Source organism: Pantoea sp. 18069 (assembly GCF_902706035.1).
Taxonomy (GTDB): domain Bacteria; phylum Pseudomonadota; class Gammaproteobacteria; order Burkholderiales; family Burkholderiaceae_C; genus Comamonas.
Map to the genome: position 1 here is coordinate 1 of NZ_CACSJA010000013.1, position 112,589 is coordinate 112,589.

Here is a 112,589-nt window from a genome sequence, read left to right on the forward strand (position 1 = left end):
CTGGTCTTCTTTCGCGCGCTTTCCAGCAGCGGCTTGATGATCTCGAATTGTTCGCGACTGATGTCACTTGGATAGCTTTTTCTCACCCCCTGAGCTTCTCATACCTCAGAGACTTTGAACACGTTCTCAGGCCTTGCCCGTAGAGCCGTAGCCGCCTTCGCCGCGCTCCGAGACGGCCTCGAATTCGTCGACCAGGCGGAAGCTGGGCTGCACCACGGGAACGATCACCAGTTGGGCCAGGCGGTCCATGGGCTGGAGGGTGAACGCCGTGGGCGAGCGGTTCCAGGCGCTGACCATCAGCTGGCCCTGGTAGTCGCTGTCGATCAGGCCGACCAGATTGCCGAGCACGATGCCGTGCTTGTGGCCCAGGCCCGAGCGCGGCAGGATCATGGCCGCGTAGCCCGGGTCCTTGAGGTAGATCGCCATGCCCGTGGGCACGAGCTGCCATTCACCGGGGGCGAGCGTCAGCGGCGCGTCGAGGCAGGCGCGCAGGTCCAGGCCGGCGCTGCCGGGCGTGGCGTAGGCGGGCAGGTTGTCGCGCAGGCGCGCGTCGAGAATCTTGAGGTCAACGTTCATGGGAGGTTGCCCACGACCCAGGCGCGCATGGGCGCGCGCGCCGGGCCGGTCAGGGCCTGTGTCAAAAAAGAAAATACCTGGGCGCCGCAAGCGGCACCCAGCGGGTGCTGGCCGCCATCATCGCCGAAATTGCGGGCAGCGCGCGGGCCCGGCGTCAGCGTTTCTTGCCGACCAGCCCCTTGCGCACGGCGTTGAACACCACGCCGCCGACCACCAGCAGGCCGACAAGCCAGATCGCCGCACCTTGCCAGAAGAACATGGCCGTGACCACGAGCAGCCACAGCACGAACGGCACCAGCTTGAACCCGGCCTTGAGCACGGGCTTGCTGACCGCCTCTTGCGCCTGGGCGCGCGTGCGCTCCCGGCTTTCGGCGGGCTGGCGGGATGCGGCGCGTGCGTCGTGCGCCGCAGCGGGTGCGCGCGCCTGCGCGCGGCGCTGGTCGTCGGCGTTCGACAGCAGCTGGTCGACATAGCGCACGAAGTCGCCATCGGCCGGGCCGCTGTAGTCGGAGCTCGCCAGATTCACCGTGGCGCCCCGCCCCAGCGGCGTGCTCTTGCGGCCCTTGAACGGCGGCAGATTGTTGGTCCATGGGTTCATGTGAGCACCTGTTGCGCGCCGGGGCGCAGCGTGGCCGGCGCGCCGGCCAGGCGCTGCGCGATCTCGGCAACGAGTTGCTGGGCCAGCACGCGCTTGGACGCATGCGGGAGTTCGCGGTGACCGTCGGCGTCGATCAGCAGCAGCGCATTGTCGTCCTGCCCAAAGGTCGCGGGGCCGATATTGCCGACCAGCAGCGGCACCTGCTTGCGCAGCCGCTTGGCCGTGGCATGGGCCAGCAGGTCATGGCTTTCGGCGGCGAAGCCGACGCAGTACAGCTGGCCGGCGCGCGCGCGCGGCGACTGGGCAACGCGCGCCAGGATGTCGGGGTTCTCGACGAAGGCCAGCGCCGGCACTTCGCCCGAGCCGTCCTTCTTGATCTTCTGCTGCGAAGCCAGCGCCGGGCGCCAGTCGGCCACGGCTGCGGTGGCGATGAACACCGTGGCGGCAGCTACCGCCTGATCCACCGCCATGCCCATCTGCTCGGCCGACTCCACATTGATGCGCCGCACGCCGCGCGGCGTGGGCAGGTGCACGGGCCCGGCCACCAGCGTGACTTCGGCGCCGGCCTCGCGCGCCGCACGCGCAATCGCAAAACCCATCTTGCCGCTGGAGCGGTTGGTGATGCCGCGCACCGGATCGATGGCTTCGAAAGTGGGGCCGGCCGTAACCAGCAGGTGCTGGCCCATGAGTTTCTGCGGCGTGAAGAAGGCGCTGAGCTCTTGCATCAGTTCGGCGGGCTCGAGCATGCGGCCGTCGCCGGTCTCGCCGCAGGCCTGCTCGCCCGTGCCCACGCCCAGCACCGTGGCGCCATCGCGCGCGACCTGGGCGAAATTGCGCTGGGTCGCGGGGTGGACCCACATTTCGCGGTTCATCGCGGGCGCGAGCAGCAGCGGCACGCGCTCGGCAGGCCGCGCCAGGCACAGCAGGCTCAGCAGCTCGTCGGACCGGCCCTGGGCCAGGCGCGCGGCGAAATCGGCGCTGCACGGCGCGATCAGCACGGCATCGGCTTCGCGGCTCAGGTTGATGTGCGGCATGCGATTGGGCTCGCGTGCGTCCCACTGCGAGCCATAGACCGTGCGGCCAGAGAGCGCCTGCATGGTCACGGGCGTGATGAACTGCTCGGCCGCCTCGGTCATGACGACCTGCACGGTCGCCCCGGCCTTGATCAGCAGCCGGCACAGCTCCGCCGACTTGTAACAAGCAACGCCTCCACTGAGGCCCAGAACCAGATGTTTACCAGCGAACTCTTTCATGTGTCGAATTTAGCAGACAAGGCAAGTCGATGGACGCCTGTTTGACAGGGTATATCGCTGCCCACTCGGACGCGTGAAATGGGCACGCATCTATAATCCTTCTTTACCAACACCTATAAAGACATGACCAAATTTGTCTTCGTCACCGGCGGTGTGGTGTCTTCCCTGGGCAAGGGAATCGCCTCCGCCTCCCTTGCTGCGATCCTCGAATCGCGCGGCCTCAAAGTCACTCTGATCAAGCTCGATCCCTACATCAACGTGGATCCGGGCACCATGTCGCCGTTCCAGCATGGTGAAGTGTTCGTGACGGACGACGGCGCCGAAACCGATCTGGACCTGGGTCATTACGAGCGTTTCATCGAAACGCGCATGAAGCAGTCCAACAACTTCACCACCGGCCGCATCTACCAGAGCGTGCTCGAGAAGGAACGCCGCGGCGACTACCTCGGCAAGACCGTGCAGGTCATCCCGCACGTGACCAACGAAATCCAGGACTACATCAAGCGCGGCGCCGGCATAGGCACGAGCGACGCTGTCGATGTGGCGATCTGCGAAATCGGCGGCACCGTGGGCGACATCGAGTCCCTGCCCTTCCTCGAAGCCGTGCGCCAGCTGAGCCTCAAGCTGGGCCCGAACAATTCGGCCTTCGTACATCTGACCTACCTGCCCTGGATCGCCACGGCCGGCGAGCTCAAGACCAAGCCCACCCAGCACACGGTGCAAAAGCTGCGCGAGATCGGCATCCAGCCCGACGCGCTGCTGTGCCGCGCGCTGCATCCCGTGCCCGCCGAAGAGCGCGAAAAGATTTCGCTGTTCACCAACGTGCCCGAATGGGGCGTGATCTCGATGTGGGACGTGGACACCATCTACAAGGTGCCGCGCATGCTGCACGAGCAGGGCCTCGACGGCCTGGTCTGCGACAAGCTGCGCCTGAACACCCCGCCCACCAGCCTCAAGCGCTGGGACGAACTGGTGCACGAGACCGAGCATCCCCAGGGCGAAGTCCGTATCGCCATGGTCGGCAAGTATGTCGACCTGTCGGACAGCTACAAATCGGTCAACGAAGCCCTGCGCCACGCCGGCATGCGCAACCATGTGCGCGTGAAGATCGACCACCTCGACTCCGAGACCATAGAAGCCGCGCATGCGCCCGAGAAGCTCGCGCAGTACGACGCCATCCTGGTGCCCGGCGGCTTCGGCTCGCGCGGCGTCGAAGGCAAGATCTGCACCGCCCGCTTCGCGCGCGAGAACAAGGTGCCTTACCTGGGCATCTGCCTGGGCATGCAGGTGGCGACCATCGAGTACGCGCGCCATGTCGCCGGCCTCGACAAGGCCAACTCGACCGAGTTCGATCCCACGACCCCCCACCCCGTGATCGCGCTGATCAACGAGTGGAAGGACGAGGACGGCACGATCAAGAAGCGCGACGAGAATTCGGACCTCGGCGGCACCATGCGCCTGGGCGCGCAAAGCTCCGACGTGCAGCCCGATACGCTGGCCCACAGCATCTACGGCCCGGTCGTGACCGAGCGCCATCGCCACCGCTACGAAGCCAACGTGAACTACCTGGACAAGCTGCGCGACGCCGGCCTGGTGATCTCGGCGCTGACCCAGCGCGAGAACCTGACCGAGATCGTCGAGCTGCCCAGCGACGTCCACCCCTGGTACATCGGCGTGCAGTTCCACCCCGAGTTCAAGTCGACGCCCTGGAATGGCCACCCGCTGTTCAACGCCTTCATCAAGGCCGCACTCGCGCACCAGAAGCAGCGCAGCGCCGCCAAGGCCTGATAGCCCATCAAAAGGAAACCCCCATGAAACTCTGCGGCTTTGACATCGGTCTGGACCAGCGCTTTTTCCTCATTGCCGGCCCTTGCGTGGTCGAGTCCGAGCAGCTGCAGATGGACGTGGCCGGCCAGCTCAAGGAAATCACGGCGAGCCTGGGCATCAACTTCATCTTCAAGAGCAGCTTCGACAAGGCCAACCGTTCCTCGGGCGCGAGCTTTCGCGGCCCGGGCATGGAAAAAGGCCTGGAGATCCTGGCCAAGGTCAGGAAGGAACTCAACGTTCCCATCCTGACCGATGTGCACACCGTCGAAGAAGTGCCCTATGTGGCGAGCATCGTCGACATGCTGCAGACGCCGGCCTTCCTGTGCCGCCAGACGGATTTCATCCGCGCTGTCGCCCAGTCGGGCAAGCCGGCGAACATCAAGAAGGGCCAGTTCCTGGCCCCGCATGACATGAAGCATGTCATCGCCAAGGCGCGTGCCGCGGCCCTGGAAGCGGGCCTGCCCGAAGACTCGTTCACCGCCTGCGAGCGCGGCGCGAGCTTCGGCTACAACAACCTGGTCAGCGACATGCGTTCGCTGGCCATCATGCGCGAGACCAACGCCCCCGTGGTGTTCGACGCGACGCACAGCGTGCAGCTGCCCGGCGGCAATGGCGAGACCAGCGGCGGCATGCGCGAGATGGTGCCCGTGCTGTCGCGCGCGGCCGTGGCCGTGGGCATTTCCGGCCTGTTCATGGAAACCCACCCCGATCCCTGCAACGCGCTGTCCGACGGCCCGAACGCCGTGCCGCTCAAGCACATGCGCGCGCTGCTCGAAACGCTGGTCGCGCTCGACGACGTGACCAAGCGCAACGGCTTTCTCGAAAACCAGTTTGGCGCCTGAAGCACCGGCTTTGTGCCCTGCAACTCCAGCACCCGCCGGCCAACGCCGGCAGGTGCGATGGCCGAAGCGCCGGGCCCTGCCCCGCTTCCCGGCTGGATGATCTGATTCAAAAACCTTCAAAGGAAAATCATGAGTGCGATTGTTGATATCGTTGGCCGCGAAGTGCTGGACAGCCGCGGCAACCCCACCGTCGAATGCGACGTGCTGCTGGAATCGGGCGTCATGGGCCGTGCGGCCGTGCCGTCGGGCGCATCCACCGGTTCGCGCGAAGCCATCGAGCTGCGCGACGGCGACAAGAGCCGCTACCTGGGCAAGGGCGTGCTCAAGGCCGTGGAACACATCAACACCGAAATCTCGGAAGCCGTGCTGGGCCTCGACGCTTCGGAACAGGCCTTCCTCGACAAGACCTTGATCGACCTCGACGGCACCGACAACAAGGGCCGCCTGGGCGCCAACGCCATGCTCGCCGTGTCGATGGCCGTGGCCCGTGCCGCGGCCGAAGAAGCCGGCCTGCCGCTGTACCGCTACCTCGGCGGCATGGGCGGCATGCAGCTGCCCGTGCCGATGATGAACGTCATCAACGGTGGCGCGCACGCCAACAATTCGCTCGACCTGCAAGAGCTGATGATCATTCCCGTGGGCGCGCCGACCTTCCGCGAAGCCGTGCGCTGGGGCGCCGAAGTGTTCCACGCCCTCAAGAAGATCATCCACGACAAGGGCATGAGCACGGCCGTGGGCGACGAAGGCGGTTTCGCGCCTTCCGTGGAAAACCACGAAGCCGCGATCCAGCTGATCCTCGACGCGATCGAAGCCGCGGGCTACAAGGCCGGCGAACAGATCGCCCTGGGCCTGGACTGCGCCGCCAGCGAGTTCTACAAGGACGGCATGTACGTGCTGGCCGGTGAAGGCAACATGACGCTCACGGCCACGCAGTGGACCGACATGCTGGCCGGCTGGTGCGACAAGTACCCCATCATCTCCATCGAAGACGGCATGGCCGAAGGCGACTGGGATGGCTGGAAGATCCTGACCGACCGCCTGGCCGCCAAGGTCCAGCTGGTGGGCGACGACCTGTTCGTCACCAACACCAAGATCCTCAAGGAAGGCATTGACAAGAAGATTGCCAATTCCATCCTGATCAAGATCAACCAGATCGGCACGCTGACCGAAACCTTCGCCGCCATCGAAATGGCCAAGCGCGCCGGCTACACGGCCGTGATCTCGCACCGTTCGGGCGAGACCGAGGACTCGACCATCGCCGACATCGCCGTGGGCACCAACGCCGGCCAGATCAAGACCGGCTCGCTGTCGCGCTCGGACCGCATGGCCAAGTACAACCAGCTGCTGCGCATCGAAGAAGACCTGGGCGAAATCGCCGTCTACCCGGGCCGCGCTGCGTTCTACAACCTGCGCTGAGACAAGCAGGCTGCGCCGGCGCGCAGCCCGCGGTGAAGAGGCCCGCCTCTTCACCGACCTGCTTTGCCTCGCCACGCCATCGACAATACCCCCATGGTCCATCGCATCGTCCCGCTGATTTTGCTGGTGCTTCTTGCCGCCGTGCATGCGCAGCTGTGGCTGGGCCAGGGCAGCGTGGCCTATGTGCAGGAGCTGCACCAGCAGATTGCCGACCAGAATGCCGCCAATGCATTGGTGCGCAATGAAAACGAGCGGCTGTCGGTCGAAGTCAGCGACCTCAAGAACGGTCTTGAAATGGTCGAAGCCAAGGCCCGCAGCGAACTGGGCATGCTCAAGCCCAACGAAATCTTCGTGCAGGTCACGCACCGCTGACCTGTGTCCGAGTTGATTGCCGCCGCGCCTGCCGGCTGTCTGGTGCAGGTGCTAGGAGCCTGCCATAGCGGCGCCGACGCGCTGTGCGCCGACCTGGCCCAGGCCTTGCCGCACTGCACTGTGCTCAACGCCAGCCCTGCCTGGCTGGGCGAACACGCTCCCGACCTTCCCTTGCAGCCACTGCAATGCTGGCTGCTGTGCGGGCTTGATCTCGACTGCCCGCCCCTTGAGCAGGCGCGCCAGCAGCGCGAAGACGCGGCGCTGCGCGCGCAGCTCGCGCGCGCCGGCCTGGTGTTCCGCGTAGTCTATGGCACGACGCCCCAGCAGCGTCTGTCGCAGGCCCTGCAGGCCCTGGACGCTGTCGCCCCCTGCGAGGCCACGGCGCGCCACCGGCCCGGCGAGGCCAGCCAGCGCTTGCGGCCCATGTGCGAGCAATGCAGCGATCCGGAGTGTGAACGGCGCTTGTTCAGCGCGTTGAACCGCTGACAGCCGGGCGCGCCCACCGCGTTCACCCTGAGCCTGCCGAACGACAAACCCGGGCCGCGCTATTTGAAGCGGCTTACTGCACCGCTTCCGAACTCGGCGGCTGCTTTTCGGGGCCGGTGAACAGGGTCGCGGCGTCTATCGGGTCGAAGCGGTATTGCTGGCCGCAATACTCGCAGCCGACTTCGATCTGGCCGCGTTCCTGCACGATGCTCTCGATCTCATCGGGGCCCAGCGTGCGCAGCATGCCGGCGACGCGCTCGCGGCTGCAGTTGCAGGCAAAGCGCGGCGCGCTCTCGCCTTCCTGGGGCGCGAAGCGCACCAGCTTCTCTTCCCAGAACAGCCGGCGCAAGATGGTGTCGACGTCCAGCGTGAGCAACTCTTCGCGCGTGAGGCTCGAAGCCAGCGTGGCGATGCGGTTGTACTCTTCGTTCAGGCCGTTCTGGTCCAGGCCCGAATGCGCGCTTTCGGTCGCGGCGGCGAGGTTCGCTTCGCCCTTGACGGGCATGCGCTGCACCAGCAGGCCCGCGGCCACCTGGTCGTTCGCGGCCAGCACCAGCACCGTGTCGAGCTGCTCCGACTGCAGCATGTAGAACTGCAGGGCCTGGGACAGCTGCTCGAAGCGCCGGCCCTTGGCGTCTTCCAGCGGCACCACGCCCTGGTAGGGCTGCTGGCCGGGCTGGCGATCCTTGGGATCCAGCGTGATCGCGCAGCGTGCGCCCCCCGCGACATTGAGCAGCTCGGCAAGATGGGCGTTGTCGGCGACCGGATGGTCGCTGCGCACCGTGGCGGTGGCGCGCACGCTCAGGTCGGGCTGGACTTCGGTCACGGCCAGCTTGACCGGGCCGTCGCCGAACACCTGCATGACCAGCGCCCCATTGAACTTGATGTTCGACTGCATCAGCACGCCTGCGGCCGCCATCTCGCCGAGCAGGGCCTGCACCGGCGGCGCATAGGCGCCGGTATCGCTGTTGCCCGCGCGGCGCGCGAGGATTTCGGTCCAGGCATCGGTCAGGCGCACGATCATTCCGCGCACCGGCAGGCCATCGAAAAGGAATTTATGGAGTTCAGACACGCAGGAGTTCCTGGAAAAATGCCCGGTTTTCAGCCGAGCTTGCGCAAGCCGCTCTTGTAGCGGCGCGCGTTGTCAATGTAATGCTGCGCGCTCTTGCGCAGCCCTTCGATCTGCTCGGGGGTCAGGTCGCGCACCGCCTTGGCGGGGCTGCCGATGATCATCGAGCCGTCGGGAAATTCCTTGCCTTCGGTCACCAGCGCGCCGGCGCCGACCAGGCAGTTCCTGCCGATCTTCGCGCCATTGAGAATCACCGCCCCTATGCCGATCAACGACTCGTCGCCTATGGTGCAGCCATGGAGCATGACCTGGTGGCCCACGGTCACGCGCTCGCCCACGACCAGCGGCTTGCCCGGGTCGGCATGCAGCACGCTGGCGTCCTGGATATTGCTGCCCGCACCGATCTGCAGCGTCGCCGTATCGCCGCGCAGCACGCTGCCAAACCAGATGCTCACGTCCTCACCCAGCACCACATCACCGATCACCTGGGCGCTGTCGGCCACCCAGGCCGATGCGGCCATCTGTGGCGCACGGCCATCGAGTTCATAAATCGCCATCGGGTTTGTCTCCGCTTGTTATGTAAAACCTAGAATTGTAGGGATGGAGTTACGTCACCACGCCCTTGAGGCCTTATGCCTTGCCGACCCCGAGCGCAAAGCCCGCCAGACGCTGCATATGCATGCGCAGCAGGATTTTTCAATAGATCCTGCCGTCGAACTTGCGCCCGCGCCCGGCACCACGCTGCCCGGCCACCCCGAACGGCCCGAGCTGCGCGTGCACACCGAAATGGCGCGGCGCTCGCCGGCCACGCCGCATGGCCGCGCGGTGCTGATCCACGCGATTGCCCACATCGAGTACAACGCCATCAACCTCGCGCTGGACGCGATCTGGCGTTTTCCCCACATGCCCCAAGCCTTCTACCGCGACTGGCTGCAGGTTGCGGCCGAGGAGGCCAAGCATTTCAACCTGTTGCGCGCGCACCTGCGCGGCCAGGGCCATGACTACGGCGACTTTCCCGCCCACCAGGGCCAGTGGACGATGTGCGAGAAGACCAAGGACGACATCGTCGCGCGCATGGCACTGGTGCCGCGCACCATGGAAGCGCGCGGGCTCGACGCGACACCCCAGATCCAGGCCAAGCTGCGCCAGGTGGGCACGGCCGACGCGCTGGCCGCGGTCGAGATCCTCGACGTGATCCTGCGCGAGGAAGTCGGCCATGTGGCAATCGGCAACCACTGGTATCGCTGGCTTTGCGAGCGCGGCGGGCTAGACCCCGAAGCGCATTTCATCGACCTGATGCGCCGCTACGAAGCGCCGCGCCTGCGCCCGCCGTTCAATACGCAGGCGCGGCGCGCGGCAGGCTTCAGCGAGAACGAACTGCGCTGGCTCGAGCAAAGCTGAGCTGCGCCCGCCCCAAAGCCCACAGGCGCAGCACTTGTTCCTACAATCGATGCGGTAGGGCGTCTGCCCTGACCGGCCTTGTTAGATTGCGACCCATGATTTCTTCGACCACTGTCCCCGCCTCCGTCCCGCCCCTGATTGCCCGGCAGTGCATCGTCAACCACCTCAACCAGGTCGTTGGCTACGAGCTGTTCAACCGCTCGCGCGGCGCCTCCCTGCATACCGCGGCCTCCGATGTGCTGCTGGTGTTCACCGCGCTGTCGCATGTGGGCACCGAAGACATCGTGGGCACCAAGCTGCTGTTCGTCAATTGCACCCACGAAAGTCTCGCGGGCGGCCACCTGGACCTGCTCAATCCCGAGCAGATGGTGCTCGAGATCCCGCCGCTGGGCCATGCGGCCAGCGACGAGGTGACAGCGCGCCTGCCCATCCTCGCCCAGCTGCGCGCGCAGGGCTTTCGCCTGGCGTTCAGCCACAGCGTGCTCGACTCCATCTATGCGCCCTGGCTGCAGCTGGCCGACTACATCAAGCTCGACCTCTCGGCGCTGCCGCTCGACCAACTCGCGGTGCTGATCCAGTACGCGCGGCGCCACACCCAGGCCCAGCTGATTGCCGAGAAGGTCGAAACCCAGCAGCACTACGAGACCGCGAGCCGCCAGGGCGTGCAGCTGTTCCAGGGCTACCTGTTCGCGCGCCCCTCGGAAGTCCACACCCAGTTGCTGCCCCCGGCGCAGGCCCACATCATCGAACTGATCAACCTGCTGCGCCTGCAGGCCAGCACAGAGGCCATAGAGGAAGTGCTCAAGAAGGACGCGGGGCTGGCCTTCAACCTGATGCGCATGATCAACTCGGCGGGCTTTGGCCTGCGCCGGGAAGTCAACTCCTTTCGCGAGGCGGTGATGATTCTCGGCCTGCGCAAGCTGTTTCGCTGGGCCGCGCTGCTGTTCACGGCCACGCGCGATGGCGGCCCGCCGCCCGCCATATGCCAGACGGCCGTGGTCCGCGGGCGGCTCATGGAACTGCTCGCACTCGAAGCGGGCATGGGCGCGGAGCAGGCCGACCAGGCGTTCGTCACCGGACTGTTCTCGCTGCTCGATGCCATGCTGCCGTTGCAGCTCGCGCCGGCGCTGGCACTGATCAACCTGCCCGAAGCCGTGTCCAGCGCGCTGCTGCGCGGCGAAGGCCCGCTGGCCATGCTGCTGACACTGGCCAAAGCCTGCGAATCGAGCGACGACGCAGCTTTCGACAGCGCCGCGCGCAGCCTGGCACTGAACAGCACGCAAATCAATGGTGCGCACCTGCAGGCCCTGGCCTGGACCGACCATCTGACCGATCCGCTGTAACATCCCTGCACGTCCACCCCCTGCCCGCTCGCCGCCCAACGAAGTTCACTTCATAATCCAACGATGAGTTCCATTCCCCCTGGTGCCCTTGCCTCGCCCACCTTGCCCCAAGGTGTCGATGATGACAATCTGGCCATCATCGCGAGGCAAGCCATCGTCAATGAAAAGCGCGAGGTCTACGGCTATGAACTGTTCGACCGCTCCACGGCCCACGACGCCCATACTGCCGCGAGCGACGCCGCACTGCTGTTCAATGCGCTGTCCTACGCAGGCGCCGAAGCCCTGGTCGGTCAGAAGACGGTGTTCATCAACTGCACGCAGGAAAGCCTGGCCGGCGGTCACCTCGAACTGATCCATCCCGACAAGGTGGTGCTCGAAGTGCCCACGCTCGAAGAGGGCGCGTCGCAGGCCGAGATCGAAGCCCGGCTCAACGTCTTCAAGGGCCTGCGCGAACGCGGTTTCCGCCTGGCGTTCAACCAGAACCTGCTGCGCCGCGCCTATGCCAGCTGGCTGCCCATGGCCTCGTTCATCAAGCTCGACCTGCAGTCCTTCGCGCTCAAGGATGCGCAATCGCTGGTGAACTTCGCGCGCACCTATACCAGCGCCCGTATCGTCGCCGAAAAAGTCGAGACCGCCGAGCAGTTCGAGCACATGCGCGACCTCGGCGTGAACTACTTCCAGGGCTACTGGTTCGCCAAGCCCGACCTGGTGCGCGCCCAGACCATACGGCCTTCGCAGGCCACCATCCTGCAACTCATCAACCTGGTGCGCAGGCAGGCCGGCACGGCGGAGATCGAGGACCTGCTGAAGAAGGACCCGACGCTGTCCTTCAACCTGCTGCGCTTCATCAACTCCTCGGGCTTCGGGCTGTCGTGCGAAATCACCTCGTTTCGCCACGCGGTAATGATCCTGGGCCTCAAGAAGCTGTTCCGCTGGGCCGCGCTGCTGATGACCACCTCGCGCAGCGGCGGCTCGCCGCCGGCCGTGGGCCAGACGGCCGTGGTCCGCGGGCGCCTGATGGAGCTGCTCACGGCCGAGCTGCTGCCGCCCGAGGAATCCGACAATGCGTTTGTGGTCGGCGTGTTCTCGCTGCTCGACGTGATGCTCGGCGTACCGCTGGCCAAGGCGCTCGAATCGGTGGCCCTGCCCCAGCCCGTGATCGACGCCCTGCTGCACGGCACGGGCGTGTTCGCCCCGTTCCTCGAACTGACCAAGGCCTGCGAGAGCGGCGACGACGCGGCCTTCGCGCTCAATGCCAATGCCCTGCACCTGACCAACCACCAGGTCAACTGGGCGCATCTGCAGGCACTGACCTGGGCGGAAAACCTGGATTCTGAATAGAGGCCCCTGCGCGGCCAGAAAAAAAGCCGGCTGTCCGTGAGGACCGCCGGCTTTTTGCGCAAGGCGCGCAAACTCAGTCGAGCTTGATATTCGCCGCGCGGATGATGCGCGCATTGGCTTGCGACTCTTCGGCGATCTGGCGCGCGAAGTCGGCGGCCTTGCCGCCCGTGGCGACGTTGTCGGTCGCGGCCAGCTTGGCCTGCAGTTCGGGGTTGGCCAGGGCCTTGTTGATCTCGGTGTTGAGCCGCTCGACGATGGCCGAAGGCGTGCCGGCCGGCGCGAAAACGCCGAACAGCGAGGACAGGTTCGCCGAGGCGTAGCCCAGCTCGGCGAGCGTGGGCACATTGGGCAGCGATGCGAGCCGCTTGGGCGCGCCCACGGCCAGGGGGTGGAATGCGCCGGCCCTGATGTGCTGCAGCACCGCGGGTCCGGCATTCGTCGACAGCACTTCGAACTGCGCGCTCAGCCCGTCATTGAGCTGCTGGCCACCGCCCTTGTAGGGGATGTGGGTGATCTCGGCCTTGGCCGAGTAGGCGATCTGCTCGAGCATGATGTGGCCCAGCGACGCCAGGCCGGCCGTGGCCCAGCGTATGCTGCCCGGGTCCTTCTTCGCCTGATCGATCAGCTGGCCGAAATCCTTGGCCGTGCTGCGTTTGGTCGCGAGCAGCAGCACCGGCGAATACATCACGCTGGCCACGGGCACCAGGTCCTTGGTCGGATCGAAGGGCAGCTTGCCCAGGTGCGGGCTCAGCGCCAGCGGGCTGATCGCCGAGAAGCCCAGCGTATAGCCGTCAGGCTGGGCCTTGGCGACCTGGTCCAGGCCGATCGCACCGCCGGCGCCGGCCTTGTTCTCGACCACGATGGGCTGGCCCAGCTGCGCCGTGAGCTTGTCGCCGAGCGCGCGCGCGACCACGTCGCTGACGCCGCCCGCGGGATACGAGACCACGACGCGAACCGGACGCGCAGGCCAGGACTGGGGCTGGGCCCAGGCCACCATCGGCAACACGGCCAGCGCACCGGCGGCAAGCCAGCTGCGACGCAAAGAATTTGTCATTACCACTCCGAAATTGAGATGCATGGGGAGACACGCGCGGCCCGGCACGCCCGGGCCGGTCGCGGCGCAAGGGCTGCATTTTGCCTTAGGCCACGTAAGCAACGCTAATGGACACGCATAAAACCGCAAAGGCACCCATCCATTGAGACCCTAGCCCCTCGGGTGGTGCTCGGCATGCAGCGTCTTGAGCCTCTCGCGCGCGACATGGGTATAGATGGTGGTGGTCGAGATATCGACATGGCCCAGCAGCATCTGCACCACGCGCAGGTCGGCGCCGTGGTTGAGCAGGTGGGTCGCGAACGCATGGCGCAGCGTGTGCGGCGACAGCGGCGCGGTAATGCCCGCCTGCTGCGCGTACTTCTTCACCAGCAGCCAGAACATCACGCGCGACATGCCGCTGCCGCGCTGGGTCACGAACAGGTCATCGCTGTGCTGCCCTCCCAGGATGGCCTGGCGCCCCTCCTGCAGGTAGCGCTGCAGCCACCAGGCGGCCTCGTCGCCGAACGGCACCAGCCGCTCGCGCTGGCCCTTGCCCATGACGCGCACCACGCCCGAGCGCAGATCGACCTGGTGATTTTGCAGGCCCACGAGCTCGCTCACGCGCAGGCCGCTGGCATACATCAACTCGAGCATGCTGCGGTCGCGCAGGCCCAGCGGCGTGGCCGCGTCGGGCGCATTGAGCAGCGTCTCGACCTGGGCCTGGGTCAGCGTGTGCGGCAGGCGCGGCGGCTGGCGTGCGGCCAGCAGGCGCACCGTGGGATCGGCGGGCACGCGCTTTTCGCGCAGCGCCCAGTGGAAATAGCGCCGCAGCACGGTCAGCCGGCGGTTGGCGCTGGTCGCCTTGGTGTGCTCGAGGCGCGCCGCGAAATACCCCTGCAGCTGCGGCTCCTGCGTGGCGTCGAGCGCCAGCGGTTCAGGCAATTGCGCAAGCCACTGCGCGTAAAGCGTGAGGTCGCGCCGGTAGGCGGCGAGCGTGTTGCGCGACAGGCCGTCCTCGAGGAACAGCGCATCGACAAAGGCGTCGATGGCCGCCTGGCTCTGGGGCAGCGCGGGCGTGGCAGCGGAAGAAGACAAAGGGGTCGGCATGGGCCAAGCCTACACCGTATGGCCACGATGCAAAAACCCGCAGCGCCGGCTCGGGGCCGATGCTGCGGGTTTTCATGTGGCGACGGCCTTCGCGTACCGCGACAGGCCTCGGTGGACGCTTAGTCCAGCGTCAGCTTCTGCTTCACGACCACGTCCTTGTAGACGGCCAGTTCGTTCTTGAGTTCGGCGGCGAACTCTTCGGGCGAGTTGGCGACCACGAGCGAGCCCGTGTCTTCGATGCGCTTGCGCACTGCGGGATCCTGCAGCGCCTTGCGGGTCGCGGCGTTGATCTTTTCGACCAGTTCCTTGGGCATGTCCTTGGGGCCCAGGATGCCGTAGAAAGCCATGCGGTTCACCTGCTCGAGGCCGACTTCCTTGAACGTCGGAACGTCGGGCAGCACGGCCAGGCGCTGGGGAGCGGCCACGGCGATCGCGACCAGGCGCTTGTCCTTGATGAACGGCAGTGCCGAAGGCAGGTTGTCGAGCACCATGGGGATCTGGCCGGCAACGGCGTCATTGAGCGCCGGGCCCGCGCCGCGGTAAGGCACGTGGACCATGTCGATCTGCGTCAGGCTCTTGTACAGCTCCATCAGCATGTGCTGCACGCCGCCCGTGCCCGAGGAACCGTACGAGTACTTGCCTGGATTCTTCTTCAGGTAGGCCTCGAAGGTCTTGTAGTCCGTTGCCGGGAACTTCGGATTCACCGCGATCACATTGGGCGTGGCCGCGATGTTGATGATGGGCGTGAAGTCCTTGATGGGATCGTAAGGCGTCTTGGGGTTGATGGCCGGGTTGGTGGCCATGCTCGACAGCGTCGCGATACCGAGGTTGTAGCCATCGGGCTTCTGACGCGCGGTCTCGAGCGCACCGATCGCACCGCCGCCACCGCCGCGGTTTTCGACCACGACGATCTGGCCCAATTCCTTGCCCAATGGCTCGGCAATCACACGCGCAATGATGTCTGTGGTGCCGCCGGCGGCAAAGGGAACCAGCAGTTTGATGGGCTTCGTTGGATAGGCCTGGGCCATGACAACCGAACTCGCGAGTGCCAGGGTAAGGCCGAGCCAGCGATTGCGTTGAGACATAAAAGTCACCTTTTAGGGTTTTTAGACTCTGGAATGCTAAGCGTTGGACCCACTTCGGCAAAGCGGCTGCAGGCACTAATTTATGGGTGTTTACCCTAGGGATAAAGCCGCTGCTTCGGGCGCCGCGCGTTGCGCCAACGCCCATTGCACATGCTCGCGCACCAGCGCGTCGGGGTGCTCGCTGCGGCCGAGCAAGGCCTGCTGCGCGGCGGTGTCGCCGGTCTCGCGCCAGGCGTTGCCCAGCGCCACGGCAATATTGCGCAGCCAGCGCAGGTGGCCGATGCGCCGGATCGGACTGCCTTCGGTGCTGCGCAGGAAAGTCGCTTCGTCCCAGGCGAACAGCTGCACCAGTTGCGCGCCGACCAGCCCGGCGCGCGCATCGAAATCGGGCAGGCTGCTGCGCTGGGCAAACTTGTTCCAGGGGCAGGCGAGCTGGCAGTCGTCGCAGCCATAGATGCGATTGCCCATGGCGGGGCGCAGTTCCTCGGGAATCGCGCCCGCGTGCTCTATCGTCAGATAGGAGATGCAGCGGCGCGCATCGACGCGCTGCGGCGCGACGATCGCGCCCGTGGGGCAGGCATCGCTGCAGGCCTGGCAACTGCCGCAATGCGCGGTGACCGGCGCTGTGGGCTCAAGCGCCAGATCGACATAGATCTCGCCGAGAAAGAACATCGAGCCGGCTTCGCGGTTGAGCACCAGCGTGTGCTTGCCGCGCCAGCCCTGGCCGCTGCGCCGCGCGAGTTCGGCCTCGAGCACGGGCGCCGAGTCGGTGAACACGCGGTGGCCGAACGGGCCGACTTCGGCGGCGATCAGATCGCAGAGCTTTTGCAGCCGCGCGCGCAACACCTTGTGATAATCACGCCCACGGGCATAGACTGAGAGAATGGCTTCGCCCGGACGCTCGAGCCTTGACCATTCGACCGCCTGCCAGTCCTGGGGCGTGTCGCGCGGCAGATAGTCCATGCGCACCGTGATCACGCTCACGGTGCCGGGCACGAGTTCGGCCGGACGCGCGCGCTTGAGGCCATGGGCCTGCATGTAATGCATGTCGCCATGGAACCCTTGGGCCAACCATTGGATCAACCCAGACTCGGATGAGGACAAATCCACGCCCGCGACCCCGATTTGGGAAAATCCCAGCCCACGGGCCCAGCCTTGCATCAAAGGAAAGAGTTGACTGCTGCACACCATACCCCTGCGATTGTAGGAAGCCGAGAAAACCCCCACCTGCCGGCGACCCGCCAGTTGCAGTGGCACGCCGAGGACGACACGGCGCGCTTTGCCGCGCAACTCGCGCAATGGCCCGGCCTGCACAACGCCTACCTGACCTTGCACGGTGACCTGGGTGCAGGCAAGACCACGCTGGTGCGCCACCTGCTGCGCGCGCTCGGGGTGCATGGGCGCATCAAGAGCCCGACCTACGCCGTGGTCGAGCCGCATGAAGTGCCGGGCCTGGCTATCTGGCACTTCGACTTCTACCGCCTGGAAGACCCGCGCGAATGGGAAGACGCAGGTTTTCGCGACATTTTCGCCAGCCCCGGCCTCAAGCTGGCAGAATGGCCGGAAAAAGCAGCAGCCTTGACGCCGCCTGCTGATATAGCTATCCATATTGAAGCAATCGACGAAACGCAGCGCAGCGTGACGCTGGTGGCCCACACGCCTGCCGGCTGCGAGCTGCTTGCACACTGGCCCGAATGAACGACGTTCTTCCTTCCTCCTCTTCCCGGCGCAGCTTGCTGCAGGTCGGCACGCTGGCCCTGCTGCTGGGGAAGCAGCAGATCGCCCGCGGCGCCACCATCCTGGCCGTGCGTGTCTGGCCTGCGCCCGAATACTCGCGCGTCACGCTCGAATCCGACACGCCGCTGGTCGCCAAGCAGTTCTTCATCGCTTCGCCGCCGCGCCTGGCGGTCGACATCGAAGGCATAGAGCTGAATCCGGCGCTGCGCGAACTCGTCGCCAAGGTGCGCTCCGATGACCCGAACATCGAGGCCATACGCGTCGGCCAGAACTCACCGAATGTCGTGCGGCTGGTGATCGACCTGAAGCAAAAGGCCGTGCCCCAGGTGTTCACGCTCGCGCCCGTGGCGGCCTACAAGCACCGGCTGGTGTTCGATCTCTACCCGGAAAAGGCCGTGGACCCGCTCGAGGCGCTGATCACCGAGCGCCTGCGCGATGCGGGCCCGGGAACGGCCACGGCCGCCGCGCCGGCACCGGCACCGGCACCGGCACCGGCACCGGCGCCAGCACCGGCCCCCGATCTGCTCGGTGACCTGATCGCCAAGCACAGCCAGGGCGCAGCCGACGCCCCATTCCCCGGCGCCACGCCGCCCGCGGCCGCGCCACTGCCCCCGCCCACGGTGATCGCCCAGGCGCCGCCACCGCCGCGCCCCCCGGCCAGGCCGCCCGCGCGCGTCTCGGTCGCAACGGCGCGCCAGACCGACCGCATCATCATCGTCGCGCTCGACCCAGGTCACGGCGGCGAGGACCCGGGCGCGATCGGCCCGGCTGGCACGCGCGAAAAAGACGTGGTGCTCAAGATCGCCCATCTGCTGCGCGACCGCATCAACGGCTCGGAAATCAACGGCAGCCCGATGCGCGCCTACCTCACGCGCGATGGCGACTATTTCGTGCCCCTGGGCACGCGCGTCGAAAAAGCCCGCCGCGTGCAGGCCGACCTGTTCGTGAGCATCCACGCCGATGCCTTCACCACGCCCCAGGCCAGCGGCGCCAGCGTGTTCGCGCTGAGCCAAAGCGGCGCATCGAGCACGGCAGCGCGCTGGCTCGCGAACAAGGAAAACCAGGCCGATCTGGTGGGCGGCGTGAATGTCGGCTCGCAGGACAAGCAGTTGCAGCGCGCGCTGCTCGACATGAGCACCACCGCCCAGATCAACGACAGCCTCAAGCTCGGCAGCGCGCTGCTCGGCGAAATCGGCGGCTTTGCCAAGCTGCACAAGCCGCGCGTCGAACAGGCCGGTTTCGCGGTGCTCAAGGCACCCGACATTCCCAGCGTGCTGGTCGAGACCGCCTTCATCAGCAATCCCGCCGAAGAGGCCAAGCTGCGCAGCGCGGCCTACCAGAACCAGCTGGCCGACGCGCTGATGCGCGGCATACGCGGTTACTTCGCCAGGAACCCGCCGCTGGCGCGCAGCCGGGCAGTCTGAACGCTGGGGCCAGGCCAGGCGCGGCCCGCCCCCTGCCGGGGCCTCTGGTCCTACAGCGACTGCCGGACAACGCCCGCACTGCGTGCCGCTTCCTGGGGGCATGCTGGGGTCAAGCCCTTTAACGGGCCTTCTTCCGGCATCCTGCCGCACGAAAAGGATTGACCATGAATACTCGCACTCTTGTCCTCGCAGCAGCCACGGCCGCTGCATTGACCCTTGGCGGTTGCGCCAACAACGCTCAGCTGGGCACGGGCGTCGGCGCGGTCGCTGGCGGTGTGGTCGGTGATGCCGTTCTGGGCGGCACCCTGGGCACCGTAGGCGGCGCGGCCGCCGGTGCGCTGATCGGCAATGAAGTCGGCAAGCGCAGCGACCAGCGCCGCTGATCGCCCTGCGCCGTTGAACGCGGCGCACGCAAGAAAGCCAGCAGTCGCTGGCTTTTTTTGGGCGCAAAACAGGTTGCGCCGTTCAGACCGAGGCCTGCGCCTTCTCCTTGCGCCCCGCACGCCAGGCGCCAAAAATGGCCAGCAAGCCCGGCACCAGGATCAGCGCCCAGATGATTTTCTCGAGGTTCTCACGCACCCAGGGCAGGTTGCCGAACAGGTAGCCGGCCGTCACCAGGCTGCCTACCCACAGCAGCGCACCGCCGACGTTGAAGGCCGAGAACTTGCGGCGATCCATCTGCGCGACGCCGGCCACGAAGGGCGCGAACGTGCGAATGAAGGGCATGAAGCGCGCGAGCACGATGGTGATGCCGCCGTAGCGTTCGTAGAACGCATGGGCCTGGTCAAAGGCCTTGCGGTTGAACCAGCGCGAATTTTCCCACTGGAACACTTTCGGCCCCAGCGCCCGCCCGATGTGGTAATTGCACTGGTCGCCCAGAATGGCCGCGACCAGCAGCACGCCGCAGGCCAGCGGATAGTCCATCAGACCGATGCCGCACAGCGCGCCGACGATGAACAGCAGGGAGTCGCCGGGCAGGAACGGCATGACCACCACGCCGGTCTCGACAAACACGATGGCAAATATCAGCGCATACACCCAGGGCCCATAGGCCACGACGAAGGCTTCGAGGTGCTTGTCGATGTTCAGGATGAAATCCATCAGGAACGCAGCCGCGTCGATCAAAAACGAGAAAATTTCCAAGACAGTGCTTTCAAAAACCAGGAAGCAGCCGGCCAGCGCCAGCGGACATGACACTGTAGCGCCAGCAAACAGGGGCCTGGCACGGTCATGTGCCATTTTTGGGGGCAAAGGCAGCGGCAGCGGCGCGCGTTGACCGCATTGCGCTGACAGGAGTTACATCTGCAGCGCAGTCCTACGCTTATTTGCAAATTAGGGCCCCATCGAGCCCATGGGCTTTACAAACGGCTGGCACAGTCGAGTCCATGGTGCATGCGGCACATCCACTTCCACAGAATTACAGGAATCATTCCATGACACATCCACTGAAAAAAATCACCTGCGCCGGCCTGACTGCCCTGGCTGTCTTCGCTTTGGCAGGTTGTGCCCACCACCCCAGCCGTTCGCAGATCGGCACAGGCGCGGGCGCCGTGGTCGGCGGTGTGGCAGGCAGCGCGCTGTTCGGCACGACGCTGGGCACGGTCGGCGGCGCGGCCGCAGGTGCCTTGATCGGCAATGAACTCGGCAAGGACAGCGGGCGCGGCCGCCGTCGTTAAAGCCCCCTGAGCGGCTCACGCCCTGAGCGGGCCTCCCTACGCGGGCCGCCTGATGGCCGGCGGCAGCGCCAACCCCCTAGAATCCGTTGGGTGAACGTCTCTACCCCCTCCTCCACAGACACCCCCTCCCGTCGCCCGATTCGCGACCTGCCCGATGAACTCATCAGCCAGATCGCGGCCGGTGAAGTCGTGGAGCGCCCCGCTTCGGTGGTGCGCGAACTGGTCGACAACGCGCTCGACGCGGGTGCCACGCAGATCACCGTGCGCCTGCTCGCGGGCGGCGTGCGGCTGATCACCGTCGAAGACGATGGCGCAGGCATTCCGCGCGAGGAATTGCCCGTGGCGCTGCGCCGCCATGCGACCAGCAAGATCGCCGATCTGCACGACCTCGAAACCGTGGTGACGATGGGCTTTCGCGGCGAAGCGCTGGCCGCGATCGCCTCGGTTTCCGAAGCGTCCATCCTGTCGCGCCCCGTGGGCCAGGACAGCGCCTACCTGCTCGATGCGCGCAGCGGCGAGCTGCGCCCCGCGGCGCGCAACCAGGGCACCAGCGTCGAGATCAAGGAGCTGTTCTTCTCTACGCCCGCGCGCCGCAAGTTTCTCAAGACCGACGCCACCGAGCTCGCGCATTGCGTCGAGGCCGTGCGCCGCCATGCGCTCGCGCGCCCCGAAGTCGGCTTTGCGATCTGGCACGAAGGCAAGCTGGTCGAACAGTGGCGCGCGGTCACCGTCGCCGACCCCGAGGAAGCGCTCGCGCGCCGCCTGGCCGATGTGCTCGGCGAGGACTTTGTCGCCCAGTCGGTCGCCGTGGGCCGCCAAAGCGGCTCGATCGGCGTGACCGGCCGCGCGGGCGTGCCCGACGCCGCGCGCTCGCGGCCCGACCACCAGTACTGCTATGTCAACGGCCGTTTCGTGCGCGACAAGGTGATCACGCACGCCGCGCGCAGCGCGTACGAAGACGTGCTGCATGGCCAGAAGCAGCCGATCTACGCGCTCTACATCACCATCGACCCCGCGCGCATCGACGTCAATGTCCACCCGACCAAGATCGAAGTGCGCTTTCGCGACAGCCGAGAAGTCCACCAGGCCGTGAAGCACGCAATCGAGGACGCGCTCGCCGTGCCGCGCGCCCAGGCAGCGGCGGACGCAGCCGCCGCTGCCCAGGCCACGGGTGCCAGCGTTGGCCTTGACGCCGCCGTGCCGCCCGCGGCCGCCCCGGCCTTCAGCCTTGCACCGCGCCCGCAGCAGACCCATATGCCTTTCGGCCACAGCCTGCCGGGCCAGCGCGTGAGCGACATGGGCGCGCTCTGGGCGCCTATGCGTGCAGCGCCCGCCGAGCTGCCCACGGCCGCGCCGCTGCCGGTCATCGACGCCACACCGGCAGCGCCAGCGCCGGCCGCCGACATTGCAGCCCCGGCGGCCGCAGCGGACGCCGCCGCCGCCAGCGCCCATGCCGCACAGAGCGCTGCCGATAGCACGCCCCACTGGCCGCTGGGCCGGGCCGTGGCCCAGATCCATGGTGTCTATATCCTTGCCGAGAACGCGCAGGGACTGGTGCTGGTCGACATGCATGCGGCCCACGAGCGCATCGTCTACGAGCGGCTCAAGACGTCGATGACCGACCAGGAACGCATTCCCAGCCAGCCGCTGCTGATTCCCGCGACGTTTGCGGCCACCATGCAGGAAGTCGCGACCGCCGAAGCCCATGCCGAAACCCTGGCCCAGCTGGGCCTGGAAATTTCACCGTTCTCGCCCAAGACCCTGGCCGTGCGCGCCGTGCCCGCATCGCTGGCGCAGGGCAATGCGGTCGAACTCGCGCGCAGCGTACTCGGTGAACTCGGCGAGCACGATGCCAGCACCGTGGTGCAGCGCGCGCGCAATGAGATTCTCGCCACCATGGCCTGCCACGGCGCAGTGCGCGCCAACCGCAAGCTCACGCTGGACGAAATGAATGGCCTGCTGCGGCAGATGGAAGTCACCGAGCGCTCCGACCAATGCAACCATGGCCGTCCCACCTGGCGGCAGATGTCGATGCGCGAACTCGACGCGCTGTTCCTGCGCGGCCGCTGAGCCAGCGCGCCCCACTCCCACCCCACCGAAGTGCCGCTGTCGCGGCCTTTTGCAGCCGGCCCGTCCGGCCGCTGCCGCATGGGCGCGTGGAAACTGCAGACGCCCCAAAACAGTGCCTTCACCACGTTAGGGCGCACCAAGAACGCCCTTGCATGCACCAGTCATGCACAAGAGTTCCCCAAAAAGATGCATAAGGGCATACATTTTTGGCATAATCTTTTTTCACGTTTTCACGCAGCCGTTTTTTAGTCAGAAAGTTCTCTCCATGAAGTACGAGTCCGTCGGCCATTTCCTTGAGCAAGTGGCGCAGCGCAATCCCGGCCAACCCGAGTTTCTGCAAGCCGTCACCGAAGTGATGGAAAGCCTCTGGCCCTTCATCGAGAAGCACCCAAAGTACGCTGAAAACGGCCTGCTCGAGCGCCTGGTCGAACCCGAGCGCACCGTCATGTTCCGCGTCAGCTGGATCGACGACAAGGGCCAGGTCCAGGTCAACCGCGGCTACCGCATCCAGCACAGCATGGCCATCGGTCCCTACAAGGGCGGCCTGCGTCTGCACCCCTCGGTCAACCTGTCGGTGCTCAAGTTCCTGGCGTTCGAGCAGACCTTCAAGAACGCACTGACCACGCTGCCCATGGGCGGCGGCAAGGGCGGCTCGGACTTCGATCCCAAGGGCAAGAGCCCGCTCGAAGTCATGCGCTTTTGCCAGGCGTTCATCACCGAGCTGTTCCGCCATGTGGGCCCCGACACCGATGTGCCCGCAGGCGACATCGGCGTGGGTGGCCGCGAAGTCGGCTTCATGGCCGGCATGTACAAGAAGCTGTCGAACAGCGCGGCCTGCGTGTTCACCGGCAAGGGCCTGTCGTTCGGCGGCTCGCTGATCCGTCCCGAAGCCACGGGCTACGGCACGGTCTACTTTGCCCAGGAAATGCTCAAGACCCGCGGCAAGTCGTTCGACGGCCTGACGGTCTCGGTGTCGGGCTCGGGCAACGTCGCCCAGTACGCTGTCGAAAAGGCCATGGCCCTGGGTGCCAAGGTGGTGTCGGTCTCCGACTCCTCGGGAACGGCCTACGACCCGGCCGGCTTTGACACCACCAAGCTGGCGCTGCTGATGGACGTCAAGAACCACCGCTATGGCCGCGTCAGCGACTACGCGGCGCAGGTAGCGGGCGTCGAATTCATCGCCGGCAAGACGCCCTGGGGCATCAAGGTCGACGTGGCGCTGCCTTGCGCGACGCAAAACGAACTGCACCTCGACGATGCCAAGACCCTGATTGCCAACGGCGTGCTGTGCGTGGCCGAAGGCGCGAACATGCCCTCGACGATCGAAGCCGCCAAGGCCTTCGAAGCCGCGGGCGTGCTGTACGCGCCGGGCAAGGCCTCGAACGCCGGTGGCGTCGCCACCTCGGGCCTGGAAATGAGCCAGAACTCGGCGCGCCTGTCGTGGCCTGCCGAGGAAGTCGACGCCCGTCTGCTGCAGATCATGCAAGGCATCCATGCAGCCTGCCTGAAGTACGGCCAGCGTGCCGACGGCACGGTGAGCTATATCGACGGCGCCAACGTCGCCGGCTTCGTCAAGGTCGCCGACGCGATGATCGCCCAGGGCGTGGTCTAAACACGCTGGCTCGCTGCGCTGCCCCTGCCCAGGGGCAACGCCAGTCAATTAGAGCGAATCTTGAGATCGCTGAAGGCCCGACGGGGCGCGTCGGCGACCTTCCAGCTTTCGGCAGAGCCTGCTTTGTCTTGCGTTCGTCCTGAGCCTGTCTTCGGGCGTTTCCCGCAGTCGCCGAGAGCGAAGCCGCGCTAGGCGGCTGTTTTTTTCCGCGGCTTCCCGCTCGCCTGCAGTGCTCCGGGGCTGGCCTTCAGGCCCGAGAAGATGGGCCCGTTCACCGCACTCGGAATTTCTAGCGGCATGAAGGCAATGCGATCCGCTTCCTGCGGCGTCAGTCCGAAACCGACCAGCACGCTTTGCAGGATGAGCTCCGCATGGTTCGCCCGCGTGGGCTCGGTCAGCATCGTCTCTATGCCATAGAAGATGGCGCCGAGCACGATGTCGCGCGCCACACGCACACTGTCGACCGTCAGGCGCTTCCTGCTTTTGGCAAGCTCCAGATCGCGCGTGAGATAGATGTCTATCAGTTGGCCGCGCGCCGCGATGCGTGTTCCGGTCTGCGTGATGAAGCGGCCCCATTCCGGATAGCGCAAGGCCATCTGCATATAGAGGCGGGTGCCGGCCGCAAAGCGCTCGACCGGATCGTCCAGGTGCAGCACCAGGGGATCGACGATCTGCAGGACTTCGTCGCTCATCGCGGTGGCGAGCGCGAACAGCAGCTCGTTGGTGGTCTTGAAATGGTTGTAGAAGGTGCCGCGCGACACGCCTGCCGCGGCGATGAAGTCGTCAATGACGGCCACATCCACCCCTTTTTCGGTGAATACCGCCAAGGCGCTTTCGAGCAGACGCAAACGGGTTTTCTCGCGGCGCTGTGCGCCAACCCTCACGCGGTGGTCCTTTACCTTCAGCCCATGCTCAATCTCTGCCATTGGCGTCGAGCATACACGAGATGGCTGACCCGAATGGGGTCCTCTGCACAGTTTCCCGCGGCCCCTGGCCGCACGAGCGCGCGAGGTTTGCGTCCAGGTTTCCTAGGGAAATCCCTGTCATTTTGATTCATTTGTCATCTTGACGAATTCGTCACAACGGATAAAGTTCATTTTAGACAAACAGTCCAATTTAACGCAAAGGGAAAATTGCATGAAGCTGCTACGCCATGGCCCCGTCGGGGCAGAAAAACCTGGAGCGCTGGACGCGGACGGCCAGGCGCGTGACCTCTGCCTTCTCGTGCCGGACTTCACGCCGGACTGGATGGCGCCCGCAAAGCTCGAAGCCTTGAAGGCTATCGATCTGTCCCGCATGCCCCTGGTTCCCGCTGGCGCGCGGCTGGGCACCCCGGTCGCCGGCACCCGGCAATTCGTCGCGATCGGGCTCAACTACCGCAAGCACGCGGCGGAATCGGGGCTTGAGATTCCCAAGGAGCCGGTGGTCTTCACCAAGGCGCTGACCTCGCTGGCGGGGCCGAACGACGACGTGGAGTTGCCCGAAGGCTCGCAGGCGGGAGATTGGGAGATCGAACTGGGCTTCGTGATCGGCACCCTGGCGAAGAAGGTCGCGGTCGCCGATGCGCTTTCGCACGTGGCGGGCTACTGCCTGGCGAACGACGTTTCCGAGCGGGACTGGCAGATCAAACGCAACGGCCAATGGGGCAAGGGCAAGAGCTTCGACGGTTTCGGCCCTATCGGTCCCTGGCTCGTCACCAGCGACGAATTGCCGGACCCGCAAAAGATCCCGCTTGAGCTGGCAGTCAACGGCGAGATCCGCCAGCGCAGCAATACGGCCGACATGATCTTCCCGGTGGCCGAGATCGTCTCGTACCTGAGCCAGTTCATGACCCTTTTGCCGGGCGATGTGGTGATCACCGGTACACCGGAAGGCGTAGGCCTGGGCGTCAAGCCGAATCCTGTCTTCCTGCGCCGCGGCGATGTCATGACGCTCAGCGCCGGCCCGCTCGGTACACAGCGCCAGCAAGTGATCTGAGCCTGCGCGGTCGGACGCGGACCCAACGAGAGACCAGGCCATGCAGCGCATGGTCGCGGGCGCAGCCTTGCCCGCATACAGGGAGATAACAATGACTCTGAACCAGGAAGAACACGGGCCGCTGCTGGCTGTGCACTCCGTGGACGAATTCGTCTTCAGCGTGCCTGACCTCGGACAGGCGCGCCATTTTTACACCAGCTTCGGCCTGGACGTGCGGGATGAGGCCGGCGCGCTCGCCCTGCATACCTTCGGCCATGCGCACCGCTGGGCGCGCATCGTCCAGGCCGATACCAAGCGCCTGCTTTGGCTCAGCCTCGGGATCTACGCAGAGGACCTGCCGCGCTTCGAGCGCCGGCTGACGCAGCAAGGTATTCAACGCATCGCTGCGCCTTCGGGCGCAGGCACGGAGGGTCTCTGGATCCAGGACCCGGACGGGCTGGCGGTGCAGTTGCGCATCGCCGAGAAATCCTCGCCCTCGCAGCCGTCTGCGCGCGAAATCCCGCCGGAGTGTGCGAACGCCGGTCGCTCGCCGAGCCGCAGCAGGGCGCAGGCGACGCGCCCCCTCTATCTCTCGCACATCCTGCTGTTCAGCGCCGACGTGGATAGCGCCCGCCGCTTCTACGAAGACGCGCTGGGCCTGCGGCTTTCCGACAGGAGCGGCTCGGCGATCGCCTTCATGCACAGCCCGCACGGCAGCGACCACCATCTCATCGCGCTGGCGAAGTCCGACGGCCCGGGGCTGCACCACAGCAGCTGGTGCGTGCCGTCGCTCGATGCCGTCGGCATCGGCGCGCAGCAGATGGTGCAGGCCGGCTACCCGCAGGGATGGGGGCTTGGCCGGCATGTACTGGGCTCCAACTATTTCCGCTACGTGCGGGACCCCTGGGGCAGTTATGCCGAGTACTCCTACGACATCGACTTCGTCTCGCCCGCGAGCGAGTGGCCCGCGGCGGACCACCCCGGCGAGGACTCTCTGTATGTCTGGGGCCCCGAGTTGCCCCAGGACTTCGTCTTCAACTACGAACTTTGTGAATCATTGACCCGCACAGGCACCAGGAACACACCATGAGCGCGCAAATCCCCCTCTACGACGTTGTCCAGATCGGCTACGGCCCGGTCAGCGAAATCATGGCCCTCGCGCTGGCGCGCCAGGGGCGCAGCGTGGCGGTATTCGAACGCTGGAAAGCGCGCTTCACCCTCCCCCGGGCCGTCTGCATAGACCACGAGCTGTACCGCGTGCTGTCGGCCCTTGGCATGGGCAGGGACCTTCCCGCGGTCAGCCACAAGGGGCCCATGTACCGCTGGTTCAATGCCGATTGGAAGGAACTGCTGGCCATCGACTGGGAATCGGAGTCGATCTCCGGCGGCCCCGAAGTCAACTTCGTCCATCAGCCCACGCTCGAGGCGATGTTCGAGGGCGCGGTCCAGGCATGCCCGAATGTCGAGGTCAACCTCGGCTGGGAAGCGATCGAGGTGACCCAGACCCCGGACTACGTGGAGCTGGTGGTGCACGATCCCGAGACCGGCGAACGCCGCACCGTGCGCGCCAGGTACCTGATCGGCGCCGATGGTGCGAACAGCCTGGTGCGCCAGGCGATCGGCTCTACCCAGGAAGACCGGGGATTCGAGGCCGACTGGCTCGTGATCGACGTGCTCCCCAACGAGGGCATGACGCTCGACATTCCGCCCGCGGCGCAATGGTGCAATCCGGCGCGCCCGACGACGATCGTGCCGGCGGGCGTCAAGGACGGCCGCTATTTCCGGCGATGGGAGTTCATGCGCCTGCCGCACGAGACCCGCGAGGAACTCGAGCACGAGCATGTCGCCTGGGATCTACTGGCACCCTGGGTCAAGCCGGACCAGGCGAGCATCGTGCGGCACAAGGTGTACACCTTCCGTTCGCTGCTTGCCGACACCTGGCGCAAGGGGCGCATGCTGATCGCCGGCGACGCAGCGCACGTGATGCCGCCCTTCATGGGGCAGGGCATGTGCGCCGGTTTGAGAGACGACTGGAACCTGGCGTGGAAACTGAACCTGGTGCTGGATGGCAAGGCCGACGATCGCCTGCTCGACACCTACCAGCCGGAGCGCCGCCCCCATGTGAGCGACGTCATCGATCTGTCCATGTATCTCGGCAAGATCATCTGCATCCCGGATGCCGCCAAGGCGGCGGAGCGCGACCAGGCATTCTTTGGCGGCGATGCGCCGCCGCCTCCGGCCTTCCCCTGCCTGACCGACGGCATTCTGCGCCGCGGTGCCGACGGTGCGGTGCAGGCGCCGGCCGGACTGCTCAGCCCGCATGGCCGGGTGCTGTCCGGCGACCGCGAGGGACGTTTCGACGACCTGGTCGGCCTGGGCTTCATGCTGGTCTCGCGTGGCGCCGCCGCCGAGGCGACGCTGGGCGCGAAGCAGCGTGCCTTCCTCGACAAGCTCGGCGCGCAGCGCGTGCACATTGCTGCGCGCGGTGCCGAATCAGGCCCGGGCGTCCTGGTCGATCTTGACGACAAGCTGCTCCCGTACATGGCGCAGCACGGCATAGACACCATGCTGGTGAGGCCGGACTTCTATCTGTATGGCGCGGTCGGCAACGCCGCTGAAGTCAACGCGCTGGTCGACGATCTTGCCGCGGACCTGCAGCGCCACGGCGTGCAGCTGGATGCCGCAGGATAAGCGGCCAGCCATGCCGTCTTGACGTCTTGACCGGCAGTTAGAAAGCCTCGTGTCCACCCCTGCGCGCCTGGTGGTTCGAGGCCGGGCCGGGACCGGGACCGAGCGGATGCTCGCCGGGCAGCGGCCGCTGCCCGCGCGCTGGCTGAAACGGCGTTACCTGCCGCGCAGCGCCGCCGCATCGCACCAGCGCTGCGCGACCTGGGGCGTGGTCATGCACACCGTCTCGTGCGTGGCCGTGGTCACGGCGCGCTCGAGCAGCTGGATGTCGGCTTCGTGCTGGCGCGCCACATGCGGGTCTTCGAAGAAGATCACGCGCTGGCAGCGCCGCTCGAGCACCAGGTCGGCGATCTGCGCATCGCCGCCCAGCGGGCCGCTCTGGTAGCGGTCGACCCAGGGTCGGTCCGCGGGCCAGCCCTTGCTCCAGGCCATTTCGTTGAGCTTCTGGCCCGTGGTGCCCGTGCCCACGCGGCGCGCAAAGCGCGACAGCAGCGCGAAATTGCGCTCGGCAAAGTCGAGCATCGCGGGCTTGAGCGCATCGTGGGCGATCAGCGCCAGCGTCTGCGACTCGAGCGCGTAAAAGCGCTGGGCGCCGGCATCGGGCGCGAAGCCGCGGTGCAGGCGTTCGACTTCTATCCAGTCGCGCGCCGACGCCACGGTCGACAGGAAAGGCTTGCCATGGATCACGCACTGGCGCTTCAAGGCCAGCGCTTCGGGAAAGATCGACGAAGGGTCGACCGGGTCGATGAAATAGATCGCGCCGTCGAGCCGGCGTTCGTCTTCCTCCAGGCCCACGACTTCGGCGACCAGCTTCATCAGCCCGCCTTCACGGCCATAGGGATAGCGGCGTATGCCCGCATACGCGTGCAGCATGCCCGCGGCCTGGATCGCATCGTAGGTGCGCCCCACGGCGTGCAGGCCGAGCTGGAGTTCGCGTATGCCGGACTCGCAGGCGCGCAGCCAGGAAAACAAGGCCGCGTCGTCGGCCTGATGATGAAGACGGTTGGCAGCTAAACCCAAGCGCATAGATCTCTCTCGGAAAAAATCGCATGAAGCCTACCGCGACCCCGATCCGGGTCGGCGGATGGCCCCAAGCATATCCGCGAAACAAGACCAGGAACCCTCTGCCCAGATCCCGCGCTGCCGATTTCAGCGCGCCAGCGGATCGCCGAGTGTGCTGCAACCGGCCGATGTCTGCGGTGGCCGCTGCTGCGGCAGCCGCTGCTGCGGATAGACGTCGGGCAGCACATACGCCTGTGTCGTGGCGACCAGCCCATCCGCGAAGGTGGCCTCGACGAAGCCCGCGGACCAGCCCTGCGCCGGCGTATCCAGCGGCAACTGGACAGCGCCGGCGCCGTTCAGCGGTATGTCGCGCGCGACATACCGGGCCCCGCAGGGAAGGCGGAAATCGCGCGCCTGCGGATTGACCGCGGTCCACTGGGTCAGCTTGACCGGGTTTTCCGAAAGCTGCAGCGACAGGATGCTGCTGCCGTCGACTTGCCTGAGCTGCGACGCAACCTGCGGCCAGGGCGTGCCCGCCTGCCAGCGGAGAATGGCGCCCGTCAGAACATCCTCGACCACCATCCTGACGCCCCCATGCCCGGCGTTGGGGAGCAGGCGCAAGGTATTAGCGCCCGGCAACTGGTCAAAGTAGAACCGGCTGTTGTCGGGCAGGAAGAACTCGTCGTTGCCGGCGTTGACGAAGTATTTCGGCACCGCCAGCCGCGCCGCCTGCGGACTGTCCAGATAGCGCAACGGGTCCATGATGCGTTCGAGCTTCTCGAATGCCTCGGACTGGAACTGCGCCATGATGCCTTCGCGGTGATAGTCGCGCAGGGCCAGCGGCCAGCTGCCGCCATAGGTCTGGTGGATGTGCGCGAACAGGGTGCGCATGTTCATGAAGTCGAGCACCAAGGGCACGATGGCGCTGATGCGCCGGTCGGCAATGGTGGCCAGCCAGAGCGCCCAGGCGCGCTTGGAGGCGCCGGTCGCAAGGAATTGCCGGACCTTCCACGGCTGCAACTCCTGTTCGGCCAGATCCATGGTCTTGACCACGGCCTGCATCATGGGAATATGCAGTGGCGTGAACGCGTGCTTTTCCGGGTCCCGCAGAAACATCGCCCAACTGCGCGCGACGATGCCGTCCTCCCGGCGCGGCAACGGGTCATCGGTGAAGTGAAGGTATTGATTGGGCACATCGCTGACGGACACCGCGATGGTGCGGGTCTTGCGTACGATGGCCAGGATCTGTTCCTCGGTCAGATCCGCGGCGGCAGACACCTTGCCATCGGGCCCAGGAATGTTGGTGCCGTTGTTGACGACCAGCAGTGCCTTGCCCTCCACGGCGTTGTCCGGAATATAGATCTCCACGCCATGCCGCCATGGGCCGGGCTGCACCATGCCCTGGGGCGACCAGTTCTGCGACTGCAGCGAGAACCGGCGCTGCTCGACACCCGCGAAATGCCGCGAAGGCAATGGCGTGTACTGCAGGGGCTGGGCGGCGTGTTCGCGCGTGTAGCAGTCCAGCACCGCGCCGAAGTCGCCGGCGCGGGCCGCCAGGCAGCTCTGCGCAGAAATCCCGTGCTCCCTGACCGCACAGCCGCCAGAGGCCAGCAGGCACAGGCCCAGGCAGAAGGAGGAAACCAACCGATACAAAACCATGCCAGGCACTTTCGTTGAATCATCAAGAGGACGGGCTTGCGTGCCACGAGCGCTTGAAGCCGCCCTGTGCCTGCCCAGCGCCGCCGGGCGCCAGTACGGTGAGTAACAGGCCGCGCAACATTGCACCAACAATGAATAAAACTATTGAATATAAAAATAGATGATTTAAATAAATCAAACCACGCATTCCGCTGGGCCACTGGTGCCCGTGGGCCAGGCGGGTGCCGAATCCCGTGCTCAGGTCGGTCAATGAACAAGCGCATATCCTTGAATGCCTGCGCCACGTTCAACCTCAACCATCCCATGCGCCCTGCCCGCCTTGTTCTTGCCGCCGTCTGCTGCACCCTGCTGGCGACGAGCGGCTGCGCGCTGCTCGACGCCAAGCAGCGCGAATGGATCTTCCAGCCCAGCCAGCGCAGCTGGCAGAACGCCGACATGTCGGGCATGGAAGATATCTGGATAGCTTTCGATTCGCGGCTGAGCGGCGAAGCCGTGCGCCTGCACGCGCTGTGGCTGCCGGCAAACCAAGCCGATGCTCCCGTGCTGCTGTACCTGCACGGCGCGCGCTGGAACGTCGCGGGCTCGTCGCAGCGCATTCGCCGCATGCAGTCGCTGGGCTTTTCGGTGCTGGCCATCGACTACCGCGGCTTTGGCCAGAGCAGCGCCGGGCTGCCGTCGGAACAACTCGCGATCGAGGACGCGCGCGCGGCCTGGGACTGGCTTGCGGGCCAGCATCCGCGCAAGGACCGTTATCTGTTCGGCCACTCGCTGGGCGGTGCGATCGCGATCGCGCTGGCCAGCGAAGTCGATGACGAGCGCGGCACGCTGGTCGAAGGCACGTTCAGCCGCATGACCGATGTGATCGGCAGCATGCGCTGGGGCTGGCTGCCCGTGGGCCCGTTCATCACCCAGACGTTTGATTCGCAGGAGCGCGTGGCGCGCATAGGCTCGCCGCTGCTGGTGGTTCATGGCAGCAGCGACCGGCTGATTCCCTCGGCACTGGGCAAGCAGCTCTATGCGGCCGCGCAGTCGCCCAAGCGCTGGGTGCTGATCGAAGGCGGCAGCCACCACAACACCAACGCGATCGGCCTGCCCCAGTACCGCGTGGCGCTGCAGGAGCTGTTCGACCTGCCCGCTGCGGCGAGCGCACCCTGAGTTCTGGCGGCGCGCGCGCGCCGCGCCCTGGCGTCTGCTACGCTCGCCGCCTATGCCCGTGTCCCCGCCCACTTCCGCGCCCGTCTCCGGGTCCACGATGTCGCCCGCGCTCGTCGTGCTGTTGCTGGGCCTGCTGCTCGGCCTGCAGCCCCTGGCCAGCGATCTGTATCTGCCGGCGCTGCCCGTGCTGCAAACCGGTTTTTCCGCGCCCGTCGCCCAGGTGCAGCTCACGCTCACCGGGCTGCTGCTGGCCTTCGGCTGCTCGCAGTTGATCTGGGGGCCGCTGTCCGACCGCTTTGGTCGGCGGCCGGTGCTGCTGATCGGCATCACCGGCTATGTGCTAGGTGCCCTCGGCTGCGCCACGGTCGACTCCATGGCCGCGCTGATCGGCTGGCGTGCGCTGCAGGGTGCGGCGCTGGGCGCCTGCGTGATGTGCGCGCGTGCCGTGGTGCGCGATCTCTATGGGCCGGTGCAGGGCGCGCAGGCCATGTCGCGCGCGCTCAGCGGCCTGGGCATGATCGCTTTTCTCGCACCGATCAGCGGCAGCCTGCTGGTGGAGCTGCTGGGCTGGCGCTCGACCATGCTCGCCCAGGCCCTGATGGGCGCCGGCGTGCTGCTGTTCGCGGCGCTGCGCTTTCAGGAGTCCTTGCCCCGGCGCAACCCGCAGGCGCTGCAGCCGCTGGCGCTGGCGCGCAACTGGGGCCGCATCGTGCGCCATCCGACGTTCCAGGCCTACAACCTGCTGACCATCTTCAGCTACGCCGGCCTGTTCACCTACCTCGCGGCGTCATCCTTCACCTATATCGAAGTGCTGGGCATGGAGCGCAGCCATTACGGCCTGCTGATGGGCTGCAACGCGCTGTTCTACATCGCGGGCACGGTGCTGTGCCGGCGCATGCTGCGCCACTGGAGCGTGCAGCGCTGCGTGGCCTGGGCCGGCCTGGCGAGCGCGCTGGGAGGGCTGTTGATGCTGACCGCCGCCCTCGCCGGCCTGCAGAGCATCTGGGCCTATGCGCTGCCCTTTTTTCTGTTTCAACTGGCCCATGGCGTGCACATGCCCTGCGGGCAAAGCAATGCGATTTCCCCTTTTCCGCAGTCGGCCGGAACGGCGTCCGCGGTCAACGGCTTTGGCATGATGCTGGTCGCGTTCGCCATGGGACACTGGCTGGGCCTGCACCTCGACGGCAGCACCATGGCCCTGTCTGCGGGCGTGGCTTTCTGGGGCGCGTGCACCGCGCTCACGGCCTGGCTGCTGGTGCGCCGCTGGGGCCATACCAGCCACCTTTGAAACCGCGGCTTCACCGCCTTTCCGACGACCCTTCAGGCCCTGCCCCTTGCGGCCGGGCCGCTGTTTTGTGACTATGAGCGACATGACCGCCTCCCCTCTTTTGCCCTGCATCGCCATCGCCGGCCCGACCGCCTCGGGCAAGACCGCGGGCGCGATGGCCCTCGCCGCCGTGCTGGGCGCGCGCGGCCAGGCCGTGGAAATCATCAGCGTCGATTCGGCGCTGGTCTACCGCGGCATGGACATCGGCACGGCCAAGCCAACGGCTGCCGAGCAGGCCGCCGTGCCCCACCACCTGATCGATATCCGTGACCCGCTGCAGGCCTATAGCGCCGCCGAGTTCGTGCAGGACACGCAGCGCCTGATAGGCGAAATCCGCGCGCGCGGCGCGCTGGCGTTGCTGGTCGGCGGCACCATGCTCTACTTCAAGGCCTTGTTCGACGGCATAGACGACATGCCTGCGGCCGACGCCGCAGTCCGCGCCCGGCTTGAGGAGCGCGCGGCAGCCATCGGCTGGCATGGCCTGCATGCCGAACTCGCCCAGGTCGACCCCGAGACCGCGGCGCGGCTCGCGCCCGGCGACAGCCAGCGCATCCAGCGCGCGCTTGAAGTCTTCATGGTTTCGGGCCAGCCGCTGTCGCATTTCCACACCCGCGCGCGCGCGGCCAGCGCCGACAAGGCCGGCGCGAACCAGGCCGGCGCGAACGCGCCGGCCACCACCCTGTTCTCGCTCGAACCGAATGAACGCAGCTGGCTGCATGCGCGCATTGCCCAGCGCTTCGACGCGATGCTCGATGCGGGCCTGGTCGCCGAAGTCGCGGGCCTGCGCGCGCGCGGCGACCTGCACGCCGATCTGCCGGCCATGCGCTGCGTGGGCTACCGCCAGGTCTGGGACGAAATGGACTGGCAGACACGGCGCGGCAGCGCGCTCAACCTGCACCTGCTGCGCGAAAAAGGCATTGCCGCCACGCGCCAGCTCGCCAAGCGCCAGATCACCTGGCTGCGCAGCATGCCCCAGCGCCAGGTGATTGCCTGCGATGCGCCCGATGCAACGGCGACGCTGGTGCAAGCCGTGCTCGATCATCTGGCCGCGCACAAGGGCTGAAGCAGCTGCCACCATGGACTGCGCGCACAACCCTCCCACCGCGGCGGCCATTTCCGTCCGGGGCCTGGCCAAGCACTATGCGGGTGCAAGCGTATTCAGCGCGGTGTCGTTCGACGTCGCGCCCGGCGAGTTCGTGGCCATCGTCGGCGAGTCGGGCGTGGGCAAGTCGACGCTGCTCAACTGCCTGGCCGGACTCGACCACTGGGACGCAGGGCGCATCGCGCACGACGGCATCGACCTGGGCGCGCTCGGCGACGACCAGCGCGCCGTCTGGCGCCGCGCCCACCTGGGCTTTGTGTTCCAGGCCTTCCATGTGCTGCCCCATCTCGATGTCGCGCAGAACGTGGGCCTGCCGCTGATGCTGCTCGGCGGGCGACTGGACAAGGAGGCGCTGGCGCGTGTCGAAGCCATGCTGGGCGCCGTAGGCCTGGCCGGGCTGGGCACACGCCTGCCCCAGCAGCTCAGCGGCGGCCAACTGCAGCGCGTGGCGATCGCGCGTGCCCTCGTGCACCGCCCGCGCCTGCTGCTCGCCGACGAGCCCACGGGCAACCTCGATCCGGCCACGGCCACGCGCATCCTCGACCTGCTCACGGCCCAGGCGCGCGAAGCCGGCGCCGCGCTGGTGCTGGCCACCCATTCGCGCGAGGCCGCGCTGCGCGCCGACCGCGTGCTGCAGTTGCGCGCGGACGGCATAGTCGCGGCCGGCATAGGCGCGGACGGCATAGGCGCGGCCGGCATAGGCGCGGCCTGAGGCGCCTCATTCAATGGTCAGGCGCCGGGTCTGCGTGCCCTGCTTCTTGGGCAGCGTCAATGTCAGCACACCGTTGTCATAACGGGCCTTGGCCTGCGCCGCGTCGATTTCCAGCGGCAACTGGAAGCTGCGCTCCACCGCGCCGTAGAAACGCTCGCTGCGCAGCAGCTTGTCGTCCTTGGTCTGCTCGTCCTTTTGCGTGACTTCGGCACGCAGGCTGACCAGACTGCCGTCGATAGCCACCTGGATGTCTTCCTTGGCCACGCCCGGCACTTCCGCGTGCACGGTGTAGGCCGCCTCGTTTTCCTTGACGTCGACCTTGATCTGCGACGGTGACGGCAGCGGATCGCCATGCAGCGCACGGATGTAGAAACCCGGGTTCGCATCCCGGAAGAATTCGTCGAGCAAACCGCCACGACCGATCAATGCGTTCATGTCATTCCTCCTTTGCCAAACACCACGCACTTGAGGCCGGCGTGCAAGGCCTGGCCGGGTGCAGCGCATTGCTGCCGGGCCTGCTGTTAAATTGTGGTCCCCCACGCCACCTTTTCAAGGGGCAGAGCACGCGCGCCAGCCCGATAAAGGCAATGGCTGGCAAGGCTTGACCCATGGCGACCACATCCTTTATCGCCTTCATCCATGTTCGCCCTGCTGCGCACCTTTTCCCTGCAGGAACTGCTGCACCACCCCTGGCGCACGGCCAGTGCGCTGCTGGCCGTGGTGCTGGGCGTGGCGCTAGGGTTCGCGGTGCACGTGATCAACGCTTCGGCGCTCGACGAGTTCTCGCGCGCCGTGCGCAGCGTCCAGGGCCAGCCCGATCTCGAACTGCGCGCCATGCAGGGCGCGTTGCCCGAACGCGTCTACGGCCTGGCCGCGCGCGAACACCAGCAGGTCGCGCAGGCCGCGCCCTGGCTCGAAGCCTCGGTACAGGCATGGCACGCCCGGGACAGCGCGCCCGATGACGCCAAGCCCGTCACGCTGCGCCTGCTCGGCGGCGATGCGCTGCAGTCCGGCGCGCTCGCGCCGGCCTTGATCCCGCGGCTGTTCACTGGCCATGACCGGCTCGACCTGTTCGCGCCGGACGCCGTTTTCCTCAACGCCGCGGCGCTGCAGGCGCTGGGCCTGAACGAAGCCCGGGCCGCGGGCGCCCAGCTCTGGTGGCGCCTGCCCGCGCCGGCTTCCAGCGATGCGACGACGCCGGCGCGCCTCGTCATGGTGCGCATCGCGGGCACGGTCGCGGCCAGTGGCCCGCCGCTGGCGCTGATGGACATAGGCGCGGCGCAGGACCTGCTGCAGCGCTGGGGCGAGATCAGCCGCGTCGATCTGCTGCTCGCCCCCGATGCGCACGCCGACCGCCTGCTCGCCCAGCTGCGCGCCGCGCCCGGCTGGCCCCCGGGGGTGCTCGCCAGCGTGCCGGGCAACGAACAGCAGCGCGTCGCGCAGATGTCGCGCGCCTACCGCGTCAACCTCACGGTGCTGGCGCTGGTGGCGTTGTTCACGGGCGCCTTCCTGGTGTTTTCCGTGCTTTCGCTGAGCGTGGCGCGGCGCGCACCGCAGTTCGCCTTGCTCGCGGTGCTGGGCCTCACGGCGCGCCAGCGCCTGGCCCTGGTGCTTGCCGAGTCGGCCGTGCTGGGACTGCTGGGCAGCGTCGGCGGCATCGCGCTCGGTCTGGGCCTGGCCGCGCTCGCGCTGCGGCTGCTCGGCGGCGACCTGGGCGGCGGCTATTTCACCGGCGTGCAGCCCGCGCTGCAGTGGAGTGGCGCCGGCGCGCTGGTCTTCGCGGGCCTGGGCCTGGCCTCGACCCTGGCCGGTGGCTGGTGGCCCGCGCGCGCCGCGCAATCGCTGCCCGCGGCCGCGACGCTCAAGGGCCTGGGCGCGCTGCAGACTCCGCAAGCCGGAGCGCGCCTGCCCCTGCTGCTGCTGGCCGCAAGCGCGGCGCTGGCCTGGCTGCCACCGATTGCCGGCATGGCGCTCGCGGCCTATGTCTCGGTGGGCCTGCTGCTGCTCGGCGGCATGGCCGCGCTGCCCTGGCTGCTGGGCCGCTTGCTGCAGCGCCTGCCCGAATTCGCGCGCAATCGCCCCCTGTGGCTGCTGGCGTTCGAGCGCGCGCGGCGCATGCGCGCCAGCGCCAGCGTGGCCGTGGGCGGCGTGGTCGCGAGCCTGAGCCTGGCCGTGGCGCTCACCATCATGGTCAGCAGCTTTCGCGGCTCCATGGCCGAGTGGCTCGATACCGCGCTGCCCGCGCCGGCCTATGTGCGCGCCGCTGGCGGCATGTCCCAGGGCGACGCAGGCCTGCGCGATGCGCGGCTTGTCGACGCCGTGCGCGCGCTGCCCGGCGTGGCGCGCGCCCAGCCCCAGCGCAACGCCAGCCTGTCGCTGGCCAGCGACCAGCCCGCCATGGCGCTGCTGGTGCGTCCGCTGCAGGGCGCGCAGGCCCAGGCCTTGCCCTGGCTCGCACCGCCGCTGGCCGTGCCTCCGGGCCTGATAGCCGTGCACATCAGCGAAGCTGCGGCCCAGCTCCACGGACTGCAGCCCGGCCAGCGCTGGAGCGCGCTGCAGTCGGCGTTCGCGCAGGGCGGCGCGGACCCGCCAGCGTTCTTCATTGCCGGCATCTGGCGCGACTACGTGCGCCAGTTCGGCGCCGTGGCCATGGACAGCGCCGACTACCAGCGCCTCACGGGCGACACACGGGTCTCGGAAATCGCGCTGTGGCCCGCAGCGCACGCCGACCTGGCCGCGCTGCAGGCGCGGATCCAGGCGCTCGCGCCCGCACATGGCCCGCTCGAATGGGTCAGCAGCCAGGGGCTGCGCGAACGCTCGATGCGCATTTTCGACCGCAGCTTTGCCGTGACCTACTGGCTGCAGGCGGTGGCCATCGCCATCGGCCTGTTCGGCATCGCCGCGAGCTTCAGCGCCCAGGTGCTCGCGCGGCGCAAGGAATTCGGCCTGCTCTCCCACCTGGGCCTGACGCGCCGGCAGATCCTGGGCGTGGTCGCCGGCGAAGGCGCGGTGTGGAGCGCGCTGGGCGCGATCGCCGGCACGGTGCTGGGCCTGGGCGTGGCGGTGATCCTGGTGCATGTGGTCAACCCGCAGAGCTTTCACTGGACCATGGAACTGCGCCTGCCCTGGCTGCGGCTGGCGCTGCTCGCGCTGGCCGTGACGGCCGCGGGCACGCTCGCCGCCTGGCTCGCGGGCCGGGCCGCGGCCGGGCGCGATGCGGTGCTCGCCGTGAAGGAAGACTGGTAGCGGCGCGGATTCACGCCAGTGTCACGAACGCCCGCTACAACCCAGGCTTCGACACTTCATCCGGCCCACCCCACCATGGCTTCTTCCCTGCGTTCGCTTCCCCGTGCCCGTCTGTTCGCGCTGAGCGTTCTTGCCACCGCGCTGCTCGCAGCCTGCGGCGGTGATGACAATTCCGAAGCGGTCGTCACGCCTCCACCCGTAGTGGTCGTTCCGCCAGTGGTCGATCCTGTCCCCGAAGTCGAAGCCACGCCGCTGACCGTGATGCTCGAGAAGATCGGCAGCTACGAAACCGGCGAGTTCCTCAAGAGCGCCGCGGAAATCACCGCCTACGATGCGGCCAGCAAGCGCAGCTTCGTGGTCAACGCACTGGCCGGGGCCGTCGACGTGCTCGACCTGAGCAACCCGGCCAAGCCCGTCAAGGTCGGCCGCATCGAAGGCACGGCGGTGCTCACCGGCGCGGAAATCAACAGCGTGGCCGTGCACGATGGCATCGTCGCCGTGGCCATGCAGGCACCCGTGAAGACCGACAACGGCCGCATGGCGCTCTACAACGCGGCCACGCTAGCGCTGATCAGCGAAGTCGAGATCGGCGCGCAGCCCGACATGGTGACATTCACGCCCGACGGCCGCTATGTGCTGGTCGCCAACGAAGGCGAGCCCAGCGACGACTACCAGATCGACCCCGAAGGTTCGGTCAGCGTCATCGACGTCACCGATGCCAGGAAACCCGTGGTGCGCACCGCCGGTTTCACGCAGTTCAACGGCCAGGAAGCCGCGCTGCGCGCGCGCGGCGTGCGCATCTTCGGCCCCAAGGCCACGGCCGCCCAGGACTTCGAGCCCGAATACATCGCCGTCTCGGCCGACAGCCGCACGGCCTGGGTCACGCTGCAGGAGAACAACGCGCTGGCGCGCATCGACCTGGCCTCGGCCAAGGTCATTTCTGTGACCGCGCTGGGCTACAAGGACAACAGCCTGGCGGCCAACGCGCTCGACATCCAGGACGAAGACGGCAAGATCAACATCACGACCTGGGCCGGCGTGCGCAGCCTCTACATGCCCGACAGCATCGCGGCCTATGAAGCGGGCGGCAAGACCTACCTCGTGACCGCCAACGAAGGCGATGCGCGTGCCTGGGGCGAAGACAACCCGGCCTATGTGAACGGCGACACCAGCCAGGGCTTCATGGAGGAATTCCGTGTCAAGCACCTGACCAATGCCAAGGGCTGGAGCGGCCGCAAGGGCGACGACCTGCCGGCCCACCTGAGCGCGCTGGCCGCGGGCGGCCTGCTCAACCCCGCCACCTTCGCCTACTGCGGCGCGACCGCCGGCGCACCGGGCAAGTGCCGCGACGACGACGTGCTCGGCCGCCTCAAGGTCACCTGGACCCAGGGCTACCAGCAGAACGCCGACGGCTCGCCCGTGATGTACACCGCCGCCGGAGTGGCCAGCCCCGCGGGCGACCGGATCATGTACGACCAGCTGTATGCGTTTGGCGGTCGTTCCTTCTCGATCTGGGACGAGAACGGTGCCCAGGTCTGGGATTCGGGCGCCGCGATAGAGAAGTTCCTCGCCAGCGACGCGTGCCAGCTCGGCAGCGCGCGCAGCATTCCCTGCAAGACCTATTTCAACACCGGCCATGACGCCACCGCCAAGGCCGATGCACGCAGCAGCGCCAAAGGCCCCGAGCCCGAAGGCCTGACCGTGGGCAAGGTCGGCAACAAGACGTTCGCGTTCGTCGGCCTGGAGCGCATGGGCGGCGTGCTGGTCTATGACATCACCAACCCCAAGGCGCCGGTGCAGATGGACTACATCAACACGCGCGAGAACTGGGAACTCGATCCCGAGAAGAACCTCGACAAGGTCGGCGACCTGGGCCCCGAAGGCCTGCACTTCGTGCCCGCGGCCTCTTCGCCCAACGGCAAGCCGCTGCTGATCGTGGGCAACGAAGTCAGCGGCACGACGGCGATCTTCCAGCTGAAGATGACCTATTGAACGTCAGCGTCGGCGGCGGGCTTGCGCTACATTGGCAAAACGCCATGTCTGTCCACCGCCCGCCGCTTCCTGACTCCCGCCGCCGCTGGCTGACCCAAGCCGCGGCCGGCCTCGGCGTGCTGGCATTGCCCGGCATTTCCCGGGCATTGCCACCGCGCACGCTGGTGTTCCCGCGCGACTTCGGCAGCCACCCGCAGCTAGGCACCGAGTGGTGGTACATCACCGGCCATGTCCAGGCCCAGGGCCGGCTGCTGGGTTTCCAGCTGACTTTCTTTCGCGCGCGCGTGGCCTCCACGCAGAATCTGCGCTCGGCGTTCGCGGCGCGCCAGCTGGTGTTCGCGCACGCGGCGCTGACCGATGTCGCGGGCCGGCGCCAGCTGCATGCGCAGCGCAGCGCACGCGCCGGCATGGGCCTGGCCCATGCGCGCGAAGGCGATACCGACGTACAGCTCGGCGACTGGTTTGTGCGCCGCATGCCGGCGCCATCGGGCACGGCCGCGCAAGCGAGCCGCTACGTCGCGCATATCGCCGGCGACGGCTTTGCGCTCGACCTGCAGCTGGCCACCACCCAGCCCGTGCTGCTGCAAGGCCAGGCAGGCCTGTCGCGCAAGGGGCCGGACGCCGCGCAGGCCAGCTACTACTACAGCCAGCCGCAACTGGCCGTCTCGGGTGCGATCACGCTGGACGGCCAGAAACTTGCCATCGACACCACCGCCACCAACCGCGCCTGGCTGGACCATGAAGTCAGCGACGCCCTGATGCACCCCGAAGCCCAGGGCTGGGACTGGATAGGCATGAATCTCGACGATGGCAGCGCGCTCACGGCCTTTCGCCTGCGCCGCCCCGATGGCACGGCCCTCTGGGCCGGCGGCTCCTGGCGCGCGCCAGGCCAGGCCGCTCGGATTTTCACGGCCGATGAAGTGGTGTTCACGCCCCAGCGCTGGTGGACCAGCCCGGACAGCGGCGCACGCTATCCCGTCGAATGGCATGTCACCACGCCAACAGGCAGCTGGATCGTCGAGTCCCTGCTCGACGCCCAGGAACTCGACAGCCGCGCGTCTACGGGAACGATCTATTGGGAAGGCTTATGTGATCTGCGTGAAGTCGCCAGCGGCAAGCTGCGCGGCCGGGGCTATCTGGAAATGACGGGGTATGCGCAGAGGTTGAAGCTCTAGGCATAGGCGGCTTATTCTGCCAGCTAGGCCTACGCCTTTCACGTCACAAAGAAGCTATCCCGCTCCCCGCCCTTCTGGCTGCGCGGGGGCGCCTAGCCCTGCCGCGCGCAGGGCCCGGGCTGGCAGGTGTGCCGAAGGACACACCTGCTTCGTCAACTGACTCACCGCGGTTGTTCGAGCGCAGCGCCGCAGGCGCGCAGCGAGTTCCGCGGTGCAGCCCGGGACCGAGCACGGCAGATTGCCCTACGCTGCGCGGAGGGTCGCAGACAGCAGGGCTCGCCTTTCTTTTGGGTACTTTTCTTTGGCGACTCAAAGAAAAGTACCTCGGCTGCCGGGCCGAGACCCGGCTCCTGCCCGTGGCAACGGCATGCCGTTAAAAGGACAAACCGCCCTTAATCAAGCCTTCCTACGTGCAAGCCAAGCGTTGAGCTCGCCCATGATCCCGCGGCGGAACGCCAGCACGCAGACCACAAAGATCAACCCGGTCACGATGGTCACCGACTCGCCCAGCGTGCCAAACCATTCGATACCCGTCAGGCGCCCCAGGAACATGCCGAATTCGCCGATCTTGTTCTCGATCAGCACCACCACCGCCGAGCCCACGATAGGACCCGACAGCGTGCCCAGCCCGCCCATCAGCGTCATCAGCACCACATGGCCCGACGTGGTCCAGTGCGCGTCCGACAGCGTCGCAAAGCCCAGCACCACGGTCTTGAGCGAACCGGCCAGGCCGGTGAGCGCGGCCGAAAGCACAAAGGCCAGCAGCTTGAAGCGTGTGGTGTCATAGCCCAGCGAAATCGCGCGCGGCTCGTTTTCCTTGATGGCCTTGAGCACCTGGCCGAATGGCGAATGCACGGTACGCACGATCAGCAGGAAGGCCGCCACCACGATCGCCAGCGCCACGTAATACATGGTCAGGTCATCGGCCAGATCGATCAGGCCGAACAGCTTGCCGCGCGGCACGCCCTGCAGGCCGTCCTCGCCGCCGGTGTAGGGCACCTGCAGGCAGACGAAGAACACCATCTGCGCCAGCGCCAGCGTGATCATCGAGAAATAGATGCCCTGGCGGCGGATCGCGAGCCAGCCGAACAGCAGGCCCAGCAAGGCGCCGCCCAGCGTGCCGGCGAGCATGCCCAGCTCGGGCGACAGGCCCCAGACTTTCATTCCATGGCCGGTGATATAGGCCGCCGTACCCAGAAAGGCCGCGTGACCGAAGGACAGCAGGCCGGTGTAGCCCAGCAGCAGGTTGAACGCCGCGGCGAACAGTGCGAAGCACATCAGCTTCATCACGAATACCGGGTAGGCGCCGGCAAACGGCGCGACGATCAGGGCCAGCAGCAGCAGGCCGTAGCCAATTCTGGCAAGAAGCTTGGTGTTCATGTTCGGGGCCCCTTATTTTTCTTTACCGAACAGGCCGGCGGGGCGAATCAGGAGAACGATGACCATGATGACGAACACCACGGTCGAGGAAGCCTGGGGATAGAAGACCTTGGTCAGGCCTTCGATCACGCCCAGACCCAGGCCGGTGAGAATGGCGCCCATGATCGAGCCCATGCCGCCAATCACCACCACGGCAAACACCACGATGATCAGGTTCTGTCCCATCAGCGGCGTGACCTGGTAGACCGGCGCCGCGAGCACGCCGGCAAAGGCCGCCAGGCCCGCGCCGAATGCATAGGTCAGCGTGATCATCACCGGCACATTGACGCCGAAGGCCTCGACCAGGCGCGGGTTCTCGGTGCCCGCGCGCAGGTAGGCACCCAGGCGCGTCTTCTCGATCACGAACCAGGTCGCAAGGCAGACCGTCACCGAGGCCAGCACCACCCAGGCGCGGTAATTGGGCAGCATCATGAAGCCCAGGTCGGTCGCGCCTTCGAGCAGCTCGGGCGTGTCATAGCCCAGGCCCGACACGCCGTAGACCGAGCGGAACAGGCCTTCGATCAGCAGCGACAGGCCCAGCGTCAGCAGCAGCCCGTACAGGTGATCGAGCTGGTAGATCCAGCGCAGCAAAAACCGCTCTATCAGCACCCCCAGCAAGCCCACCAGCAGCGGTGACACCAGCAGCATCACCCAGTAGTTGATGCCGAAGTAGTTCATCGCCATCCAGGTGCAGACCGCTCCCAGCATGAACAGCGCCCCATGTGCGAAATTGATCACGTTGAGCAGGCCGAAGATCACCGCCAGGCCCAGGCTCAAGATCGCATAGAACGAGCCGTTGACCAGCCCCAGCAGGAGCTGGCTCAACAGGCCCGGCAAAGAAACACCAAGAATTTCCATGGGGTATACGCGAAAGGGTAAAAAAAGGAAGCGCGGCTAAGAGCGGCTTACACGGCCCTTGAGAACGAGGTCTCGAAGGCCGTGCCGGGTGCTCTTATTTCCAGAGCGCGCACTTGGTTTCGGCCTTGGTCGTCCAGACGTCGGCCGCAGGCAGCGTCGACAGCACCTTCAGATAGTCCCAGGGCTTCTTCGACTCGGCGGGCGACTTGACCTCGACCAGGTACATGTCGTGCGCATAGGTGCCGTCGGGGCGGATGTTGCCCTTGGCATAGAAGTCCGACAGCGGCGTGCTCTTGAGGTAGGCCATGACCTTGTCGGCATCGGTGGTCTTGACCGCCTGCACGGCCTTCAGATACTGCGTCACGGCCGAGTAGTCGGCGGCGTGGATGTCGGTGGGCATGCGCTTGGTCTTGGCAAAGAACTTGTTCGCGAACGCGCGCGACGCATCGTTCATGTCCCAGTACCAGCTGGTGGTGTGCAGCAGGCCTTCGGTGTTCTTCAGGCCCAGGCTGTGGATGTCGGTCAGGAACACCAGCAGACCCGCGGTCTTCATGGTCTTGTTGATGCCGAATTCCCTGGCCGCCTTGATGGCGTTGATGGTGTCACCGCCGGCATTCGCCAGGCCCAGGATCTGCGCCTTCGATGCCTGCGCCTGCAGCAGGAAGGACGAGAAGTCCGACGCGTTGAGCGGGTGCTTGACGCCGCCCACCACCTTGCCGCCCTTGGCCTTGACCACGGCGCTGGTATCGTTTTCGAGCGCCTGCCCGAAAGCGTAGTCGGCCGTCAGGAAGAACCAGTCCTTGCCACCGCGGTCGACGACTGCGGCGCCCGTGCCCTTGGCCAGCGCCACGGTGTCATACGCATAGTGCACGGTGTAGGGATTGCACTGCTCGTTGGTCAGTGCCGACGAGCCCGCGCCGTTGTTGAAGTGCACGCGCTTCTTCTCGTTCGCGACCTGCGACACCGCCAGCGCCGTGCCCGAATTGGTGCCGCTGAACATCAGCGTCACGCCCTGGGTGTCGATCCATTCGCGCGCCTTGCTGGCCGCGATGTCGGCCTTGTTCTGGTGGTCGGCCGAAACCAGCTCGATAGGCTGGCCCAGCACCTTGCCGCCAAAGTCGTCGATGGCCATCTGCATGGCCAGCGCGCCGTTCTTGCCCTCGACGTCGGCATACAGGCCGGACATGTCGGTGATGAAGCCGATCTTCACTTTTTCCTGGGCCTGGGCCAGCGGGCTCAACAGACCTGCAGCAGCCAGTACGCAAGCCAGCGTCGTCAACGAAGTCTTCATGGGGATATCTCCTGGATGGATAAAGGCTAGAACAGAAAAAACCGGGGCCGCGCGCTGCGCGGACACCCACAAAACACCGGACTACACGCCCAGCAATTCATTGAGGACCGGCATCTTGGCCTGGAGTTCGGCCGCGCCGAAGCGCTCGACGATGCGGCCATGCTCCATGACGTAGAAGCGGTCGGCCAGCGGCGCCGCGAAATGGAAGTTCTGCTCGACCATGACCACCGTGTAGCCCTTCTTGCGCAGCGCGGTGATCATGCGTGCGAGCGCCTGCACGATGACCGGCGCCAGGCCTTCGGAGATCTCGTCGAGCAGCAGCAGCCGCGCGCCGGTGCGCAGAATGCGCGCCACGGCCAGCATCTGCTGCTCACCGCCCGACAGGCGCGTGCCCTGGCTGTGGCGGCGCTCGGCGAGGTTAGGGAACATCGCATAGATCTCCTCGACCGACATGCCCTTCTCGCCGGTCTTGAGTTCGGGCGGCAGCAGCAGGTTTTCCTCGCAGGTCAGGCTCGCGAAGATGCCGCGCTCCTCGGGGCAGTAACCCAGGCCCAGGTGGGCGATGCGGTGCGTGGGCATCTGTATGGTTTCCACGCCATTGACCTTGACCGAGCCCTGGCGCGCGCCGGTCAGGCCCATGACCGCGCGCAGCGTCGAAGTGCGCCCCGCGCCGTTGCGCCCGAGCAGCGTCACCACTTCGCCCGGCTGCACCGTCATGTCGACGCCGTGCAGCACATGCGACTCGCCATACCAGGCCTGCAGGCCCTTGATTTCCAGCGCGGGCTGGCCCGCGTTTGCATTTTGTACCGTCATCTCAACTTCCCACGATGCTATGCGTCACACAGAGCGGATAAAGCCGGCGCGCTCCAAGCCAGGGGCACCGAGCAAGGGCCGCCCCGCAGCGAGGGTGCCGTCCCCCTCCACCGAAGGATGAGAGGGGGAAGCGGCGTGAGCCGCTCAGGGGGGACCTCATTTAATGGGCTCCTTGAAGTTGGCCGTCGGTCGTGCCCATGTAGGCTTCCATCACTTTCGGATTGCTTGAAACTTCGGCATAAGGCCCTTCAGCCAGCACCGCGCCGCGCTGCAGCACCGTGATGCAGTCGGCGATGCTCGACACCACCTTCATGTTGTGCTCGACCATCAGGATGGTGCGGCCGGCCGAGACCTTCTTGATCAGTTGCGTCACGCGGTCCACGTCTTCGTGGCCCATGCCCTGGGTGGGCTCGTCAAGCAGCATCAGTTCGGGCTCCATCGCCAGCGTGGTCGCGATCTCGAGCGCGCGCTTGCGGCCATAGGGCAGGTTCACCGTGAGCTCGTCGGCCAGGTGCTCGAGGTTGACTTCGGCCAGCAGCGCCATCGCGCGGTCGTTGAGCTGGTCCAGCGTCTTCTCGCTGCGCCAGAAATGGTAGGCCGTGCCCAGCTGGCGCTGCAGGCCCACACGCACGTTCTCGAGCAGCGTGAGGTGCGAGAACACCGCCGAAATCTGGAACGAGCGAATCACTCCGCGGCGCGCGATTTCCGAAGGCTGCGCGCGCGTGATGTCTTCGCCGTTGAAACGGATGCTGCCCGACGTCGGTTCGAGGAACTTCGTCAGCAGGTTGAAGCAGGTGGTTTTTCCCGCACCATTCGGTCCGATCAACGCGTGGATGGCGCCGCGGCGGACCGACAGGTTCACATCGCTGACCGCGGTGAAACCCTTGAACTCTTTGGTCAGGTGGCTGGTCTCAAGAATGACGTCGCTCATGTGCGCTCTGGCCGCTCCGGTGGATGCTGCAAAACCGTCCCAGGTCTGCCGTGTGGCGTTCCCTGGGGGGATATGCATCGCATCGTATGCCGCGGCCTCGCGGCGAACACTGGGGCAAATACGCCCGTACAAACGCTTAAGCGCCTCGCCTTGGCGCAAAAGCGATCATGTCCGACATGGAAGGCAGTGGTTCTTCAGCGAAGTGTTCGCCTACATCCACAGCGTGATGCGGACACAAAAATGTTGCCTATCGTGTACGAAAACAACATTTCCATGCGCATAAAGACCAGGAACTGACGTTCAGGCGACAATTCAGCTGCGTTGCGTGTGCAGGCGCGACCTACTGCAAGGTTTCCTTGGCGCCGTCGGCGAGCGGCAGCGGCAGCACGCCAATGCCCTCTTCGAGCAGTGCCACCGCGTCCTGCGCGCTCGCCTGCCCGCGGATGGCGCGCGACTCGATCTCGCCATGGTGCATGCGCCGCGCTTCGTCGGCAAAGCGCTCGCCGACATCCTCGGTCCTGGCAATGAGTTCGCGCGACATGCGCAGCCAGGCGGCCTGCATGGCCTGGCGCGATGCTTGCGGTGGCGTGGGAAGGGAGGCAGCTTCAGCCGCGGGGCGGGCGGCCGATGCCGGGGCGCCGAGGTTCAGGCGCGGAGCACTCAGACGCTTGGCGATGCTGGCGTCGCCGCACATCGGGCACAGCACGAGCGCGCGCTCCTTCTGTGACTGGAAATCGTCTTCCGACGCAAACCAGCCTTCGAAGATGTGGCCGTGCTGGCAACCGAGATCAAGAACCTTCATGGCAACGTGACCTCATCTCATTGATCCATGGCACTTACGCCCCCCCAGAGCCGCTCAGGGGGGGCTTTACGCTATTGACGTCGCTTGACCAGGTAGCGGTAGACAAAGCCGGGAAAGCCCAGCGTCAGAAACAGTGTAGCGGTGATCGCGTAAAACTCCCAGCCCTGGGGTGCGATCTGGCCGACACGGCGCTCGAGCAGCAGCGCCAGGCCACCGACGAGGAAATACAGCAGCAGCATCTCGAACAGGCGCATGGCCAGCGGCTTGCGCCCGGCCGCGACCGGGCCGACGATGAACCAGCGGTGATTGATAAATGGCAAATTGGCGGCCACCAGGGCCGCCAATATCACCAGCCAGATCGATGCTGTCTGTGTCACGGAAGAACCTTCTCAACAAGAGTAGCGCTGCACATGAAACTGGCGCGGCCCAGCAAGGGGACACCGAGCAAGGGCCGCCCCGCAGCGATGGTGTCGTCCCCCTCCACCGAAGGATGAGAGGGGGAAGCCGCGTAAGCGGCTCAGGGGGTGCTTCAGTTTATGAAGCCAGGGCCCGCACAATAGCATCCGCGCACAGCGACATCAGACCGCCGGGCATCAAGCCCAGCAGCAGCACCAGCGCGCCATTGACCGACAGCACCACGCGCACGTCGAGGGGCGCGGACACGCTGGCCACGGTGATGGGCGCATCAAAGTACATCACCTTGACGACGCGCAGGTAGTAGAACGCACCGATCAGCGACATCACCACCGCGAACACGGCCAGCGCGATGTACGCGGTCTCGCCCGAAGCGATCAGCGACTGCAGCACCGACAGCTTGGCGTAGAAGCCGACCAGCGGCGGGATACCGGCCATGGAGAACATGCAGATCGCCATCACGCCGGCATACAGCGGGCTGCGCTGGTTCAGGCCGGCGAGATCGGAGATTTCCTCGCTCTCGAAGCCTTCACGGGCGAGCAGCAGCACCACGCCGAAAGTCGCGAGCGTGGTCAGCACATAGGTCACGACGTAGAACATCGCCGAGCTGTAGGCGTTTTCCACCGTGGCCGGATCGACATGGCCGTTGACCACGCCCGACAGCAGGCCCAGCAGCACGAAGCCCATCTGCGAGATCGTCGAGTAGGCCAGCATGCGCTTGAGGTTGCTCTGGCCTATGGCCGCGAGGTTACCGACGAGCAGCGAGCCTATGGCCAGCACCGCGAGCATCTGCTGCCAGTCGATCGCCAGCGGCAGCAGACCATCGACCAGCAGGCGGATCGTGATCGCGAACGCCGCCAGCTTGGGCGCGCCACCGATCAGCAGCGTGACGGCCGTGGGAGCACCCTGGTAGACGTCGGGAATCCACATGTGGAAAGGCACGACGCCCAGCTTGAACGCCAGACCGGCGACGACGAACACCAGACCGAAGACCAGCACCTGGTGGCGGATTTCGCCCGAGTTGATGGCCTTGAAGACCTGACCGATGTCGAGCGAGCCGGTCGCGCCGTAGAGCATGGACATGCCGTAGAGCAGGAAACCGCTGGCCATCGCGCCGAGCACGAAATACTTCATCGCGGCTTCGACGGCGGCTTCGTTGTCGCGGCGCAGCGCGACCAGCGCATAGCTCGACAGCGTCAGCAGTTCCAGGCCGAGGTACAGCACCAGGAAGTTGTTGCCCGAAATCATGATGAACATGCCCAGCAGCGCGAGCATGGACAGCGTGAACAGTTCACCGCCGCGCAGCATGTCGCGGTCGGCGGCGTACGGCCGGCCGTAGACCAGGGTCGCCATCAACGCCACGGTGGCGAAGCACTTGAGCCAGTTGCCCATGGCGTCGCTGACCACCATGTTGCCCCAACCATAGAAGGTCTGGCCGCCCGCGGCATAGAAGCCTTGCAGCACGGCCACCACGGCCAGGGTCAGCAGCGTGAGCACATAGGTAGCGGTACGACGCGGGCTGTGCACGCCCAGGTCGACCAGGGCGATCACGCATGCCATGACCAGGAGAATGATCTCCGGGTAGATCGCAAGCCAGCTGATGTTGTCAATCATCTCGAGTCTCTCAGTTCAGTCTGGTCATGGAAGCTTGGACAGGGCGACCTGCTGCAGCAGCTGGGCCACGGAAACGTCCATCACATCCGTGAAGGGCTTGGGGTACACGCCCATGTAGAGCACGGCCACCGCAAGCACCGCCAACACGAGGAACTCGCGGGCATTGATGTCGCTCAGGCCACGCACGTTGTCGTTGGCGATAGGGCCCAGGTAGACCCGCTTGTACATCCACAGCGTGTAGCTCGCGCCGAAGATCAGCGCCGTGGCCGCGCCCAGGCCGATCCAGAAGTTGAACTTCACGGCACCCAGGATCACCATCCACTCGCCGACGAAGCCGGCCGTCGCGGGCAGGCCGCAATTGGCCATCGCGAAGAACAGTGCGAACGCAGCGAACTTGGGCATGGTGTTCACCACGCCGCCATAGGCCGCGATCTCACGCGAATGCACGCGGTCGTAGAGCACGCCGATCGACAGGAACATGGCACCCGAGACAAAGCCGTGGGCAATCATCTGCACCAGACCACCGGCCACGCCCAGGTCGTTGAAGAGGAAGAAGCCCAGCGTCACGAAGCCCATGTGCGCGACGGACGAATAAGCCACGAGCTTCTTCATGTCCTTTTGCACCAGCGCGACCATGGCCACGTAGATCACGGCGATCAGCGACAGCGCGATCATCAGCCAGGCCCATTCGCGCGCGGCGTCGGGAGCGATGGGCATCGAGAAGCGCAGGAAACCGTAGGCACCGAGCTTGAGCATGATCGCCGCCAGCACGGCCGAACCACCCGTGGGCGCCTCGACGTGGACGTCGGGCAGCCAGGTGTGCACCGGCCACATCGGCACCTTCACGGCGAAGGCCGCGAAGAAGGCGAAGAACAGCAAGGTCTGGGCCGAGCCCGACAGCGGCATCGCATACCAGGTCTGGAGATCGAAGCTGCCGCCCGACTGGACGTACAGGTAGATCAGCGCGATCAGCATCAGCAAAGAGCCAAGCAGCGTGTAGAGGAAGAACTTGAACGCCGCGTAGATCTTGTTCGGGCCGCCCCAGATACCGATGATCAGATACATCGGAATCAGCGTGGCTTCGAAGAACACGTAGAACAGCATGCCGTCGAGCGCGCTGAACACGCCGATCATCAGCCCCGACAGGATCAGGAACGCGGCCATGTACTGGTTCACGCGCTCGGTGATCGACTCCCAGGAAGCGATCACCACGATCACCGTGATGAAGGCCGTCAGCGGCACGAACCAGAACGACAGGCCGTCAAGCCCGAGGTGGTAGTTGACGTTGAAGCGCTCTATCCAGAGCGCCTTTTCGACAAACTGCGCGGCGGCCGTGCCGTTGTCGAACCCCTGGTACAGCGGCAGCGTGACCGCCAGGCCGACCAGGGCACCGACCAGCGCGAGCCAGCGCACGGCACGTGCGTGCTCGTCGCGGCCAAGGGCCAGCAGCAGGACACCGAATGCGATCGGGGTCCAGATGGCAAGACTCAACAAACCCATTTTTGTTCTTCCCTTACTTGTTGAGCCACACGAAGTAGGTCATGAGCAGGAAGATGCCCAGGATCATGACCAACGCGTAGTGGTAGATATAGCCGGTCTGCAGGGCACGCGCCCAGGCAGCGATGCGCGCAACGATCTTCCAGGAACCGTTGACCACGGCGCCATCGATGATGGCCTGGTCGCCGACCTTCCACAGGACCGTGCCCAGGGCACGCGTTCCGCGGGCCAGCACGTTCTCGTTGAACCAGTCGAGGTAGTACTTGTTCTCGAGCAGGTTGAAGATGGGCATGCAGCTGCGCTTGATCGCCGCCGGCAGCGCCGGGTTGACCATGTACATGTAGTAGGACAGTGCCACGCCTGCGAGGGCCAGCCAGAACGGCGCCGTCTGCAGACCGTGGATGGCCATGGCCATCGCACCGTGGAACATGCCTGCGATGCCGGCCATCGCGCCGTGCTTGGCGCCGTCGACGGTGATCACGCCGTCGAAGAACGAGCCGAACAGCATGTGGTCGATGGTGAAGTAGCCCACGAGCACCGAAGGAATCGCCAGCAGCACCAGCGGCACGGTCACGACCCAGGGCGACTCATGCGGCTTGGCATCGTGGCCATGGCCGTGGTGGTCGTCATGCGCGTGGTGGTCGTCATGGTGCGCATCCGGGTTCTGGTCGTAGCGTTCCTTGCCATGGAAGACCAGGAAGTACATGCGGAACGAGTAGAACGCGGTCACGAACACACCGGCGAGCACGGCGAAGTGCGCGAAACCGGCAGCCGGTAGGTTGCTGAAGTGCACCGCCTCGATGATCATGTCCTTGGAGTAGAAGCCCGAGAACAGCGGCGTGCCGATCAGGGCCAGCGAGCCCAGCAGCGAGGTGATCCAGGTGATGGGCATGTACTTGCGCACGCCACCCATCCAGCGCATGTCCTGGTTGTGGTGCAGGCCCATGATGACCGAACCGGCGCCAAGGAACAGCAGCGCCTTGAAGAACGCGTGGGTCATCAGGTGGAACACCGCGACCGAGTAGGCCGACGCGCCCAGCGCCACGGTCATGTAGCCCAGCTGCGACAGCGTCGAGTAGGCGACGACGCGCTTGATGTCGGTCTGGATGATGCCCAGGAAGCCCATGAACAGCGCGGTGATCGCACCGATGATCAGGATGAAGTTCAGCGCCGTGTCCGACAGCTCGAACAGGGGCGACATGCGCGACACCATGAAGATGCCGGCCGTGACCATGGTCGCGGCGTGGATCAGCGCGGAAATGGGGGTCGGGCCTTCCATCGAGTCCGGCAGCCAGACGTGCAGCGGGAACTGCGCCGACTTGCCCATCGCGCCGATGAACAGGCAGATGCAGATCACGGTGATCAGCATCCAGTCCGTGCCGGGGAAGCTCAAGGCGCCCAGTTCCTGCGACTTGGCGAAGATCTCGGTGTAGTTGAGCGTGCCCGCATAGGCGCCGATCAGGCCGATGCCCAGGATGAAGCCGAAGTCGCCGACGCGGTTGACCAGGAAGGCCTTCATGTTGGCGAAGATGGCCGTGGGCTTGTTGTACCAGAAGCCGATCAGCAGGTAGGACACCAGGCCCACGGCTTCCCAGCCGAAGAACAGCTGCAGCAGGTTGTTGCTCATCACCAGCATCAGCATGGAGAAGGTGAACAACGAGATGTAGGCGAAGAAACGGTTGTAGCCGTCGTCTTCCTTCATGTAGCCCATGGTGTAGATATGCACCATCAGCGAGACGAAGGTCACGACGACCATCATCATCGCGGTGATGCTGTCGACCAGGAAGCCGACTTCCATCTTCAGGCCGCCGACCACCATCCAGGTGTAGAGCGTGTCGTTGAAGCTGGCGCCGTCCATGGCCACGCTCTTGAGCGTGAACGCGGAGATCACGAAGGCGATCAGCACGCCGAGGATGGTCAGCGTGTGGCTGGCTGCGCGGCCGATGCGGTTGCCGCCAAAGGCCGTGCCGAACAGGCCGGCGAGCACAGAGCCCACCAGCGGTGCCAGGGGCACGGCCAGCAGGGTGGATGCGGAGAGGGTTTGACTCATTCTGGAGAACCTTGCAAGTTGCGGCCGCTCAACCCTTGAGGGTGTTGAGATCTTCCGCGTTGATGCTGGACTTGTTACGGAACAGCAACACCAAGATGGCCAGGCCAATCGCCGATTCCGCAGCGGCCACGGTCAGGATGAAGAACACGAACACCTGGCCGTGCATGTCACCCAGATAGTGGGAGAAGGCCACGAAATTCATGTTCACGGCCAGCAGCATCAGCTCGATGGCCATGAGCAGAACGATCAGGTTTCTGCGGTTCAGAAAAATGCCGATGACAGCGATGGCGAACAGCATCGCCCCCAGTGTCAGGAAATGCCCGAGTGTGAGCGTCATGCCTTTGTCTCCTGCGCAGCGGCGTTGCCTGCGTCCTCTGGTCCTTGCGCATCTACCTGCGGCGCGCGCGTTGCCGCCACCTTCACCAGTCGCACGCGGTCTTCGGCGCGCACGCGGATCTGCTGGGCGGGGTTGATCGCCTTGCTGTCCTTGCGCTTGCGCAAGGTCAGCGCGATCGCGGCGATCATCGCCACCAGCAGGATCGTGGCCGCGATTTCCACCGGATACAGGTATTCGGTGTACAGCAGGCGACCGAGCTCCTTGGTGTTGGAATACGGCTCGAGTTGGCCCGCGGCATTGAGCACCATGGCCGGCACGGCCTTGGGTTCATCGATGCTGCTGAAGCCGCCCATGAGCACCATGCCCATTTCGAACACGATCAGCACGCCGATGAAGGCGGCCAGCGGGAAATGCTTCCAGAATCCCTGGCGCAGCGCGTCGATGCGGATGTCCAGCATCATCACCACGAACAGGAACAGCACCATCACCGCGCCCAGATAGACCAGCACCAGCGCAATCGCGAGGAACTCGGCCTTGAGCAGCAGCCAGATGGCCGCGGCCTGGGAGAAAGCCAGGATCAGGTTGAGCACGGCGTGCACGGGGTTGCGCGCCGTGACCACGCGGAAGGCTGCGACCAGCAGCACCACCGCGAACAGATAGAAAAAAGCAGTTTTGGCGTCCATGAATCGGGTCTTCTTGGGTGTTCAGGCGCCGCTTCAGCGGTACTTGGCATCGGCCGCGCGGGCGGCGGCGATGTCGGCTTCGTAGCGGTCGCCAACGGCCAGCAACATGTCCTTGGTGAAGTACAGGTCACCGCGTTTCTCGCCGTGGTATTCAAAGATGTGCGTCTCGACGATCGAGTCGACCGGGCAGCTCTCTTCGCAGAAGCCGCAGAAGATGCACTTGGTCAGGTCGATGTCGTAGCGGTTGGTGCGGCGCGAACCGTCATCGCGCACTTCCGACTCGATGGTGATCGCCAGCGCGGGGCACACGGCTTCGCACAGCTTGCACGCAATGCAGCGCTCTTCGCCGTTGTCGTAACGACGCAGCGCATGCAGACCGCGAAAACGCGGCGACTGGGGCGTCTTCTCTTCGGGAAACTCCACCGTCACCTTGCGGCGAAAAGTGTAGCGTCCCGTCAGAGCCATGCCCTTGACCAGCTCCCAGAGCATGAAGCTCTTGAAGAAATCCTTGATAGAAAAAGGTGTAGCAGCAACAGCAGCCATTTGTGTCCCCGCTTATTTCCAGATATTCCAAGGCGAGTGCAACCATGCACCCACGATGACCAGCCACACCAGGGTGACCGGGATAAAAATCTTCCAGCCCAGACGCATGATCTGGTCGTAACGGAAGCGCGGGAAGGTGGCGCGGATCCAGATGAACATCGACACGACGACGAAGGTCTTGATACCCAGCCAGATCCAGCCGGGAATGAACGACAGGAACTCGAACGGTGGCAGCCAGCCGCCGAGGAACATCAGCACGGCCAGGATGGACACCAGCCACATGCTGGCGTATTCGGCCAGGAAGAAGACCGCGAAGCCCATGCCCGAGTACTCGACCATGTGACCGGCGACGATTTCCGCTTCGCCTTCGACCACGTCGAACGGATGGCGGTTGACTTCGGCCACGCCCGAGATCAGGTAGACCAGGAAGATAGGGAACAGCGGCAGCCAGTTCCACGACAGCAGGCCCACGCCCATGCTCGCGGCCATGCCCTGGCCCTGGCTCAGCACCACCGATGTCAGGTTCATGCTGCCCGAGACCATGATCACCACCAGGAAGCAGAAGCCCATGGCGATTTCATAGCTGACCATCTGCGCGGAAGCGCGCAGCGCACCGAGGAAGGCGTACTTCGAGTTCGATGCCCAGCCGGCGATGATCACGCCATAGACTTCGATCGACATGATGGCCATCATCAGCAGAATGCCGGCGTTGACGTTGGCCAGCGCGACATCGGGGCCGAAAGGAATCACCACCCAGGCCGCGAGGGCCGGCATGATGGCCATGACGGGGCCGAGGAAGAACAGGCCCTTGCTCGCGGCCGTGGGCTGGATGATTTCCTTGGTCAGCAGCTTGATGCCGTCGGCCAGGGGTTGCAGCAGACCGAAGGGGCCGACGCGGTTGGGACCGTAGCGCACCTGCATGAAGCCCAGCAGCTTGCGCTCCCAGAGCGTCAGGTAGGCCACGGCGCCCATCAGCGGCGCGACGATGCAGACGATCTTCAGCAGGATCCAGAGCACGGGCCAGACCGCAGCGGTCCACCAGGCGGCGGACACCAGGCCCAGGCCGCCGTTGTAGATGGCGTCGATCATGCGGCACCTCCGTCACGGACCAGACGTGCGTCCGCCGTCAATTGCAGGGAAGCCGCGCGGCGCACCAGGCCGTCGAGCTGGTAGATGCTCGCCACGACCGGCTCGGCCATGGCTTCGCGGCGCACGGCCAAAGGCGCGAGCGCGGCGTTGTTCAAACTCTCGGCAGGCACCTGCGATGCTCCTTGCGCAATTTCGGCCAACACTTCCTGGGCCGTTTCGTAGGCCATGCCAGGCACGTCCAGCAGATTGGCCAGCACACGCAGGACTTTCCAGCCCGGGCGCGTATCTTCGAGCGGACGCACGACGGCGTGGAAGCTCTGGATCAGGCCTCCGGCATTCACGAACGTACCCGGGGTTTCCGAGAACGGCGCGATCGGCAGCAGCACGTCGCTGATGTCCATGTTGGCCTTGAACGGGCTCAGCGTGACCACCATCTGCGCACCGGCCAGGCCGTTGGCACCGGCCGCCGCGTCCAACGCGGGTTCGGTGTTGAGCAGCAGCGCAGCCTTGAGGCCACCCGCGGCCAGCATCTGGCCGGCATTCAAACCACCGCGCTGCGGCTGGGCCTTGACCCATTGCGCGCCCACGGTGTTCGCGGCTTCGGTCAGGTAGCCTACGCTGGCGCCGGTCTGCGCGCCAATCCACTGCGCCAGGGCCAGCAGGCTGGCCGCATGCGCATGGTGGGCAGCGGCATTGCCGAGCAAGATGGCCTTGCGCTCGCCCGACAGCAGGGCCTTGGCGATCGCCTGGGCCTGGTCGTTCGAGGCGGCAGGCAGCACGGGTGCGTCCACGCCCTTTTCCTGGGCCACGGCCGCGGCCACGTCGGCCAGTGCCTGTTCCCAGTCGCAAGCGTTGACCACGGACTGGGCGACGGGCATGGCCCAGTCGTATTCCTGGCCGTTGATGGCGTGCACCTTGCAGCCCTTGCGCGTCGCCTGGCGGATACGCTGGGCGAACAGGGGATGGTCCTTGCGCAGGTTCGAGCCCACGATCAGCGCCGATTGCAGCAGCGACAGCGAGGCCACCGAAGTGCCCAGCCATTGCACGCCCGCGGCGGGCGCGAATTCGGCGTGGCGCAGGCGGTGGTCGATGTTGTCGCTGCCCAGGCCGCGCAGCAGCTGGCCCGCGAGATGCAGCTCTTCGAGCGTGCTGTGCGGGCTCACGAGCGCACCGATGGAATTCGCGCCATGGTCCTGCTTGATCTGCTGCAGGCCGTTGGCCACGTATTCGAGGGCCGTCTGCCAGTCGACTTCCTTCCACGCGCCGCCCTGCTTGAGCATGGGACGGGTCAGGCGCTGGTCGCTGTTGAGGGCTTCGTACGAGAAACGGTCGCGGTCGGCGATCCAGCATTCGTTGACGGCGTCGTTCTCCAGCGGCAGAACGCGCATCACGCGGTGGTTCTTGACCTGGACGATCAGGTTGGCACCGGTCGAATCATGCGGGCTCACCGACTTGCGGCGCGACAGCTCCCAGGTCCGGGCGCTGTAGCGGAAAGGCTTGCTGGTCAACGCGCCCACGGGGCAGATGTCGATCATGTTGCCCGAGAGTTCGGAGTCTATCGTGTCGCCGGCCACCGTGGTGATCTCGGAGTGCTCGCCGCGGTGGATCATGCCCAGTTCCATCACGCCGGCCACTTCCTGGCCAAAGCGCACGCAACGGGTGCAGTGGATGCAGCGCGTCATTTCCTGCATGGAAATCAGCGGGCCCACATCCTTGTTGAACACCACGCGCTTTTCTTCCTCATAGCGCGAGGAGCTGCCGCCATAGCCCACGGCCAGGTCCTGCAGCTGGCATTCACCGCCCTGATCGCAGATCGGGCAGTCCAGCGGGTGGTTGATGAGCAAAAACTCCATCACCGACTGCTGGGCCTTGATGGCCTTTTCGCTCTTGGTGCGCACGATCATGCCCTGCGTCACCGGCGTGGCGCAGGCGGGCATGGGCTTGGGTGCCTTTTCCACGTCGACCAGGCACATGCGGCAGTTCGCCGCAATGGAAAGCTTCTTGTGGTAACAGAAGTGAGGAATGTAGGTACCGGCCTTCTCGGCGGCATGCATGACCATGCTGCCCTCGGTAATCTCTACCTTCTGACCGTCCAGTTCAATTTCAACCATATGCTTGTCTCGCGATCAGGCCGCCGTGGCGGTCTGCTTGGAAGCGCTCTGGATCTTCGCTTCAAACTCTGGGCGGAAATGCTTGATCATGGCGCGCACCGGCATGGCAGCCGCATCGCCCAGCGCACAGATCGTGCGCCCCATGATGTTCACGGACACCGAGTCCAACAGCTCGATATCCTCAGGCCGGCCTTGGCCGTTCTGAATACGGTGGACCACGCGCCACAGCCAGCCCGTGCCTTCACGGCAAGGCGTGCACTGGCCGCAGGATTCGTGCGAATAGAAGTACGACAGGCGCAGCAGGCACTCGACCATGTCGCGCGAATCGTCCATGACGATCACCGCGCCCGAGCCCAGCATGGAGCCGGCCTTGGCGATCGAGTCGTAGTCCATCGTGCACTGCATGATCACGTCGGCGGGCAGCACGGGCGACGACGAGCCGCCGGGGATCACCGCCTTGAGCGTGCGACCCTTGCGCACGCCACCGGCGAGCTCGAGCAGCTTGGAGAACGGCGTGCCCATGGGCACTTCGTAGTTGCCCGGCAGCTCGACGTCACCGCTGACCGAATAGATCTTGGTGCCGCCGTTGTTGGGCTTGCCGCATTCGAGGTAGGCCTGGCCGCCGTTGCGGATGATCCAGGGCACGGCCGCGAAGGTTTCGGTGTTGTTGATGGTCGTCGGCTTGCCGTACAGGCCGAAGCTCGCGGGGAACGGCGGCTTGAAACGCGGCTGGCCCTTCTTGCCTTCGAGCGACTCGAGCAGCGCGGTTTCCTCGCCGCAGATGTAGGCGCCAAAACCGTGGTGGGCGTGCAGCTCGAAGCTGAAGCTGCTGCCCATGATGCGGTCACCGAGGAAGCCGGCTTCGCGGGCTTCTTCCAGCGCGGCTTCGAAGCGTTCATAGACTTCGAAGATTTCGCCGTGGATGTAGTTGTAGCCCAGCGTGATGCCCATGGCGTAGGCCGCAATGGCCATGCCTTCGATCACGATGTGCGGGTTGAACATCAGGATGTCGCGGTCCTTGCAGGTGCCGGGCTCGCCCTCGTCGGAGTTGCACACCAGGTGCTTCTGACCGGGGAACTGGCGGGGCATGAAGCTCCACTTGAGGCCCGTGGGAAAGCCCGCGCCGCCGCGCCCGCGCAGGCCCGACTCCTTGACGGTGGCAATCACCTGGTCCTGGGTCAGGCCTTCGCCGCCGTCCTGGGCCAGGATCTTGCGCAGGGCCTGGTAGCCGCCGCGCGCGACATAGTCCTTGAGCGACCAGTTGCTGCCGTCCAGACCCGCATAGATCTGGGGCTCGATGTGGCGGTCATGGAAGCAGGTCTCGTTGCCCGAAGACGCAAAGCGGGCGAGGACGTCTTGTGCTGCCTGGCTCATGCTTGGCCTTCCGCGGCACGCAGGCCGTCGACCAGCTCGTCGAGCTTTTCGTTGGTCATGAAGCTGCACATGCAGCGGTCGTTGACCAGCATCACCGGCGAGTCGGCGCAGGCGCCCAGGCACTCGGATTGCTGCAGCGTGAACATGCCGTCGGCCGTGGTCTCGCCCATCTTGATGCCCAGCTTGGACTCGAGGTGGTGCAGCGCCTTGTAGCCGTCGCGCAGCTGGCACGGCAGGTTGGTGCAGACGTTGAGCTTGTACTTGCCCGTGGGCTGCTGGTTGTACATGTTGTAGAACGTGGTCACTTCATGCACGGCGATCTGGGGCATGCCCAGGTAGTCGGCAATGATGGCCTCGTTCTCGGCGCTGACCCAGCCCTCTTCCTGCTGGACGATGGACAGACAGGCCATCACAGCCGATTGTTTCTGGTCGGCCGGGTACTTGGCCACCTCGCGCGCAAAGCGCGCTTTAGTCGCTTCAGTCATCATCGGTCAATCTCTCCGAACACGATATCCATGGTGCCGATGATTGCCACGGCATCGGCAATCATGTGGCCGCGGGCCATCTCATCGAGCGTCGCCAGATGGGCGAAGCCGGGCGCGCGGATCTTCAGGCGGTAGGGCTTGTTGGCGCCGTCGCTCACCAGGTAGATGCCGAACTCGCCCTTGGGATGCTCGACGCACGCATAGGCCTCGCCTTCGGGCACGTGGAAGCCTTCGGTGAACAGCTTGAAATGGTGGATCAGCTCTTCCATGTTGGACTTCATCGACTCACGCGATGGCGGCGCCACCTTGTGGTTGTCGGTGATGACCGGACCGGGATTCACGCGCAGCCAGTCCACGCACTGCTTGATGATGCGGTTGGACTCGCGCATTTCGGCCACGCGCACCAGATAGCGGTCGTAGCAGTCGCCGGTCTTGCCCACGGGCACGTCGAAATCCATGTCGGCATAGACTTCGTAGGGCTGGGTCTTGCGCAGGTCCCAGGCAATGCCCGAGCCGCGCAGCATAGGGCCGGTCATGCCCAGGTTGAGCGCGCGCTCGGGCGGCACGACGCCGATGCCCACGGTGCGCTGTTTCCAGATGCGGTTGTCGGTCAGCAGGGTTTCGTACTCGTCCACGCACTTGGGGAAGCGCTGCGTGAAGTCGTCGATGAAATCCAGCAGCGAGCCCTGGCGGTTGCGGTTCAGGCCTTCGATCGCCTTGGCGTTCTTGACCTTGCTGACCTTGTACTGGGCCATGCTTTCGGGCAGGTCGCGGTAGACGCCGCCCGGACGGAAATAGGCCGCGTGCATGCGCGCGCCCGAGACCGCTTCGTACATGTCCATCAGGTCTTCGCGTTCGCGGAACGTGTAGATCAGGATGGTCGAGCTGCCGCAGTCATTGCCGTGCGAGCCCAGCCACATCAGGTGGTTGAGCAGGCGCGTGATTTCGGCGAACAGCACACGGATGTACTGCGCGCGCTTGGGCACTTCGAGGCCCAGCAGCTTTTCGATCGCCAGGCAGTAGGCGTGCTCGTTGGACATCATCGACACGTAGTCCAGTCGGTCCATGTACGGCAGCGACTGGATGTAGGTCTTGTGCTCGGCGAGCTTTTCGGTGGCGCGGTGCAGCAGGCCGATGTGCGGGTCGGCACGTTGCACGACTTCGCCATCGAGCTCAAGCACCAGCCGCAGCACACCGTGCGCTGCCGGGTGCTGCGGGCCAAAGTTCAGGGAATAGTTTTTGATTTCAGCCATGTGCGTCTACTCGAGAGGTGCGGAGCACCTCAATGCAGGCCTCCGTATTTCTCTTCGCGGATGATGCGCGGCGTGACTTCACGCGGCTCGATGCTGACGGGCTGGTACACCACGCGGCGCTGCTCTGCGTCATAGCGCATCTCTACATGGCCGGAAAGCGGGAAGTCCTTGCGGAACGGATGGCCGATGAAACCATAATCGGTCAGGATGCGGCGCAAGTCGTTGTGACCATCGAACACGATGCCGAACAGATCGAAGGCCTCGCGCTCGAACCAGTTGGCCGATGCCCAGAGGTCGCTGACCGAAGCCACGACCGGAAAATCGTCATCGGGGCAGAACACGCGCACACGCACGCGCTGGTTCAGGCTCACCGACAGCAGGTGCGACACCGCGGCATAGCGCAGGCCGTCGCGGCCGACTTCGGCGTAGGCCGAGTAGTCGAGGCCACACAGGTCGATCAGCTGCTCGAAGCGGCAGTCGGTGTGGTCCTTGAGCAACGACATGGCCTGCAGGTAATGCGCTGCGGCCACTTCGACGGTCACTTCACCCAGGGCCACGGTCACGCTGCGGGCGTGATCGCCCAAAGCAGCAGCCACCAGATCCCGAAGTTTTTCGGGCTGAATTGCAATTGCGGTCATCATCAACCCTTTAGACGCGAGCGATGGTATGGGTGCGGCGAATCTTCTGCTGCAGTTGGATGATCCCGTAGATCAGTGCTTCCGCGGTTGGCGGGCAACCGGGCACATAGACATCCACCGGGACAATGCGGTCGCAACCGCGCACCACGGAATAGCTGTAATGGTAGTAACCACCACCATTTGCGCAAGAGCCCATGGAAATGACCCAGCGCGGCTCCGACATCTGGTCATAGACCTTGCGCAGCGCCGGGGCCATCTTGTTGCACAGCGTACCGGCAACAATCATCAGGTCCGACTGCCGGGGGCTGGCACGGAACACCTCGGCGCCGAAACGGCCCAGGTCATAGCGCGCTGCCGCGGCATGCATCATTTCGACCGCGCAGCAGGCCAGACCAAAAGTCATGGGCCACAGCGAACCGGTCTTGGCCCAATTCACCACGGAGTCATAACTCGTGGTGATGAAGCCTTCCTTCATCACGCCTTCGATCATCGTGTTTCCTTATTGAATGCCGGTCATTCCCAGTCCAGCGCACCTTTTTTCCACTCGTAGGCAAAGCCCACGACCAGAATGGCCAGAAAGATCACGACAGCGACGAAACCTGCCAGACCCACCTCTTGAAGCGACACTGCCCAAGGAAGGAGAAAAGCGATTTCCAAATCAAACAGGATGAACAGGATGGCCACGAGGTAGTAGCGCACGTCGAATTTCATACGTGCGTCCTCGAAGGCTTCAAAGCCGCATTCGTAGGGGGAATTCTTGGCAGCATCCGGGCGATTGGGGCCAAGCAGATAGCCCAACGCCAAAGGCAGAATGCCAATCGATGCACCTACCAGGATGAACAGAAGAACGGGAAGATACTGATCGATGTTCATCTGGGGCTCACACCTTCATCAAAGGCACGCCCAGTCACGATCACAGCCTGATCATCTGGGCAGGCTTTGTATATATTATGGTGCCGTCGGCGAGACTCGAACTCGCACAGCTTTCGCCACTACCCCCTCAAGATAGCGTGTCTACCAATTTCACCACGACGGCTTCTTCTCAATCTTTTTTTCCGGGAAGCTAGAGGTACCTTACAAAGGCTTTGACCTCCCGATCAATCTAAGTATTCTACTCTGAAAAACCCCTACTAAAAGAGATTTCTCAGATTTTTCAAATTACTTGGTTGGAATCTGCGCCGCGCCTTCGGCCGGCACTTCAGGCAGCGCTGCGGGCGCATCACCGGCGGTGGGCACGGGCACGCTCACTGCGGCGCCTTCGAGCACGCTGCCCGTGGTGGTGGGCGTGCCTGGGTTGCCGATGTAGGCCAGTGCCAGCGTAGAGACGAAGAACACCGCGGCCAGAACGCCCGTGGTGCGCGACAGGAAGTTCGCACTGCCCGAAGCGCCGAACAGGCTGCCCGAGCTGCCGCCGCCGAACGACGCGCCCATGTCGGCACCCTTGCCGTGCTGGATCAGGATCAGGCCGATCATGACCAGGGCCGTCAACATCTGGATGGCCAGGATCACGCTTGCAAATGCATTCATTTCTTCAACTCCTCAACTAATCAATAAAAGCGCAGCGCCTCAATCGGCGGCAGCAATAATCTGCAGAAAATCAGCGGCCTTGAGCGCCGCGCCGCCGACCAGACCACCGTCGATGTCGGGCTGGGCCAGCAGTTGCGCGGCATTGGCCGCGTTCATGCTTCCGCCATACAAAAGGGCAATGCCTTCGGCGTGGGTCGTCGCCGCGGCCAGCTGGGCACGCAGCACGGCATGCACTTCCTGCGCCTGCTCGGGCGTTGCCGTGCGGCCGGTGCCTATGGCCCAGACGGGCTCGTAGGCCACGACCAGTTCGGTCACGCAATGACCGACCGCGTGCACCACGGCCGCGAGCTGGCGCTTGACCACATTTTCGGTTTCGCCGGTTTCACGCTCGGCAAGCGTCTCGCCGACGCAGACGATGGGCGTGATGCCCGCAGCCAGCGCGCGCTGGGCCTTGGCGGCCACCACGGCATCGGTTTCGCCATGGTACTGGCGGCGCTCGGAGTGACCCACCAGCGTATAGCGCACGCCGAATTCGCGCAACATCTCGACCGAAGCCTCGCCGGTATAGGCACCGACCGCATGCTGCGACACGTCCTGGGACGCGAGCGCGATGCGGCTGCCTTCGATCAGCGCCTGCACCTGCGCCAGATACGGCGCGGGCACGGCGACCGCGACGCCGCAGCCGGAGTCACCCGACTGCGCCGCAAGGCCGTCCTTGAGCGCGGCGATCAGCGCGGCATTGGCAGCCAGGCTGCCGTTCATTTTCCAGTTTCCGACGATGAGTTTTTTCTTCATGATTACCATGTCAAAACGATTTTTCCGGTGTGCTCGCTCGATTCCATCAGCGCATGCGACTGCACGGCTGCTTCAGCGGCGAATTGGCGAAAGATCACCGGGCGCACCTTGCCCGATTCGAGCCAGGGCCAGACATTCTCGCGCAAGGCTTGCGCGATCGCGCCCTTGAAGGCCACGGGGCGCGGGCGCAGGGTCGAGCCCGTGATCGTCAGGCGCCGGCGCAATACCAGGCCGGCATCAAACTGCGCCTTGACGCCGCCCTGCACGGCAATGATCACCAGGCGCCCGTCTTCCGCCAGGCAGCCGACTTCACGCGCCACATAGTCGCCACCGACCATGTCGAGGATCACATCCACGCCCTGGCCTTCGGTGATGCGCATCACTTCGGCCGCGAAGTCCTGGGTGTTGTAGTTGATCGCGTGCTGCGCACCCAGCGCCAGGCAGTTGTCGCACTTGGCGTCCGTGCCCGCGGTGACGATCACTTTCGCGCCCCAGGCCAAAGCCAGCTGGATGGCGGTCACGCCTATGCCGCTGCTGCCGCCCTGCACCAGCAGCGTCTCGCCCGGCTGCAGCGCGCCACGCTGGAACACATTGCTCCAGACAGTGAAATAGGTTTCGGGCAGCGACGCCGCCTCGACATCCGACAGCCCCTTGGGCACGGGCAGGCATTGCGCCACGGGCGCGACGCAGTACTCGGCGTAACCGCCACCGGCCAGCAGCGCACAGACGCGGTCGCCGACCGCGATGCCCGCGGCCGCCATGGCCTGGGCATCGCCGCTTTCGACCACGCCCGCGACTTCGAGGCCTGGCAGCTCCGATGTACCCGGAGGCGGTGCATAACGGCCCTTGCGCTGCAGGACGTCGGGGCGGTTGATGCCGCTGGCCGCAACCCGGATCAGCAACTCGCCAGCACCGGCCACGGGGGTCGGATGCTCGGTCAGCCGCAGAACCTCAGGGCCTCCGGGGGATGTGATTTCGACAGCGCGCATGGGCAATCTCACAAAAAGGGGAAAGAAAAACGGGCGTCAACTGCGCCGGCAGTTACGGGCCTGGCAGAAACCAAAAAATCGGCCTCCCATGACGGAGGCCGATTTCTCAGCGACGCAGCGGCTTATTGCTGCTGTTGCTGCTGCTGGTCATTGGCACGCGGAGCACGGGGCTCGCGCGAATCACGCTGCTCGCGTGGCTCGCGGCGCTCGGCCGGGGCCGGACGGTCGCTGCGCTGCTCGCCCACGGGACGCTCGGCCAGGGCCTTCATGGACAGCTTGACGCGGCCCTTTTCGTCGGTTTCCATGACCTTGACCTTGACGATCTGGCCTTCGCGCAGGTAGTCGTTGACGTTTTCCACGCGCTCATGGGCGATCTGGCTGATGTGCAGCAGGCCGTCCTTGCCGGGCAGCAGATTGATCAGCGCGCCGAAGTCGAGGATCTTGGTCACGGGACCTTCGTAGATCTTGCCGATTTCGACTTCCGCCGTGATCTGCTCGATGCGCTTCTTGGCTTCGTCGGCCTTGGCGGCTTCGGTCGCGGCGATGGTGATCGTGCCGTCTTCGTCGATGTTGATCTGGCAGCCGGTCTCTTCGGTCAGCGCACGGATCACCGAGCCACCCTTGCCGATCACGTCACGGATCTTCTCGGGGTTGATCTTCATGGTGTACAGCTTGGGAGCGAAGTTCGAGACTTCGGTCTTGGCTTCGCCCATGGCTTCCTGCATTGCTCCGAGGATGTGCATGCGCGCTTCCTTGGCCTGGGCCAGCGCGACCTGCATGATTTCCTTGGTGATGCCCTGGATCTTGATGTCCATCTGCAGCGCGGTGATGCCGTTGGTCGTGCCGGCCACCTTGAAGTCCATGTCGCCGAGGTGATCTTCGTCACCCAGGATGTCGGTCAGCACGGCGAAACGGTTGTCTTCCTTGATCAGGCCCATGGCGATGCCGGCCACATGGGCCTTCATCGGCACGCCGGCGTCCATCAGCGACAGGCAGCCGCCACAGACCGAAGCCATCGACGAGGAACCGTTGGACTCGGTGATTTCCGACACCACACGCATGGTGTAGGGGAATTCTTCCTTGGTCGGCAGCACGGCGATCAGCGCGCGCTTGGCCAGACGGCCGTGGCCGATTTCGCGGCGCTTGGTCGAACCCATGCGACCGACTTCGCCGGTGGCGAAGGGAGGCATGTTGTAGTGCATCATGAAACGGTCTTCGTACTCGCCGGCCAGCGCGTCGATGCGCTGTGCATCGCGTTCCGTGCCCAGCGTGGCCACGACCAGCGCCTGGGTTTCGCCACGCGTGAACAGGGCCGAACCGTGGGTGCGGGGCAGCACCGAGTTGCGGATCTCGATGGGGCGCACGGTACGCGTGTCACGGCCGTCGATGCGCGGCTCGCCGGCCAGGATCTGGCTGCGAACAATGCGCGCTTCGATGTCGAACAGCATGCCTTCGACCTTGACTTCGTCGAACACCACGCCTTGCGCCGTGAGGCCGGCCTTGACGGCGGCGTAGGCGTCGCGGCAAGCGTGCGTGCGGCTTTGCTTGTTGCGGATCTGGTAGGCGTTGCGCAGGGCTTCTTCACCCAGTGCACCGACCTGGGCGATCAGCGGCTCGTCCTTGGCCGGCGCCTGCCAGTCCCAGACGGGCTTGCCGGCGTCGCGCACCAGTTCATGGATGGCGTTGATGGCAATGCGGCTTTGCTCGTGGCCGAAGACCACGGCGCCGAGCATGATTTCTTCCGACAGCTGCTGGGCTTCGGACTCGACCATCAGCACGGCGGCTTCGGTGCCGGCAACGACCAGGTCCATCTGCGAGCCCTTGCGCTGCGTCTGGCCGGGGTTGAGCACGTACTCGCCATTGATGTAACCCACGCGGGCTGCACCGATGGGGCCGCTGAACGGAATGCCCGAGATGGACAGCGCGGCCGAAGAGGCGATCAGCGCGGCGATGTCGGCATCGACTTCAGGGTTCAGCGACACGGTGTGGATGACCACATGCACGTCGTTGTAGAAACCTTCGGGGAACAGCGGACGGATGGGGCGGTCGATCAGACGGCTGGTCAGCGTTTCGTGTTCGCTGGGCTTGGCTTCGCGCTTGAAGAAGCTGCCGGGGATCTTGCCTGCGGCGTATGTCTTCTCGATGTAGTCCACGGTCAGGGGGAAGAAATCCTGGCCCGACTTGGCCTTCTTCGAAGCCACGACCGTCGCCAACACCACGGTGTCGTCGATGTTGACCAGCACCGCGCCCGAAGCCTGGCGCGCGATTTCGCCGGTTTCCATGGTGACCGTGTGCTGACCCCATTGGAAAGTCTTGGTCACTTTGTTGAAAATGCTCATTTTTGCTCCTAGATTGATAGCCAACTATTCATAGCTGGCAATAGTTTGGAGGACAATCCAGAACACGATGCCATTCCAGCAGACCAGTGGCTTGGGGGCTGCGCACAGGGCTGTTGGAATGACATAGCTTCGCTCTGTTATCCATCCTCCGAAGTAAAAAACGCCTGAGCTAGCAGGCTAACTCAGGCGTTTTCATCTCTGACCCAGTTTACTTGCGCAGGCCCAGCTTGGCGATCAGCGCGGTGTAACGGTCGGCATCGCGGGACTTGAGGTAGTCCAGCAGCTTACGACGACGGCTCACCATGCGCAGCAGGCCGCGGCGACCGTGGTGGTCCTTGGCGTGTTGCTTGAAGTGGGGGGTCAGTTCGTTGATGCGGGCCGTGAGCAGCGCGACTTGCACTTCCGGGCTGCCAGTGTCGTTTTCAGCACGGGCATTGGCCTTGACAACTTCGGCCTTGATAGAGGATGCGATCATTATTTTTTCCTGTATGTGGAGCAACGCGTGCGCGCCCCTGATGACTTGCGCCGGCGGCTGGAACGGCCATCGGCGTGCGTCTTGCACCATGCAAAACCATGTGATTATAGCGCGCTGCGTTTTTGGCCCTTATCGGCACGGCACTTTGCCGCGATGCGGCCAGGGTCGAACAGCGCGTTGCGGGCTGCGCAGGCGCAGAATTTGCGCCGTCCATTTTGCCATTGAAGAGGCTTGCCATGCCCTCCATGATGACACTGGGCGGCATCGCGCTGGCGCTGTTCCTGGGCGATGCCGCCGCTGACGCCGGCGCGGCACAAGGCACTCGCGCCGGCGCACGCGCGCCGGCCGCCGCCCAGGCCCAGGCCGCCCCGTCGCACACGCCCGAACGCGCGGCGCGCATGAGCCGGCGCAAACCCCGGATCCTGCACCTGCCCAGCCCCTCGGAAGAAAGTCCCGCGCAGCGCGACCGGCGCCTGGCGCGCGAATGCCGCGGCCTGCCCAATGCGGGCGCCTGCCTGGGCCATGCACTGGCGCGCCCGCGGGCGACGCCGCGGCGCTGACGCCGCCCCGCTGGTCGGATGCAAGCTGCCGCCTGTCGGCACCCACTGGAAGCCCGGGCGAATATGTGCTCCAGTCCAACCATGAAGCCCCGACCGCCCGGCCCCCCCACCTTGCGCATGCGCCGCGCGGCAGGCTTGACGCTGATCGAGATCCTCGTCACCTTGAGCATTGTGGCGATACTGACGGCCATCGCGGTGCCAAGCTTCAAGCCCATGCTCGATCGCTGGCGCGTGCGGCAATCCGAAGGTGCGATCACCGACACCATCCGGCTGGCCCGCTCCGAAGCCATCAAGCGTGGCGGCAATGTGGTGATACAGAAGATGCCCGACAACACCGATGGCTGCACGCTCGCGCCTGCGGCCGCCGACTGGGGCTGTGGCTGGCAGGTGTTTGTCGACAGCGACGCCAACGGCAGTTACTCCGCCGGCGAGGAAGTGCTGCTGTCGGCGCGGGTTCCACCGGGCATGGCGGTGACGCACGGGCGCAGCGCGGCCACCATCAGCGTTGACCGCTGGGGCAATATGGACGGGTTCAACGCAAAGAGTTTCGTGGTCTTCCCCTACGCGGACGGAACCGGCTCCCCGGCCACACGCACCCTGTGCATTTCGGCGGGCGGACGCATCAACACCAAGGAAGCGGCGTCATGCTGAAATCCCTGCCCACCCGCGAGCGCGGCATCACGCTGCTCGAGTCCCTGGTCGCCATCGTGGTCATGGCCCTGGGCGTGCTCGGCATCCTGGGCGTGCAGATGCGCACGCTGGCCGACAACCAGACCAGCGTGCGCCGCGCCCAGGCGGTGCGCATGATCGAAGACCTGAGCGAACGCATACGCATGAACCCGCGCGGGCTGGCCGAACTGAGCCAATACACTGTGGGCTGGGAAACCAAGCCGCCCGCAGCCGGCAACTGCGCGACCAACGCCTGCGGCAGCGCCAGCCTGGCCACTGATGACAGAAACCTCTGGCTGGCCAATGTGCAGCAGACCCTGCCGCTGGGTGACGCCGCGGTGTTCCTCGTGGCCGATGAGACCAACAACGCCGACCGCCGGCAACTGGGCGTGATGATCAGCTGGCGCGAGAATGAGAAGGTCGTCGCCGGCGAAACCCAGGACGATCAGGCCGCGTACAAGGCCGTGCTCCAGCCGACGGGCACAGGGACGGCGGCGATCAGCTGCCCGCCGGAGCGCAGTTGCCATCTGCAATATATCCAGCCCAGCGCGCGCTGCCTGCCCTATGCCGCGGGCGCGGCCGGCGCCAGCCTCGCCATCTGTCCGGGCTGACGCCATGCAAGCCGAGCACTCCCCCGCCCGCCTGCGCCACCAGCGCGGCATGAGCATGATCGAGCTGCTGGTCGGACTGACCATAGGCCTGCTGACCATTGCGGTCGCTATCGGCACGCTGGTGATCTCGCGCCAGGTATCGGGCACGGTCAACGACGCCAGCCAGTTGCAGCTGCAGGCGGCGCAGGCCTTTCGCAGCATAGGCCAGCAGGCCCGCCAGGCGGGCTCGGTGCGCCTGAACCTGGCGATTGCCAAGGAAGACGCCCAGCCCGTAGACGCTGGCGACGCGGTGGCGTTCGAAGTGCCCAAGGGCGTCACGACGGTCGGCGGCAAAAGCGCTCCAGGACAGGGCGAGTACCAGCTGGTGCTGGGCTACCAGAACTACACCGAGGACCTCGTCGGCAGCGCGACGCCGCAGTCCCAGTTCCGAGACTGCCTGGGCCAGGCGCCTTCGGACAGCGTCATACGCAGCGGTTTCGTGCTCGACAAAGCCAGCGGCGTACTGCGCTGCGCGGGCAGCAATGACCAGATTCAGCCCGTGATCGCCAACGTGGCCGACTTCCGCGTGCGCTTCATCGAGCAGCAGGCCAATGTCACCACCGGCATGCCGACCATGCAGTACCGCACGGCCGACAGCGTCGCCGCCGATGCCTGGCCGCGCATTCATGCGGTCGAGGTCTGCCTCGAGATGGAAGGCACGGAAAACCTGCCCGACACCGGCGCCGCCACGCAATATGTGAATTGCGCCAACCAGAGCGTCGCGCGCGGCAGCCGGCTGCGCATGGTGTTTCGCAACACCTACCAGATCCGCAGCCAGGGCCGCCCCAGCCCCGCAGCGTCATGACCGCCTCCCGCCAACGCCAGCGCGGCGTCTCCCTGCTGATCGTCATCGTCATCGTGCTGCTGACGATGCTGATGACCGTCTGGGCCTCGAAGACCGCGCTGCTCAACGAACTGATCGTCGGCAACGATGCCGACTACCAGCGCGCGTTCGAGGCCGCGCAGGCCATGCTGCAGGATGCGGAGCAGGACATCCTGGGACAGAACGTCGACGGCAGCGCCTGCGCGCCCAGCGCCAGCGACACCAAAATCTGCCGGCGCGCCGGCAATGTCTGGTTCATCGACGAGGAGAAGGATTTCGTGGGCCTGCTGGCCACGCTCGAAGCCGCGGCCAACGTGCCCTGCCTCAACGGCATCTGCGCCAAGCGCACCGGCAAGCAGGATTTCTGGAACGACAAGGACCTGTTCCCGCAGATGCGCGCCGCAGGCGTCGCGGCACGCTATGGCGAGTACACCGGCGCGCAAAAAGGCAGCTACAGCAACCCCATCCTGCAGGCCTCGGCAGACGGCACGGGCGCCTGGTACTGGGTCGAAGTCATGCCCTATGCGAGCAGCGCAGGCGCGCTGATCACCAACAATCCGCGCGCCGAGCAGTTGGTCCTCAACCTGAACCCGCCCCTGGTCTACCGCATCACGGCCATCGCCCAGGGGCTCAGGTCCGGCACGCAGGTGGTGCTGCAGGCAACGCTGGCACGGCAGAAGATCAAGGACTGAGGGAGCGCACATGAACAAGACATCCCTTTGGCGCCACGGCGCCTTGCTGGCCGCCGCAGGCGCCGCCTTGCACGCCCCGCCCGCGCTCGCCGCGCAATGGAGCCTGGTGCAGTACCCGGCCGGCACGGCCAGCCGCGAACCCGCGCCCAACGTCATTGTGTCGGTCGATGACTCGGGGAGCATGGGCGCTGCCGGCATCACCACGCTCAAGGCCGCGCTGCGCCAGACGTTTTCTTCGGAGAACGTCGCCGATGGCCTGATCCGCCTGGGCTGGCAGTCGATGAACAGCAGTTGCAACACCATTCCGCTGGACACGACAGCCTGCAGGAACGGCATCAAGGTCCTCAAGGGCACGCATCGCAGCAACTTCCTGACCTGGGTCGATACCCTGAAACACGAAGGCGGCACGCCCTCGCACCGCATGGTGAGAAATGCCGGCGATTACCTCAAAAGAACCGACCTGGGCATCAACAGCCCCTGGGCCAGCGACCCTGGCGTCACCGCGCAGCCCGTGATCGCTTGCCGTCGCTCCTACCATATCTTCATGACCGACGGCGCCTGGAACAGCGGCACGGCCGTGGTCGCCAGTCATGTGGATGCCGACAGGAGCATGGCCGGTTACAGGGCGACCGAACTCACGACCAACGGCATTGGCAACCTGGACGACACGACCATCACGCTGGGCGACGGCATCACGCCCTACAACCCGGCGGCAGTCACCTCGCGCATCTACCGGGATGCCTGGGGATTCAACACCACCTACAACAGCAACAGGACGGTGAACAGCTACGGTCTCAATACGCTGTCCGACCTGGCCTTCCACTACTGGGCCACCGACCTTCAGCCCGGCATTGCCAACGAGTTGAAGCCGCTGATCAAGAAGAGTGGCGACGAGACCTTCACGTCGGTCACGGGCAGCAGCACCAAGACCACCACGCTGCCCCAGTTCTGGAACCCGAAGAACAACCCCGCGACCTGGCAGCACATGACGACCTATACCATAGGCTTCGGCAGTGGGGCGTCTGCCTGGAGCGGCGAGCCCAGGTTCGGCACCAGCAAAACCGCCGACGACAACTACACCGGCGATTTCAACCGCCTCGTCACCGGCGACACCAACTGGCCTTCGCCGCTGTGCGGCAACAACAACACCGGCAGCGGCAACAATGCCTGCGACGGCAGCACCGGCTACAGTGCGACCGCCAAGGACAACGGCCGGCGCATCGAGCTGTGGCACATGGCACTCAACGGTCGCGGCAAGTTCACGCCGGCGCCCACGGCCGACGACCTGACCCGCGCCTTCAAGGACATCGTCAGCACCATCGTCGAAGACACCTCGACGCCCATCACCAGCTTCGCCAGCTCCTCCTCCTCGGTGACGCGTGCCGACACCTCGCAATACTCGTCGGGCTACAACGCCGATGGCTGGACCGGCTATGTGCGCTCCGACACGCTGGCCCAGGGCACGGCCGTCGCGACCCCCAACACCGCCTGGGGCCTCAAGGCCGGCGGGACCGCCAACGCCATGACGACGGCCGACAAGCTCGATGCGCTGAGCGCGGGCGCCATCAACAACCGGCTGATTCTCACCACCGCCATCGCGGCCAACAACGCGCAAACGCCCGTGGCATTCACCTGGGCCAACCTGGGCGCCACGCAGAAAGACGCGCTCAAGGTCACCACGGCCGAGACCGACGCCACCGCGACCACCCGCGTCAACTTCCTGCGCGGCGACCGCAGCCTTGAAGGCGGCACCACGGCCAAGCCACTGCGCCAGCGCAACTCGCGCCAGGGCGACATCGTCAACTCGGCGCTCTGGTATGTCGGCCCGCCCGTGAGCAACCATGCCTTTGACGGCTACCGCGCTTTCAGCGCCAGGCAGGCCGCGCGCCTGCCCATGGTCTATGTGGGCGGCAACGACGGCATGCTGCATGGCTTCTCCGCGCTCGATGGTGCCGAGAAGATCGCCTACGTCCCCAAGGGCGTGTACGCCAATCTCAAGGAACTGACCCTTCCCAGCTACACCCACCGCTACTATGTCGACGGCTCGCCGTTCAGCGGCGATGTCAACCTCGGCACCAGCACCACGCCCAACTGGCGCAGCATGCTGGTCGGCACGCTGGGCGCGGGCGGCAAGGGCTATTTCGTGCTCGACATCACCACCCCGGGCAGCACCGTCACCACCGGCCCCACGGCCGTGCCCAGCAATTTTTCCGCGGGCAATGCGGCCAGCCTGGTGGTCATGGACAAGACCGCCGGCGCCGGGGATGCGACCACGGGCGAGGCCGCCGACATAGGCCACATCTTCGCGACCCCGACCGTCGAAGACAGCAACCCGCAGAAATCCTCCCAGGTCGTGCGCCTGAACAATGGCCGCTGGGCCGTGGTCATGGGCAATGGCTACAACAGCCACAACGAGCGCCCGGTGCTGCTGATCCAGTACCTCGATGGCGCGAAGGAACTCAAGACCCTGGTCGCCGCGGCGAGCGGCGACAACGCGGTCAGCAACGGCCTGTCGGCGCCGCGCCTCGTGGACCTCAACAGCGATGGCATGCCCGACCTGGTCTACGCCGGCGATCTGCGCGGCAATCTGTGGAAGTTCGATATCGGCGCCGCGGAGCCGGCGCTTTGGAACACGGCGTTCAACGGCCGTCCGCTCTATTCCGCCGTCTACACTTCGGGCAATGCGAGCAGCGTGCAACCGATCACCACCGCACCCGTGGTCAAGCTCAACGACCGCGATGGCCTGGGCCTGATGGTCGCGTTCGGCACCGGGCGCAACATCACCGAAGGCGACCGTACCGATGTCTCGGTGCAGACCCTCTATTCGCTGCTCGACAGCACGGTCTACGCGTTTGGCGACGACGGTAAGCTCACCGTCGACCCGGCCCAGGGCGTGGCCCAGCCCGTGGGCACGGGCTTTGCCGACCTGGCCCAGCAGACCGTCTCCAGCACGGCGATCGCGGGCGCCGGCGCCAGCAGCGCGCGCACCTTCTTCACGGTGAGCCAGAACACCGTCTCGTACTCGGGCAGCGGCGCGCGCAAGGGCTGGTATCTGCACCTGCCCGTGACCGGCGAGCGCCTGCTGAGCAGCCTGTCGTTCTTCGACGGCAGCAACATTCTCGAAGTGCTTACCGAAGTGCCAGGCTCGGGCAGCAGCCTGCTCGAGGAAAGCTGCTCGCCGCCGGCCACCGTGCCCCAGCTGTTTCGCACGTTCCTGAACATCATGGACGGCCGCAAGCCCAGCGTGCAGCTCATCGATACCAACGGCGATGGCATCTACAACAGCACCAGCGACCGCGGGGCGTCGCGCATGACGGCCTCGGTCAAGGAAAGCCGGGCCAGCAGCCGCAGCAAGGAAATCCGCACCGGCTCGGACGGCATCATCGACGAGCTCAACAAGCTGCCCGAACAACCGCTGCGCCCCAGCTGGCGCCAGCTGCGCTGATGCTGTGCATAAAGGCCCAAGTCATGCAAGTCACCCAACGCGGTTTTACCCTGATCGAAATGATGATCGTCGTGGCGCTCATCGGCATTCTGACGGCCGTGGCCCTGCCCAGCTACCAGGAATATCTGCGCCGCGGCGCGCGCTCCGAAGCCAAGGCCGGTCTGCTGCAAGCCGCGCAATGGATGGAGCGCGCCGCGACGGTCTCGGGCGTCTACCCGACCACCGCTGCCAATGGCGCCAATTTCTTTCCCGCCGGGCTGCGCAGCGTGCCCTCCAACCGCTACACCATCACCCTGGTCAGCACCGTCAGCAGCTTCACATTGACCGCGACAGCGCAAAACGCCCAGGCCAACGACAAATGCGGCGAGTTCACGCTGACCCACAGCGGCATCCGCGACAACACCAATCTGAGCACGGGCACCACCTCCGCCGATTGCTGGAACCGCTGAGCGCGAGCGAAGGCCCGGCGCTTCTGCGCTAGGATGGCAGCCACATGACGGCCTCTCCTGACTTTATGCAACAAGCGCTGGCGCAAGCCGCCCTGGCGCTTTATTCCAGCAACCCCAACCCGCGCGTCGGCTGCGTGATCGTCGCGTCCGACGGCAGCACCGTTCTCGGCCAGGGCCACACCCAGCCGGTAGGCGGCGCCCATGCCGAAGTCATGGCGCTGCGCGATGCCGCGGCGCGTGGCCACGACGTGCACGGCGCCACCGCCTATGTGACGCTGGAGCCCTGCGCCCACCAGGGCCGCACCGGTCCCTGCTGCGACGCGCTGGTCGCGGCGGGCATAGGCCGGGTCGTGGCCGCGCTCGAGGACCCGAACCCGCTGGTCGCGGGCCAGGGCTTTGCGCGGCTGCGCGCCGCGGGCGTTACGGTCGAAGTCGGGGCGGGCGCCGACCAAGCGCGCGAACTCAACATCGGCTTTTTGAGCCGCATGGTGCGCAAGACGCCCTGGGTGCGCATGAAGGCCGCGGCCTCGCTCGACGGCACCACGGCGCTGGCCAATGGGCAAAGCCAATGGATCACGTCGCCCCAGGCCAGAGCCGACGGCCACGCCTGGCGCGCCCAGGCCTGCGCCGTGCTCACGGGCATAGGCACTGTACTGCAGGACAACCCGCGCCTCGACGTGCGCGGCATCGCCACCCCGCGCCAGCCGCATGTGGTGATCGTCGACAGCCGGCTGCAGACACCGCTGGACGCCAAGCTGTTCGTACCGGGCCGCACTTGCTATATCTACACCGCCAGCGACAGCGCCGCCAAGACCGCGGCCTTGCAGGCGCTGGGCGCAATCGTCATCCCCCTGCCCAACGCCCAGGGCAAGGTCGACCTCGCGGCCATGCTGCGCGACCTGGGCCAGCGCGGCATCAATGAACTGCATATCGAGGCCGGCTACCAGCTCAACGGCTCGCTGCTGCGCGAAGGGCTGGTCGACGAGCTGCTGCTCTACCTCGCGCCCAAGCTGCTGGGCTCGGGCCGCGGCATCTGCCACATCGGGCCGCTGACCGCGCTGGCCGACGGGCCTGAACTCACGTTCCACGGCGTCACCAGCGTAGGCCCCGATATCCGCGTGCTCGCACGCTTCACAAAATCCCCCCCCTGAGCGGCTGCGCCGCTTCCCCCCAGGGGGACGGCAACCTCGGTGCGGGGCGGCCCTTCCTCGTTGCCCCGCGCCTGGGGTACGCTCACCGAGCAGCACGCATAACTTACTGCCACAATCAAGCACATGTTTACTGGAATCATCACCGGCATGGGGCGCATTGCCGCCGTGCAGTCGCTTGGCGACACTCCGGCCCATGGCAAGCGCCTGGTCATAGAAACTCCCGCAGGCTACCTCGACGATGTCGGCCTGGGCGACAGCATCGCGCTCAACGGCGCCTGCATGACCGTCACCACGTTCGACAAGTCCGCCAACACCTTCACCGTCGACATCTCGGCAGAATCGCTGGACAAGACTTCGGGCCTGGCGCAGTCCGGCCCGATCAACCTCGAAAAGGCCTTGCAGGCCCATGACCGTCTTGGCGGCCACCTGGTCTCGGGCCATGTCGACGGCCTGGGCCGCGTGACCCACTTCGCGCCGCTGGGCGAGAGCTGGGAGCTGCGCATACACGCACCGGCCGAGCTCGCGCGCTATGTGGCCTACAAGGGCTCGATCACGGTCAACGGCGTGAGCCTCACGGTCAATCAGGTGCGCGATCAGGCCGACGGTTGCGAGCTGAGCATCAACCTGATTCCGCACACCGTCGAGAACACGGCGCTGGGCGTGCTCAGCGCGGGCTCGCAGGTCAATCTCGAAATAGATCTGATCGCACGCTATGTCGGGCGCATGATGGACAGACCAGCGCCCGGCGCCTGATCGCCACGCAAGCCAGCCTTGTCTTACAAGCAAGCGCGGCGACTCCAGCTATACCTAGGGCAGCGGGGTTGGCTTGAAACCAGTCCTCCATTCCACCTCTGCCCTATTCCTATGCCCACTGTCCCTGTAGACCGGCTGGACCCGCGCCCCCGTGCCAGGAGCCTGCGCTGGCGCGGGGCCTTGTGCGCCCTGCTGCTGAGCTTTGGCCTGAGTGCCTGCGGCAGCCTGCCGCAGGATGTGGACCGCCCCGTATCCCACGCCTGGCAACAACCCGCACAGACCGCGCTGGGGCAATGGCTGCGCCAGCGGCATGCGGCCGACAAGGCGCGCCACCCGTCGGCATTCATGCTGCTTGCCGGGGCACCCGCGGCCTATGGCAGCCGGCTGGCGCTGATCGAGTCCGCGCAAAAGACACTGGACCTGCAGTACTACGCCATCCATGCCGATGCGAGCTCGGGGCGCCTGCTGCGCGGCCTGGTCACGGCCGCCGAACGCGGCGTGCGCGTGCGCATCCTGCTCGATGACTTCCACAGCGTCGGCAGCAATGCCCAGGTACTGCGCCTGGCCTATGTGCCGAACATAGAAATGCGCCTGTTCAACCCCTTGACCGGGCCGCGCAACTCCGCGGTAATGCGGGCCTTCAGCACACTGACCGATTTCCACCGCGCCCAGCAGCGCATGCACAACAAGCTGTTCCTCGCGGACAACGTGATAGGCATCGCGGGCGGGCGCAATCTCGGCGACGCCTATTTCGACCAGGACGAAAGCGGCAACTTCATCGATCTGGACGTGATGGCCGCCGGCCCCATCGTGCAGGACCTGTCGCGCAGCTTCGACAGCTACTGGAACAACCAGCGCGCCTATCCCGTGTCTTCGCTGATCAGCCGCGCCGAACTCGAGCGCATGGAAACGTCCGCCCAGGCCGCGGCGCGCAAGGCAGCGTCCCGGCAGGCTGCGGCGCCCCCCGACGAAGGCGCCCCGACCATCTGGGACCAGACGGCCATGAATCTCGACCTGGCGCCCTGGATCTGGGCCCGGGCCGCAGTGCTCGCCGACAAACCGACCAAGATCGCGCTCGAAGGCGAAGGCCCTACGCCGACGGCCACGGGCGCCGCGAGCCAGCCCGGCGAGGCCCAAGACACTGCCGAGACCGACACGCCCCCCGCCACAGCCACGACCGCGCTGGCGCCGGGCCTGCGGCCCGGCACGGGCACCATGGCCGTGCGCTCGGGCGGCAGCCTGGGCGCCGTGGGGCAGCAGGTCGATACCGTGGTCGACGGCCTGCTGGCCCTGATCCGGCATGCGCGCCGGGATCTGCTCGTGGTCTCGCCCTATTTCGTTCCCGGCGACGACATGAAGCAGGCGTTTGCCGCGGCACGCGAACGCGGCGTGCGCGTGCGCGTACTGACCAATTCCCTGGCCTCCAACGACGCGCCCATAGCCCATGCCGGCTATGCACGCCACCGCAAGGACCTGCTGGCCATGGGCGTGCAGCTCTACGAAATGCGCAGCGAACACGCGGGCCTGCGCGACAGCCTGTCGTCGGGCAGCGGCCCGGGCGCCTCGCGCGCCATGCTGCACTCCAAGCTGCTGGTCATCGACGGCGGCCTGGTCGCGGTCGGCTCGATGAACCTCGACATGCGCTCGCAGCTGCACAACACCGAGATCGCGCTGCTGATCGCAAGCCAGGCCCTGGGGCGGCTTGCCACGGAAAACATCGAAGCGGGTCTCACCGAAAGTGCCTGGCATGTGGTGCTGACCGACAACAACCGCCTGCTGTGGCGCGCGCCGCAGGACAGCGGCCTCGAAGATGCGCACTCCGAGCCCGATGCGAGCCTGCCGCTGCGCTGGATGCTGAAATTGCTCGGCCCCCTGGCGCCAGACCACCTGCTGTAACCGCCCCGCAGCACCGCTGCCCTGCTGGGCACGCCTGGCGCACAGCGGCGCCTATGTTCATCGCATGGTGGCGAGATTGCGCCAGAAATTCTGCAGGCTCTGCGAGACGCCAAACAGCGTGGTGAAGTGGGTCAGGTCCACCAGCACGATGTCGCCGGCGCGCTGCGTGTCGGGCGGCATCCACAGCAGGCAGTTGAACTCTGTATTGCCGGCGGCGGTGAACGGGTGTGCACGCTCCAGGTCAATCGGCTGGCGCGCCAGCAGATGAATCGCCTGGCTGTCCTTGTCGGTGATCTCGTAGTGCGGCAGATGCGGATGGAAGCTGAGCGTGGAGACATCCTTGAGCAGCCCCGGCTGGTCGAGATCGCGAAAGGCCGTGAGCGGCGCGATCTCGTTCGTCTGCCTGTCCCTGGCAGGGCATAGCCCCCAGAGGTTGTGCACCGGCACGCCCAGCGCCTGCATCAGCGAGCGCACATACCGGGTGAAGCGCTGCTGGCGCGGCACCAGGCGATCCCCGTGGTGCAGGTACTCCATCTGGCGCTGTTCCAGGTCCTCGGTGAAGCCCACATCGTGGTGGGGGGCGAGCAGCAGGCAAGTGCCTGCGCGCTCCAGCCAGCGGCGGATGGCCGAAACCTCTGCGTCCGCACATGCATCTCCCCACTGCAGATGGTCCAGCCCGAACACCAGGAGCGTATCCGTGTCGGCAAGAATCCGCTCGTCAATGGGCAGCCTGAAGCCCGCCTGGTCGACACGCTGAAAAACCGCGACGGGGTGGCCCGTCAGCGCGCCCGCGAGCCGCTGGAAGCTCAGCGAAGAGCGGTGGAACAGCTCGAGCGTGCCGGCGATGCCTTGCAGGAACTGCGCTGCACTCCACTGCGGCGTTTCATAGGCCGGCCACAGCACGTTGCGCACTTCGGTCATGGTCGAGAAGCGATTTTCCATTGCCGCCGGATCGCGCTGCGCCTCCAACGGATAGCTCCAGGTCCAGTAGATGCTCAGCCGCCGTTTTCCCGCGGTGTATTTGCGGCGGACATGCTCCTGGTTGTAGCTGCGGGCGGGCAAAGGGGATGGGTTCATGACGGCCTCCGGGTGCGTGCCTCAACGCGTGCTGCCAAGCCGCGAGAGCCAGCGCAGCGCGTTCAATCCAGGCAAAAGGAAGTAGGCGCCGCCGCGCACGGAAGTGAACGCGGGCAGTCCCGTGATTCTTTTGCGTATCGGCCGCTGCGGGATCTTGAACTCCAGCGTTCCATCCTGCGCGCCGATGATAGGGTCACGCTCATTGCCGAGTTCGTGGAAGTTCCTGTCGTTCACCCACACGTTCTGCGCGAATTCGAACTGCCGGATCAGGCTCGCGCAGATCACGAACGCCGCAATGCCGCGCTCCGCGCCGTCATCGGGCATGCCTTCCGGAAGATGCGGCCCATAGGTCGCGCCACGGCGGATCATGCGCCGACGGTTCATGTTGACCGCCGTGTCGCGCGGGTTCATGCGGCGGATATGCGCGCCCAGCGGCACGGCGTAGCCATGCGGGTCTTGCTGGCGGTAGTTGAAATCGTTGTTGCGCCGCGCGTCGGCGCCCAGCGCCGGGTCGTCCTTGTCGGGAGCCAGCACCAGCGGTGCCCCGCTGCGCCAGCGGCCCATCAGTTTCGCCGCGAGCCATTCGCGCTCCTCGGGCGTGCTGCCGTTCTCGCGCAGAAACTCACGAAAGCGCCCGACATGCTCCTGCAGCCGGCGATAGGCCATGAAGCTGCCGTTGCGCCACAGGATTTCAGGCTGCGGCAAGGGTGCATCCACACCGCTTTCATCGGGGTAGCCGAGGATGAACTCGCCCGCCTTGAGCGGGACGCCCGAGCCGGGCGTGGGCTCCTCCCCCGCACCCTCGATCACCGGCTGCGAGAGCCGGTCGCGGTAGCCGAAATGGTCGTGCGCGTAATCGAAGGGCGGCAGCGCGTCGACATCGAGCGCCGACAGCACTTCGACGCCGGGGCACACGGCAAGCAGTTTGCCGTGCGCAAGAACACAGCGCGCGCGCTCGGCCGCGTCGCGCGCGAACAGGATCGCAATCGCATGCAGATCGGGGCTGGGCGTGTGGTCCGTCCACTGCGACGGCGCATTGGCGCCGGTGTCGCCCAGCACCTCGGCGCGCGCCGCCATGCCCTCGCGGAACTCCTGCGGCAGCGCGTCGAGCGCGGCCTGCTCCACGCCCAGCGCACGCAGGCCGCGGCAGGTGAACGCCAGCGTGACCCAGCGCTGGTCGCGCTCCACGCAGGCACGCATGGCCTGCGCGGACCGGACCTGTTTGCGCATGGCGCCAAGCCAGGCCCGCCCGCCCACGGGGTCCTTGAACGTGAGGAATTCGTAGCGTCCGCTGAGCGCGGGCGCGCGCGTCAGCAGAATGTGCTGGATGTCGTCCAGCGCCAGCGAAGGCCAGGCGCTCATTGCATCTGATCCAGCATCTCCGAGAGAGATGCCTTCACCCTCAGCGCTTTCTTGATTTCCTGCGCACTGACATGCGGGTACTCGCCGTACTCCAGGAAACTGGGGCAATGGTGGTCGCGCACGAACTGGATGAAGGCCCGCGCATTCGTCCTCCAGTCCTGCGGAAACCCCTCCAGGTTCTCGAACACCGTGGAGATCCCGGTCGCGCTGAAGATCGAAATGGCATCCTCGGTGTACTTGTCGAAGTCCGTGTCGAAGATTCCCTGGTACATGAAATAGGTGTCGCCCTGGATGGGAAACAACACCCAGCGCAGGTAATGCAGCTTCAATACGGCCAGCGCATCGGGCTGGCTGGCAACGGTCTTTTCGAGCTGGCGCGCGTACGCATGGAAGGCTTCCTCATGCCCGTCGAGAATCTTCGCGACGATGGAGAAACCGTAGCATGCAGGCGTCTTGGGAAAGACCGGCCCGTACCGGCCCTGCTCGACCGGGCCGGGCAGCAATCCCCCTTTCGGGATCGCCATCGCGGCCGGCTGGGTCCAGTCCTTAGAATCCGAGGCTTTTGACATAAGTCCCCCTCGATGGCCGACGCTTGGGTCGGAAACTTTCCACACCACGGCAGCGCGGCCGTGGGCCTTGCAGGTTCACGCGTGATGCGTTATGGCCTGTGGCTGATCGTAGGCGCACAGGTGCTTCGCGACGGTGCGAAAAGCGGTCGACAGGGTGTCAGCAACGAACCGAACGGCCTGGCAGGTCAGCGACCCACTGCGTGATCGCATTCTGGTCGGTCTGCACGCGCACTTCCTGGAACGCCACCTCGGCCTCGGGGTAGCGCCGGCGCAGCAGGTTGAGCCATTGCTTGAGGCGTCCCGCGCGCTGGCGCGGCTCGAGGTCTTCGCAGACCATTTCCCAGAAACGCGCGATCTGCGGCAGCAGCGACGGCCAGCTGACTTCAACGCTCGGCCCCCCTGCCTGAGGCCCCTCGACCGCGGCACGAATGGCCAGCGCCAGGCCCGGGTCGGCGACTATGCCCCGGCCCAGCATCAGGTCGTCGCAGCCCGACTGCGCACGGCAGCGCAGCGCCTCTTCCACGGTCCAGATTTCGCCATTGGCAATTACCGGCACGCAGACGGCCTCGCGTATGCGCGGAATCAGCTCCCAATAGGCCGGCGGCCGGTAGCCATCGAGCTTGGTACGCGCATGGACCACGATCTCGCAGGCCCCACCCTGGGCCATGGCCTGCGCGCATTCGCGCATCAGGCCGGTGTCGTTGAAGCCCAGGCGCATCTTGGCCGATACCGGCAGGTGGGCCGGCACGGCCCGGCGCACGGCCTCGACCACGCGTGCGATATGTTCCGGGTCCTGCAGCAGGGCCGCACCGCCGCCATGGCGGTTGACGACCTTGGCCGGACAGCCGAAATTGAGGTCTATGCCTTCGGGCCCCAGCCGCGCGAGGTTGGCCGCGTTCTCGGCCAGGCTTTGCGGGTCCGAGCCCAGCAGCTGGGCGCGCACCGGCACGCCGGCGAGCGTGCGGCTGCCATTGCGCAATTCGGGCATGGTGCGCAAAAACACCTTGTCGGGCAGCACGGTGCCCGTGACGCGGATGAACTCGCTCACGCAGCGGTCGGCGCCGCCGACGCGGGTCAGCACGTCGCGCAGCACGAAATCCAGCAGCCCCTCCATGGGCGCGAGCAACAGCTTCATCGCTCCACCCTGCACCCGGGGCGCCGGCGCAGTCCCCTCACCCGATTCGTCATAGAAATTCCCGCATTCACTCTGATTTGACCCGCATTGTCGCGCCAGGGCGCATGCCCCGCCGCCATGCACGTCACAACCCCGTCATCTGCATGGCGTGCAATCAGCGTTTCCCGGATCGATGGCCTGCCCATGCTGCTGTACAAGACGACCAAAGCCCATCAGGAACTGGCACCTGGTTCGCGCAGCCTGAACCTGCGCGAACGCTCGCTGCTGCTGCTCGCCGAAGGCACGCCGTATACCCAGCTCGCGCAGATGTACCACGGACAGGGCGAAGCCCTGGTGGCGCAATTGCTGCACTCCGGCTATCTGGTGTCGCACACGACGGAAACCCCTGCTCCTGCGCCAGCAGCGATGCCAGTCCAGCCGGCGACATTCGGGCCGACAGCGCCTCCCGCGATGACGCTCGCCGGCACACGCATGTATCTGTTCGACATGGTCGAGCGCCTGTTTGCCAACCGCCAGCAGGCCACGGCCGACCAATTGCGCCAGGCCTTGCGCGAAGCGCGCGACGTGCAGGCGCTGCGCAGCGTCTGCGACGCGCTGCTCAACGCCGTCGCCGCGCATGCAGGCGCGCAGCGCGCAATGCAGCTGAGCCAGCAGTTGGTGCATCTGGTGCCGGACTGGAGCCTTGAGCCCAATGAATGAAAAAAGCCGGGCCTCCCATCGGAGGCACCGGCTTTTCAGTTTGTCAGGCCCAGGCCTGCACGTGCATCAGCGCAGCGCAAGACGCCACAGCGTGGTGACTTCGGCCGCGCGCGCCGCATGCAGCGCGTCGGTGGTGTCGGCGACCTTGCCATGGCTGGCCTTGGCGTCGAGGCGGCCGACGACCTTGAGGCCTGCCGCGTCGATCCAGCCCATCAGCTCTTCGCGGCTGCGCAGCGCCAGGTGCTCGGCCAGGTCCGACAGGATCAGCCAGGCTTCGCCGTCCGGCGTCAGATGCCCGGCGACACCGCCGAGGAATCCGCGCAGCATGCGGCTGCCCTCATCGTAGATCGCATGCTCTAGCGCCGAGCTCGGCTTGGCCGGCACCCAGGGCGGGTTGCAGACCACCAGCGGCGCGCGGCCTGCGGGGAACAGGTCGGTCTGCAGCAGTTCGACCTTGTTCAGGCAGCCCAGCGTCTGCAGGTTTTCGCGTGCGCAGGCTATGGCGCGCGGCGACATGTCGGTAGCAACGATGCGCTTGACACCGCGGCGCGACAGCACGGCCGTGAGCACGCCCGTGCCGACACCGATGTCATAGGCCAGCGTCTGCGCGCCCGCCGGCAGCGGCGCCTCGGCCACCAGGCCCACATACTCTGCGCGCACCGGCGAAAACACCGCGTAGTGCGGATGGATGCGGTTGTTCGGCGCAATGCCCAGCGCTTCGATTTCGACGCCCTTCTTGCGCCACTCGTGCGCACCGACCAGGCCCAGCAGCTCGCGCAGCGGCGTGACGATGGTCTGGTCCAGCTTCTCGGGCTTGCCCCAGCCTTCGATGATGGGCTGGCGCAGATCGGGCGCGCGGCGCAGGCTGATCACGTAGTCGGGTTGCAGCTCGATCAGAATGCTCGACAGCACGCGTGCACGCTGGGCCTGGGCCTGGCGGTGCAGGTGGAACGCATGCGGGAAAGTCTCTTCGGGCAGGATTTCCTGTTTTTGCGCGGCCTGGCGCAACTGGCGCCTGGCCTTGGCCGAGGACTTGCGCGGATCGCGCTCCTGGCGGCGCATCAGCGCCTGCAGCAGCAGGCGGGCGTTCTGGAAATCGCCGCGCCACAGCAGCGAAGTTCCTTCGCATGCCAGACGATGGGCCGCATCGGCAGACAGGGTGTCGTCGGCGATCACCACCTTGCGGGGTGCCGCGAGACCACTTTCGGAGCGCCAGACAGCGCTGCGCTCCTTGTTTTTTTCATGCCAATGCAGCATCGGGGCTTTCAGTTCAATGGGCGCTTGAGACGCACTTCTTCAATCTTGATACCGCCAATGACGGCAGTCTTGGCGGTCGACATTTCGCGCTTGAAACCGGCCATTTCATGGAAGCGCAGGGCGCGTTCATTGCGCAGCGGCACCCAGGCGGTGACATTGGTGCAGCCTTCTTCGGCCAGGCCGTCGCGGGCTGCATCCCAGAGGGTCACACCCACGCCCTGGCCCCAATGCGAGGGAGCCGCGTAAATGGCCCAGATCTCGCCGGTGGTAGGACGGGACTTCTCATCGCGCGAGCGATCGAAGCCGACAAAGCCCACGATCTTGTCGCCATCGATGGCGACCTGGACCTGGGGCTCACAATATTCAATGGCTTCACGCCAGTACGCCTGGCGCTTTTCAACCGACGACATGGATTTCAACTGATCGTCAGGAACCAGCCCTCGGTATGCCTCCGTAGCGGAGGCGGTATGGATCTGTGCAATGGCCTTGGCATCGCGAAGCGTGGCGGGACGAACCTGGAAACTGGACATGGAAATACCGAAACGAAAACAGGTGAAAATGGGAAAAGCGGCAATTGTCACCGCAAACGTTTTTTTGCCGGCTGGCGCGAATGTGTAGCCATTCACGCGAGTACGGCTGTCTTGATCGCCTTGCCCTGCCAAAGCCGATGTGATAACGCCTGCAAAACAGGCAGACACCGGCGTCGGCCTGGCCAACCCGGACAGGCTTCAACGTTCGATGGATGGAGACAAAAAATGCCTTGCGCGGGCCTGAACTCCTGCAGATGACGCAGGCTGTTCAGGCGCTATAACCAGCGCCGGAGCAGCCCCATCACCCGGTCAAGCCGAGGCCCGTAGGGAGGATAGAACAACGCTCCCATGGACCAGCGCGACTGCAGCAACACCGACTTCTGGTGGCTGAACCGCAAAAAGCCTTGCTCTCCGTGGTACGCCCCCCAGCCGCTGTCGCCAACCCCGCCAAACGGCAGGTTGTCGTGCGCTATGTGCATCAGGGTGTCGTTGACCGTCACCCCGCCGCTGACAGTTCGCCGGAGTATACCGTCCCGTACATTTTCGTCGCTGCCGAACCAGTATAGAGCCAGGGGCCGGGGGCCGGCATTGAGCGCCGCGACCACGTCGTCCAGGCGCTCGTAGGTGATCACCGGCAGGATGGGACCGAAGATTTCTTCCTGCATCAGCTGCATTTCCGAGGTCGCGCCGAACACCAGCGCGGGCGGCATCTGCCGCTCGGCCGCGTCGCTCCACAGGCTGGCCGCGGCCTCGCCGGGCTGGGCCTGTGCAGGGCCCATCAATTCGACGCGCGCGCCCAGCGACTGCGCCTGGCGCAGCATCTGGCGCAGCCGCGCCAGGTGGCGCTTGGTCAGGATGGACGCGTAATCGGGGTTGCCGACGATGGTCGGGTACAGCCTTGCCACGGCCGCGCGATAGGCCTGGGCAAACGCCTGTTCGCGCCCGCGCGGCAGCAGCACATAGTCGGGAGCGATGCAGGTCTGGCCCGCATTGAGCAGCTTGCCGTGCGCGATCTTCAGTGCGGCGTCGGCGAGGTCGCAATCCTGCGCAATCAGGCAGGGCGACTTGCCGCCAAGCTCGAGCGTGGTCGGTGTCAGGTGCACGGCCGCAGCCTGGGCCACGCGCCGGCCCACGGCCGTCGAGCCCGTGAACACCAGGTGATCGAACGGCAGTCCCGAGAACTGGGTCGCCACGCTCGCGTCGCCCTGCACCACGCAAAATTCATCCGGCGCAAAGAACTGTTCGACCAGCGCCGCGAGCTGGGCCGAGGTATGGGGCGTGAGTTCGCTGGGCTTGAGCATCACGCGGTTGCCCGCGGCCAGCGCCGTGATCGCGGGGGCGAGCGCAAGCTGCACCGGGTAGTTCCAGGGCGAGATCACGCCCACCACGCCCAGCGGCTGGCGCTCGATGCGCGCGCGCGCGGGCAGCAGGTACAGGGGCGTGCGCACGCGCTGCGGCCGCATCCAGCGCGAGAGCTTGCGCAGGCACTGGTTGAGCAGATTGCGCAGCACGAAGAAATCGGCGACCTCGGTCAGGCGCGGCGAGCGCATGCCGAAATCGGCCTGCACCGCGGCCGCAAGCACCGCCCCATGTTCGTCGAGCATCTTGCGAATGCGCAGCAGGCGCTCGCGCCGCACCAGCAACGGTACCTCGACCTGGGACCGACTGGCCTGGTGCTGGGCCTCGAACAGACGATGGAGATCGGCAGGGATCATCAAAATGCGCGCTCACAAAAACAGTAACCAAAGACATCATCGCTGCGCCCCGACATGGGGGCAGCAAGCCGAGGGCCGCCCCCCAGCGAGGGTGCCGTCCCCCTCAGAGGGCGAAGCCGCGTCAGCGGCTCAGTGGGTGTTCCTGATCTCTCGCGGCTGCACGTCAACGACTTCGTCATTGCCGCGCAGGATGCCGCCGCGATGGCGCGGATTGTCCACGGCGCTTTCGGCGGCGGGCGCCGCAGCGGCCGGTCCCGTCCAGACGGTGCGCGAACGGTAGACCGTGCTCCAGGCCGCGCCCGGGCTCACGCCCATGACCCAGGGAGTGACCGGGCGACCGGTGAGCTTGGCCCAGAGCGCGCGTGCGCCCCAGACCAGTGCCAGCAGGCTGGCCGCAGCCAGCAGGCTCAGGAAGAAGATGGTCGCGGCGATGAGCAGGAAGATGCGCACCGACCAGCGAAGCACCAGAGTCACGAATTCATTCAAAGTGAGGCCTTTCTCGCCAACCAGGAGATTCACTCCCGGTCAGCCAATGTAAATTGGAACACGCCCGGCTCGAGCACCGGATCGACCTGTACCGCAATCACGCTCTTGGGCGGGAAACGCCCTTCGAGCAGCAGGCGCGACAGCGGGTTCTCGATGCGCTGCTGTATCGCCCGCTTGAGCGGACGCGCACCGAACACCGGATCGAAGCCCACCTTGGCAAGCTCGTCCACGGCCTGGCTCGACACCTCGAGCGTGAGGTCCATTTTCGCCAGCCGCTGTTCGAGCAGCTTGAGCTGGATCCGTGCGATCGACGCGATATTTTTCGCATCCAGCGCATGGAACACCACGGTTTCGTCGATGCGGTTAAGGAATTCGGGTCGGAAATGGTTTTTTAGTTCCCCCCAGACCGCATCCTTGATGTCGCTCGCGTCTGCACCGACCATGGCCTGGATCAGCGGCGAGCCGATATTGCTGGTCATGACGATGACGGTGTTCTTGAAATCCACGGTGCGGCCCTGGCCGTCCGTGAGGCGGCCGTCGTCAAGCACCTGCAGCAGCACGTTGAACACGTCGGGGTGGGCCTTCTCGACCTCGTCGAGCAGCAGCACGCTGTAGGGCTTGCGGCGCACGGCTTCCGTGAGATGGCCGCCTTCCTCGTAGCCCACATAGCCCGGCGGCGCGCCAATCAGCCGCGCGACCGAGTGCTTTTCCATGAATTCGCTCATGTCGACGCGGATCAGATGGTCCTCGCTGTCGAACAGGAAGCCGGCCAGCGCCTTGCACAGCTCGGTCTTGCCCACGCCCGTGGGGCCGAGGAACAGGAACGAACCGGTCGGGCGGTTGGGGTCGGACAGGCCCGAGCGCGAGCGCCGGATCGCATTCGCGACGGCCGCGATCGCCTCTTCCTGGCCGACCACGCGCTCATGCAGCTTGTCTTCCATCTTCAGCAGCTTGTCTTTCTCGCCCTGCATCATCTTGGCCACGGGAATGCCCGTCGCGCGGCTCACGACTTCGGCGATTTCCTCGGCGCCGACCTGCGTGCGCAGCAGCCGGTGCGCGGGCGCGCCGCCCGCGCCCACGCCGTCTTCATGGGCCTGGGCTTGCTTGAGCTGCTGCTCGAGCGCGGGCAGCTTGCCGTATTGCAGCTCGGCGACCTTGTTGAAATCGCCCTTGCGCTTGAGTTCCTCGATCTGGATGCGGATCTGGTCGACGTCCTTGCGGATCTGCTCCGAACCCTGGGCGCTGGCTTTCTCGCTTTTCCAGATTTCCTCGAGATCGGCGTATTCGCGCTCCAGATTGCCCAGATCTTCCTCGATCAGCGACAGGCGCTTTTGCGACGCCTCGTCCTTTTCCTTCTTCATCGCTTCGCGCTCGATCTTGAGCTGGATCATGCGCCGGTCGAGCCGGTCGAGCACTTCGGGCTTGGAATCGATTTCGATCTTGATCTTCGCCGCGGCCTCGTCGATCAGGTCGATCGCCTTGTCGGGCAGGAAACGGTCGGTGATGTAGCGGTGGCTCAGCTCGGCCGCGGCGACGATGGCCGGGTCGGTGATGTCCACGCCATGGTGGGCCTCGTACTTGACCTGCAGGCCGCGCAAAATCGCGATCGTGTCCTCGACGCTGGGTTCGTTGACCAGCACTTTCTGGAAGCGCCGCTCGAGCGCCGCGTCCTTCTCGATGTACTTGCGGTATTCATCGAGCGTGGTCGCGCCTATGCAGTGCAGCTCGCCGCGCGCCAGCGCCGGCTTGAGCATGTTGCCCGCGTCCATCGCGCCGTCGGCCTTGCCCGCGCCGACCATGGTGTGGATTTCGTCGATGAACAGGATGACCCGGCCTTCTTCCTGGCCCAGCTCCTTGAGCACGGCCTTGAGGCGCTCCTCGAAATCGCCGCGGTACTTCGCGCCCGCGAGCAGGCCCGCCATGTCCAGCGACAGCACGCGCTTGTTCTTGAGGCTTTCGGGCACTTCGCCGGCCAGGATGCGCTGGGCCAGGCCTTCGACAATCGCCGTCTTGCCCACGCCGGGCTCGCCGATGAGCACCGGGTTGTTCTTGGTGCGCCGCTGCAGCACCTGGATCGCGCGGCGGATTTCCTCGTCGCGGCCGATCACCGGGTCGAGCTTGCCGCTGCGCGCGCGCTCGGTCAGGTCGAGCGTGTATTTCTTCAGTGCTTCGCGCTGGCCCTCGGCTTCGGCGCTGTCCACGCTGTGGCCGCCGCGCACGGCTTCGATCGCCGACTCCAGGCTCTTGCGCGACAGGCCGTGCTCCTTGAGCAGCTGGCCGGCGCGCGTGTTGCTGTCGCTGAGCGCGAGCAGGAACAGCTCGCTGGCGATGAACTGGTCACCGCGCTTGAGGGCTTCCTTTTCGGTGGCCTGCAGCAGCCGCCGGAGGTCCGAGCCGACCTGCACCTGGTCCTGCACCTGCACTTTGGGCAGGTCCTGCACGGCTTTTTGCGTCGCGGTCTGCAGCGCGCCGACATTGGCGCCCGCGCGCTGCAGCAGCGAGCGCGGGCCGTCGTCCTGCTGCAGCAGGGCCAGCAGCAGGTGCAGGGGATCGATATTGGAATGGTCGGCGCCCAGCGCAAGCGTCTGGGCTTCGGACAGGGCTTCCTGGAATTTTGTCGTCAGTTTGTCTATACGCATGGGTGAAATACCTCCGAATTGCTCCACAGGTGGGGATGCTGCCCCCTATTTCAACCTGGAAATGCCGCGTCCAGCTGCCAGACAAGGGCGCGAACACGCCGAGCTGCCACGGTCCGGTGCCGCAGCTCAGCCACCGCCGGCCGCAAGCGCCCAGCGCGCCAGCGCGGCGTCGTCGGCGCTGCGCGCATCGACCCAGCGCGCGCCCTGGGGCGTCTGCTCCTTCTTCCAGAAAGGCGCCTGGGTCTTGAGGTAGTCCATGATGAACTCGCAGGCCGCGAACGAGGCGCCGCGGTGGGCGGCGCTCACGGCCACGAGCACGATCTGGTCCAGCGGCTGGAGCAGGCCCACGCGGTGGATCACGCGCGCGCCAAAGATGCCGAAACGCGCAATGGCCTGGTCGACGATGGCCGCGATCGACTGCTCGGTCATGCCCGGATAGTGCTCGAGCTCGAGCGAGGCCACGGCGTCGCCATCGTTGCGGTCGCGCACGCAGCCGACAAAACAGCAGACCGCGCCCACGCGCGCATCACAGGCGCGCAGCGCGGCGAGCTCGGCGCTGGCGTCGAAATCCTGGGGCTGCACCGCGATATGCACCGCGGCCGAGCCAGCTGCCATATCCTTCATGGCGCACGGTGCAGCCGCGGAGCCGACAATAGCGCCAGTTCCTCTTGCACCACGGTGGCCAGCTGGCGATTCTCCTTGGTGTTCGGCAAGCCGACCACCAGGGCCTGCAGACGCTGGAGATCACCCACCGTGGGTGCCACCTTGATCTGTGCCGTTGCCGCACTGGCATTGCCAGCGCGTATCAGGCCAAACACCTTGTTGGCCCATTCATTCTTGTTGTGCGCCATGGCGCCCTCTCATAGTCAAAACGGCAATGCGTTTTTCGTTAGCATTGACCCGCACTGTAACCTTCAGACCATGGCCTCTCTCGCAATCACCACCAGCCACTACAAGCTTTTCCCGTCGCCGCGCAATGAACACCGCGTGGTCTTCGAGTATGAAGTCTTCGTGCCCTACCCCTACGCGCTGATCGATCTGCCGAGTTTCGGCTTCAAGGGCAAGTACAGCCTGTTCGCCGCCTGCCGGCTCAAGGACATGAAGATGGGGCAGCTCGCGACCTTCGAGCAGGTGGACGACGCGATCCACTTCGAAAAGAACTTCACGCCGGATTGAGCCCATGTCCGAAGGCAACCAATTGACCGTGGCGCCGAGTTTCGCGGCGCTCTACGCCGACCGCAGCGGGCGCCTGCGCACGCCCCTGGCCGAAGTGCTGGCACGCTATGAACTGTGCGAAGACCTGGCCAGCCATCTGGTCGAGCAGGCGCAGATTCTGTACCACCGCGAAGCACCGTCCGAAGCCGGCGTGCTGCTGGGCATGCACGCGGCCCTGCGCGCCGACGATTCCCTGCTCAGCGCGGCCGAAGCCGGCTGGGTGGTGCAGCGCCTGGCGGAGCTGCTGGAGTGGAAATGTCCGGCGCTGGGCGCGCCGGAGGGCGGCGAGGCGGCGCAACTCTGAGCCTCAAGAAACCGTTCGTCCTGAGCAAGGTAAGCGAGGCAAAGCCTCGCAATGCGTTGACAAGAAACAGCGGGGAGTGAGACCGGTTTCTTGAATACCGGGGCTTCGACGGGCGCGCCGAGCGAGGCTCAGCCCGAACGGAGTTTTCCATCGTGCCCTAAACCACCGCTCGCCCTGAGTCCTGAGCCCGTCGAAGGATCGAAGGGTCGGTATTTTGAGAGTAGGCCGCCCATAGTCAGCTGCTGTTTGCCCAAATCGAGTGCTTTCTAAGTCATTGATTTACTTGACAAAAAATCTGTTTCTTGAGAGCCTGTCGAAGGATGAACGCAGGATCTGAGGCAATACGCAATACTGTTTTTGGGGCACGCAGATTACGCCCCAAAACGCCCTTCGACGAGCTCAGGGCGAGCGGTATTTACTCGCTTGACGCCACTGCTTGCCCAAATTCACCTGCGCTCAGACCGAATCCGCCAGCCTATTCAACATCCGCTGCACCTGCCCATGCGTCCACTCTCCGCCACGCGCGGCAGCAATGCCGCGGCGGTTCAATTCGGCCGCCATCTGGCGGTGGGTCAGGCCCTGGGCCAGGAATTCGGTGAACAGGGGTTGCACCTGGCGCGCAAACGCATCGGCCGTCTGCGTGCGCTTTTCCAGCGTCGCCTGCAGATTGCGCGCTCCGGCGCTGCCCAGCACCACGCCGCGCGCCTTGGCATCGGCCAGCGCGGCGCGCGTGCGCTCGCTGACGGACAGCGGCGCAGAGGTTTCCTTGGCCATGCTCAGCCTCCGGTCACGGGTGGAAAGAAAGCGACTTCATCGCCTGCGGCCAGCGGCGCGGACTCGTCGCTGAGCTGCTGGTTGTGCGCCATGCGCACCGCCTTGCCGCGCGCCAGTGCCTGGGCGCTCGCGCCGCCGCGCGCGATCAATTCGTCGCGCAGCGCGCCCAGCGTGGCCGCGGCCGTGCAACAGGTTTCGGACCCCGTGCCCAGCGCCTCGCGGATCGAGGCGAAATAGCGCACGGTGACCATGATCGGGGTGCTCATGCCATCAGCTCCGCAAAGGACAGAAAGCGCACCGTATCGCCGCGCGCTATGGCGTTTTCGGGCGGGTTGTCGACCACGCCATCACCCCAGGCCGCCGAAGTCAGCAGGTTCGAGGTCTGGTTGCGGAACAGCTCCAGCCCGCCGGCTGCGTTGTAGCGCACGCGCAGGAATTCGCGCCGGCGGTCGCCGCGCGGCCAGTCGAAATCGGCGCGCGCCGCGATGCTGCGCGGCGCGACATCGGCCACGCCCTGCAGGCGCAGCAGAAACGGCCGCACCAGCAGCAGGAAGGTCACGAAGCTCGAGACCGGGTTGCCCGGCAGTCCCATGAAATGCGTGGCGCCCAGGCGGCCATAGGCAAACGGCTTGCCGGGCTTGATCGCGATCTTCCACAGATCGAGCTGGCCCAGTTGCTCCAGCGCGGGCTTGATATGGTCTTCCTCGCCCACGGACACGCCGCCGCTGGTCAGGATCAGGTCGTGCGCGCGCGCCGCGTCACGCAGCGCGGTGACCGTGGCTTCGCGCTGGTCGGGAACGATGCCCAGGTCGGTGACTTCGCAGCCCAGGCGCTGCAGCATGGCGCGCAGAAAGAAACGGTTGCTGTTGTAGATCGCGCCCGGCGGCATGTCTTCGGGGCGCACGCTGCCCGGCATGACCAGCTCGTCACCCGTCGAAAACAGCGCCACGCGCGGGCGGCGCGCGACTTCAAGCTGCGCCAGGCCAATGCTCGCCGCGAGCCCGAGCTCGGCCGGCGTGAGCCGCGTGCCGGCTTCGAGCACCACGGCGCCACGCACGATGTCGTCGCCCGCACGCCGCACCCATTGGCCGGCCCTGGGCTGGGCGTTCACACGCACCTGCCCATCCTCCTGGAGTTCGCAGTCTTCCTGCATCACCACCGCGTCGGCGCCTTCGGGCAGCGGCGCGCCGGTGAAGATGCGCGCTGCCGTCGCGGGCGCCAGCGGCTGGCCCATCTGGCCCGCGGCAATGCGCTGCGACACCGGCAGCAGTGCGCCCGCGGCCGTGATATCGCGGCTGCGCACGGCGTAGCCATCCATGGCGCTGTTGTCGTGCGGCGGCACCTGCAGCGGCGACACCGCCTGCGCCAGCAGCACGCGGCCATCGGCGTCGAAGGTGCTGACCTGCTCGCTGCCGGGAAGCAGGCGTGCCTGGGCCAGCACGCTTGCCAGTGCCGCATCAAGGGAAGTCAGGGAATCGCGCATATCAGCTTTCATTCAGGGGAGCGGTATTCGAAGCGCGCGCTCTGCTCGATCAGCCAGCCGGCGACGGCATCGGGCTGGTTCAGGTCCAGCAGGACCAGTGGCGCGGGCAGCGACGCCGGAAGTTTCTGCGGATCGTCGGTGGCCAGCGCCAGCACGCCAGCGTCGCCAGTGCAGCGCAGCGGCCGCTCGGCCTCACCCGCGGCCGGCGCGCGCCAGACTTCGATCTTCGGCAGATCGCCGTGCTTGAAGCCTTCGACCAGCACCCAGTCGACGCCGGCATCGAGCTCGGCAAGCATGGCGTGGATATCGAGCGCGCCGGGCTGCTCGAACTCGCGCATCAGCGCCAGGCGCTGGTCCGAAACCACCAGCACCTCGAACGCCCCGGCCTGGCGGTGGCGCCAGCTGTCCTTGCCCGGCTGGTCGATGTCGAAGCGGTGGTGGGCATGCTTGACCACCGACACGCGCAGGCCGCGCGCGCGCAGCCGCGCAATCACCTGCTCGACCAGCGTGGTCTTGCCCGCGCCCGAGTAGCCCGCAAAGCCGACCACTTTCATGGCCGCCCGCCCTCAGTCGCAGTGCTGCGCAATATAGGCCTTGATCTGGTCCACATCGGCGGGCATGCGCTGCACGCGCTTGGGCAGGTCCTCGATGCCGACGAACTTCGCCGGGCGGTCGGGCAGATGGCCCAGCGCTTCTTCTATGGTCTCGGCGAACTTGATCGGCAATGCGGTCTCGAGCACGATCATAGGCACCGTGGAGGCCTGGTCGCGCGCGACCTTGACGCCATCGGCGGTATGGGTGTCGATCACCATGCCGAAGCGCTCGGAAACATCGCGGATCGTTGCCAGGCGGTCGGCATGCGTGCTCTTGCCGCTGACGAAACCGTAGCGCGCCGCGGCCTCGGCGAACCGCGGATCGGCGCTCAGATCGAAGAAGCCGTCGCGCGCCACGCCCTGCTCGAACAGCGCACGCGTGCGCTCGCCATCGCGGCCCAGCAGGTCGAACACGAAGCGCTCGAAATTGCTGGCCTTGCTGATGTCCATCGACGGGCTCGAGGTCTCATAGGTGTTGGCGCTGCCGCGCACGCGGTAGATGCCGGTGCGGAAGAACTCGTCGAGCACATCGTTCTCGTTGGTCGCGACCACGAGCTTGGCGATGGGCAAGCCCATCTGGCGCGCCACATGGCCCGCGCAGACGTTGCCGAAGTTGCCGCTGGGCACGGAAAAGCTGACCTGCTGCTCGTTGCTCTGCGTGGCCTGCAGGTAACCCGCGAAGTAGTACACCACCTGGGCCAGCAGCCGCGCCCAGTTGATCGAGTTGACGGTGCCTATCCTGTAGCGTGCCTTGAACGCGTGGTCGTTCGAGACCGCCTTGACGATGTCCTGGCAGTCGTCGAACACGCCGTCGATGGCGATGTTGTGGATGTTCTCGTCCTGCAGGCTGAACATCTGCGCCTGCTGGAACGGGCTCATGCGGCCGTGGGGGCTGGTCATGAAGACGCGCACGCCCTTCTTGCCGCGCATCGCGTACTCGGCCGCGCTGCCGGTGTCGCCGCTGGTCGCGCCCAGGATGTTGAGCGTTTCGCCGCGCCGGCCCAGTTCGTACTCGAACAGGTTGCCCAGCAGCTGCATCGCCATGTCCTTGAAGGCCAGCGTCGGGCCGTTGGACAGGGCTTCGAGCCACAGGCCGTCCTCGACATGGCGCAGCGGCACGATCTCGCCCGTGCCGAAGATTTCGGCCGTATAGGTCCTGGCGCACAGCGCGCGCAGGTCGTCGGCCGGAATGTCGTCGATGTACAGCGACAGGATGCGAAACGCGAGCTCGGCATAGCCTTGCTCATGGTAGACGCGGCGCAGTTCGCTCAGCTGCGCGTCGTCGATCTGCGGATAGCTCTGCGGCAGGTACAGGCCGCCATCGGGCGCCAGGCCTTCGAGCAGGATGTCGCAAAAACGCTTGCGTTCGGGATGACCACGGGTGGAGAGGTACAGCATGGGCGGGGCCTTCAGTTCAGCTCTTCCTTGCGGATGCGGTTGATCGGGGCCAGCACGGTGGGCAGCGCCTGGATCTGCACCAGGGCAGCGTCCATGTCGCCTTCGCGCGTGTCGTGCGTGAGAATGATCAGGTCGGTCTGGGTCGAGCCCTCGCCGCCGATTTCATCGGCTTCGCGCTGCAGCACGGCATCGATGCTGATGCCCGCGTCGGCGAGAATGCCCGTGACCCTGGCCAGCACGCCGGCTTCGTCGGACACGCACAGGCGCAGGTAGTAGCTGGTCACGACTTCGCTCATCGGCAGCACGGGCAGGCTGCTCATCGCGCCTTCGAGCGTGTTCGACTGGAAGGCCAGCGGCGGCACGCGGTGCGCGGCATCGGCATCGGCCAGGCGCGCGATATCGACCAGGTCGGCAATCACCGCGCTGGCCGTGGACTCGGAGCCCGCGCCCTTGCCGTAGTACAGCGTCGTGCCGACGGCATCGCCATGCACCACCACGGCGTTCATCGCGCCTTCGACGTTCGCGATCAGGCGCTTCGATGGCACCAGCGAGGGGTGCACGCGCAGCTCCACGCCCTTGTCGGTGCGCTTGGTGATGCCCAGCAGCTTGATGCGATAGCCCAGCTGCTCGGCATAGCGGATGTCGGCCGCGGCCAGGCCCGTGATGCCTTCGATATAGGCCTTCTCGAACTGCACCGGAATGCCGAATGCGATCGCGCTCATCAAGGTGACCTTGTGGGCCGCGTCCACGCCTTCGATGTCGAAGGTCGGATCGGCTTCGGCATAGCCCAGGCGCTGGGCTTCCTTGAGCACCACGTCGAAGTCCAGGCCCTTGTCGCGCATTTCGGACAGGATGAAGTTGGTCGTGCCGTTGATGATGCCCGCCAGCCACTGGATGGAGTTGGCCGTCAGGCCTTCGCGCAGCGCCTTGATGATGGGAATGCCACCGGCCACGGCCGCTTCGTAGGCCACCATCACGCCCTTGTCGGCCGCGGCCTGGAAGATTTCCGTGCCATGCACGGCCAGCAGCGCCTTGTTGGCCGTGACCACATGCTTGCCCGCGGCAATCGCTTCGAGCACCAACTGCTTGGCGATGCCGTAGCCGCCGATCAGCTCGACCACGACGTCGATGTCGGGGTTGGCAATGACTTCGCGCGCGTCGCCGACCACGCGGACGGCGTCGCCGACCACACTGCGAGCGCGCTCGGTGTCCAAGTCGGCGACCATGGTAATTTCAATCCCGCGACCCGCGCGGCGGCGAATTTCGCCCTGATTGCGCTGCAGCACGTTGAACGTGCCGCTACCCACGGTGCCAATGCCCAGAAGGCCTACTTGGATCGGTTTCATATACAAATTGCCAGTCAAAAAAGGCTGCAGCACGCAAACGCCCGCGCTTGCAGCAATGGGAGAGCGAAGAAAGAAATCAGTTCGTGCCAAAGCGCACGCGCGCTTTTTCGAGGAATACGGCGACGCGGCGAATGGCTTCGCGCAGGTCGGCTTCGTGCGGCAGGAAGACAATGCGGAAATGGTCGGGTTCGGGCCAGTTGAAGCCCGTGCCCTGGACCAGCATGACCTTGGTTTCCTGCAGCATTTCAAGAAAGAACTGCTGGTCGTCCTTGATCGGGTAGATCGCCGGATCGAGCTTGGGGAACATGTACAGCGCGGCCTGGGGCTTGACGCAGCTCACGCCCGGAATGGCGGTGATCAGTTCGTGCGCGAGGTCGCGCTGCACGCGCAGCCGGCCGCCCGCGCGCACCAGGTCGTCTATGCTCTGGTGGCCGCCCAGCGCGGTCTGCACCGCCCACTGGCCGGGCACATTGGCGCACAGCCGCATGTTCGACAGCATGTTCAGGCCTTCGATGTAGTCGCCTGCAGGCCGCTTGTCGCCCGACACCACCAGCCAGCCCGCGCGGTAGCCGCAGGAGCGGTAGGCCTTGGACAGCGAGTTGAAGGTCAGCGTCAGCACATCGGTCGACAGGCTGGCCATGGGCACATGCACTGCGTCGTCGTAGAGCACCTTGTCATAGACTTCGTCGGCGAAGATCACCAGGCCGTGCTCGCGCGCGATCTCGACGATGCCCTTGAGCAGCTCGGTCGAATACAGCGCGCCCGTGGGGTTGTTCGGGTTGATGACCACGATGCCCTTGGTGCGCGGCGTGACCTTGGCGCGGATGTCGTCGAGGTCGGGCATCCAGCCGTTGGCTTCGTCGCAGATGTAATGCACGGGCGTGCCGCCCGAGAGGCTGGCCGCGGCCGTCCACAGCGGGTAGTCGGGCGCGGGCAGCAGCAGTTCGTCGCCGTTGTCGAGCAGTGCGTTGGTGGCCATCACGATCAGCTCGGACGCACCGTTGCCCAGGTAGATGTCATCGAGCGTCACGCCCTTGATGCCCTGGCGCTGGGTCTCGTGCATCACCGCCTTGCGCGCCGCGAAAATGCCCTTGCTGTCCGAATAGCCCGCGGAATTGGGCAGATTGCGGATCATGTCCTGCTGGATTTCCTCGGGCGCATCGAAGCCGAACACCGCCAGATTGCCGATGTTGAGCTTGATGATCTTGTGTCCGTCTTCCTCCATCTGCTTGGCCGCGTCCATGATGGGCCCGCGGATGTCATAACAGACGTTGGCAAGTTTGGCGGATTTGTGGACGGTCTTCATGCTGGTAGGAGTAGTTACTGCAGAACACGCCAAAGGGCAATGACCCCCTGGTGAAACCTATAATTTGACCACAGTTCCGCGCTGCACCATCGCGCCCATGGGCATGGCCGCAGTCCCATTTTCACGCCGGCTGCCTGCGCGCAGCCACAACCGAGCGCAGCATGAAATTCCAACCCGACCGCTCCGAAGCACAGACCATACGCGGCTATGGCCCCGGCTGGATCGCCATCGACCAGGAAAAAATCAGCCACAGCCTGATCATCAGCGCGCAAGGGCTGCGCCAGGACTGGAACTGCAAGCGTTTCGAAGACCTCACGCCCGCGCATTTCGCCGAGCTCGCCGAAATCCCCGCGGAACTGGTACTGTTCGGCAGCGGCACGCGCAACCGCTTCGTGCCGCCGGCCTGGCTGCAGCCGCTGATGGCCAGGCGCATAGGCCTGGAAACCATGGACACGCAGGCCGCGTGCCGTACCTACAACATCCTCGCGGGCGAGGGAAGAAACGTGGTCGCGGCGTTGCTGCTGGAGTAATTCCGGCGAAAAGCAGCGGGCCCAGCGAGGCTAGGACAATCCCGCAAGACTTGCGGTGGACAAGAGGCCAGGCGCGCTGCTGCTGCACGGCAAGGCCGCACAACGACGCCTCAAGGGTTGTGTTCAGGCGCTCTAAATCAATTCAGGGTAAAATACAGAGCTGCGGTTGGGGGTTGCACCAAAGCAATAACAGACCTTTGCCCTCAACTATTCAACGACTACACCCGAGAGATAGAAGCGCATGGCGATCGTTGTCAACAAACCACTCCCTGAATTCGAAGCCAATGCAACCGGCGGGCTCAAGGTGTCCAACACCTCCCACAACGGCCAAATTGTGATTCTCTACTTCTATCCTAAAGACAATACGCCCGGTTGTACCACCGAAGCGATGCAGTTTCGGGATAAATACAAGGATTTTGTCAAAGCCGGTGCCGCAGTCTTCGGTGTTTCGCGCGACAACATGAAATCCCATGATGACTTCAAGGAAAAGCTCGAGCTGCCCTTCGAACTCATCGCCGACACCGAAGAGAAGATGTGCCACATGTTCGGCGTGGTCAAGAACAAGATCATGTACGGCAAGAAGGTCAAGGGCATAGAGCGCAGCACCTTCCTGATCGACGCCGACGGCCTGCTGCACCAGGAATGGCGCGGCCTCAAGGTGCCCGGCCACGTCGAGGAAGTGCTCAAGGCCGTCAAGTCCCTGAAGACGCTGAAGAAGGAAGCGGCCTGATTTTTCGCCGCTGCTCCTGAATGCCTCTGTCTGTCACAGAGGTATGCATAATGGAACGATGCTCCTGAGCTTCGTTCCATCCTGTGTTTCCAATCCCAAGCCGCCCCGGTCTCCGTGGCGGCTTTGTGCTTTTTGTTCCGCTGTTTTTTGATTGGGCCTGCCGAATATGCCACTGCCTCCTGCACCCAGCCGCCGCGCGGCCACTCTCCCTGCCGAAGCTTTCAGCGTAGTCGCACAACGCAAGGACACGCGCCCGAACATTGCCGACGATGACCTCGACGACGCCCCCACGGCTGTCCCCGCCGCCACCCCGGCACGCCGGCGCACCGCCAGCGTGGAAGCCGCAGCCCCTCTGATCCAGGTTGAAACAACGGCGCGCGCTCCCGCGCCTGCGGCCCCGGCGGCCGCTTCTGCGCCTGCCCCGGTCACGGCCGCCGCGCCTCGCGCCCGTCGTACCAAGCCCGCCAGCACACCCGCCCCGGCCGTCGAAGCCAAGGCACCGGTCACCGCAGCGCAGACAGCGCCAACCCCGGCGCCGGCGGCAGCAGCAAAGATCAGCAAGCGCAAATCGCGCTCGGACCAAACCACGCTGTTCGTGCTCGACACCAATGTGCTGCTGCACGATCCCACAAGCCTGTTTCGCTTCGAAGAGCACGACATCTTCCTGCCGATGGTGGTGCTCGAGGAGCTCGACGCCCACAAGAAGGGCATGACCGAAGTCGCGCGCAATGGCCGCCAGGTCAGCCGCAGCCTCGATGCACTGGTCGCCGCCCAGGGCGAAACCGGCCTCGACAAGGGCCTGCGCCTGAATGCCTCGGGCCAGCGCAGCGCGACCGGCCAGCTGTTCTTCCAGACCGAAGCCCTCGAATGCACGCTGCCCACAAGCCTGCCCCAGGGCAAGGCCGACAACCAGATCCTGGGCGTGGTCGAAGCCCTGCGCCGCCAGCGCAATGGCCGCGACGTGGTGCTGGTGTCCAAGGACATCAACATGCGCGTCAAGGCGCGCGCACTGGGCCTGGCCGCCGAGGACTACCAGAACGACAAGGTGCTCGAGGACGGCGACCTGCTGTATTCGGGCCTGATGCCGCTGCCCCAGGACTTCTGGACCAAGGCCGGCAAGGGCATGGAAAGCTGGAACGAAGGCCCGTACACCTGCTACCGGGTCACGGGCGCGATCGTCGGCCAGTTCATGATCAACCAGTTCGTCTACTACGAGGCACCGGGCGAGCCCAGCCTGTTCCTGCGCGTGACCGAAATCCGCGATCGCACGGCCGTGCTCAAGACGCTGCGCGACTATAGCCATGCGAAGAACGCGGTCTGGGGCGTGACCACACGCAACCGCGAGCAGAATTTCGCCATGAACCTGCTGATGGACCCCGAGATCGATCTCGTGACGCTGACCGGCACGGCCGGCACCGGCAAGACGCTGATGGCGCTCGCGGCCGGCCTGACCCAGGTGCTTGACGAGCGCCGCTACACCGAGATCATCATGACGCGCGCCACCGTGAGCGTAGGCGAGGACATCGGTTTCCTGCCCGGCACCGAAGAGGAAAAGATGGGCCCCTGGATGGGCGCGCTCGACGACAACCTCGAGTTCCTGGCCAAGGGCGACGGCGGCAACGCCGGCGAGTGGGGGCGTGCCGCGACCAACGAGCTGATCCGCAGCCGCATCAAGATCAAGAGCATGAACTTCATGCGCGGCCGCACCTTCCTCAACAAGTACCTGATCCTGGACGAGGCGCAAAACCTCACGCCCAAGCAGATGAAGACGCTGATCACGCGCGCCGGTCCGGGCACCAAGATCGTCTGCATGGGCAACCTGGCGCAGATCGACACGCCTTATCTCACCGAAGGCTCGTCGGGCCTGACCTATTCGGTAGACCGCTTCAAGGGCTGGCCCCACAGCGGCCACATCACGCTGGCGCGCGGCGAACGCTCGCGCCTGGCGGATTTTGCCAGCGAGGTGCTCTAAGCCATGGCGATCAGCTGGATCACCGCACTCAAGCTGGTTCCCTGGGGCGACGTCATCGAAGCCACACCCCAGGTGGTCAAGGCCGCCAAGGGCCTGCTGCGCAAGAAGGACGCCGCAGCCGAGGAAGCCGCTGCGGCCCCGGCCGCAAGCCGGCTCTCCACGCCCCACTCGGCGGGCGAGCAGGCGCTGCAGTTGATCCAGTCGCTAGAAGGCCGCATACGCCAGCTGGAGCAAGGCCAGCAGCAGTCGGCCGAGCTGATCCAGCAACTGGCCGAGCAGAACGCCCAGGTCATCCGCACCGTCGACCTGCTGCGCACCGGCGCCCAGCGCCTGGCATGGGCCTGCGCCGTGCTGGGAGTGTCCGTGGTCGGGCTGGTCATTGCGCTGTGGCGCATGTAACCCGAGCCCCCGCGCTTGAAATGGAAAAACGGCCTTCGGGCCGTTTTTTTACGCTGCTACGCAAAGAAACAGGGCAAGCCTTGTGCAACTGGCGCGGCCCAGCACGGGGGCAGCGAGCAGGGGCCGCCCCGCAGCGAGGCTGCCGTGCCTAGCCGGCCGCCCCCTCCACCGAAGGTTGAGAGGGGGAAGCGACGAAGTCGCTCAGGGGGGGCTTTTAAAAGTCATCCGCACCCATTGCCAGATTTTCAAAGCGCGTCTGGTTCTTCTGGAAGAACAGCTTCACGGTGCCCGTGGGCCCGTTACGCTGCTTGCCGATGATGACTTCGGCGATGTTCGGCTCCTTGGAGTCCTTGTTGTAGTAGTCGTCGCGGTAGATGAACATGATGATGTCGGCATCCTGCTCGATGGCGCCCGATTCGCGCAGGTCGGACATCATCGGGCGCTTGTCGGTGCGCTGCTCGACCGAGCGGTTGAGCTGCGACAGCGCAATCACCGGGCATTGCAATTCCTTGGCCAGCATTTTCAGGCCCCGCGAAATTTCGCCGAGTTCGGTCGCGCGGTTGTCGGAACTCGCCGCCGAGCCCGAGCCGCTCATCAGCTGCAGGTAATCGACCACGATCAGGCCCAGCTTGCCGCATTGGCGCGCGAGGCGGCGCGAGTTGGCGCGCAGCTCGCCCGGCGTCAGGCCCGGGCTTTCGTCGATGTGCAGCGACACCGTGCGCAGGCGCTCTATGGCTTCGGTGAGCCGTGGCCACTCGTCGTCGTTGAGCTTGCCGGTGCGCAGATTGCCCTGGTTCACGCGACCGATCGAGCCCACGATACGCACCGCGAGCTGGGCCGCGCCCATTTCCATGGAGAAGATCGCGACGGGCAGGCCTTCGTTGAGCGCCACATGCTCGGCAATATTCACCGCCAGCGCGGTCTTGCCCATAGAGGGACGCGCGGCCAGCACCACCAGGTCACCCGCCTGCATGCCCGAAGTCATGCGGTCCAGGTCGGCAAAGCCGGTAGGCACGCCGGTCACATCCATCGGGTTGTCGGCCATTTCCTGAACCCGGTCCAGCAGGTCGACGACCAGCGTGTCCAGCGACTGGAAGCCCTGCTTGTTGCGCGCACCCTCTTCGCCGATCGCGAAGATCTTCGACTCGGCTTCGTCGAGCACGCGCTCCACGGTCTTGCCCTGGGGGTTGAACGCGTTGGTGGCGATATCGTCGCTGGCCGTGATCAGCTTGCGCAGGATGGAACGGTCGCGCACGATTTCCGCATAGCGGCGGATATTGGTCGCGCTGGGCACATACTGGGCCAGCTGGTTCAGATACATCAGGCCGCCGATTTCCTCGGCCTTGCCCATGGTCTGCAGGTTCTCGTAGACCGTGATCACGTCGGCGGGCTTGCTGGCATTGATCAGCTTGCCTATGGCTTCGTAGATCAGCTTGTGCTCGTGGCGGTAGAAATCGCTGTCCGACAGCAGGTCGCCCACCCGGTCCCAGGCGTTGTTGTCCAGCAGCAGGCCGCCCAGCACGCTCGATTCGGATTCCATCGAATGCGGCGGCACGCGCAGCTGCGCGACCTGGCGATCCGGGGGAGAAAAAGCATCATCGAGCTCGAGCGGAGGCATAACAGAGGACATGGATTTCCTTGGGGGCAAGCCCTCCATCCTAGCCGCAGCCGGCGCCGGCGTCATCCTTGACGCGCGTTGCACGCACGCCAGACGCGGCTATGGCTTGCAGCGGCAGCCAAAGGGGAGGGACAAAAACACAAAAGCCGCCCTGAGGCGGCTTTCGTTCAGCGCGAAGCTGATTTAAGCAGTTTCGCCGTAGACCGAAACGGTCACGTCAACAACCACGTCGGTGTGCAGGGACACGCTCACGGTGGTATCGCCAATGGTCTTGATGGGACCGTTGGGCAGGCGCACTTGCGACTTCACAACCTTGTAGCCTTGCTTGTTCAGCTCAGCCGAGATGTCGTGGTTGGTCACCGAGCCGAACAGACGGCCGTCAACGCCGGCCTTTTGCGACAGCTTGACATTGCCGCCGGCGAGCTTTTCGCCTTCAGCTTGTGCAGCAGCCAGCTTTTCGGCAGCAGCCTTTTCCAGTTCAACGCGCTTGGCTTCGAACTCGGCCTTGTTGGCTTCGGTCGCGCGGCGTGCGAAGCCGGAAGGAATCAGGAAGTTGCGGGCGTAGCCGTCCTTGACCTTGACGATTTCGCCGAGGTTACCCAGGTTGACAACCTTTTCGAGCAGAATGATTTGCATGGTTCGTGCTCCTTAGATCTTGTGCTGGTCGCTGTAAGGCACCAGGGCCAGGAAGCGCGCGCGCTTGATGGCGGTGTTCAGCTGACGCTGATAGATGGCGCGGGTGCCGGTCAGACGTGCGGGCACGATCTTGCCGTTTTCGCCGATGAAATCGCGCAGCGTGTCGACATCCTTGTAGTCGATTTCTTCAACGCCAGCCACGGTGAAGCGGCAGAAGCGCTTGCGCTTGAACAGCAGCGACTGGGTGTTGCGCTTGGGGCGCTTGTCTTTGTTGAATTTCTTGAACGTGGCCATTGCTGGACCTCTTGAAAATTAATTTTGTTGAATATCCTGGATGTGCATCACCACTGTCTTGCTGTTGCGCGGGGTAGCGAGGAAGCCTTGAAACTTCCAGCTGCTGCCCGGGGCCTGACGAGCCAGACGCTCTGCCAGTGCCCCGAAGGCCACCGCTTTGACAGCTGCCGTGACATTCCGCTCAGTGCCTGCCTCTTGCTGCCGGGACTCGTGTTCGAGCCTCAGATCCAGCGCTGGCAGTCCGGCGGGCGTGTAGCGCAAGGGTTGAACCTCGGCGATACAGGCAGTCAGGACAACGTGGTTTTCCACTCCGTGGGCGTGATGTGACGCTGAGCTCAGGCCTGTTCGGCCTGGTTGGCCTTGCGGGCTTCTTCGCGCTCGACAGTCTTCATCATCGAAGAAGGTGCAGTATCAGCCTTCTTCTTTTGCACGGTCAGGTGACGCAGCACGGCGTCGTTGAACTTGAACGCGTGTTCGAGTTCAGCCATCACGGCTTGATCAGCTTCGATGTTCAGGCACAGGTAGTGGGCCTTGGCAAGCTTGTTGATCATGTAGGCCAGTTGACGACGGCCCCAGTCTTCTTCACGGTGCACCTTACCACCGCCGGCGGTAATCATGCCCTTGTAGCGCTCCAGCATGGCTGGAACTTGTTCGCTTTGATCCGGGTGGATCAACAAAATGATTTCGTAATGACGCATGTAAACTCCCTTTTGGGTTGGGCCCCCCGCTGCGTCTGTAGCGGTGTGGCAAGGCAAAGCAGGCAATTATAGCCCTGCATCGCCAGCCTTGTACACTCCCCCCCTTGAGATGTCCTTGCCAGATGCTGGCCTAACGCCCTGGCGACGCGCTGCAGCGGCCGGTCTTGAAATCCTGCGGCACGCGCCCCATCTGCGCAGCAGTTGTTTTTTTCTTCTTATTCTTGAAGCCTCAACCCATGTCTGAACAGAATCCCACAGCCCACCTTGCCCCGGCAGATGCCTCGCCTGAAGAAGTGGAAGCCGCGATGGCGGTCCACAGCGCGGACGAAATCGCCCGCCTGCAGGCCGAGCTCGCGGAGATCAAGACCAAGAGTGCCGAACTCGCCGACCAGTTCCTGCGCGCCAAGGCCGAAGCGGAGAATGCGCGCCGCCGCGCCGAGGACGAAGTGTCCAAGGCCCGCAAGTTCGGCATTGAAAGTTTCGCGGAAAGCCTGTTGCCCATCTGCGACAGCCTCGACGCCGCGCTCGCCATCCAGTCGGCCACGACCGAGCAGTTGCGCGAAGGCGCCGACGCCACGCGCCGCCAGCTGATTTCGGCGCTCGAACGCAACCGGGTTCTGCCGATCGACCCCGCGGCCGGTGAAAAATTCGACCCCCACCTGCACCAGGCGATCAGCGTCGTGCCCGCCGAGCAGGCCCCCAACACCGTGGTCGCCGTGCTGCAAAAGGGTTATCTGATCGCCGACCGCATCCTGCGCCCGGCGCTGGTGACCGTCACGGCCCCTAACTAGCTGAAAAATTTCGGCGCGACGGCTTGAAGCAAGACCCCCGCGCCACAAGTTACCAGCCATTCATATAGTCAATATTTCGGAGAAGAACATGGGAAAAATCATCGGTATCGATCTGGGCACCACCAACAGCTGCGTGGCTGTGATGGAAGGCAACACCATTCGCGTGATCGAGAACAGCGAAGGTGCGCGCACCACGCCGTCGATCATTGCCTACCAGGAAGACGGCGAGATCCTCGTCGGCGCCTCGGCCAAGCGCCAGGCCGTGACCAACCCGCGCAACACGATCTACGCTTCCAAGCGCCTGATCGGCCGCAAGTTCGACGAGAAGGAAGTGCAAAAGGACATCGACCTGATGCCCTACACCATCACCAAGGCGGACAACGGCGACGCCTGGATCGAAGTGCGCGGCCAGAAGATGGCCCCTCCGCAGATCAGCGCCGAAGTGCTGCGCAAGATGAAGAAGACCGCCGAGGACTTCCTGGGCGAGCCCGTGACCGAAGCCGTGATCACCGTGCCGGCCTACTTCAACGACGCCCAGCGCCAGGCCACCAAGGATGCGGGCCGCATCGCCGGCCTCGACGTCAAGCGCATCATCAACGAACCCACCGCTGCAGCCCTGGCCTTCGGCCTGGACAAGCAGGACAAGGCCGACCGCAAGATCGCCGTGTATGACCTGGGCGGCGGCACGTTCGACGTCTCTATCATCGAGATCGCCGACGTGGACGGCGAAAAGCAGTTCGAAGTGCTGTCGACCAACGGCGACACCTTCCTGGGCGGCGAAGACTTCGACCAGCGCATCATCGACTACATCATCAGCGAGTTCAAGAAGGAACAAGGCGTCGATCTGTCCAAGGACGTGCTCGCGCTGCAACGCCTGAAGGAAGCGGCCGAGAAGGCCAAGATCGAACTGTCGAACTCGGCCCAGACCGACATCAACCTGCCTTACGTGACGGCCGACGCTTCGGGCCCCAAGCACCTGAACATCAAGCTCACGCGCGCCAAGCTCGAAAGCCTGGTCGACGAGCTGATCGAGCGCACGATTGCGCCCTGCCGCATGGCCATCAAGGACGCGGGCATCTCGGTGTCCGACATCCATGACGTGATCCTGGTCGGTGGCATGACCCGCATGCCCAAGGTGCAGGAAAAGGTCAAGGAATTCTTCGGCAAGGAACCCCGCAAGGACGTGAACCCTGATGAAGCCGTGGCTGTCGGCGCCGCCGTGCAGGGCCAGGTGCTGTCGGGCGACCGCAAGGACGTGCTGCTGCTGGACGTGACGCCGCTGTCGCTGGGCATCGAGACCCTGGGTGGCGTCATGACCAAGATGATCACCAAGAACACGACCATCCCGACCAAGTTCGCGCAGACGTTCTCGACGGCTGACGACAACCAGCCGGCCGTGACCATCAAGGTGTTCCAGGGCGAGCGCGAGATCGCTGCGGGCAATAAGGGCCTGGGCGAGTTCAACCTCGAAGGCATCCCACCCGCAGGCCGCGGCGTGCCGCAGATCGAAGTGACCTTCGACATCGACGCCAACGGTATCCTGAACGTATCCGCCAAGGACAAGGCCTCGGGCAAGGAAAACAAGATCACCATCAAGGCGAACTCGGGCCTGTCGGAAGAAGAGATCCAGCAAATGGTCAAGGACGCGGAACTCAACGCGGCCGATGACAAGAAGAAGCTGGAACTCGTGCAGTCGAAGAACCAGGGCGAAGCCGCGGTGCACAGCGTGACCAAGAGCCTGGCCGAGCACGGCGACAAGCTCGACGCCGCCGAGAAGTCGGCCATCGAAGCCGCTGTCAAGGACCTCGAGGAAGCCCTCAAGGCCGAGGACAAGGACGCGATCGACGCCAAGACCACGGCCCTGATGACCGCAAGCCAGAAGCTCGGCGAGAAGATGTACGCCGATGCGCAGGCCGCGGGCGGTGCCGATGCAGCCGCGGCTGCAGGCGCCGCAGGTGCTGCTGCGAGTGCTTCGGCGCCCGAAGACGACAATGTGGTCGACGCCGAAGTCAAGGAAGTCAAGAAGGACTGATGCGCCAGGTCCTCAGTGACTGACCGCCGCCGCGTCGTCCCGTTTTCGGGGTGACGCGGCGTTCCTGTTCCAACCGGCCCCACGAATCAACATGTCCAAACGCGACTATTACGAAGTCCTCGGCGTTGCCAAGAACGCCTCGGACGAGGAAATCAAGAAGGCTTATCGCAAGCTCGCGATGAAGCATCACCCTGACCGCAACCAGGGCGATACCGCCGTCAAGGCCGAAGAGAATTTCAAGGAGGCCAAGGAGGCCTACGAGATGCTCTCGGACGCCCAGAAGCGCGCGGCCTATGACCAGTACGGCCATGCCGGCGTGGACCCGAACCGCGGCATGGGCGGCGGCGAAGGCTATGGCGGTTTCGCCGAAGCTTTCGGCGACATCTTCGGCGATATGTTCAGCCAGGGCCAGGGCCAGGGACGTGGCGGGCGCGGCGGCGGACGCCAGGTCTACCGTGGCAACGACTTGAGCTATGCGATGGAAATCACGCTCGAGGAAGCCGCCAAGGGCAAGGACGCGCAGATCCGCATCCCCTCGTGGGACAGCTGCGACACCTGCCACGGCTCGGGCGCCAAGCCCGGCACCAGCGCCAAGACCTGCACCACCTGTGCGGGCCAGGGTTCGGTGCAGATGCGCCAGGGCTTCTTCAGCGTGCAGCAGACCTGCCCGCATTGCCGCGGCACGGGCAAGATCATTCCCGAACCCTGCACCAGCTGCCAGGGCCAGGGCAAGGTCAAGCACCAGAAGACGCTCGAAGTCAAGATTCCCGCGGGCATAGACGACGGCATGCGCATCCGCTCGACGGGCAACGGCGAGCCCGGCACCAACGGCGGGCCTCCGGGCGACCTGTATATCGAGATCCGCATCCGCAAGCACGACATCTTCGAGCGCGAAGGCGACGACCTGCATTGCCAGGTGCCCGTGAGCTTCATCACCGCGGCCCTGGGCGGCGAGATCGAAGTGCCCACGCTGGCCGGCAAGGCGGCGATCGACATTCCCGAAGGCACCCAGGCCGGCAAGCAGTTCCGCCTGCGCGGCAAGGGCATCAAGGGCATACGCGCGAGCTACCCCGGCGACCTCTACTGCCACATCGTGGTCGAAACGCCGGTCAAGCTCACCGAGTACCAGCGCAAGCTGCTGCGCGAGCTCGAGGAATCGCTGCAAAAAGGCGGCGGACGCCACTCGCCCAGCGGCGAAAGCTGGACCGACAGACTCAAGAAGTTCTTCAGCTGATCGCATCAGCGCCTACCATCCCCGCCGCGTGCGGGGATTTTTTTGCGTACTGCAGAGGCGATGTTCGCTGAAAGACAATCTTGCCATCGTCGTTTACGATGACAGAGGCAAAATAATCAGCGAAAATACGCTTAACTTCTCTTTTCGAGAAGCATATAAAACCCATGAAGAATTCCGAGCGCAGTTTTGCGCGCCGTATCGACCTTACGTCCCTGCAGCTGTTTGTCGCCGTCTACGAGCTCGGCAGCATCGGCCGCGCGGCCGAGCGCGAGTTCATTGCCGCTTCGGCCGTGAGCAAGCGCCTGTCCGACCTCGAAGCCGCGGTCGATACCGCCCTGCTCTACCGCCACAGCCGCGGCGTGACGCTCACGCCGGCCGGCGAAAGCCTGCTGCACCATGCGCGCACCGTGCTGTTCGGACTCGAGCGCATGCAGGGCGAGCTCAGCGAATACGCCGAAGGCGTGCGCGGCCATGTGCGCATGCATGCCAACATGTCGGCCATTTTGCAGTTTCTGCCCGAAGACCTGGGGCGGTTCGCGCGCACCCACAGCCAGATCAAGATCGACCTGCAGGAGCGCCTGAGCGCCGAAGTGCTGCACGCGGTGCAGGAAGGCACGGCCGACGTGGGCATCTGCACGCTGGGCACGGGCGGTGCGGGCGAGCTGCAGACCCGCCCCTACCGCAGCGACCGGCTGGTGGTCGTGGTACCCGAAGCCCATGCGCTCGCGACCACGCCCAGCGTGGCCTTTGCCCAGGTGCTCGACTGGGACATCGTCGGCCTCAAGGCCGACTCGAGCATAGGCCTGGCCATGCAGGCCGCGGCCGCGCATGCGGGCAAGCCGCTGCGCCAGCGCATCCAGGTCACCAGCCTCGACGCAATGTGCCGCATGATAGACAACGGCCTGGGCCTGGGCCTGCTGCCCGACCGCGCGTTCGCGCTGATGCATGGCGTCGGCCACCTGCGCGCCGTGGGCCTGAGCGACGACTGGGCCGCGCGCGACGTGCTGCTCGTGGCCCGCGATTTCGAGACCCTGCCGATGACTTCGCGGCTGCTGGTAGAGCACCTGGCCGCCGCCTAAAATCACCCACCCACCTGAAACCACAAAGCCGAGAGAACGCCATGGGACGCACCCTGTACGACAAGATCTGGGACGAGCACGTCGTCCACACCGAAGAAGATGGCACGTCCATCCTCTACATCGACCGCCATCTGGTGCACGAAGTGACCAGCCCCCAGGCGTTCGAAGGCCTGCGCGTCGCGGGCCGCAAGCTGTGGCGCATCAGCTCGGTGGTCGCCACGGCCGACCACAACACGCCGACCACGGGCTGGGAACTGGGCTACGAAGGCATTGCCGACCCGATCAGCAAGGAACAGATCACCACGCTCAACGACAACATCGGCGAGTTCGGTTCGGCGGCCTTCTTCCCGTTCATGGACAAGGGCCAGGGCATCGTCCACGTGATGGGCCCCGAGCAGGGCGCGACGCTGCCGGGCATGACGGTGGTCTGCGGCGACAGCCACACCTCGACGCACGGTGCATTCGGCGCGCTGGCGCACGGCATCGGCACCTCGGAAGTCGAGCATGTGATGGCCACGCAGACGCTGCTGGCCAAGAAGGCCAAGAACCTGCTGGTGCGCGTGGACGGCAAGGCCGCGCCCGGCGTCACGGCCAAGGACCTGGTGCTGGCCATCATCGGCAAGATCGGCACCGCCGGCGGCACGGGCTACACCATCGAATTCGCGGGCCAGGCGATACGCGACCTGTCCATGGAAGGCCGGATGACGGTCTGCAACATGGCCATCGAAGCCGGCGCGCGCGCGGGTCTCGTGGCCGTGGACGAGAAGACCATACGCTACGTCAAGGGCCGCCCTCTGGCGCCCACGGGCGTCGAATGGGAGCAGGCCGTGGCCTACTGGCAGACGCTGCAGTCGGACGCCGACGCGCAGTTCGATCTGGTGGTCACGCTGGACGCAACGCAGATCGTGCCGCAGGTCACCTGGGGCACTTCGCCCGAAATGGTGCTGGGCATTGACGCCGTCGTGCCCGATCCCGACAAGGAAAAGGACAG

The 112,589-nt window shown here is 65.5% G+C and carries 110 protein-coding genes and 1 tRNA gene (1 of these 111 running past the window's edge); 46 read left to right on the plus strand and 65 right to left on the minus strand.

The window, feature by feature from the left end; translation table 11 throughout:
* The 4 genes from GVL12_RS12010 to coaBC form a co-directional block, all read right to left on the minus strand.
* Positions 1-86: transposase (locus GVL12_RS12010; RefSeq protein ID WP_368855041.1), on the minus strand; the 86-nt coding region annotated here is incomplete at its 3' end.
* Positions 87-126: 40 nt separating this feature from the next.
* On the minus strand, positions 127-576 hold the full coding sequence (dut, locus tag GVL12_RS12015) for a dUTP diphosphatase (protein ID WP_159914208.1): 450 nt from the start codon (positions 574-576) through the stop codon (positions 127-129).
* A 154-nt stretch (positions 577-730) separates the two neighbouring features.
* Positions 731-1,174 carry a hypothetical protein gene (locus GVL12_RS12020; RefSeq protein ID WP_159914210.1) on the minus strand — a complete coding sequence of 148 codons (444 nt, stop codon included), beginning with the start codon at positions 1,172-1,174 and terminating at the stop codon, positions 731-733.
* Positions 1,171-2,427, minus strand: a complete 1,257-nt coding sequence (gene coaBC / locus GVL12_RS12025; protein WP_159914212.1) for a bifunctional phosphopantothenoylcysteine decarboxylase/phosphopantothenate--cysteine ligase CoaBC — start codon at positions 2,425-2,427, stop codon at positions 1,171-1,173. Before coaBC ends, GVL12_RS12020 begins: the two co-directional genes overlap by 4 nt.
* Positions 2,428-2,550: 123 nt before the next feature.
* Here coaBC and GVL12_RS12030 point away from each other — a divergent pair, with 123 nt between their 5' ends.
* From GVL12_RS12030 to GVL12_RS12050, 5 genes are all read left to right on the plus strand, one after another.
* Complete coding sequence (locus GVL12_RS12030) at positions 2,551-4,215, plus strand: CTP synthase (protein WP_159914214.1); 1,665 nt, start codon at positions 2,551-2,553, stop codon at positions 4,213-4,215.
* Positions 4,216-4,238: 23 nt separating this feature from the next.
* Positions 4,239-5,096 (plus strand): 3-deoxy-8-phosphooctulonate synthase, encoded by an 858-nt coding sequence (kdsA, locus tag GVL12_RS12035; RefSeq protein WP_159914216.1) that lies wholly within the window; start codon positions 4,239-4,241, stop codon positions 5,094-5,096.
* Between the two features lie 129 nt (positions 5,097-5,225).
* Positions 5,226-6,512 carry a phosphopyruvate hydratase gene (gene eno, locus GVL12_RS12040; protein ID WP_159914218.1) on the plus strand — a complete coding sequence of 429 codons (1,287 nt, stop codon included), beginning with the start codon at positions 5,226-5,228 and terminating at the stop codon, positions 6,510-6,512.
* 93 nt (positions 6,513-6,605) lie between these two features.
* On the plus strand, positions 6,606-6,884 hold the full coding sequence (locus GVL12_RS12045; RefSeq protein WP_159914220.1) for a septum formation initiator family protein: 279 nt from the start codon (positions 6,606-6,608) through the stop codon (positions 6,882-6,884).
* Between the two features lie 3 nt (positions 6,885-6,887).
* Positions 6,888-7,370, plus strand: coding sequence for a hypothetical protein (locus tag GVL12_RS12050; protein ID WP_159914222.1), 483 nt, complete (start codon positions 6,888-6,890; stop codon positions 7,368-7,370).
* 73 nt (positions 7,371-7,443) lie between these two features.
* Here GVL12_RS12050 and GVL12_RS12055 read toward each other — a convergent pair whose 3' ends face one another.
* Together GVL12_RS12055 and GVL12_RS12060 are read right to left on the minus strand one after the other, a co-directional pair.
* Positions 7,444-8,442 carry an Hsp33 family molecular chaperone HslO gene (locus GVL12_RS12055; protein ID WP_159914224.1) on the minus strand — a complete coding sequence of 333 codons (999 nt, stop codon included), beginning with the start codon at positions 8,440-8,442 and terminating at the stop codon, positions 7,444-7,446.
* A gap of 29 nt (positions 8,443-8,471) precedes the next feature.
* Positions 8,472-8,996, minus strand: a complete 525-nt coding sequence (locus GVL12_RS12060; protein WP_159914226.1) for a gamma carbonic anhydrase family protein — start codon at positions 8,994-8,996, stop codon at positions 8,472-8,474.
* 43 nt (positions 8,997-9,039) lie between these two features.
* Between GVL12_RS12060 and GVL12_RS12065 the strand changes: the two genes are divergently transcribed.
* The 3 genes from GVL12_RS12065 (at position 9,040) to GVL12_RS12075 (ending at position 12,524) form a co-directional block, all read left to right on the plus strand.
* A complete protein-coding gene (locus GVL12_RS12065; protein ID WP_159914228.1) occupies positions 9,040-9,840 on the plus strand; it encodes a ferritin-like domain-containing protein in 801 nt (266 codons plus the stop codon).
* 95 nt (positions 9,841-9,935) lie between these two features.
* The gene (locus GVL12_RS12070) at positions 9,936-11,183 is read left to right on the plus strand and encodes an EAL and HDOD domain-containing protein (protein WP_159914230.1); all 1,248 of its coding nucleotides are present in this window, start codon (positions 9,936-9,938) and stop codon (positions 11,181-11,183) included.
* A 63-nt stretch (positions 11,184-11,246) separates the two neighbouring features.
* A complete protein-coding gene (locus GVL12_RS12075; RefSeq protein ID WP_159914232.1) occupies positions 11,247-12,524 on the plus strand; it encodes an EAL and HDOD domain-containing protein in 1,278 nt (425 codons plus the stop codon).
* 73 nt (positions 12,525-12,597) lie between these two features.
* Here the strand turns inward: GVL12_RS12075 and GVL12_RS12080 are convergent, their stop codons facing one another.
* The 4 genes from GVL12_RS12080 to queG all read right to left on the minus strand — a co-directional run bounded on the left by GVL12_RS12080 (position 12,598) and on the right by queG (position 16,940).
* A complete protein-coding gene (locus GVL12_RS12080; RefSeq protein WP_159914234.1) occupies positions 12,598-13,578 on the minus strand; it encodes a tripartite tricarboxylate transporter substrate binding protein in 981 nt (326 codons plus the stop codon).
* Positions 13,579-13,728: 150 nt separating this feature from the next.
* Positions 13,729-14,664, minus strand: a complete 936-nt coding sequence (gene xerD, locus GVL12_RS12085) for a site-specific tyrosine recombinase XerD (RefSeq protein ID WP_159914236.1) — start codon at positions 14,662-14,664, stop codon at positions 13,729-13,731.
* 119 nt (positions 14,665-14,783) lie between these two features.
* Positions 14,784-15,749: a tripartite tricarboxylate transporter substrate binding protein BugE gene (locus tag GVL12_RS12090; RefSeq protein WP_159914238.1), complete on the minus strand. Its 966-nt coding sequence runs from the start codon at positions 15,747-15,749 to the stop codon at positions 14,784-14,786.
* Positions 15,750-15,839: 90 nt separating this feature from the next.
* Positions 15,840-16,940 (minus strand): tRNA epoxyqueuosine(34) reductase QueG, encoded by a 1,101-nt coding sequence (gene queG, locus GVL12_RS12095; RefSeq protein WP_306770599.1) that lies wholly within the window; start codon positions 16,938-16,940, stop codon positions 15,840-15,842.
* On the opposite strand from queG, the gene tsaE reads away from it, so the two are divergent.
* The 3 genes from tsaE (at position 16,923) to GVL12_RS12110 (ending at position 19,293) form a co-directional block, all read left to right on the plus strand.
* The gene (gene tsaE / locus GVL12_RS12100) at positions 16,923-17,447 is read left to right on the plus strand and encodes a tRNA (adenosine(37)-N6)-threonylcarbamoyltransferase complex ATPase subunit type 1 TsaE (RefSeq protein WP_159914251.1); all 525 of its coding nucleotides are present in this window, start codon (positions 16,923-16,925) and stop codon (positions 17,445-17,447) included. The genes queG and tsaE overlap by 18 nt on opposite strands.
* On the plus strand, positions 17,444-18,910 hold the full coding sequence (locus GVL12_RS12105; RefSeq protein ID WP_159914253.1) for an N-acetylmuramoyl-L-alanine amidase: 1,467 nt from the start codon (positions 17,444-17,446) through the stop codon (positions 18,908-18,910). Before tsaE ends, GVL12_RS12105 begins: the two co-directional genes overlap by 4 nt.
* A 164-nt stretch (positions 18,911-19,074) precedes the next feature.
* Positions 19,075-19,293, plus strand: coding sequence for a glycine zipper domain-containing protein (locus GVL12_RS12110; protein WP_159914256.1), 219 nt, complete (start codon positions 19,075-19,077; stop codon positions 19,291-19,293).
* 82 nt (positions 19,294-19,375) lie between these two features.
* On the opposite strand, the gene GVL12_RS12115 is transcribed toward GVL12_RS12110, so the two are convergent.
* Complete coding sequence (locus GVL12_RS12115; RefSeq protein ID WP_306770600.1) at positions 19,376-20,053, minus strand: DedA family protein; 678 nt, start codon at positions 20,051-20,053, stop codon at positions 19,376-19,378.
* 290 nt (positions 20,054-20,343) lie between these two features.
* On the opposite strand from GVL12_RS12115, the gene GVL12_RS12120 reads away from it, so the two are divergent.
* The 3 genes from GVL12_RS12120 to gdhA all read left to right on the plus strand — a co-directional run bounded on the left by GVL12_RS12120 (position 20,344) and on the right by gdhA (position 24,268).
* Complete coding sequence (locus tag GVL12_RS12120) at positions 20,344-20,586, plus strand: glycine zipper 2TM domain-containing protein (RefSeq protein WP_159914258.1); 243 nt, start codon at positions 20,344-20,346, stop codon at positions 20,584-20,586.
* A gap of 90 nt (positions 20,587-20,676) precedes the next feature.
* Positions 20,677-22,656, plus strand: coding sequence for a DNA mismatch repair endonuclease MutL (mutL, locus tag GVL12_RS12125; protein WP_159914260.1), 1,980 nt, complete (start codon positions 20,677-20,679; stop codon positions 22,654-22,656).
* Between the two features lie 265 nt (positions 22,657-22,921).
* Positions 22,922-24,268 (plus strand): NADP-specific glutamate dehydrogenase, encoded by a 1,347-nt coding sequence (gene gdhA / locus GVL12_RS12130; protein ID WP_159914262.1) that lies wholly within the window; start codon positions 22,922-22,924, stop codon positions 24,266-24,268.
* A 188-nt stretch (positions 24,269-24,456) separates the two neighbouring features.
* Here gdhA and GVL12_RS12135 read toward each other — a convergent pair whose 3' ends face one another.
* Complete coding sequence (locus tag GVL12_RS12135) at positions 24,457-25,152, minus strand: TetR/AcrR family transcriptional regulator (RefSeq protein ID WP_200843707.1); 696 nt, start codon at positions 25,150-25,152, stop codon at positions 24,457-24,459.
* Between the two features lie 253 nt (positions 25,153-25,405).
* On the opposite strand from GVL12_RS12135, the gene GVL12_RS12140 reads away from it, so the two are divergent.
* From GVL12_RS12140 to GVL12_RS12150, 3 genes are all read left to right on the plus strand, one after another.
* Positions 25,406-26,245, plus strand: coding sequence for a fumarylacetoacetate hydrolase family protein (locus GVL12_RS12140; RefSeq protein WP_159914266.1), 840 nt, complete (start codon positions 25,406-25,408; stop codon positions 26,243-26,245).
* Positions 26,246-26,336: 91 nt separating this feature from the next.
* Positions 26,337-27,314, plus strand: coding sequence for a VOC family protein (locus tag GVL12_RS12145; protein ID WP_159914268.1), 978 nt, complete (start codon positions 26,337-26,339; stop codon positions 27,312-27,314).
* Positions 27,311-28,915, plus strand: coding sequence for a bifunctional 3-(3-hydroxy-phenyl)propionate/3-hydroxycinnamic acid hydroxylase (locus GVL12_RS12150; protein ID WP_159914270.1), 1,605 nt, complete (start codon positions 27,311-27,313; stop codon positions 28,913-28,915). Before GVL12_RS12145 ends, GVL12_RS12150 begins: the two co-directional genes overlap by 4 nt.
* Before the next feature lie 153 nt (positions 28,916-29,068).
* Here GVL12_RS12150 and GVL12_RS12155 read toward each other — a convergent pair whose 3' ends face one another.
* Positions 29,069-29,938, minus strand: a complete 870-nt coding sequence (locus GVL12_RS12155) for a methylglyoxal synthase (protein WP_159914272.1) — start codon at positions 29,936-29,938, stop codon at positions 29,069-29,071.
* Between the two features lie 123 nt (positions 29,939-30,061).
* Positions 30,062-31,573 carry a PhoPQ-activated pathogenicity-related family protein gene (locus GVL12_RS12160; RefSeq protein ID WP_159914274.1) on the minus strand — a complete coding sequence of 504 codons (1,512 nt, stop codon included), beginning with the start codon at positions 31,571-31,573 and terminating at the stop codon, positions 30,062-30,064.
* A 249-nt stretch (positions 31,574-31,822) separates the two neighbouring features.
* On the opposite strand from GVL12_RS12160, the gene GVL12_RS12165 reads away from it, so the two are divergent.
* The 4 genes from GVL12_RS12165 to GVL12_RS12180 all read left to right on the plus strand — a co-directional run bounded on the left by GVL12_RS12165 (position 31,823) and on the right by GVL12_RS12180 (position 35,869).
* Positions 31,823-32,728, plus strand: coding sequence for an alpha/beta hydrolase (locus GVL12_RS12165; protein ID WP_200843708.1), 906 nt, complete (start codon positions 31,823-31,825; stop codon positions 32,726-32,728).
* A gap of 52 nt (positions 32,729-32,780) precedes the next feature.
* The gene (locus GVL12_RS12170; protein WP_200843709.1) at positions 32,781-34,016 is read left to right on the plus strand and encodes a multidrug effflux MFS transporter; all 1,236 of its coding nucleotides are present in this window, start codon (positions 32,781-32,783) and stop codon (positions 34,014-34,016) included.
* A gap of 73 nt (positions 34,017-34,089) precedes the next feature.
* Positions 34,090-35,118, plus strand: a complete 1,029-nt coding sequence (gene miaA, locus GVL12_RS12175; RefSeq protein WP_159914276.1) for a tRNA (adenosine(37)-N6)-dimethylallyltransferase MiaA — start codon at positions 34,090-34,092, stop codon at positions 35,116-35,118.
* 13 nt (positions 35,119-35,131) lie between these two features.
* Positions 35,132-35,869: an ABC transporter ATP-binding protein gene (locus tag GVL12_RS12180; protein WP_159914278.1), complete on the plus strand. Its 738-nt coding sequence runs from the start codon at positions 35,132-35,134 to the stop codon at positions 35,867-35,869.
* A 6-nt stretch (positions 35,870-35,875) separates the two neighbouring features.
* Here GVL12_RS12180 and GVL12_RS12185 read toward each other — a convergent pair whose 3' ends face one another.
* The gene (locus GVL12_RS12185) at positions 35,876-36,304 is read right to left on the minus strand and encodes an Hsp20/alpha crystallin family protein (RefSeq protein ID WP_159914280.1); all 429 of its coding nucleotides are present in this window, start codon (positions 36,302-36,304) and stop codon (positions 35,876-35,878) included.
* Positions 36,305-36,508: 204 nt separating this feature from the next.
* Here GVL12_RS12185 and GVL12_RS12190 point away from each other — a divergent pair, with 204 nt between their 5' ends.
* The 3 genes from GVL12_RS12190 to GVL12_RS12200 all read left to right on the plus strand — a co-directional run bounded on the left by GVL12_RS12190 (position 36,509) and on the right by GVL12_RS12200 (position 42,282).
* Complete coding sequence (locus GVL12_RS12190; RefSeq protein ID WP_159914282.1) at positions 36,509-39,115, plus strand: FtsX-like permease family protein; 2,607 nt, start codon at positions 36,509-36,511, stop codon at positions 39,113-39,115.
* A gap of 75 nt (positions 39,116-39,190) precedes the next feature.
* Positions 39,191-41,107 (plus strand): choice-of-anchor I family protein, encoded by a 1,917-nt coding sequence (locus GVL12_RS12195; RefSeq protein ID WP_159914284.1) that lies wholly within the window; start codon positions 39,191-39,193, stop codon positions 41,105-41,107.
* A 44-nt stretch (positions 41,108-41,151) separates the two neighbouring features.
* Positions 41,152-42,282 carry a lipocalin-like domain-containing protein gene (locus GVL12_RS12200; protein WP_159914286.1) on the plus strand — a complete coding sequence of 377 codons (1,131 nt, stop codon included), beginning with the start codon at positions 41,152-41,154 and terminating at the stop codon, positions 42,280-42,282.
* A 396-nt stretch (positions 42,283-42,678) separates the two neighbouring features.
* Here GVL12_RS12200 and GVL12_RS12205 read toward each other — a convergent pair whose 3' ends face one another.
* From GVL12_RS12205 to rpsO, 27 genes are all read right to left on the minus strand, one after another.
* A complete protein-coding gene (locus tag GVL12_RS12205; RefSeq protein WP_159914288.1) occupies positions 42,679-43,662 on the minus strand; it encodes a branched-chain amino acid ABC transporter permease in 984 nt (327 codons plus the stop codon).
* 12 nt (positions 43,663-43,674) lie between these two features.
* Entirely contained in the window at positions 43,675-44,559 is an 885-nt protein-coding gene (locus GVL12_RS12210) for a branched-chain amino acid ABC transporter permease (protein WP_159914290.1), read from the minus strand.
* A 94-nt stretch (positions 44,560-44,653) separates the two neighbouring features.
* Complete coding sequence (locus GVL12_RS12215) at positions 44,654-45,850, minus strand: ABC transporter substrate-binding protein (protein ID WP_159914292.1); 1,197 nt, start codon at positions 45,848-45,850, stop codon at positions 44,654-44,656.
* An 81-nt stretch (positions 45,851-45,931) separates the two neighbouring features.
* On the minus strand, positions 45,932-46,663 hold the full coding sequence (locus GVL12_RS12220) for an ABC transporter ATP-binding protein (protein ID WP_159914294.1): 732 nt from the start codon (positions 46,661-46,663) through the stop codon (positions 45,932-45,934).
* A gap of 160 nt (positions 46,664-46,823) precedes the next feature.
* Positions 46,824-47,594, minus strand: coding sequence for an ABC transporter ATP-binding protein (locus tag GVL12_RS12225; RefSeq protein ID WP_159914296.1), 771 nt, complete (start codon positions 47,592-47,594; stop codon positions 46,824-46,826).
* 340 nt (positions 47,595-47,934) lie between these two features.
* Positions 47,935-48,396: a DUF1178 family protein gene (locus tag GVL12_RS12230; protein ID WP_159914298.1), complete on the minus strand. Its 462-nt coding sequence runs from the start codon at positions 48,394-48,396 to the stop codon at positions 47,935-47,937.
* A 71-nt stretch (positions 48,397-48,467) separates the two neighbouring features.
* On the minus strand, positions 48,468-48,773 hold the full coding sequence (locus tag GVL12_RS12235) for a DUF2818 family protein (RefSeq protein WP_159914300.1): 306 nt from the start codon (positions 48,771-48,773) through the stop codon (positions 48,468-48,470).
* Between the two features lie 157 nt (positions 48,774-48,930).
* Positions 48,931-50,424, minus strand: coding sequence for an NADH-quinone oxidoreductase subunit NuoN (gene nuoN / locus GVL12_RS12240; RefSeq protein WP_159914302.1), 1,494 nt, complete (start codon positions 50,422-50,424; stop codon positions 48,931-48,933).
* A 24-nt stretch (positions 50,425-50,448) separates the two neighbouring features.
* Positions 50,449-51,924, minus strand: a complete 1,476-nt coding sequence (locus tag GVL12_RS12245; RefSeq protein WP_159914304.1) for an NADH-quinone oxidoreductase subunit M — start codon at positions 51,922-51,924, stop codon at positions 50,449-50,451.
* A 13-nt stretch (positions 51,925-51,937) separates the two neighbouring features.
* Entirely contained in the window at positions 51,938-53,971 is a 2,034-nt protein-coding gene (gene nuoL / locus GVL12_RS12250; RefSeq protein ID WP_159914306.1) for an NADH-quinone oxidoreductase subunit L, read from the minus strand.
* 28 nt (positions 53,972-53,999) lie between these two features.
* The gene (gene nuoK, locus GVL12_RS12255; protein ID WP_159914308.1) at positions 54,000-54,308 is read right to left on the minus strand and encodes an NADH-quinone oxidoreductase subunit NuoK; all 309 of its coding nucleotides are present in this window, start codon (positions 54,306-54,308) and stop codon (positions 54,000-54,002) included.
* Positions 54,305-54,991 (minus strand): NADH-quinone oxidoreductase subunit J, encoded by a 687-nt coding sequence (locus tag GVL12_RS12260; protein WP_159914310.1) that lies wholly within the window; start codon positions 54,989-54,991, stop codon positions 54,305-54,307. Before GVL12_RS12260 ends, nuoK begins: the two co-directional genes overlap by 4 nt.
* A 33-nt stretch (positions 54,992-55,024) precedes the next feature.
* Positions 55,025-55,534, minus strand: a complete 510-nt coding sequence (nuoI, locus tag GVL12_RS12265; RefSeq protein WP_159914312.1) for an NADH-quinone oxidoreductase subunit NuoI — start codon at positions 55,532-55,534, stop codon at positions 55,025-55,027.
* A gap of 12 nt (positions 55,535-55,546) precedes the next feature.
* Positions 55,547-56,623, minus strand: a complete 1,077-nt coding sequence (gene nuoH, locus GVL12_RS12270) for an NADH-quinone oxidoreductase subunit NuoH (RefSeq protein ID WP_159914314.1) — start codon at positions 56,621-56,623, stop codon at positions 55,547-55,549.
* Positions 56,620-58,734, minus strand: coding sequence for an NADH-quinone oxidoreductase subunit NuoG (nuoG, locus tag GVL12_RS12275; RefSeq protein ID WP_159914316.1), 2,115 nt, complete (start codon positions 58,732-58,734; stop codon positions 56,620-56,622). The genes nuoH and nuoG overlap by 4 nt, the downstream gene beginning before the upstream one ends.
* 15 nt (positions 58,735-58,749) lie before the next feature.
* On the minus strand, positions 58,750-60,108 hold the full coding sequence (nuoF, locus tag GVL12_RS12280; RefSeq protein WP_159914318.1) for an NADH-quinone oxidoreductase subunit NuoF: 1,359 nt from the start codon (positions 60,106-60,108) through the stop codon (positions 58,750-58,752).
* Positions 60,105-60,593 carry an NADH-quinone oxidoreductase subunit NuoE gene (nuoE, locus tag GVL12_RS12285; RefSeq protein WP_200843710.1) on the minus strand — a complete coding sequence of 163 codons (489 nt, stop codon included), beginning with the start codon at positions 60,591-60,593 and terminating at the stop codon, positions 60,105-60,107. The genes nuoF and nuoE overlap by 4 nt, the downstream gene beginning before the upstream one ends.
* Positions 60,593-61,846 carry an NADH-quinone oxidoreductase subunit D gene (locus tag GVL12_RS12290; RefSeq protein ID WP_159914322.1) on the minus strand — a complete coding sequence of 418 codons (1,254 nt, stop codon included), beginning with the start codon at positions 61,844-61,846 and terminating at the stop codon, positions 60,593-60,595. Before GVL12_RS12290 ends, nuoE begins: the two co-directional genes overlap by 1 nt.
* Positions 61,847-61,875: 29 nt before the next feature.
* Positions 61,876-62,484, minus strand: coding sequence for an NADH-quinone oxidoreductase subunit C (locus tag GVL12_RS12295; RefSeq protein ID WP_159914324.1), 609 nt, complete (start codon positions 62,482-62,484; stop codon positions 61,876-61,878).
* Between the two features lie 10 nt (positions 62,485-62,494).
* Positions 62,495-62,959, minus strand: coding sequence for an NADH-quinone oxidoreductase subunit B family protein (locus tag GVL12_RS12300; protein ID WP_368855045.1), 465 nt, complete (start codon positions 62,957-62,959; stop codon positions 62,495-62,497).
* A gap of 38 nt (positions 62,960-62,997) precedes the next feature.
* The gene (locus tag GVL12_RS12305; protein ID WP_159914328.1) at positions 62,998-63,357 is read right to left on the minus strand and encodes an NADH-quinone oxidoreductase subunit A; all 360 of its coding nucleotides are present in this window, start codon (positions 63,355-63,357) and stop codon (positions 62,998-63,000) included.
* A 78-nt stretch (positions 63,358-63,435) separates the two neighbouring features.
* Positions 63,436-63,520, minus strand: a tRNA-Leu gene (locus GVL12_RS12310).
* Positions 63,521-63,642: 122 nt separating this feature from the next.
* Positions 63,643-64,011 (minus strand): preprotein translocase subunit SecG, encoded by a 369-nt coding sequence (secG, locus tag GVL12_RS12315; protein ID WP_159914330.1) that lies wholly within the window; start codon positions 64,009-64,011, stop codon positions 63,643-63,645.
* Positions 64,012-64,050: 39 nt separating this feature from the next.
* Positions 64,051-64,806: a triose-phosphate isomerase gene (gene tpiA / locus GVL12_RS12320; protein WP_159914332.1), complete on the minus strand. Its 756-nt coding sequence runs from the start codon at positions 64,804-64,806 to the stop codon at positions 64,051-64,053.
* 2 nt (positions 64,807-64,808) lie between these two features.
* On the minus strand, positions 64,809-65,795 hold the full coding sequence (locus GVL12_RS12325; RefSeq protein ID WP_159914334.1) for an NAD(P)H-quinone oxidoreductase: 987 nt from the start codon (positions 65,793-65,795) through the stop codon (positions 64,809-64,811).
* Between the two features lie 122 nt (positions 65,796-65,917).
* Complete coding sequence (gene pnp, locus GVL12_RS12330) at positions 65,918-68,128, minus strand: polyribonucleotide nucleotidyltransferase (protein ID WP_200843716.1); 2,211 nt, start codon at positions 68,126-68,128, stop codon at positions 65,918-65,920.
* A 214-nt stretch (positions 68,129-68,342) separates the two neighbouring features.
* Positions 68,343-68,609: a 30S ribosomal protein S15 gene (gene rpsO / locus GVL12_RS12335; protein ID WP_159914338.1), complete on the minus strand. Its 267-nt coding sequence runs from the start codon at positions 68,607-68,609 to the stop codon at positions 68,343-68,345.
* Positions 68,610-68,845: 236 nt separating this feature from the next.
* On the opposite strand from rpsO, the gene GVL12_RS12340 reads away from it, so the two are divergent.
* From GVL12_RS12340 to GVL12_RS12385, 10 genes are all read left to right on the plus strand, one after another.
* On the plus strand, positions 68,846-69,169 hold the full coding sequence (locus GVL12_RS12340) for a hypothetical protein (protein WP_159914340.1): 324 nt from the start codon (positions 68,846-68,848) through the stop codon (positions 69,167-69,169).
* A gap of 81 nt (positions 69,170-69,250) precedes the next feature.
* Positions 69,251-69,820 carry a GspH/FimT family pseudopilin gene (locus GVL12_RS12345; protein WP_200843711.1) on the plus strand — a complete coding sequence of 190 codons (570 nt, stop codon included), beginning with the start codon at positions 69,251-69,253 and terminating at the stop codon, positions 69,818-69,820.
* Positions 69,814-70,449, plus strand: coding sequence for a type IV pilus modification protein PilV (gene pilV, locus GVL12_RS12350; RefSeq protein WP_159914342.1), 636 nt, complete (start codon positions 69,814-69,816; stop codon positions 70,447-70,449). The genes GVL12_RS12345 and pilV overlap by 7 nt, the downstream gene beginning before the upstream one ends.
* 4 nt (positions 70,450-70,453) lie before the next feature.
* A complete protein-coding gene (locus tag GVL12_RS12355) occupies positions 70,454-71,293 on the plus strand; it encodes a PilW family protein (RefSeq protein WP_159914344.1) in 840 nt (279 codons plus the stop codon).
* Positions 71,290-72,003 (plus strand): PilX N-terminal domain-containing pilus assembly protein, encoded by a 714-nt coding sequence (locus GVL12_RS12360; RefSeq protein ID WP_159914346.1) that lies wholly within the window; start codon positions 71,290-71,292, stop codon positions 72,001-72,003. The genes GVL12_RS12355 and GVL12_RS12360 overlap by 4 nt, the downstream gene beginning before the upstream one ends.
* 10 nt (positions 72,004-72,013) lie before the next feature.
* Positions 72,014-75,448 carry a pilus assembly protein gene (locus GVL12_RS12365; protein WP_159914348.1) on the plus strand — a complete coding sequence of 1,145 codons (3,435 nt, stop codon included), beginning with the start codon at positions 72,014-72,016 and terminating at the stop codon, positions 75,446-75,448.
* Between the two features lie 23 nt (positions 75,449-75,471).
* On the plus strand, positions 75,472-75,897 hold the full coding sequence (locus GVL12_RS12370) for a type IV pilin protein (RefSeq protein WP_159914349.1): 426 nt from the start codon (positions 75,472-75,474) through the stop codon (positions 75,895-75,897).
* Positions 75,898-75,941: 44 nt separating this feature from the next.
* Positions 75,942-77,048 carry a bifunctional diaminohydroxyphosphoribosylaminopyrimidine deaminase/5-amino-6-(5-phosphoribosylamino)uracil reductase RibD gene (ribD, locus tag GVL12_RS12375; protein ID WP_159914351.1) on the plus strand — a complete coding sequence of 369 codons (1,107 nt, stop codon included), beginning with the start codon at positions 75,942-75,944 and terminating at the stop codon, positions 77,046-77,048.
* Between the two features lie 123 nt (positions 77,049-77,171).
* The gene (locus GVL12_RS12380; RefSeq protein WP_159914353.1) at positions 77,172-77,801 is read left to right on the plus strand and encodes a riboflavin synthase; all 630 of its coding nucleotides are present in this window, start codon (positions 77,172-77,174) and stop codon (positions 77,799-77,801) included.
* Positions 77,802-77,912: 111 nt separating this feature from the next.
* Positions 77,913-79,697: a phospholipase D family protein gene (locus GVL12_RS12385; protein ID WP_159914355.1), complete on the plus strand. Its 1,785-nt coding sequence runs from the start codon at positions 77,913-77,915 to the stop codon at positions 79,695-79,697.
* Positions 79,698-79,754: 57 nt separating this feature from the next.
* Here the strand turns inward: GVL12_RS12385 and GVL12_RS12390 are convergent, their stop codons facing one another.
* The 4 genes from GVL12_RS12390 to GVL12_RS12405 form a co-directional block, all read right to left on the minus strand.
* Positions 79,755-80,774, minus strand: a complete 1,020-nt coding sequence (locus GVL12_RS12390; RefSeq protein ID WP_159914357.1) for a hypothetical protein — start codon at positions 80,772-80,774, stop codon at positions 79,755-79,757.
* A 21-nt stretch (positions 80,775-80,795) separates the two neighbouring features.
* Entirely contained in the window at positions 80,796-82,136 is a 1,341-nt protein-coding gene (locus tag GVL12_RS12395) for a peroxidase (protein ID WP_159914359.1), read from the minus strand.
* The gene (locus GVL12_RS12400; RefSeq protein ID WP_159914361.1) at positions 82,133-82,705 is read right to left on the minus strand and encodes a hypothetical protein; all 573 of its coding nucleotides are present in this window, start codon (positions 82,703-82,705) and stop codon (positions 82,133-82,135) included. Before GVL12_RS12400 ends, GVL12_RS12395 begins: the two co-directional genes overlap by 4 nt.
* A 157-nt stretch (positions 82,706-82,862) precedes the next feature.
* Entirely contained in the window at positions 82,863-83,840 is a 978-nt protein-coding gene (locus GVL12_RS12405) for a tRNA-dihydrouridine synthase (protein WP_159914363.1), read from the minus strand.
* Between the two features lie 183 nt (positions 83,841-84,023).
* Here GVL12_RS12405 and GVL12_RS12410 point away from each other — a divergent pair, with 183 nt between their 5' ends.
* Positions 84,024-84,539 (plus strand): hypothetical protein, encoded by a 516-nt coding sequence (locus GVL12_RS12410; RefSeq protein ID WP_159914365.1) that lies wholly within the window; start codon positions 84,024-84,026, stop codon positions 84,537-84,539.
* 66 nt (positions 84,540-84,605) lie between these two features.
* On the opposite strand, the gene GVL12_RS12415 is transcribed toward GVL12_RS12410, so the two are convergent.
* The 7 genes from GVL12_RS12415 to GVL12_RS12445 form a co-directional block, all read right to left on the minus strand.
* Positions 84,606-85,796, minus strand: coding sequence for a methyltransferase (locus GVL12_RS12415; RefSeq protein ID WP_159914367.1), 1,191 nt, complete (start codon positions 85,794-85,796; stop codon positions 84,606-84,608).
* An 8-nt stretch (positions 85,797-85,804) separates the two neighbouring features.
* Positions 85,805-86,422 carry a GNAT family N-acetyltransferase gene (locus GVL12_RS12420; RefSeq protein ID WP_235033858.1) on the minus strand — a complete coding sequence of 206 codons (618 nt, stop codon included), beginning with the start codon at positions 86,420-86,422 and terminating at the stop codon, positions 85,805-85,807.
* A 179-nt stretch (positions 86,423-86,601) separates the two neighbouring features.
* Positions 86,602-88,041, minus strand: coding sequence for a coniferyl aldehyde dehydrogenase (locus GVL12_RS12425; protein ID WP_159914369.1), 1,440 nt, complete (start codon positions 88,039-88,041; stop codon positions 86,602-86,604).
* Positions 88,042-88,170: 129 nt separating this feature from the next.
* On the minus strand, positions 88,171-88,515 hold the full coding sequence (locus GVL12_RS12430; RefSeq protein WP_200843712.1) for a hypothetical protein: 345 nt from the start codon (positions 88,513-88,515) through the stop codon (positions 88,171-88,173).
* 41 nt (positions 88,516-88,556) lie between these two features.
* Positions 88,557-91,166 (minus strand): ATP-dependent chaperone ClpB, encoded by a 2,610-nt coding sequence (gene clpB / locus GVL12_RS12435; protein ID WP_159914371.1) that lies wholly within the window; start codon positions 91,164-91,166, stop codon positions 88,557-88,559.
* Between the two features lie 126 nt (positions 91,167-91,292).
* Positions 91,293-91,790 (minus strand): molybdenum cofactor biosynthesis protein MoaE, encoded by a 498-nt coding sequence (locus tag GVL12_RS12440; protein ID WP_159914373.1) that lies wholly within the window; start codon positions 91,788-91,790, stop codon positions 91,293-91,295.
* Positions 91,787-92,017 (minus strand): hypothetical protein, encoded by a 231-nt coding sequence (locus GVL12_RS12445; protein ID WP_159914375.1) that lies wholly within the window; start codon positions 92,015-92,017, stop codon positions 91,787-91,789. Before GVL12_RS12445 ends, GVL12_RS12440 begins: the two co-directional genes overlap by 4 nt.
* Positions 92,018-92,087: 70 nt before the next feature.
* On the opposite strand from GVL12_RS12445, the gene GVL12_RS12450 reads away from it, so the two are divergent.
* Together GVL12_RS12450 and GVL12_RS12455 are read left to right on the plus strand one after the other, a co-directional pair.
* On the plus strand, positions 92,088-92,342 hold the full coding sequence (locus tag GVL12_RS12450) for a hypothetical protein (RefSeq protein WP_159914377.1): 255 nt from the start codon (positions 92,088-92,090) through the stop codon (positions 92,340-92,342).
* 4 nt (positions 92,343-92,346) lie between these two features.
* Positions 92,347-92,685, plus strand: a complete 339-nt coding sequence (locus GVL12_RS12455; RefSeq protein ID WP_159914379.1) for a hypothetical protein — start codon at positions 92,347-92,349, stop codon at positions 92,683-92,685.
* Positions 92,686-93,141: 456 nt separating this feature from the next.
* Here GVL12_RS12455 and GVL12_RS12460 read toward each other — a convergent pair whose 3' ends face one another.
* From GVL12_RS12460 to GVL12_RS12490, 7 genes are all read right to left on the minus strand, one after another.
* Positions 93,142-93,459, minus strand: coding sequence for a recombinase family protein (locus tag GVL12_RS12460; RefSeq protein WP_159914381.1), 318 nt, complete (start codon positions 93,457-93,459; stop codon positions 93,142-93,144).
* Between the two features lie 2 nt (positions 93,460-93,461).
* Positions 93,462-93,710, minus strand: coding sequence for a molybdopterin converting factor subunit 1 (gene moaD, locus GVL12_RS12465; protein ID WP_200843718.1), 249 nt, complete (start codon positions 93,708-93,710; stop codon positions 93,462-93,464).
* Positions 93,711-93,721: 11 nt separating this feature from the next.
* Positions 93,722-94,942 (minus strand): gephyrin-like molybdotransferase Glp, encoded by a 1,221-nt coding sequence (glp, locus tag GVL12_RS12470; protein WP_159914385.1) that lies wholly within the window; start codon positions 94,940-94,942, stop codon positions 93,722-93,724.
* Positions 94,943-94,950: 8 nt separating this feature from the next.
* On the minus strand, positions 94,951-95,496 hold the full coding sequence (gene mobB / locus GVL12_RS12475; protein ID WP_159914387.1) for a molybdopterin-guanine dinucleotide biosynthesis protein B: 546 nt from the start codon (positions 95,494-95,496) through the stop codon (positions 94,951-94,953).
* A 12-nt stretch (positions 95,497-95,508) separates the two neighbouring features.
* Positions 95,509-96,933, minus strand: coding sequence for a threonine synthase (gene thrC / locus GVL12_RS12480; protein ID WP_159914389.1), 1,425 nt, complete (start codon positions 96,931-96,933; stop codon positions 95,509-95,511).
* A gap of 11 nt (positions 96,934-96,944) precedes the next feature.
* On the minus strand, positions 96,945-98,279 hold the full coding sequence (locus GVL12_RS12485) for a homoserine dehydrogenase (protein ID WP_159914391.1): 1,335 nt from the start codon (positions 98,277-98,279) through the stop codon (positions 96,945-96,947).
* A gap of 76 nt (positions 98,280-98,355) precedes the next feature.
* Entirely contained in the window at positions 98,356-99,585 is a 1,230-nt protein-coding gene (locus GVL12_RS12490) for a pyridoxal phosphate-dependent aminotransferase (protein WP_159914393.1), read from the minus strand.
* Positions 99,586-99,746: 161 nt separating this feature from the next.
* Here GVL12_RS12490 and GVL12_RS12495 point away from each other — a divergent pair, with 161 nt between their 5' ends.
* The 4 genes from GVL12_RS12495 to GVL12_RS12510 all read left to right on the plus strand — a co-directional run bounded on the left by GVL12_RS12495 (position 99,747) and on the right by GVL12_RS12510 (position 103,216).
* Entirely contained in the window at positions 99,747-100,115 is a 369-nt protein-coding gene (locus GVL12_RS12495) for an Mth938-like domain-containing protein (protein ID WP_159914395.1), read from the plus strand.
* A gap of 241 nt (positions 100,116-100,356) precedes the next feature.
* Positions 100,357-100,845: a peroxiredoxin gene (locus GVL12_RS12500; protein ID WP_159914397.1), complete on the plus strand. Its 489-nt coding sequence runs from the start codon at positions 100,357-100,359 to the stop codon at positions 100,843-100,845.
* 166 nt (positions 100,846-101,011) lie between these two features.
* Complete coding sequence (locus GVL12_RS12505) at positions 101,012-102,817, plus strand: PhoH family protein (RefSeq protein WP_159914399.1); 1,806 nt, start codon at positions 101,012-101,014, stop codon at positions 102,815-102,817.
* 3 nt (positions 102,818-102,820) lie between these two features.
* Positions 102,821-103,216: a hypothetical protein gene (locus GVL12_RS12510; RefSeq protein ID WP_159914401.1), complete on the plus strand. Its 396-nt coding sequence runs from the start codon at positions 102,821-102,823 to the stop codon at positions 103,214-103,216.
* Positions 103,217-103,430: 214 nt separating this feature from the next.
* On the opposite strand, the gene dnaB is transcribed toward GVL12_RS12510, so the two are convergent.
* The 5 genes from dnaB to rpsF form a co-directional block, all read right to left on the minus strand.
* A complete protein-coding gene (gene dnaB / locus GVL12_RS12515; RefSeq protein ID WP_159914403.1) occupies positions 103,431-104,846 on the minus strand; it encodes a replicative DNA helicase in 1,416 nt (471 codons plus the stop codon).
* A 171-nt stretch (positions 104,847-105,017) separates the two neighbouring features.
* On the minus strand, positions 105,018-105,470 hold the full coding sequence (rplI, locus tag GVL12_RS12520) for a 50S ribosomal protein L9 (protein ID WP_159914405.1): 453 nt from the start codon (positions 105,468-105,470) through the stop codon (positions 105,018-105,020).
* 12 nt (positions 105,471-105,482) lie between these two features.
* The gene (gene rpsR / locus GVL12_RS12525; protein ID WP_012207026.1) at positions 105,483-105,764 is read right to left on the minus strand and encodes a 30S ribosomal protein S18; all 282 of its coding nucleotides are present in this window, start codon (positions 105,762-105,764) and stop codon (positions 105,483-105,485) included.
* 18 nt (positions 105,765-105,782) lie between these two features.
* Complete coding sequence (gene priB, locus GVL12_RS12530; RefSeq protein ID WP_159914407.1) at positions 105,783-106,073, minus strand: primosomal replication protein N; 291 nt, start codon at positions 106,071-106,073, stop codon at positions 105,783-105,785.
* Between the two features lie 26 nt (positions 106,074-106,099).
* Positions 106,100-106,462, minus strand: coding sequence for a 30S ribosomal protein S6 (rpsF, locus tag GVL12_RS12535; RefSeq protein WP_159914409.1), 363 nt, complete (start codon positions 106,460-106,462; stop codon positions 106,100-106,102).
* Between the two features lie 236 nt (positions 106,463-106,698).
* On the opposite strand from rpsF, the gene grpE reads away from it, so the two are divergent.
* The 5 genes from grpE to leuC form a co-directional block, all read left to right on the plus strand.
* Entirely contained in the window at positions 106,699-107,253 is a 555-nt protein-coding gene (gene grpE, locus GVL12_RS12540) for a nucleotide exchange factor GrpE (protein ID WP_159914411.1), read from the plus strand.
* An 88-nt stretch (positions 107,254-107,341) separates the two neighbouring features.
* Positions 107,342-109,285 (plus strand): molecular chaperone DnaK, encoded by a 1,944-nt coding sequence (dnaK, locus tag GVL12_RS12545; RefSeq protein WP_159914413.1) that lies wholly within the window; start codon positions 107,342-107,344, stop codon positions 109,283-109,285.
* 91 nt (positions 109,286-109,376) lie between these two features.
* Positions 109,377-110,519 (plus strand): molecular chaperone DnaJ, encoded by a 1,143-nt coding sequence (gene dnaJ, locus GVL12_RS12550; protein ID WP_159914415.1) that lies wholly within the window; start codon positions 109,377-109,379, stop codon positions 110,517-110,519.
* A gap of 164 nt (positions 110,520-110,683) precedes the next feature.
* Positions 110,684-111,598: a LysR family transcriptional regulator gene (locus GVL12_RS12555; RefSeq protein ID WP_159914417.1), complete on the plus strand. Its 915-nt coding sequence runs from the start codon at positions 110,684-110,686 to the stop codon at positions 111,596-111,598.
* Positions 111,599-111,639: 41 nt separating this feature from the next.
* Positions 111,640-112,589, plus strand: the 5' portion of a protein-coding gene (leuC, locus tag GVL12_RS12560) for a 3-isopropylmalate dehydratase large subunit (protein WP_159914419.1). Its footprint extends 472 nt past the window's final position; the window shows 950 of its 1,422 coding nt (coding positions 1-950); its start codon is at positions 111,640-111,642; the stop codon falls past the right edge of the window.

Bases quoted from the DNA above. Each gene is read 5' to 3' on its own strand.
- dut (WP_159914208.1), bottom strand. From the start codon at position 576: ATGAACGTTGACCTCAAGATTCTCGACGCGCGCCTGCGCGACAACCTG.
- GVL12_RS12020 (WP_159914210.1), bottom strand. From the start codon at position 1,174: ATGAACCCATGGACCAACAATCTGCCGCCGTTCAAGGGCCGCAAGAGC.
- coaBC (WP_159914212.1), bottom strand. From the start codon at position 2,427: ATGAAAGAGTTCGCTGGTAAACATCTGGTTCTGGGCCTCAGTGGAGGC.
- GVL12_RS12030 (WP_159914214.1), top strand. From the start codon at position 2,551: ATGACCAAATTTGTCTTCGTCACCGGCGGTGTGGTGTCTTCCCTGGGC.
- kdsA (WP_159914216.1), top strand. From the start codon at position 4,239: ATGAAACTCTGCGGCTTTGACATCGGTCTGGACCAGCGCTTTTTCCTC.
- eno (WP_159914218.1), top strand. From the start codon at position 5,226: ATGAGTGCGATTGTTGATATCGTTGGCCGCGAAGTGCTGGACAGCCGC.
- GVL12_RS12045 (WP_159914220.1), top strand. From the start codon at position 6,606: ATGGTCCATCGCATCGTCCCGCTGATTTTGCTGGTGCTTCTTGCCGCC.
- GVL12_RS12060 (WP_159914226.1), bottom strand. From the start codon at position 8,996: ATGGCGATTTATGAACTCGATGGCCGTGCGCCACAGATGGCCGCATCG.
- GVL12_RS12065 (WP_159914228.1), top strand. From the start codon at position 9,040: ATGGAGTTACGTCACCACGCCCTTGAGGCCTTATGCCTTGCCGACCCC.
- GVL12_RS12070 (WP_159914230.1), top strand. From the start codon at position 9,936: ATGATTTCTTCGACCACTGTCCCCGCCTCCGTCCCGCCCCTGATTGCC.
- GVL12_RS12075 (WP_159914232.1), top strand. From the start codon at position 11,247: ATGAGTTCCATTCCCCCTGGTGCCCTTGCCTCGCCCACCTTGCCCCAA.
- GVL12_RS12080 (WP_159914234.1), bottom strand. From the start codon at position 13,578: ATGACAAATTCTTTGCGTCGCAGCTGGCTTGCCGCCGGTGCGCTGGCC.
- xerD (WP_159914236.1), bottom strand. From the start codon at position 14,664: ATGCCGACCCCTTTGTCTTCTTCCGCTGCCACGCCCGCGCTGCCCCAG.
- GVL12_RS12090 (WP_159914238.1), bottom strand. From the start codon at position 15,749: ATGTCTCAACGCAATCGCTGGCTCGGCCTTACCCTGGCACTCGCGAGT.
- queG (WP_306770599.1), bottom strand. From the start codon at position 16,940: ATGGTGTGCAGCAGTCAACTCTTTCCTTTGATGCAAGGCTGGGCCCGT.
- GVL12_RS12105 (WP_159914253.1), top strand. From the start codon at position 17,444: ATGAACGACGTTCTTCCTTCCTCCTCTTCCCGGCGCAGCTTGCTGCAG.
- GVL12_RS12110 (WP_159914256.1), top strand. From the start codon at position 19,075: ATGAATACTCGCACTCTTGTCCTCGCAGCAGCCACGGCCGCTGCATTG.
- GVL12_RS12120 (WP_159914258.1), top strand. From the start codon at position 20,344: ATGACACATCCACTGAAAAAAATCACCTGCGCCGGCCTGACTGCCCTG.
- gdhA (WP_159914262.1), top strand. From the start codon at position 22,922: ATGAAGTACGAGTCCGTCGGCCATTTCCTTGAGCAAGTGGCGCAGCGC.
- GVL12_RS12140 (WP_159914266.1), top strand. From the start codon at position 25,406: ATGAAGCTGCTACGCCATGGCCCCGTCGGGGCAGAAAAACCTGGAGCG.
- GVL12_RS12145 (WP_159914268.1), top strand. From the start codon at position 26,337: ATGACTCTGAACCAGGAAGAACACGGGCCGCTGCTGGCTGTGCACTCC.
- GVL12_RS12150 (WP_159914270.1), top strand. From the start codon at position 27,311: ATGAGCGCGCAAATCCCCCTCTACGACGTTGTCCAGATCGGCTACGGC.
- GVL12_RS12155 (WP_159914272.1), bottom strand. From the start codon at position 29,938: ATGCGCTTGGGTTTAGCTGCCAACCGTCTTCATCATCAGGCCGACGAC.
- GVL12_RS12160 (WP_159914274.1), bottom strand. From the start codon at position 31,573: ATGGTTTTGTATCGGTTGGTTTCCTCCTTCTGCCTGGGCCTGTGCCTG.
- GVL12_RS12165 (WP_200843708.1), top strand. From the start codon at position 31,823: ATGAACAAGCGCATATCCTTGAATGCCTGCGCCACGTTCAACCTCAAC.
- GVL12_RS12170 (WP_200843709.1), top strand. From the start codon at position 32,781: ATGCCCGTGTCCCCGCCCACTTCCGCGCCCGTCTCCGGGTCCACGATG.
- miaA (WP_159914276.1), top strand. From the start codon at position 34,090: ATGAGCGACATGACCGCCTCCCCTCTTTTGCCCTGCATCGCCATCGCC.
- GVL12_RS12180 (WP_159914278.1), top strand. From the start codon at position 35,132: ATGGACTGCGCGCACAACCCTCCCACCGCGGCGGCCATTTCCGTCCGG.
- GVL12_RS12185 (WP_159914280.1), bottom strand. From the start codon at position 36,304: ATGAACGCATTGATCGGTCGTGGCGGTTTGCTCGACGAATTCTTCCGG.
- GVL12_RS12190 (WP_159914282.1), top strand. From the start codon at position 36,509: ATGTTCGCCCTGCTGCGCACCTTTTCCCTGCAGGAACTGCTGCACCAC.
- GVL12_RS12195 (WP_159914284.1), top strand. From the start codon at position 39,191: ATGGCTTCTTCCCTGCGTTCGCTTCCCCGTGCCCGTCTGTTCGCGCTG.
- GVL12_RS12200 (WP_159914286.1), top strand. From the start codon at position 41,152: ATGTCTGTCCACCGCCCGCCGCTTCCTGACTCCCGCCGCCGCTGGCTG.
- GVL12_RS12205 (WP_159914288.1), bottom strand. From the start codon at position 43,662: ATGAACACCAAGCTTCTTGCCAGAATTGGCTACGGCCTGCTGCTGCTG.
- GVL12_RS12210 (WP_159914290.1), bottom strand. From the start codon at position 44,559: ATGGAAATTCTTGGTGTTTCTTTGCCGGGCCTGTTGAGCCAGCTCCTG.
- GVL12_RS12215 (WP_159914292.1), bottom strand. From the start codon at position 45,850: ATGAAGACTTCGTTGACGACGCTGGCTTGCGTACTGGCTGCTGCAGGT.
- GVL12_RS12220 (WP_159914294.1), bottom strand. From the start codon at position 46,663: ATGACGGTACAAAATGCAAACGCGGGCCAGCCCGCGCTGGAAATCAAG.
- GVL12_RS12225 (WP_159914296.1), bottom strand. From the start codon at position 47,594: ATGAGCGACGTCATTCTTGAGACCAGCCACCTGACCAAAGAGTTCAAG.
- GVL12_RS12230 (WP_159914298.1), bottom strand. From the start codon at position 48,396: ATGAAGGTTCTTGATCTCGGTTGCCAGCACGGCCACATCTTCGAAGGC.
- nuoN (WP_159914302.1), bottom strand. From the start codon at position 50,424: ATGATTGACAACATCAGCTGGCTTGCGATCTACCCGGAGATCATTCTC.
- GVL12_RS12245 (WP_159914304.1), bottom strand. From the start codon at position 51,924: ATGGGTTTGTTGAGTCTTGCCATCTGGACCCCGATCGCATTCGGTGTC.
- nuoL (WP_159914306.1), bottom strand. From the start codon at position 53,971: ATGAGTCAAACCCTCTCCGCATCCACCCTGCTGGCCGTGCCCCTGGCA.
- nuoK (WP_159914308.1), bottom strand. From the start codon at position 54,308: ATGACGCTCACACTCGGGCATTTCCTGACACTGGGGGCGATGCTGTTC.
- GVL12_RS12260 (WP_159914310.1), bottom strand. From the start codon at position 54,991: ATGGACGCCAAAACTGCTTTTTTCTATCTGTTCGCGGTGGTGCTGCTG.
- nuoI (WP_159914312.1), bottom strand. From the start codon at position 55,534: ATGGCTGCTGTTGCTGCTACACCTTTTTCTATCAAGGATTTCTTCAAG.
- nuoH (WP_159914314.1), bottom strand. From the start codon at position 56,623: ATGATCGACGCCATCTACAACGGCGGCCTGGGCCTGGTGTCCGCCGCC.
- nuoG (WP_159914316.1), bottom strand. From the start codon at position 58,734: ATGGTTGAAATTGAACTGGACGGTCAGAAGGTAGAGATTACCGAGGGC.
- nuoF (WP_159914318.1), bottom strand. From the start codon at position 60,108: ATGAGCCAGGCAGCACAAGACGTCCTCGCCCGCTTTGCGTCTTCGGGC.
- nuoE (WP_200843710.1), bottom strand. From the start codon at position 60,593: ATGACTGAAGCGACTAAAGCGCGCTTTGCGCGCGAGGTGGCCAAGTAC.
- GVL12_RS12290 (WP_159914322.1), bottom strand. From the start codon at position 61,846: ATGGCTGAAATCAAAAACTATTCCCTGAACTTTGGCCCGCAGCACCCG.
- GVL12_RS12295 (WP_159914324.1), bottom strand. From the start codon at position 62,484: ATGACCGCAATTGCAATTCAGCCCGAAAAACTTCGGGATCTGGTGGCT.
- GVL12_RS12300 (WP_368855045.1), bottom strand. From the start codon at position 62,959: ATGAAGGAAGGCTTCATCACCACGAGTTATGACTCCGTGGTGAATTGG.
- GVL12_RS12305 (WP_159914328.1), bottom strand. From the start codon at position 63,357: ATGAACATCGATCAGTATCTTCCCGTTCTTCTGTTCATCCTGGTAGGT.
- secG (WP_159914330.1), bottom strand. From the start codon at position 64,011: ATGAATGCATTTGCAAGCGTGATCCTGGCCATCCAGATGTTGACGGCC.
- tpiA (WP_159914332.1), bottom strand. From the start codon at position 64,806: ATGAAGAAAAAACTCATCGTCGGAAACTGGAAAATGAACGGCAGCCTG.
- GVL12_RS12325 (WP_159914334.1), bottom strand. From the start codon at position 65,795: ATGCGCGCTGTCGAAATCACATCCCCCGGAGGCCCTGAGGTTCTGCGG.
- rpsO (WP_159914338.1), bottom strand. From the start codon at position 68,609: ATGATCGCATCCTCTATCAAGGCCGAAGTTGTCAAGGCCAATGCCCGT.
- GVL12_RS12340 (WP_159914340.1), top strand. From the start codon at position 68,846: ATGCCCTCCATGATGACACTGGGCGGCATCGCGCTGGCGCTGTTCCTG.
- GVL12_RS12345 (WP_200843711.1), top strand. From the start codon at position 69,251: ATGAAGCCCCGACCGCCCGGCCCCCCCACCTTGCGCATGCGCCGCGCG.
- pilV (WP_159914342.1), top strand. From the start codon at position 69,814: ATGCTGAAATCCCTGCCCACCCGCGAGCGCGGCATCACGCTGCTCGAG.
- GVL12_RS12355 (WP_159914344.1), top strand. From the start codon at position 70,454: ATGCAAGCCGAGCACTCCCCCGCCCGCCTGCGCCACCAGCGCGGCATG.
- GVL12_RS12360 (WP_159914346.1), top strand. From the start codon at position 71,290: ATGACCGCCTCCCGCCAACGCCAGCGCGGCGTCTCCCTGCTGATCGTC.
- GVL12_RS12365 (WP_159914348.1), top strand. From the start codon at position 72,014: ATGAACAAGACATCCCTTTGGCGCCACGGCGCCTTGCTGGCCGCCGCA.
- GVL12_RS12370 (WP_159914349.1), top strand. From the start codon at position 75,472: ATGCAAGTCACCCAACGCGGTTTTACCCTGATCGAAATGATGATCGTC.
- ribD (WP_159914351.1), top strand. From the start codon at position 75,942: ATGACGGCCTCTCCTGACTTTATGCAACAAGCGCTGGCGCAAGCCGCC.
- GVL12_RS12380 (WP_159914353.1), top strand. From the start codon at position 77,172: ATGTTTACTGGAATCATCACCGGCATGGGGCGCATTGCCGCCGTGCAG.
- GVL12_RS12385 (WP_159914355.1), top strand. From the start codon at position 77,913: ATGCCCACTGTCCCTGTAGACCGGCTGGACCCGCGCCCCCGTGCCAGG.
- GVL12_RS12390 (WP_159914357.1), bottom strand. From the start codon at position 80,774: ATGAACCCATCCCCTTTGCCCGCCCGCAGCTACAACCAGGAGCATGTC.
- GVL12_RS12395 (WP_159914359.1), bottom strand. From the start codon at position 82,136: ATGAGCGCCTGGCCTTCGCTGGCGCTGGACGACATCCAGCACATTCTG.
- GVL12_RS12400 (WP_159914361.1), bottom strand. From the start codon at position 82,705: ATGTCAAAAGCCTCGGATTCTAAGGACTGGACCCAGCCGGCCGCGATG.
- GVL12_RS12405 (WP_159914363.1), bottom strand. From the start codon at position 83,840: ATGAAGCTGTTGCTCGCGCCCATGGAGGGGCTGCTGGATTTCGTGCTG.
- GVL12_RS12410 (WP_159914365.1), top strand. From the start codon at position 84,024: ATGCTGCTGTACAAGACGACCAAAGCCCATCAGGAACTGGCACCTGGT.
- GVL12_RS12415 (WP_159914367.1), bottom strand. From the start codon at position 85,796: ATGCTGCATTGGCATGAAAAAAACAAGGAGCGCAGCGCTGTCTGGCGC.
- GVL12_RS12425 (WP_159914369.1), bottom strand. From the start codon at position 88,041: ATGATCCCTGCCGATCTCCATCGTCTGTTCGAGGCCCAGCACCAGGCC.
- clpB (WP_159914371.1), bottom strand. From the start codon at position 91,166: ATGCGTATAGACAAACTGACGACAAAATTCCAGGAAGCCCTGTCCGAA.
- GVL12_RS12440 (WP_159914373.1), bottom strand. From the start codon at position 91,790: ATGAAGGATATGGCAGCTGGCTCGGCCGCGGTGCATATCGCGGTGCAG.
- GVL12_RS12445 (WP_159914375.1), bottom strand. From the start codon at position 92,017: ATGGCGCACAACAAGAATGAATGGGCCAACAAGGTGTTTGGCCTGATA.
- GVL12_RS12450 (WP_159914377.1), top strand. From the start codon at position 92,088: ATGGCCTCTCTCGCAATCACCACCAGCCACTACAAGCTTTTCCCGTCG.
- GVL12_RS12455 (WP_159914379.1), top strand. From the start codon at position 92,347: ATGTCCGAAGGCAACCAATTGACCGTGGCGCCGAGTTTCGCGGCGCTC.
- GVL12_RS12460 (WP_159914381.1), bottom strand. From the start codon at position 93,459: ATGGCCAAGGAAACCTCTGCGCCGCTGTCCGTCAGCGAGCGCACGCGC.
- moaD (WP_200843718.1), bottom strand. From the start codon at position 93,710: ATGGTCACCGTGCGCTATTTCGCCTCGATCCGCGAGGCGCTGGGCACG.
- glp (WP_159914385.1), bottom strand. From the start codon at position 94,942: ATGCGCGATTCCCTGACTTCCCTTGATGCGGCACTGGCAAGCGTGCTG.
- mobB (WP_159914387.1), bottom strand. From the start codon at position 95,496: ATGAAAGTGGTCGGCTTTGCGGGCTACTCGGGCGCGGGCAAGACCACG.
- thrC (WP_159914389.1), bottom strand. From the start codon at position 96,933: ATGCTGTACCTCTCCACCCGTGGTCATCCCGAACGCAAGCGTTTTTGC.
- GVL12_RS12485 (WP_159914391.1), bottom strand. From the start codon at position 98,279: ATGAAACCGATCCAAGTAGGCCTTCTGGGCATTGGCACCGTGGGTAGC.
- GVL12_RS12490 (WP_159914393.1), bottom strand. From the start codon at position 99,585: ATGAAGACCGTCCACAAATCCGCCAAACTTGCCAACGTCTGTTATGAC.
- GVL12_RS12495 (WP_159914395.1), top strand. From the start codon at position 99,747: ATGAAATTCCAACCCGACCGCTCCGAAGCACAGACCATACGCGGCTAT.
- GVL12_RS12500 (WP_159914397.1), top strand. From the start codon at position 100,357: ATGGCGATCGTTGTCAACAAACCACTCCCTGAATTCGAAGCCAATGCA.
- GVL12_RS12505 (WP_159914399.1), top strand. From the start codon at position 101,012: ATGCCACTGCCTCCTGCACCCAGCCGCCGCGCGGCCACTCTCCCTGCC.
- GVL12_RS12510 (WP_159914401.1), top strand. From the start codon at position 102,821: ATGGCGATCAGCTGGATCACCGCACTCAAGCTGGTTCCCTGGGGCGAC.
- dnaB (WP_159914403.1), bottom strand. From the start codon at position 104,846: ATGTCCTCTGTTATGCCTCCGCTCGAGCTCGATGATGCTTTTTCTCCC.
- rplI (WP_159914405.1), bottom strand. From the start codon at position 105,470: ATGCAAATCATTCTGCTCGAAAAGGTTGTCAACCTGGGTAACCTCGGC.
- rpsR (WP_012207026.1), bottom strand. From the start codon at position 105,764: ATGGCCACGTTCAAGAAATTCAACAAAGACAAGCGCCCCAAGCGCAAC.
- rpsF (WP_159914409.1), bottom strand. From the start codon at position 106,462: ATGCGTCATTACGAAATCATTTTGTTGATCCACCCGGATCAAAGCGAA.
- grpE (WP_159914411.1), top strand. From the start codon at position 106,699: ATGTCTGAACAGAATCCCACAGCCCACCTTGCCCCGGCAGATGCCTCG.
- dnaK (WP_159914413.1), top strand. From the start codon at position 107,342: ATGGGAAAAATCATCGGTATCGATCTGGGCACCACCAACAGCTGCGTG.
- dnaJ (WP_159914415.1), top strand. From the start codon at position 109,377: ATGTCCAAACGCGACTATTACGAAGTCCTCGGCGTTGCCAAGAACGCC.
- GVL12_RS12555 (WP_159914417.1), top strand. From the start codon at position 110,684: ATGAAGAATTCCGAGCGCAGTTTTGCGCGCCGTATCGACCTTACGTCC.